The following is a 114168-nucleotide window of genomic DNA, read 5'->3' as shown; positions in this document are numbered from 1 at the left end:
AGCACCGCGAAGACCAGGAAGATGCCCGAACCCAGCGCGACGAAGAAGTTGTTGAGCATCTCCGCCTGCCACTTGGCCTGGCCCACCGTCATTTGGCCGACGCCGACCGGCAGGTTCTTCATGGTCGGCAGCTGGTTGATCTTCTGCATCACCTCGTTGTTGACGTACGGCTTGCCCGTGGCCGGGTTCATGGCCAGGTCGGCGCCCACCACCAGCCGGCGCTGAAGGTTCAGGCGCTCCACCTTGGTCGGACCCGCGCCAAAGCCGATATCGGCAACCACCGACAGCGGCACCGATCCGCCGGTCTGGGTCTGCACCGGCATGTTCTGGATGGTCGACAGCTTTGCGCGCGCATCCTGATTGAGCGCCACCCGGATCGGGATCTGACGGTCGGACAGCGAGAATTTCGCGCTGTTCTGGTCGATGTCACCTAGTGTGGCGATGCGGATCGCGCTCGACAGCGCCGCCGTCGTCACGCCCAGGTTCGCCGCCAGGTCGAGCCGCGGCTTGATCACGATCTCCGGGCGCTGAAGGTCGCCGGCGACGCGTGGCGCCACCACTTCCTTCATGCCGCCCATTTCCTTGACCAGCTTGTTGGCGGTTTCGTTGAGCAGGACCGGGTCCTCGCCGCCCAACGTCACGGTCAGGTCGCGGCCCGAGGATCCCCAGCCGAACTGCGAGCGGAAGTTCACCCGCGCGTCGGGAATGGCGACCAGCTTAGGCGCCAGCCGCTTCTCGAACTCGGTGGAGGTTTCGGTGCGGTCTTCCTTCAGGTTCGCGGTCACCCGGCCATTGCCCACAAAGCTGCGGGCATAGACATTGGTGACGCCCGGCTCGGCCTTGAGCAGGTCGGCGACCTGCGTCACCACCCGGTGCGTGTCGGCCAGCGGCGTGCCCGGCACCATCTCGATGGTCGCGGTCACGCTTTCCTGGTCCTGCGCGGGCTGGAACGTCATCGGCAGCATCGCGAAGCAGGCGATGGTCGCGCCAAACGCCACGATGAACGCCACCACCACCGACCAGCGGTGCAGCAGCGTCCAGCGCAGCAGCTTGATGTACCCGTTCATCAGCATGCCTTCGCCGTGGGTCGCCTGGCCATGCGCCTTGAGGAAATAGGCCGCGATCATCGGTGTCAGCAATCGCGCGACCGCCAAACTCATCAGCACCGACGCGACCACGGTCAGGCCGAAATTCTTGAAGAACTGGCCCGAAATGCCCGGCATCAGCCCAACCGGCAGGAACACCGCGACAATCGACATGGTGGTGGCGAGCACCGCCACCCCGATCTCGTCGGCGGCGTCGATCGATGCCTGATACGCCGATTTGCCCATGCGCATGTGGCGCACGATGTTCTCGATCTCCACGATCGCATCGTCCACCAGCACGCCCGCCACCAGGCTCAATGCCAGCAGCGTCATCTGGTTCAGCGTGAAGCCCAGCATGTCCATGAACCAGAAGCTGGGGATCGCCGACAGCGGGATCGCCAGCGCGGAGATCACCGTCGCCCGCCAGTCGCGCAGGAACAGGAACACCACGATCACCGCCAGCACGGCGCCTTCCACCATCGCCTTCATCGCGGTGTTGAACTGCTCCTCGGCATATTTCGAGTTGTTGTTGAGCAGCTCGAACTTCACCTTGGGATTGCGCTTCTGGAGCTCCTCAAGCTTCTTCTCGGCCGCATGGAAGACCTCGACGTCAGAGGCACCCTTGGCGCGCTTGATGTCGAACGAGATCACCGGCTGGCTGTTATATTCGGCCGCGCTGCGCTGCTCGGCAAAGGCGTCCTTCACCGTGGCGATGTCGGCCAGCCGCACGGTACGCCCCGCGCCCGTCGAGATCTGCGTCTGGCTGAGCGCATAGGCGCTGGTGGCGTTGCCGACCACGCGCACCGATTGCTCGAAGCCCGAAATCTCAGCCCGTCCACCCGCCGCGTTCAAATTCACCTGGCGCAGCTGCTGGTTGACCTGGCTCGCGGTCAGCCCGACGCCCTGCAGCTTGGCCGGGTCCAGGATCACGCGGATCTCGCGGTTGACGCCGCCATTGCGATCCACCGAGCTCAGCCCGGTGACCGACAGCAGTTCCTTCGCCACCTGGTTGTCGATGTACCAGCTCAGCTCTTCCACCGTCATATCGGTGGCAAGCGCGGTGAAGCTCGCGATGTCGTTGTCGCTTGCCGTGTCGACGCGGCCGACCTGGGGCTCCAGGATGCCGTCGGGCAAGTCGCCGCGGATCTGCTGGATGGCGGAGCGGACATCCTCCACCGCGCGGTCGATCGGCGTACCGATCGCCAGCTGCACCACCGTCTGGGTGCTGCCTTCCTGCACGGTGGAATTGATCTCGTCGATGCCCTGAAGGCTGCGAACCGCCGACTCGACCTTTTGCGTGATCTGGTTCTCCAGCTCGCTCGGCGCAGCGCCGGGCTGGCCGATCGAAATCCACACGATCGGGAAGTCGATGTCGGGATCGTTGTTCACGTCCATGCGCATGAAGCTGACCAGCCCCGCGATGGTCAGGGCGATGAACAGCACAATGGGCGGCACCGGGTTGCGGATCGCCCAGGCCGAGATGTTCCGGAAGCTCATGGCAGCGTCGCCCTTATTTCAGCTTCTGAAGGTTCGGGATAACCTTCTGGCCGGGGTTGAGGAAGGCGCCAGCGGTCAGCACCACGCGTTCATTGCCCGAAAGGCCGCCGGTGATCGCCACGCCCTGCTCGGACACGTCGCCGGTGGTCACCGGCACGCGCACCGCTACGTTGTCGGTGTTCAGCGTATAGACGTAATTGCCTTGGCCATCGCTCTGCACCGCCGATTGCGGCAGCACGACCGCGGTCACGCCACCCGCGACGATGCGCGCGCTGGCAAAGCCGCCCGGGCGCAGCGCCGGATCATATTTCAGCGCGATGCGCGCAATACCTTGGCGGGTCTGCGGGTCGATCACCGGGGAAACCTGCCACACTTCGCCGTTGAAGGTCTTGGTGGTGCCGGTCGGCGTCACCTGGGCGCGCACGCCCGGGCGCAGCTTCTGAAGATCGGTCTCGGCCAGCTGCGTGCGCAGCTCCATCTGCCCGCCCTGCGCCATGCGGAACAGCGTGCCCGAACCCGAGCTGACGATCTGGCCCGGCTCCACCTGGCGCGTCAGCACCAGACCGGCGGCCGGCGCGCGGATGTCGAGCCGGCGGTTGCGCGCCTGGGTTTCGGAAAGCTGTGCCTGCGCCACGCGCAGCCGTGCCTGGGCCTGGTCGCGCGCGGCGGTGCGGCGGTCGATGTCCGCGCGCGAGATGAAGCCGTTTGCCACCAGCTGCTGGGCACGGGTAAGCTCGGCCTGGGCAAGCCGCAGGTCCGCCTGCGCCACTCGGATCGAGGCGGCCAGCGAATCGGCGGTCTGCGTCTGGACCGAGCGGTCGACGGTCGCGAGCACCTGGCCCGCGCCGACCCAGCTGCCCGGTTCCACCAGCACGCGCGTGACCAGCCCGCCTTCGCCTGCGACGCCCACTGGCATTTCGCGGCGTGCGGCCAGGCTGCCGGTGCCGGTCACCACCGTTTCCAGCGTGGTCTTGCCGGGTACGGCCACGGTGACGGTCGGGTTCTGCGATCCGCCTTTGGGTGCGGCAGCTGCCTTGGGATCCCCCTTCTTGGTGGCGTCGCCACCCTTGCCCAAGGCAAAGGCGGCGATCACGCCAATCACCAGGATCGCGATGCCCAGGATCCAGACCCACCGGCGGCTACGCCGCGGTGTTTCCTCGCCGATATACTCCAGCTGATCCTGCTGCCGTCCGAACATCCTACCCTCATAGTTCATATGCGCATCCACACGGCCACGGCCGTCCCCCGCCTTATGCAGAACTGTATTATCTGAATAAGGCACTGCCTACAAGTGCCTGTCGCGCCCCGGCTGTGGCTTGCCCTTCCCCTAGGTTTTCCGCAAGTGCCTGCGTGGTTTCGTGCAATAAACGCATCGCTGCGGTCCCTCCGACAAAGTTGCTGTTGCGCGCTATGTGCTCGGATCGCGGTGCAAATACTCGATCGGGCGCCGTTCATCCTTCATTCGGTTCGCGTGCGGCACGAATGGGAAGACCGGTTCCGAACAGGGAGACTACAGGAATGATTCGCCACATGATGCTCGCAACCGCGCTTGCCGCGGCAGCCACAGTGCCGGCCTTTGCGCAGGAGACGCGGCCCATGATCCTGGCCGAGGGCACGCTGCTCGACATCTCGGCCGAAGGCAGCACGACGCGTGTACCCGATCTCGCGGTGATCCAGGCGGGCGTGGTCACGCAGGCCGCGACCGCGGTGCAGGCGATGCAGGCCAACAGCGCCCGCATGGCCAGCGTGATCGCGGCGGTGCGCCAGTCGGGCATCGCAGAGCGCGATCTGCAGACCGCGGTCGTGTCGCTAAGCCCGGTCTATCGCAACGAAGACAACAAGCCGCCCGTGATCACCGGCTACCAGGCCTCGAATCAACTCACCGTGCGCTTTCGCGACGTGGCAAAGAGCGGCGCCATTCTGGACACGCTGGTGCGTCAGGGCGCGAACAACATTTCGGGTCCCAACCTGACGGTCGAGCAGCCCGAACCCGCGCTGGACGAGGCGCGTGCCGAGGCGGTGCGCAAGGCGCGCGCCCGTGCCGAGCTTTATGCCCGCGCCGCTGGCCTGAAGGTGGATCGGATCGTGTCGATCGTCGAAGCCAATGCCGATTACATGCCGGTGCTGATGGAGCCGCAAATGGTGCGCATGGCCTCTGCCGAGGCTGATACCCAGGTGGTGCCGGGTGAGCAGAAGCTTCGGGTTATGGTTTCGGTTCGCTTCCTGCTGAAATAAGGCGCGGGCCGCGCGCACACGAAAAAGGGGCCGCCCGACCGGGCAGCCCCTTTTTTGTCAGTAAGCTGGTGCTTAGCGGACGGCGCCGCGACGAACCAAGTTGACGATCGCAAGCAGGATGATCGCACCCACCAGCGAGGTCAGGAAGCTCGTAATGGTGATGCCGTCATTGATGCCGGTGCCGAACAGCAGGCTGGCAATGAACGCGCCAACGATGCCGACGATCACGTTGAGGAAAATGCCCTGCGAAGCGTCCGTGCGCATCACGATGCTTGCGAGCCATCCGACAACACCGCCGATGACGAGCCAAATAATGAGATTCATGACTAGTCCCTCCTTTTAACACGCCCGGCGGGCCGGGCAGACGTAGGGAAAAAGCCACAGAACTTATGTTGGTTCCGTCACGATATTTCGTCGAGGGCGCGGAACCTTCCTCTTGTCAAGCCGTGTCCAAAGAAAAAGCGGCCCGCCCCGGAGACGAGGCGAGCCGCTTAAGCCCGATGGGAGGGGGCTAGGCGTAGGAGGATGCCGCGCGCGCGGCCCTCAAAACTTCTGCTGGCGCTCGTAAAGCGAGCGATAATGCTGGATGCGAGTCACCCGAAGACCTGGCATACCCGAACGATCGATCGCGCGCTGCCACCCTGCGAATTCCTCGACGGTCAGGCTATAGCGCTCGCAGACTTCGTCCACGCTAAGCAGACCGCCATTCACGGCGGCGACGACTTCGGCCTTGCGCCGCACGACCCAGCGGGTTGTGGAGGGCGGCGGCAGCGTATCGATGGTCAGCGGCTCGCCGAGCGGCCCGATGACCTTTGCTGGACGGATCTTCTGGTTCTCAATCATTTCTATGCCTCTTCGGGGCTTCTGCCCCAGCTACGCAACTCGCGATCCCTTGTTATCCTGCGGTGCTTGAACATCGGCTAAAACGCCTAGGTTAACGCCGTCTTCATCTCGCTTGCCATCCGCTAGGGTCCACGCAGCCGCCTGGTGAAAGCACCCATGTCCCGGCGCCATTGCCGTGTCGGCAGGCGCTGCCATGCCGATCCGTGCCTGTACCCGTGCCGTGGGGCTCGCCGCCTGACGCGCCGCCACCCCCACCAGCAGCACGGCCAGTTCAGTCGGCATGGCTGTGACCGCCACGTCTCGATCCAGTCTGGCAAAGCTAAGGTCCAAGGGGATGGTTTCCGGTGCGACTTCGTTGGACGACCGGCTCTAGCGAAAGGGCATGAAGGGGCCGTAAAGGGCCTGCACACCAGCGCTTAACCCAGGTTTCCAATCTCTTTAGGATGCGCGCGGCTGGATCATTCCGGCACAAAAGCCTATGTGCGCACCCGATGATCCCCGCCGATTTCCAGCTTTCCCAGCCGCTTGCAGGGCGGCGTATCGTCGTCGCCATGTCGGGCGGCGTCGATTCCTCGGTCGTGGCGGCGCTCGCCGCGGCAAGCGGAGCCGAGACCATCGGCGTGACGCTCCAGCTCTACGATCATGGTGAGGCGGTGGGCCGCGCCGGCTCGTGCTGTGCCGGGCGCGACATCCGCGACGCGCGCGCGGTGTGCGACAAACTCGGCATCGCGCATTACGTCTTCGACCACGCCTCCAGCTTCAAGGAGACGGTGATCGACGACTTTGCCGACGAATATCTCGCCGGCCGCACGCCGATCCCGTGCGTGAAGTGCAACATGGGGCCCAAATTCACCGATTTGTTCGCGCTCGCTCGCGATCTCGGCGCCGACTGCCTCGCCACCGGCCATTATGTCCGCCGGGTCGAGGGTGCGCACGGCCCCGAACTGCACCGCGCGATCGATCCCGCACGCGACCAGAGCTACTTCCTGTTCGCTACCACCGCCGCGCAGCTCGATTTCCTGCGCTTTCCCTTGGGCGGCATGCCCAAGGCGCAGGTGCGCGAACTCGCGGCAGAGCTCGGCCTCGGCGTCGCGGCCAAGCCCGACAGCCAGGACATCTGCTTCGTCCCCGACCGCGACTATGCCAGCCTCGTCAAGAAGCTCCGCCCGGAAGCCGAGACCAGCGGCGACATCGTCGATGAAGCGGGCAGGGTGCTCGGCCAGCACAAGGGGCTGATCCACTTCACCGTCGGCCAGCGCCGCGGGCTGGAGATCGGCGGCGCGGCCGAACCCTATTACGTCCTGCGCCTCGACGCGGCGTCACGCCAAGTGATCGTCGGCCCCAAGCGCGCCCTCGCAGTCCGCGCCGCGCGCATCGACAACATAAATTGGCTCGGCGGCGACTATGGGGGCGACATGACGGTGAAGGTCCGCAGCCTCGCCAAGCCGGTCCCCGCCCGCCTGGACGGCGACCGCGTGCTGTTCGAAGCACCCGAATATGGCGTAGCCCCGGGTCAGGCCGCGGTTCTCTACGCCGGAGACCGAGTGCTCGGCGGCGGCTGGATTCAGGAAACAGAACGCGCCGAGCTGGAGCCTGCCTGATACGGGATAAGCTGTCGATTACAGCAGGAACTTGCCCTCGATAACGGTCACGCAGCGCCCCTTCAAAACAACGCGCGCACCCTCTACGGCACACTCCAGATGCCCCCCACGGGCACTCGCCTGGAACGCCGAGAACCGATCACGGCCCAACCGCTTCGCCCAGTAGGGCGCCAGCACCGCATGCGCCGATCCGGTCACCGGATCTTCGTCCAGCCCGACCGCCGGCGCGAACACCCGACTCACGACATCCACCCCGCCATCGCCCGGTGCGGTCACGATGTTGAGCGTGTTCCCCAACGCAGCCAGCGCAGCAAAGTCCGGCGTCAGCCCGCGGACAATGTCAGCGCTCTCCACCACCGTCAGGTCATATCCGCGAGGATGATGGAACGTCTCGCCCTGCACCCTCAGCGCCGCCAGCAGCCCCGGAACCTCGGCGGGCTCGGGCGCATAAGCCGGCAGCGCCATGGCATAGCCGTCGCCATCGCGCGCCACTTCCAGCACCCCGGACTGCCGGGTCCGGAACGTCACCCGCTCCCGCGCGCCATCGGCCAGAAGATAATGCCCGCTCGCCAGTGTCGCATGCCCGCACAGCGCCACTTCCACCGCCGGCGTGAACCAGCGCAGCTCGAAATCCGCCTCGCCACTGGCATCTGCCACGAAGAACGCCGTCTCCGACAGGTTGTTCTCCGCCGCGATCGCCTGCAGCACCGCGTCATCCAGCCAGCGCTCCAGCGGCACCACCGCCGCAGGGTTCCCGGCGAACGGCCGGTCGGCAAAGGCATCGATCTGGGCGAAGGGCAGGGCAGGCATCAGCGTTTCCGGAACCAGTGGGGAGTCACGTCCTCTTCGACCAGCGGGTTGTCGGTATCGACGTGCCCTTCGGGGTCGAGGTGGATCAGCACTTCGGTGCGTGGGAAGGCGGCGTGCAGCGCGTCCTCCACTTCCTCGACCACGTCATGCGCCTCGGCCACGCTCATGTCGCGCGCCACCACCATGTGGAACTGGGCAAAGGCATGGCCGCCCGATCGCCGCGTGCGGAAGTCATGGATGCCGCGCACCTCCGGGTTGCCGATCGCCACTTCGATGAAGCGCGACCGCTCATCCTCGGGCCATTCCTTGTCCATCAGCTGGTCGATCGCCTCGGCCGATGCCTTGAACGCGCCCCAGCCGAGCCACAGCGCGATGGCGATGCCGAACACCGCGTCCGCGCCCACCATCGTCAGATAGCGCTCCAGCACCAGGGCAAGGATCACCGACAGGTTCAGCAGGATGTCGCCCTGATAATGCAGGCTGTCCGCCTGGATCGCGACCGATCCGGTCTCGGCGATGATCCGCTTCTGGTACGACACCAGCGCAAAGGTCGCCAGGATCGCCACGCCCGACACGGCGATGCCCAGCCCCGGCTCGGACACCGGCGTGTCGCGCTGGAGCGAATGCACCGCACGCCAGCCGATCGCCAGCGCCGAGGCCGTGATCAACGCCACCTGGAACAGCGCGGCCAAAGCCTCGGCCTTGCCGTGCCCGAAGCGATGGTCATGGTCCGCCGGCGTCGCCGCCAGCCGCACGCCATACAACGTCACCAGCGACGCCAATACGTCCAGGCTCGAATCCGCCAGGCTGCCCAGCAGCGCGACCGAATTGGTCTGCCACGCCGCGATCGCTTTGAGCGCCAGCAACAGGATGGCCGTCGTCGCGCTCGCCATCGCGGCGCGCGCGGTCGTTTCGCTCAGCAGCCGCCGCTTCGACTTCGGTGCGTCGATCTGAACCGGAGCGTTCATGGGAACAACAGCCCCTCGCGCCAGCCCCCATCGGCAGGCACGAACAGCCGCCGCTCATGCAGCCGGTGCGCGCGATCCTGCCAGAACTCGATCTGCTCCGGGGTCACCCGCCAGCCGCCCCAATGCGGTGGCCGCGGCACGTCGCCGGCCTCGAATCGCGCCTGCACCTGCGCAAAGCGCGCCTCGAACGTCTCGCGCGCGTCCAGCGGCCGGGACTGGTCCGAGGCCCAGGCGCCCAGCTGCGAGTCGCGCCCGCGGCTGGCAAAATAAGCGTCGGATTCTGCGTCGCTCACCGGCGCCACAGGTCCTTCGATCCGCACCTGCCGCCGCAGCGACTTCCAATGGAACAGCAACGCCGCGCGCGGGCTCGCCGCCAGGTCCGCCGCCTTGCGACTCTCGCCATTGGTGTAGAACACGAAGCCCTCGGGTCCATGCCCCTTCAACAGCACCATCCGCACCGAAGGCTGCCCGCGCCCGTCCACCGTCGCCAGCGCCATGGCGTTGGGATCGTTGGGCTCGCTCGCCTGCGCCTCGGCAAACCACGCGTCGAACAGGGCAAAGGGATCGGTCATGCGGGAGCCCATACACAATCCTCCGGCGAACGGGGAGGGGGGCACCCTAAGATCCTCCGCCGGGGGGGGATCTCACCTTGGGAACGACTCCCTCCCTCGCGGATTGAATCGGTTTCGCAACGACGGGAGAGCGATCATGGCCGCGCGCGCCTATTGGCAGGGACAGATCCGGTTGGCGCTCGTCTCCATTCCGGTGGAAATCTATTCCGCCACCAAATCCGGCGCGCAGATCAGCTTCCACCAGATCCACGAACCCACCGGCAAGCGGATCAAATATGAAAAGGTCGCCCCCGGCGTCGGCCCCGTCGACGTGGACGAGATCGTGAAGGGTTTCGAGGTCGAGAAGGGCGAATATGTCCTGCTCGAACAGGACGAGATCGACGCGGTGAAGCTCGAATCCAAGAAGACGCTCGAGCTCACCCAGTTCGTCGACGCGCACGAGATCGACGTGCTCTATTACGAGAAGCCCTATTTCGTCGTGCCCGCGGACGACCTCGCCGAGGAAGCGTTCATCGTCCTTCGCGAGGCGCTGCGCCGCTCGAAGAAGGTGGGGCTGGGCCAGCTCGCCATGCGCGGCCGCGAATATGTCGTCAGCTTAAAACCGTGCGGGCGCGGCATGGTGCTGGAAACGCTGCGCTACGCCGATGAGGTCAACAAGGCGCAGGGCTATTTCCGCGACATTCCCGATGCCGAACCCGATGCCGAGTTGCTCGATCTCGCGACCACGCTGATCGACAAGAAAGCCTCGAAATTCGATCCCCAGGAATTCCACGACCGCTATGTCGACGCGCTGCGCGATCTGATCGAGCGCAAGAAAAAGGCCAAGGGCAAGAAGATCATCGAGGAGGAAGGTGAGGCGCCCAGCCGCGGCTCCAACGTCGTCGACCTGATGGCCGCGCTCAAGAAGTCGCTGGAGAAGCCCGGCGCCGCCAAGGATCCCGAAGTCAAGAAGACTCCGGCCAGGAAGAGCGCGCCTAAGGCAGCCAGCGATAAGCCCGCCGCGCCGCGCGCCGGCAGCCGCAGCAGCGCCGCCAAGAAGGCGCCGGCACGCAAGCGCGCCTGATGGCCACGCTCGACCCCCTCGCCAAATACAACGCCAAGCGCGACTTCACGCAGACCGCGGAGCCGTCCGGCACCGTCGCGCCCACCGGCGGCAACCGCTTCATCGTCCAGAAGCACGACGCCACGCGCCTCCACTGGGACTTCCGCCTGGAGGTCGATGGCGTGCTCAAAAGCTGGGCGGTCACCCGCGGCCCCAGCCTCGATCCCGACGAAAAGCGCCTCGCCGTCCGCACTGAGGACCATCCGCTCTCCTATGCCGATTTCGAGGGGACGATCCCCAAGGGTCAATATGGCGGCGGCACGGTGATGCTGTGGGACGACGGCTTCTGGGAGCCGATCGAAGGCAAGTCCGCCAAGGATCTTGAGAAAGGCCATCTCCACTTCCGCCTCGATGGCGAGCGGATGAAGGGCGAATGGCTGCTCATCCGCCTCAAGCCCCGCGCCAAGGAAAAGAACGAGAACTGGCTCCTGCGAAAGATCAACGATGAATATGCCGGCGCCACCGACTATCTGGTCGAAACGGGGCTGACGAGCGTCCACACCGGCCGCACCATGCAGGAAATCGCCGAGGGGAAGAAGGGAAAGAAGATCCTTCCCCGGAGGGGGAGGGGGACCAGCGAAGCTGGTGGAGGGGTAGTTTCCACAAGCGATAAAGCGCGCGGCACTCACCCCTCCACCACCGCTGCGCGGCGGTCCCCCTCCGCGTCCCGGGGAGGTTCTAAGCACGCAAAGCTCCCCGAATTCACCGCCCCCCAACTCGCCACCCTGGTCGACACCGTCCCCACCGGCACCGCCTGGCTCCACGAAGTAAAATATGACGGCTACCGCGCCCTGATCGCCATCGGCACCAACGCCGCCAAGATCTACACCCGCTCAGGGCTCGACTGGACCGACAAGTTCCCCGGCATCGCCCAGGCCGCCGCCACGCTCCCGCCCGGCACGCTGCTCGACGGCGAAATCGTGGCGTTCAAGAACGGCAAGCCCGATTTCTCGACACTCCAGGAGGCGATCTCGGCCGGCGGCAACGACCTGACCCTGTTTGCCTTCGACCTGCTCGCCGCCGCTGGCGAGGACGTTACCAAGCTTCCCCAGCTCGAGCGCAAGGAGCGTCTGCGTACCGTGGTCGAGGGGGCCGACCCGCGCATCCAGTTCTCCGAACATATCGTCGGCAATGGCGAAAAGCTGTTCGAGACGATGTGCGCGCAGGGCTATGAGGGCATCGTCTCCAAGCGCGCCGACGCGCCCTATCGCGGCACTCGCACCAAGTCCTGGCTCAAGGTGAAGTGCATCCACCGCCAGGAATTTGTCATCATCGGCTGGACGCCCTCCGCTGCAAAGGGCCGCGGCTTCCGTTCGCTGCTGCTCGGCCTCAACACACCCGACGGGCTGCGCTACGCCGGGAAGGTCGGCACCGGCTTCAGTACGCAGACGCTCCACGACCTGCGCGAGCGCTTCGACAAGATCGAAGCCGACAAGCCCGCGGCCGCGGTTCCCAAGGCTGAAGCCCGCGGCGCGCATTGGCTCAAGCCCAAGCTGGTCGCCGAGATCGCCTTTGCCGAATTCACGGCCGAGAACGTCGTGCGCCACGGCAGCTTTCTCGGCCTGCGCGAGGACAAGCAGGCGAAGGACGTTGTTCCCGAGCAGCCCGCCCCGCTGCCCGATGTGCCGGCGCTGCCCGAAACTCATATCAAGATCAGCAGCCGCGACCGGGTGATCTACCCCGAATCCGGCCTCACCAAGGGCCAGCTCGCCGACTATTACCAGGCGATCGCCCCCGTCGCGCTGCGCTGGCTGGCCAACCGCCCGATCAGCCTGGTCCGCTGTCCGCAGGGCCGCGCCAAGCAATGCTTCTTCCAGAAGCACGACGCCGGCAGCTTTGGTGACGACGTCCACCATGTCGATGTGCGCGAAAAGGACGGCTCGACTCAGCCCTATCTGTATGTCGACAATGTCGACGGCATCATGGCCTGCGTCCAGATGGGCACCATCGAATTCCATGGCTGGGGGGGCCCGGTCGCCGATATCGAAAAGCCCGACCGCCTCGTTTTCGATCTCGATCCCGACGAGGGGCTCGACTTCGAAATGGTCAAGAAAGCCGCCGAAGAGCTGAAGGGCCATCTCGCCGATATCGGCCTCACCAGCTGGCCGCTGCTCTCGGGCGGCAAGGGCGTCCATGTCGTCGTGCCGCTGGTACCTCAGGCCGACTGGCCGGCGGTGCGCTCCTTTGCCGAACGCTTCGCCCGCGCGCTCGCCCAAGCCGAGCCCGACCGCTACACCGCCAATCTCAAAAAGGTCACGCGCAAGGGCAAGATCTTCATCGACTATCTGCGCAACCAGCGTGGTGCGACCGCAGTCCTCCCCTACGTCGCCCGTGCGCGCGAGAACGCGCCGGTCGCCGCGCCGGTCACCTGGACCGAGTTGCGCGGCCTCGACACCCCCAAGCGATACACCATCCGGGACGCCGCCGAACTGTTGGAACGCGCTGCCTCCCGCGCACTCACCGGCTGGGGGGAGGCTGACCAGACGCTGCCCGATCTCTGACGGGCTTCACCCCGGTGGCGCCGCCACAATCTTCTTGAAGTGCAAGACTTTTCGGCGTTAGCCATCCTCAAAGCATCCGTGCCTCGGCCATGTGCTGGGTGCCGCAATTGGAAGTTCGTTCGCTCGATGCCGCAATCCGCTGATTTCGAAGCCATTTTCGCCCGTTCGGCCAACCCTTACGTGCTGATGAACCGCCAGCTGACTCTGGTGGCGATGAACGATGCCTATTGCGTCGCTACGGGCCGGACCCGCGAGGAACTGCTCGGCCGCAACATGTTCGACGCGTTCCCGGCGGACCCGAATTCGGACAGCTACCGTTCGCTCTTCGGCTCGCTTACGCGCGTGGCACAGACCGGCGCGCCCGATCACCTGCCGCTGATCCGATACGACATCCCGCTTGGCGACGGTCTGGGCTTCGAGGAGCGCTATTGGAGCGCCACGCACACTCCGATTCCCAACCGCGCCGGCGACACTGCCTTTGTCCTCCAGCACACGGTGGACGTGACCGAGTTGCAGCGCCTGCGCGCGCTCGCCCGCGACGCCGGCAGCGCCAACCTGGTCGAAGCCGGCGTGCTCCAGCGCGCGGAGGCGGTGCAGCAGGACAATCTCCAGCTCGAACAAGAGCGCAGCTTCCTGCGCAGCCTGTTCGTCCAGACCCCGGGCTTCATCGCGGTGCTGAGCGGCCCCGGCCACGTCTTTACCCTCGCTAACGACGCCTATCACCGCGTCGTGGGCCGTGAGAATGTCGTCGGCCAGAGCGTGCGTGAAGCGCTGCCCGAAGTGGTGGAGCAGGGCTTTATCGAGCTCCTCGACCGTGTCTACGCCACCGGAGCGCCCTTTGTCGGCCGCGGCGTCCGGCTGCTGACCGCCGACGCGGGCGAGCGCTTCATCGACTTCATCTACCAGCCCATCCTCGACGCTACCGGCGCCACCACCGGCATCTTCGTTCAGGGCAGCGACGTCACCGAACAGCACCACGCGAGCGAACAGCTGCGCCGCCTCAACGAAACGCTTGAGGCCCGCATCGTCACTGCGATCGAGGAACGCCGCCAGGCTGAAGTCGCGCTGCAACAGGCGCAGAAGATGGACGCGATCGGCAAGCTCACCGGCGGCGTCGCGCATGATTTCAACAACCTGCTCCAGGTCGTCTCGGGCAACCTCCAGCTGCTCGCCAAGGATGTGGCCGGCAACGAGCGTGCCGAGCGCCGCGTCAACAACGCGCTTGCCGGCGTCAGCCGCGGCGCCAAGCTCGCAGCCCAGCTCCTCGCCTTTGGCCGCCGCCAGCCGCTGGAGCCCAAGGTCGTCAACATCGGCCGCTTCGTCTATGGCATGGAGGACATGCTCCGCCGCGCGATCGGCGACGCGGTGGAGATCGAGACGGTCGTCTCGGGCGGCCTGTGGAACACCTTTGTCGATCCCGGCCAGGTCGAGAACGCGCTGCTCAACCTCGCGATCAACGCACGCGATGCGATGGACGGCCATGGCAAGCTGACGATTGAGCTCGGCAACGCCCATCTCGACGACAATTACGCCCGCTCCCATGCCGAGGTGACGCCGGGCCAGTACATCATGCTAGCGGTCACCGACACCGGCGCCGGCATGACCACCGACATTCTCGAGCAGGTGTTCGAGCCCTTCTTCTCGACCAAGCCGGAGGGCAAGGGCACCGGCCTCGGCCTCTCGATGGTCTATGGCTTCGTCAAGCAGTCGGGCGGCCATGTAAAGATCTATTCGGAGCCCGGTCAGGGCACCACCGTCAAGCTCTACCTCCCCCGCGCGCTGCAGGCCGAAGAGGCCGGCGAGCCCATCGACACCGGCCCGGTGCTCGGCGGCAGCGAAACCGTGCTGATCGCCGAAGATGACGACGAGGTCCGCGCCACCGCGGTCGAGTTGCTCACCGAACTCGGCTACCGCGTGCTCAAAGCGCGCGACGCCGCCTCCGCGCTCGCCATCGTCGAAAGCGGCGTGCCGATCGACCTGCTGTTCACCGACGTGGTGATGCCCGGCACGCTCAAGAGCCCCGAGCTCGCCCGCATCACGCGCGAACGCCACCCCGACATCGCCGTGCTGTTCACCTCGGGCTATACCGAGAACGCGATCGTCCATGGCGGCCGCCTGGACGAAGGCGTCGACCTGCTGTCCAAGCCCTATACGCGCGAGATGCTGGCGCGGAAGGTGCGCTATGTGCTCGCCAACCAGCGTCAGCGCACCGCCAGCCTGCCCGAACAGAAGCAGGCGCTCGCCGCCATGCCGGCGCCCGCGCCCTCCGCGCGGCTAAGTATCCTGCTGGTCGAAGACGACGCGCTGATCCGCGCCAACACCGCCGAACTGCTCCAGCATCTGGGCCACACGGTGGTCGAGGCCGTCAGCGCCGAAGACGCCACCACCGCGCTCCAGACGGTGCCGATCGACGTCCTGTTCACCGATGTGGAGCTGCCCGGCGCCTCGGGACCCAGCCTGGCCGCCCGCGCCCGCGAACTCCGCCCCCAGGTCGGCGTGGTGTTCGCCACCGGCAATGATCATGTCGCCGGTCTGGAGGAGGGCGCCGCCGCGGTGCTGCTCCAAAAGCCCTATGACGGCACGGCCATCGCCGAGGCCCTGGCCAAGGCCACCGGCAAAGTCCCCGCCTGACCCCATTGGTACCTCCCTCGCTCAAGAGCGGGGGAGGTACCAATGGGGAGGTGGCAGCCACGGCCTTCCTCTCCCTTCGTCATCCCGGCCTTGAGCCGGGATCCCGCTTCTTCTTCTTCTTCGCCCGCCAAAGAAGCGGGACCCCGGCTCAAGGCCGGGGTGACGAGTGAAGAGGACAAGGCCGGATATTCAGACGGAACGTCCAACCAACCCCGCAGTCTCCGGCACGCCCGTCACCGGCGTCCCGTCCCGAAACCACTGCACCACGTTATCCACCAGCAGCTGCCCCATGGCATCCCGCGTCCGCACCGATCCCGACCCGACATGCGGCAACAGCACCACGTGCGGCAGGTCCAGCAACGCCTGCGGCACCCGCGGCTCGTCGGCATACACGTCCAGCCCGGCACTCAGGATCGTGCCCGCCTGCAATGACTCGATCAGCGCCGCCTCGTCCACCACGCTGCCGCGCGCCACGTTGATCAGCACGCCGTCCGCTCCCAGCGCCGCCAGCACTTCGTGGTCGATCAGGTGCCGCGTTCCCGCGCCGCCCGGCACGATCACCACCAATATGTCTGACGCCTCGGCCAGTCCGATCAGCGTCGGATAATAGTCGAACGGCACGTCCTGCCGGTGCCGTCCATGATAGGCGATGGGCACGTCGAACCCTTGCAGCCGCCGCGCCACTGCCTTGCCGATATTGCCCAGCCCGACAATGCCGATCCGCCGCCCGCGCAGCGTCGGCGACAAGGGGAAGGCGCCCTTCAGCCACTGTCCGTCGCGCAGGAATCGTTCCGCCTGGGGCAATTGCCGCAGCGTCGCCAGCAGCAGCCCCACCGTGAAGTCGGCCACTTCCGCGTCCAGCACGCCCGGCGTGTTGGTCACCATCACTCCACGTGCCGCCGCCGCGGCCACATCGACATTGTCATAGCCCACGCCGAAACTCGCGACGATCTCCAGCGCGGGAAAGTGCGCCAGGAACGCATCGTCGATCCGCCCGTGATAAGTGCTGGTGGCGACCCCGCGGATGCGCGGCCCCACTTCCGCGATAAAGGCTTGCGGGTCGGGCTGCTCCCACAGCCGGTGCAGCGTGAAGGCGGATTCCAGCTGCTCCACGACGATGGGCAGCAACGGCGCGGTCATCAGGACATCAATGGTGTGCATGCCCAACATCTTAGCCAAAGAAGCCGCACGCGGAAACCGCTCCCGGATTCGCCGCACGATTGCGCGTTCCGCAACGCCTGACGGCCCCATGGGGGAACCCTAGCCCCATCGCCGCCGTTCCTCAGCCCTCGGACACATCGTCCACCCGTGCCGCGGCCCGCCCCCTTGCCGCGTCCCGACCAAGGAGTTTCGCATGAAGAAGTTTTTGGCTGCATTCGTGATGGCATCGATGGCAGTCCCGGCAATCGCCGCGACGCCGGCCGACGCCCAGTCCCGCCAGTACCGGGACAACGACCGCCGCGACAATGACCGCCGTGATCGCCGAAGCGATTATCGCTGGCGCGACAATGACCGCAATTGGGATCCGTCGCGCAACTATCGCGAGGGCCGCCGCGACCGTGAACGCCGCCTCGGCCGCAACGACCGCATCTACAAGGGCCGCGACGGCCGCGCCTATTGCCGCCGCAACGACGGCACCACCGGCCTGGTGGTCGGCGGCATCGGCGGCGGGGTGCTCGGCAACCTGATCGGCGGCGGCACGCTCGGCACGCTGCTCGGTGCCGGCGGCGGAGCCCTGCTCGGCCGCGAAGTCGACCGCGGCAACGTGCGCTGCCGCTAAGCGGAAGTACCCCTTCTCCCTTCCCCCTCTCCCGCCTGCGGGAGAGGGCCGGGGTGAGGGTGACTATTTCCTAGGCTGCCGGCCGCTAGCGCGCGCGCTAAGGAAAGACGAGGTTCGCGCAGAGGCGCAGAGAACGCAGAGAAGTTGTCGCCGCGTCAGCGGCAGGAATCATAATCAGCGCAGCGAGCGGTGAACGCGAGATAGTCTCCCGACCGGGCCGCTACGTCACATCTCTGCGTCCTCTGCGCCTCTGCGCGAACATCTGCCTTCTTCCTTCTGCCACCCCACCGCGTCACCCCCTCCGCAATCTTCCCTTGTTGCCACGCAACATCCTTTCCCCCATCACGTTGACACGCATTCAACCCAATCTGGGGAAGCGCTTTTGGCCACCCGTGCCGCGCCCTTGTTCGATGCCGCCACTGTCGCCGATCGCTGGATCGCCGACCATTGCGCCCATGCGCTCCACGGCGACGTGCTGTGCGCGCAGGCGGATGATCCCGCCTGGCGCGCCTTGTTTGAGGAACTCGCCGCGGTCGCGGGCGACGATTGGGACCAGCTACGCGACCGCGCGCGCCGCCATGCCGAGGATATCGGCACCGGCTTCCGCATCGTCGGCGAAGGCGAAGAACGTCCCTGGCCGCTTTCCCCCGTGCCGCTCCTGCTGGAAAAGCCTGAATGGGAAGGGATCGCCGCCGGCGTAACCCAGCGCGCCGAGCTGCTCGAAGCCGTGCTCGCCGACCTGTACGGCCCCGGCAATTTGGTCAGCGGCGGCCACGTCCCGGCGATGCTCGTCACCGGCAGCCCCTATTTCCTGCGCCCGCTCGACCGGCTCGAGCCGCCGGGCGGACGCCACCTGCACTTCGTCGCCTTTGATCTCTGCCGCGGACCTACGGGCGAGTGGCGCGTGCTCGCCGACCATGTCCGCGCCCCTGCCGGCGCCGGGTTCGCCTTGGAAAACCGCCTGGCGATGGCGCGCACCGCCGGCGGGCTCCAGTCGCGGCTCAATATCGAGCGCCACGCGCCCTTCTTTGCCGGATTCCGCGGCGGGCTCGCTGCCTTGTGCCGCCGCGTCGATCCGCGCATCGCGCTGCTCACGCCCGGCCGGCTCAACCCCAGCTATGCCGAACAGGCGCATCTCGCCCGCTATCTCGGTTTCCTCCTTGCCGAAGGGGCCGATCTGCTGGTGCGCGAAGACCAGCTCTATGTCCGCACCATCGCCGGGCTGAAGCGGATCGACGCCGTGTGGCACCGCCTTGATCCGCGCCTGCTCGATCCCCTGGCGCTCGACTCGCATTCCACCATCGGCGTTGCCGGCCTTGTCGACGCGATGGCGGCGGGCAATCTGCTGGTCGCCAATGCGCCGGGCGCCGCGCTGGTGGAGGCCCCGGCCTTTGCCGCGTTCCTGCCAGCGCTCGCCCAGCATCTGCTCGGCGCTCCGCTCAGCCTTCCCAACATCGCGACCTGGTGGTGCGGCGGAGAGGCGGAGCGTGCCCATGTCGCGGCCAATCTCGACCAGCTGCTCGTCGCGCCTGCCTTCGGCCCGCCACCGCTCGGGCTCCCCTCCGGCAAGCCGGCGCTCGGTGCGACGTTGAATGCGGATCAGCGCGCCGCCCTGCTCGACGATTTCACGCGCCGCCCCCAGGATTATGTCGGGCAAGAGGTGGTGCACCTGTCGACCATGCCGGTCCCCGGCGAAGGCGGCCTGGTGCCGCGTCCCTTCACGCTGCGCGTCTTCGCCGCGCGCGATGCGCAGGGCGGCTGGACCGTGCTGCCCGGCGGCTTCGCCCGGATCGGCATGCACGAGGATGTTCGTGCCGCGGTGATGGGGGAGGGGAGCTGGTCCGCCGATGTCTGCGTGTACGGCTCCGATCCCGTCGCGCCGGTATCGTTGCTTCCTTCCGTCGACACGGTCCAGCTTCGCCGCAACCCGGGCACATTGCCCTCGCGCGTTGCCGACAATCTGTTCTGGCTCGGCCGTTATCTGGAACGGGGCGAAGCGCTGCTTGGCGTGCTGCGCGTGCTGCTTGGCCATTCCATCAGCGCCGACACCGGCGCCGCCCTGTCCCCGGACACCGTCGCCCGCCTGGTGCGGCTCGTGGTCGCTGCCGGTGCCGCGCCGGAGCCCAAGAGTCTGCGCCGCGCCGATCTCACCCAGCTCGCCCGCACGGCGATGGAGGGCGGGGAGGGCTGGTACAGCGTGCGGTCGATCAATGCTCAGGCGCGCTCGATTGGTCAGGTATCGCGCGACCGGCTCTCGGCCGACATGATCCGCCTGCTCGACGCGCCCTTCCCCGATCGGGGCGTGCTGCTCGATCGCGCGGGCTCGTTGCAACGCCGCTATTCCGCGCTGGTAGGGCTGGCGGGCGAGCATATGGCGCGCACCGATGCCTGGCGCTTCCACGATCTCGGGCGCCGGGTGGAGCGTGCCGAAGCCATGCTGCGCTCCCTGCGCGCGTTCGGCGGGGCCGATGCGACGCTTGACGATCTTTCTACGCTGCTGGACCTCGCCGACAGCCAGATTAGCTACCGCCAGCGCTATATTTCGGGCATTTCGCGTATGCCCGTGGTCGATTTGGTCGCGCTGGACCCCGGCAATCCGCGCGGCGTGGCGTTCCAGGCTGGGGCGATTTCTGCGCATCTGAACGCGCTTCCGGTCCTTTCGGACAATGGCTTAGCCGAACCGCAGCAGGAGCAGGCGCGGGGTCTGGCGGCTGCGTTGGTGACGGCGAAGGTCCAGACTCTGGACGCAGCGCTGGTCGACGGTCTTCTACACCGTCTATTCGAACTTTCGCGTGCAATATCAACGCGTTATTTTTTACAGGGCGCCGAACCGCTGCGTTCTGCGTCCATGATTTTGGCGTAGACCAGATGTTATACAAAATCCGCCACGTCACGCGTTTCGAATATGCCCAGCCCGTTGCCTTCGCCCGCAACAACCTGCGCCTCAAGCCCATCCTGTGGTCCGGCCAGCAGGTGGAGGACTATCAACTCCTCATCGATCCCCAGGGCCGCACCCACTCCGCCCGCGCCGAAGCCGGACTCGCCAATGTCGTCCGCCTGATCCTCGACGCCCCCGCGACTTCGCTCACCATCGAAAGCCGCGCCCGCGTCCGTGTCGAGCGCCCGATTCCCTTCGCGCAGCCCAGTGATCCCACGGTCGCGGAAATCGCCGCCTGGGCTCGCGCCAGCCGCGACGCCTCGCCCGCCGGCCCGGCGGCTTATCTGTTTCCCTCGCCGCTGATCGCCCTCGATTCCGATATCGCGCAGTGGTGCGCCTTGGACCTTTCGCCCAGACGCGGCATCCTGGAAGCGGCAATGGCGCTGGCGCTCCGCATCCAGCGCGAGTTCGCCTTCGACCCCCATGCCACCCTGGTCGACACCTCGCCCCGCGAAGCCTTCGCCAAGCGTGGCGGCGTCTGCCAGGATTTCGCTCAGATCATGATCGCAGGCCTGCGCGCCGCAGGCCTTCCGGCCGCCTATTGCTCGGGCTATCTCCGCACCCTCCCAGCCCCTGGGCAGCCGCGGCTGGTGGGCGCCGACGCCACCCATGCCTGGGTGCTGGTCTGGGCGGGACCGCAGCTCGGCTGGATCGGCGTCGATCCCACCAACGGCATCTGGATGGCCGAGGACCATGTCGTGGTCGCCATCGGCCGTGACTATGCGGACATCGCACCCATCGACGGCATCGTGCTGGGATCTGGCGCGCAGAAGATGGACGTGTCGGTGGACGTCGAACCGCTCGAGGAATGTGTCGCCGCCTGACGAAGGCTTGCGTAACGCCTCGCGCGCGACAATCTTCCATTCGAGTGATCCGCCTCTATGAGCGGGTATGCATTCGTTTGTTCAATGGGGAACTTAGTGGCCGATCCTTACGCAACTCTGGGCGTGGCGCGCGGCGCAAGCGAAGCCGACATCAAGAAGGCTTATCGCAAGCTCGCCAAGGAGCTTCACCCCGACCGCAACAAGGACAATCCGAAAGCGGCAGAACGCTTCAGCAGCGTGACGCAGGCTTATGACCTGCTGAATGACAAGGACAAGCGCGCCCGCTTCGACCGCGGTGAGATCGACGGGGACGGTAATCCGACTGCGCCGTTCGGCTATGGCGGCGGCGGTCCACAGGGTGGGTTCCAGCCGGACTTCAACGGCGAAGGGGGCGACTTCGGCGACATCTTCGACGGGCTGTTCGGCGGCGGCGCCCGTCGCGGCGGTGGTGGCTTCAGCGGCGGCTTTGGCGGTTTCGGGCGGCGCGGGGCGGTCAAGGGGGCGAATGTCACTTATCGCCTCGCCGTATCCTTCGAGGACGCAGCCAAACTCAGCCCGCAACGTATCACCCTGCGAGACGGTAAAACCATCGACCTGAAGCTGCCCGCAGGCGTCGAGACCGGCACACAGATGCGTCTTGCCGGGAAGGGCGATGAAGGGCCTGGTGGCGCGGGCGACGCGATCGTCAGCATCGAAGTGCAGCCGCACCGCTTCTACACGCGGGTCGAAGACGATATCCGCCTCGATCTGCCAATCAGCCTGTCGGAAGCCGTGCTTGGTGCAGAGGTCCGCGTGCCTACTCCGGATGGTGCGGTGATGCTGAAAGTGCCCAAGGGTTCGACCTCGGGAAAGACGCTTCGGCTCAAGAACCGCGGCTTCCACAAGAAGGGCGGCGGCCGCGGCGACTTGCTCGTCACGCTGATGGTCGACCTGCCGGTGGATGACGATGCGCTGATCGAGTTTGCTCAAGGCTGGCAGAACAAGGGGAACCCGCGGGGCCGCATGGGCGTCTGAGCCCATGTGAGCGAACAGGGAATATCGCCGGAGTCTCCGGAAGGCCGTCGGCGTGGCCTGGGCAGCACGCTGCATGGACGAATGAGCGAGATGGGCTTTTCGGAGCGCTTCTTCGTGATCTCGAAGCGTGTGCTGGTTGGAACCTATAATGAAGGTTTCACTTATGCGGGGAACCTGGCCTATCTGTCGCTGGTCACGCTATTTCCTTTCTTCATCGTGGCTGCGGCGATTGCCCAGCTGGTAGGGCGCAACAGTGAGGGGCTCCGCACGCTGGAGGTCTTCCTGCAGACCGTTCCGCCTGACGTGGCGGATGTGCTGCGCAAGCCGATCGCTGACGTGCTTCAGGCGCGGACCGGCAACTTGCTCTGGTTCGGTGGTCTGGTCGGCCTGTGGACCACGGCTGGGTTCATTGAAACGCTGCGCGGGATCCTCCGATCGGCCTACGGTACGCAGTCCAGCACACCCTTTTGGCGTTACAGGCTAGGTGCCATCGGCCTCATCGTCGGTGCAGTGCTGCTCGCGCTGGTCGCGTTGAGCCTCCAGGTGGTGCTCGGCGCGGTGGAGCAGTTCCTCTACAAGATGCTGCCACTGGCGACAGAGGCGCAGCAGATCGTCTCGCTTTCCCGCTTCGCGCCGGCGTTAGCCCTGTTCGGTGCGCTGTATCTGCTCTTTTATTCGCTCACGCCGCAGCGCTACCGCAAGCATGCTTGTCCGAAATGGCCCGGCCCGGCGTTCGTAACCTTCTGGTGGCTCGCCACGACCTGGGCACTGCCGCTCAGCCTGTCGATGCTGGGCGGCTATGACCTTACCTATGGCAGCCTGGCGGGCGTGATGATCGCGCTCATCTTCTTCTATATCATCGGCCTGGGTGTGGTGATCGGCGCGGAACTCAACGCGGCTCTGGCGGAAGTGCCCCCGGACAAGCTAGGGGAGGCTCCTGAGAAGGAGAACGTAGCGTCGTGACGGGATTGATGCAGGGAAAGCGCGGGCTGATCATGGGCCTCGCCAATGATCGTTCCTTGGCCTGGGGCATTGCGCAGAAGTTGCGCGAGCAGGGCGCGGAACTCGCGTTCAGCTATCAGGGCGAGGCGCTGGAGAAGCGCGTGCGTCCGCTCGCTGAGCAACTGGGCAGCGACTTCCTGATCGATTGCGACGTGGCCGACATGGCGGCGCTCGACAGCGCCTTTGAAAGGCTCGCCGCGCGTTGGCCCACCATCGATTTCGTGGTGCACGCCATCGGTTTCTCGGACAAGAACGAGTTGCGCGGCGGCTATGTCGATACCAGCCTCGACAACTTCCTGATGACGATGAACATCAGCGTCTACTCGTTCGTGGCGGTCGCGCAGCGCGCATCGAAGATGATGCCGAACGGCGGCAGCCTGCTTACGCTCAGCTACTATGGCGCTGAAAAGGTCATTCCGCACTATAACGTGATGGGCGTCGCCAAGGCTGCGCTGGAAACCAGCGTGCAGTATCTCGCCGTCGATCTCGGCCGCGACAAGATCCGCGTCAACGCAATCTCGGCCGGGCCGATCAAGACGCTGGCGGCTTCGGGTATCGGCGACTTCCGCCTGATCCTGAAGTGGAACGAACTCAATTCGCCCCTGAAGCGCAACGTCACCATCGAGGATGTCGGCGGCGCGGGCCTGTACCTGCTCAGCGATCTGTCGAGCGGCGTGACGGGTGAAACCCACCATGTCGACGCGGGATATCATGTCGTGGGCATGAAGGCCGAAGACGCGCCTGACATCGCGCTCGCGTGAGCATCGCCATTCGACCGGCGACGGGCGGCGACGTCGCTGCCGTCGACGCCCTGCTGCGCAAGATATCGTCCCGGAGCGAAGAGGCTGCGTTCGTCCAGCGCCTGTGCCTGGATGGCGACATGGTGCTGATGCTGGTTGCGGATGACGAGGAAAGCGGCGCGCTGGCCGGTGCGGTGGTGTTCAGCCGGATGGCGGCCGAGATTGGCGGCAAATCCATTGCCTCGATCGCACTGGCACCGCTGGCGGTGACGCCCGAGTATCGGGAGGCCGGAGTGGGCGAGGCACTGGTCCAGGCCGGGCTCGAGCATCTGCGCGCCGCTGGCGCTATGCTGTGCTTCGTATTGGGCGAGCCGGACTTCTACGGGCCGTTCGGGTTTTCGGCCGACTGGGCGCGCGGATTTGCCACGCCTTATGCCGGTGACTATTTGCTGGCGCTGCCGCTGCAAGACGGCGCCATGCCGTGCGGCGAGCGCGGCCCAGCGACGCATGCGACTGCGTTCGCGCAACTGAGCGGGGACTGGTGAGCTTCAACAGCTTCGGGCGGGTGTTCCGCTTCACGACATGGGGCGAGAGCCACGGGCCGGCTCTGGGTGCGGTGATCGATGGGTGCCCACCGGGGCTGCACTTGCGCGAAGGCGACATCCAGCCATTCCTCGACAAGCGCCGTCCGGGCCAGTCACGCTTCACCACGCAGCGTCAGGAGCCTGATCGGGTTCGCATTTTATCGGGCGTGTTCGAGGGGCGGACAACCGGCACGCCGATTAGCCTGATGATTGAGAATGTCGACCAGCGCTCCAAGGATTATTCGGAAGTCGCGCAAGCCTATCGGCCAGGCCACGCGGACTATGCATATGATGCGAAATATGGGTTTCGAGACTATCGCGGTGGCGGTCGCTCTTCGGCGCGCGAAACCGCGGCGCGGGTAGCGGCTGGCGCTGTAGCCCGACTGGTGATCCCAGAGGTTCGCATTCGCGCCTGGGTAGAGGCGATCGGTGGCGATGCGATCAATCCCGCGTCTTTTGACGCGGAGGAAATCGACCGGAACCCCTTCTTCTGTCCCGATGCCGACGCAGCCGCGCGCTGGGAAGGGCTGGTCGATGGGGCGCGCAAGGCAGGATCGTCGCTCGGCGCAGTGATCGCGTGCGAGGCAATGGACGTGCCCGCAGGCTGGGGCGCTCCGCTCTACGCCAAACTCGACAGCGAACTCGCCGCCGCGTGCATGTCGATCAACGCAGTCAAGGGCGTGGAGATCGGCGATGGCTTTGCCGCAGCCGCGCTGACCGGAGAGCAGAATGCGGACGCAATGCGTCCTGGTGCTGACGGCCCGGAGTTCCTCGCCAATCACGCCGGAGGCATTGCCGGCGGCATTTCCACCGGCCAGCCAGTGCGGCTCCGCGTCGCCTTCAAGCCGACGAGCTCCATCCTTACCCCTGTTTCTACGATCAGCCCGACAGGGGAAGCGGCACAAATCGCAACCAAGGGGCGCCATGATCCCTGTGTGGGGATACGCGGGGCTCCTGTAGTGGAAGCAATGATGGCGCTGGTGCTGGCAGACCAGAAATTGCTCCACCGTGCGCAGGTCGGCTGAGTTGATATAGGTTGCTGTCGCGACGGTAGTAAGATGCCTGAATGGGACAAGCAGAAGCGAGGCGTGCAACTTCAGAGACCTAGGCTCGTTCTATTCCTGCGAGCTTTCGCAAGCGCAGGAGTACGACATATGCGTAACGTTTCTTTTATCCTCGCCGGCGCTTTGTTGCTCCCGGCAGCCGCAGTTGCCCAGTCGACCGCAGCCAGCGGGTCGACCGGATCCGCAGGCAGCGGCGGTCAGCCGACCACGACCAGCGCGCAGACCCAGTCGTCCCAGGGTCAAACCACCACGGCCTCGCCTCAGGGCCAACCCACTACCGGCACCAGCGCTAATCGCCGCCAGGGCGACCGCGTCGGCACCGCTGCCGACCGCAACGGCGGACGTACGGGTACTAGGACGACGGGTACCACCGGCGCAGGCACGACCGGTACGGGCACGACGACTACCGCGCCGGACACGATGGGTTCGGGCAGCGATACGCTGGGAACGCCTGGATCTACGATGGGCACCGGGACGACCGGGCCAGGCACGACGGGAACCACCGGCACCACCACGGGCACGGTTCCGCCGCGCTCTTAAGTCTCTTGGAAACCCGGCGGCAGCTGCCGCCGGGTTTTCTCAGTCTGCGAACGGGTCGCGGACCAAGATCGTGTCTTCGCGCTCAGGGCTTGTCGAGACCAGCGCCACCGGGCACTGGATCAGCTCTTCGACGCGACGAATATATTTGATCGCCGCAGCCGGCAGTTCGGCCCAGCTACGTGCGCCCGCCGTCGATTCCGACCAACCGGGCATCGTTTCATATACCGGCTCCACCAAAGTCTGATCCGCCGCATTGGCAGGATAATAATCCAGCGTTTCGCCACGCAGACGATAGCCGGTGCAGACCTGGATTTCCTCGAATCCGTCGAGCACGTCCAGCTTGGTCAAGGCGATGCCGGTAATGCCCGATACCGCGACCGACTGCCGCAGCAGCACCGCGTCTAGCCAGCCGCACCGCCGCTTGCGGCCGGTGACCGTGCCGAATTCGCGCCCGCGCGTGCCCAGCCGCTCCCCAACCTCATTCTCCTGCTCGGCAGGGAAGGGCCCGGAGCCGACGCGGGTGGTGTAGGCTTTGGCGATCCCGAGCACGAATCCGACGGCGCTCGGACCTAGACCCGATCCGCCGGCCGCGGCGCCGGCGATTGTGTTGGACGACGTGACAAACGGATAGGTGCCGTGGTCGATGTCGAGCAGCACGCCCTGCGCCCCTTCGAACAGGATACGGCGGCCGCGCGATCGGGCCTCGTTCAGCATCCGCCACACCGGCTTGGCGAACGGAAGCACGAAGCCGGCAATCTCGCGCAGCTCGGCGACCAGCCGCTCACGGTCGATCGGCGGCTCGCCAAAACCGGCGCGCAACGCATCATGGTGTGCCGCCAGCCGATCGAGCTGCGGGCCAAGCTCGTCGAGATGGGCGAGATCGCACACCCGGATAGCACGACGGCCGACCTTGTCCTCGTAGGCTGGGCCGATCCCGCGACGGGTGGTGCCGATCTTGCCGGCGCCGCTGGCGTCTTCGCGCAGCGCATCCAGGTCGCGATGGAAGGGGAGGATCAGCGGGCAGGTGTCCGCCACCATCAGCGTGTCGGGCGTGACGTTCACGCCCTGGCCGCGGATGCGCTCGACCTCGTCGCGCAGTGCCCAGGGATCGAGCACCACGCCGTTGCCGATGACGCTGGGCGTTCCGCGCACGATGCCGGAGGGGAGCAGCGAAAGCTTGTAGACATTCTCGCCCACGACGAGCGTGTGGCCGGCATTATGCCCGCCCTGAAAGCGGACGACCACGTCGGCGCGCTCCGCCAGCCAGTCGACGATCTTCCCCTTGCCTTCGTCGCCCCATTGGGCGCCGATCACTGCAACGTTTGCCAAAGTCGCTTCCTTTCGCGGGCGCCCTAGTCGCATGACGCGGCCGCGTCCACGCTCTTGTGTGGTTTGCCGGGTCGCGCACGACGCAACTCGACACCTCCGGCGCCTTAGCTATGGTGACGCACAAGGAGAGAGCGCATGAAACTGGCCAGCTTGAAGCATGGGCGTGATGGAAAGCTCGTCGTAGTATCGGACGATCTGGCGTGGTGCGCGGACGCCAGCCACATCGCGCCGACGCTGCAGGCGGCGCTGGATGATTGGGAGCGGCTGGAAGGCGATTTGCGCAACCTCGCCACCGATCTCGCGCACGAAGCCATTCCTCGGGAGCGCTTCCACGAGCGAATGGCCGCTGCGCCTTTGCCGCGCGCGTATCAGTGGGCCGATGGTTCGGCTTATGTGAACCACGTTGCTCTGGTACGGCAGGCGCGCGGCGCCGAAATGCCCGAGAGCTTCTGGCACGATCCGCTGATGTACCAGGGGGGATCGGACGGATTCCTGGGCGCGCGCGATCCGATTCCACTGGCGGATGAGGCGTGGGGCTGCGACCTCGAAGCCGAAGTGGTGGTCGTCACCGGGGACGTGGCACAGGGCGCCAGCCGTGACGAGGCACTGGCAGCGGTGCGGCTGGTCGGCCTCACCAATGATGTGAGCCTGCGCAACCTCATCCCTGGCGAATTGGCCAAGGGATTCGGCTTCTTCCAGTCCAAGCCTGCAAGCAGCTTCTCGCCTGTGTTCGTCACGCCGGACGCGCTGGGCAGTGACTGGCAGGATGGCAAGCTTCACCGCAAGCTGATGGTTGACCTGAACGGCCAGCCTTTCGGTCGTGCAGAGGCGGGCGAGGATATGACCTTCGACTTCGGCACGTTGATCGCGCATGCCGCAAAAACGCGGCGGCTAGGCGCGGGCACGATCATCGGCTCTGGTACCGTGTCCAACCGCGACACGAGCGGCGGCCCCGGGAAGCCGATCGCCGAGGGTGGGGTCGGGTATTCGTGCCTCGCGGAGGTTCGCACGGTGGAAACTATCCTGCGCGGCAAGCCGGAGACGCCCTTCCTCAAGGCCGGCGATACGGTGCGCATCTGGATGGAAGACGAGCGCCACCATCCGATCTTCGGTGTGATCGAGCAGGCGGTGGAGGCGGGCTGAGGGTCAGTCGCTCAGCCCTGCGGGGTCATGAAATCGAACATACCCTGTCTGGTGCTTAGCTCCCAGCAGCCAAGTAGCTTATGACCTTCGCCATGGGTGCTGTTGACGAGCAGCAATGCATCCATGCGCCAGTGCAACGGCGATACCATTTCGCTCCGCTTCTGCCAGTCGCCATAGGCGAGTGTCAGGTGCGGATGGAAATCATAGTCCGGCAGGGGAATGCTTAAGCCGACCAAGCGTCGCACAAGCTCCCGTTGAAGCGCCCGCAGCGCCCGCGTATTCGAGCCGGCGAGCGCGTTTTTCTTCAATCGACTGAGCACGAGTGAGACGGGTTCTGCTTGCAGCGAAGCTGCCGCGGAGCGGATCAGTTCCAGCTGCTCGGGCGACAGGGCTCTGATGTCGCCTAACGGCAGGAGCGTGATGTGAAACTGCTCCAGCGGGTACTTGCTGACAAAACCAAGCAGGCGACGCTGGCGATCAATCTCCAGCGCCAATGCGTGTGGCGGCCTGATCATGAAGTACAGCAGTTGTTCGCGGTGGACCGGGCGCAGCGCGGTCGTTTCAGAGGCGAAGCCAAGCATGGTCAACACTCCTAGTGGAAATCGCGTGACTTCACGGGAATGACCGTGTCGTCATATGGGCCGGCCAGCGCGCCATAGCGCGAGGGCGGCGGGTTCCAGTGCTTTCGCGTGCGCGGGTCGGCGCCGCCATTGCGGGCCCCGTCCGAAGGGGCAGTGAGCCGCGGCAGATCGGCATTGCCGACCTGTCGGAGCAGGTGCGTGAGATCGATCACTTCCTCAGCAATGACGTGCACCACCAGCCCCTCGCGCTGCACCCGGCCGCGCACTGCGATCATCGTCGCCGACATGATGATGCGGCGAAAAATCTTGAAGTTGCGCTCCCACACGATCGCATTGGCGATGCCGGTTTCGTCCTCCAGCGTGACGAATACGCTCTTGGCGCTCCCGGGTTTCTGGCGGACCAGGATGATGCCGGCGATGGTAATACGGGCGCCATCCTTGAGCAGAAAATCCTTTGGCGCCCGTTCCTCCACCAGCTTGCCGCACGGCGTGATGCGGTCGCGCGCCAGACCTTCGCGCAAAAAAGCGATCGGGTGCGCACGCAACGTCAATTGCGTGGCGCGGTAATCCTCGACCACTTCGCGGCCCTCGGTCATCGGCACCAGCGTCACCGGTGCTTCCTCCGCCTCGGGCTGGATTTGTCCCTCGCGTTCGTCGGCTGCGGCGAACAGCGGCAGCGGCACATCGCCGAGTGCCTTGATCGCCCATAGCGCCTCGCGCCGGTTGTGCCCGAAGCATTGAAAAGCATCGGCACGGGCCAGCTTTTCCAATGCCGCAACCGTAACCCGCGCGCGCCGCCAAACATCGTGCACCGATGCGAACGGACCTGCCGCCCGAGCTTTGACAATTCTTTCGGACTGAGCCTCGTCCAAGCCATGGACGATCCGCATTCCCAGCCGGATCGGCCTCAGGTTCGTCCAATCGTCTTCAGTGCCGGCAAAGCGCAACGGCCTAACCCGCGGCGAAGTGGGCGCTTCCATCACGCTTGTGTCCCACTCGCTGGCGTTGACGCAGACCGGGTGAACGTCGACCCCATGCTCGCGCGCGTCGCGGACGATCTGGGCGGGGGCGTAGAACCCCATGGGCTGGGCATTGAGCAGCGCGGCGCAGAAGATGTCGGGATGGTGGCACTTCACCCAGGAAGATGCGTACGCGATCTTGGCGAAGCTTGCCGCGTGGCTCTCGGGAAAGCCATAGCTGCCAAACCCCTCGATCTGCTTGAACGTCCGCTCGGCGAAGTCGCGTGCATATCCCCGCGCCACCATGCCGCCGACCATCTTGTCCCTGAAGTGGCTGACCCCGCCGGTCATCTTGAACGTCGCCATCGAGCGGCGCAGTCCATCCGCCTCGGCTGGGGTAAAGCCAGCGCCGACGATCGCCACCTTCATCGCCTGCTCCTGGAAAAGCGGCACGCCGAAGGTCTTCTTGAGCACCGCCTTCAATTCGGGATTGGGGTATTCCGGTTTTTCCTTGTCTTCGCGGCGGCGAAGATAGGGGTGCACCATGTCTCCTTGAATGGGCCCTGGACGTACGATCGCGACTTGGATGACGAGGTCGTAGAACTCCCTCGGTTTCAGCCGCGGCAGCATCGACATCTGCGCCCGGCTCTCGATCTGGAAGGTGCCGAGCGTGTCGGCTTTCTGGATCATCTTGAACGTAGTGTCGTCGTCGTCCTGCATCTGATGCGAAGCGAGCGTCAGGCGGATGCCCTTTCGCTGTTCGAGCAGTTCAAAGGCCCTGCGCATGCAACCGAGCATGCCTAGCCCCAGCACATCGACCTTCATCAGGCCGAGCATCTGGATGTCGTCCTTTTCCCACTCGATGACGCGGCGCTCGGCCATTGTCGCTGGTTCGATAGGCACGATCTCGTCGATGCGGTGCTGTGCCAGCACAAAGCCGCCGGGGTGCTGGGACAAGTGGCGCGGCGTGCCGATCAGCTGTTGCGCAAGGTCGAGCGTCAGGGCTAGCCGAGGGTCCGTGGTGTCAAGATTCAGTGCGTCGAGATGTTCTTGGGGAACGCCAGCCTCGGACCAACCCCATACCTGGCTAACGAGGCTGCTCGTCAGGTCCTGGGGTAGCCCCAGCACCTTACCGACCTCGCGTACTGCGCCGCGCGTGCGGAAGCGGCTGACCACAGCGGTCAAGGCAGCATGGTCGTGGCCGTATGTTTGATAGATCCACTGGATCACCTCCTCGCGGCGTTCATGCTCGAAATCGATGTCGATGTCGGGCGGCTCCTGGCGCTCGCCCGAGATGAAACGCTCGAACAGCAATTCATGCTTGATCGGGTCGATCGAAGTGACGCTGAGCACATAGCAGATCAGCGAGTTGGCGGCCGATCCGCGCCCCTGACAAAGTATCTTCTGGCTGCGTGAATATTCGACGATCGAGTGGACTGTCAGGAAGTAAGGGGCATAGTCGAGCCGCTTCACAAGCCGCAGCTCCTTTCGGAGCAGCTTGGCATAGGAACGAGGCTTGTGACCGTTGAATTGCTTCCGCAACGCCGCCCAGGCGAGCTTCTCCAGTGCACGCTGAGGCGTTTGGCCGCTCATCACGATCTCATCGGGATAGCGATAACGGATTTCCCGCAACGAGAAGGTGCACCGCTCCACGATCGCTTCACTCGCAGCGAGTGCTTCGGGATGGTGGCGAAACCGCCACGCCATTGCTTCAGGTGTCTTCAGGTGGCGATCGGCAGTGCGTTCGCGACGAAAGCCCAGTTCGTCGATCGTGCATTTCTCACGAATCGCGGTCACTACGTCCTGAAGCATGCGCTTATCGGGATGATGATAAAGCACGTCGCCCGTGGCGAGGGAAGTAAGGCCGTAGTGGCGCGCGGATTGGTTCAGCTGGTGTAATCGCATCGCGTCATCCGGGCGCCGTTGCCGCGTTAGGCAGACATGTCCCTGGTCACCAAATACTTCCGCCATCCAGCGTAACGACAGCGGATCTCCGATCTCAGTAAAGCCGGGCACCAAGGCGCCAACCAGGCCCTTCGCATGCTCGGCCACATCCTCCCAGTGGAGAAAGCATTTTCCTTTCTCGCCATGTTGCGCATCGGCGCGGGATTTGCCTAGGGTAAGCATGCGAGTGAGGCGGCTCCAAGCGCTCCTGTCTTCGGGCCAGACGAGCAATGATGTGCCGTCAACCAGATCGAGGCGGCAGCCCAGAACCGGGCGCACCCAAATGCCCTTTTCTTCTTTGATTTCTTCCGCTGCATGCAGCGCGCGCACTACGCCCGACACCGAATTGCGGTCGGTCACGCCCAGCGCCGGCATCTTCATCAACGCCGCCGCGGCGAACAGTTCCTTTGGCGCCGACGCCCCGCGCAGGAACGAATAATGCGTGGTCACCTGGAGTTCGGAATAGGTCATCCGAACACCCCGTGCAGGTACCAGCTGAGGTCGCCGGTGACCGGACGCTCGCCGTCGCCCGAGCGGAACAGCCAATAGCGATGGCCGGCATCGTCCTCGACATGGAAATAGTCGCGAACGGCGTGGCGCTCGGCATCGCGCTTCCACCATTCGCCGAAGATGCGCTCGGGCCCGTCGGCGCGGACGACCTTGTGCGGCTGGCCGCGCCAGGTGAAGCGCCGGGGCGGCTGGTCGGGCAGCTCGGCCATGACATGGTCGAGCCGTTCGGGCCGGCGCAGCAGCCGCGCGGGCTTGGGCCAGCCGGGATACCAGGGATGTAGCGTTGCGTTGCGGTCGAGCCGGCGGATGTCCTCGGCCTTGAGCGCAGCCGCAGTCCGCTCGGGCGGGTCGAGTACCGGCGCGCGGGTGGCGCTGCGTTCGGGCACATCGCTTTCCACCGGGCGGGTGCGCCACATCCGGCGCTCGCCGATCCGGGTTGCGAGCGTGTCGACTAGCGAGACGATGTCGGGCGCTGCCGCTGCATCCAGCCTTTCGGTCACCGGCTCGGGCCCCAGCCGCTCGCCGCGGCGCAGGTGCAGCGTCATCGCGTCGATGCCGTAACCAGGCTCGACTTCCTCGATGCGGCGCAGCAGCAGGCGAAGCAGGTGCGCAGGATCGCGGTTGGGGCGGGCGAGACCGATCGCGATCCGTTGCGGTACGCCGTCGATACGGTCGGCGACCAGCTCGACCCGACGTGCGCCTTGCCCGGCCTGGGCCAGTTCGGCGGCTAGCCTGGGGACGAGCTCGCCCAGCCAATGCGCGATCGCCTCCGGGCTGGCGATCGGCTCGGCAAAGCGCTGGGTGACGGCGATAGGCTCAGGCGGTATGACTGGGTGGAGCGGCTCGGCGATGTGACCAAGCGCTTGGTCCAGGCGCAGGACAATGCTTGCCCCGAAGCGGCGTACCAGTGGTGCCCTCGGCATAACGAGCAGCTGCCCGATCTGGTTGACGCCCAAGCGGTGCAGCAACTCGATCTGGGATGCGTCCAGGCGCAGCGCTTCGGTCGGAAGCTGGGCGAGCAGGGCGGGGTGCTCGCCGGGAGGGCAGACCAGGACGCTGTCCCTTCCGAAGCGAAAATTGCAGTCTTCAGGAACATGCGTGGCTGCCCAGGCTGCGCCGGCGGTATCCGCCACCGCCACCTGTGCCGTCACCCCGAGCCGCGCGAGCATGCGGACCAGCCGGCGTGCCATGCGTGCTTCACCGCCATGGAGGTGGGCGACGCCGGTCAGGTCGAGGAACAGCGTGTCCTCGCCTTCGACCGCCACGCTCGGCGTCCAGCGGCGGGCCAGTGTAATCGCCAGCCGCTCGAGATCGGCACGATCGCCTTGGGGATCGGCAGGGCGGATGTCGAGTCCCGCCACCTGCGCGCGTGCCTGGGCGAGCGCCATGCCGGGGGTGATGCCGAGCGCTTGGGCAGCGGGGCAGGCGGCGGCGACCAATTGCCGGTTGGCGGTGCGCAGCGCCGTGACGAGGGGGGCGCTTAAATCTTCTCCGGAACGGGGAGGGGGACCATGCGAAGCATGGTGGAGGGGGATCGCCGCAAGCGAAACCCTTGGGGCTGAGGGCCCTACATCATCAGCTGGGCTGGGGGTCCCCCTCCCCGTCCCGGGGATTTTGGGGTGTCCCCACGCGTCGCTCTTGATCCGCTTGAAGGCATGCTCGGCTGCGACGTCGCAGCGGCCGAGGTCGCGGATCGGTGGGCGCTGGTGCTCGGGCATCGCGTCGATGTGGCGCTGACGCTCCTCGCGTGCCCAGCGCGCGCCCGGCCGCCAGCCGCCGCCGCGCGGCACCGAGCAGCCCTTGGAATGTTCCTCAGCCATGGCAGCCCCGATCGCGTCGAGACCGGCAGGCGCGCGCGCCTCAGGCTGCGCGCGTCGCTCTGCCCGCCGCTGCCGGTCGATTGCCCAGCTTGGCAGGAAGATCGCAGCGACCCGTTGCATCGCATGCCTCCACTTCTAGTTCGAATGAATCCCCGCCGCGCTGCCGCGCGACACCCAGCCGCCAGCGCGGGCGGCCAATTCCTTCCACCGGCAGCGGCGTCGACGGGGCCGAAGCCACGCGCCAGCGCGTCACCGCCGCCGAAGGCGCGCCGAGCGGATCGACGCCCTCACGCGAGTGGCGCTTCATGAGCAGCGCGATGGTGCGCCCGCCCTCTGCCGCCAGTTGCAACCGGCGGGTGGCGGGCATCGCCACGCGCTTCACTTCGCCGATCACTGCGCCGAGACCGCGGTGGCGCAGCCCTTCCTCCATAATCGCCAGCACCTCGGCATCGTCCATCGCCTCGGCATAGATCAGCCGCTTGTGGTCCAGCCCGGCCTGCGACAGCCCCGGCGCGAACAGGTCATGGCGGCGCACGACCCATAGCACCGGGCCCCAGGCGCGCGCGGCGATGCCGGCCATGAACAGAGTCGCCGCGCAATCATCGCCCATGTCGGACGTGGTACCGGCGACTTCGTGCAGCGCATCGAGCCGCAGCCCGCCATCCCCCAGCCGCGAATCGAGTGCGGCGATGCCGAAAGGCAGCACCGGACGGCGCTTGAACCCGCCGGTTTCCATGGCGCGGAGTTGCTCGCGAAGCTGGGTCAGGATAGCAGGATCTGGCACGGCGCGACTCGAACTTGGGACTCGGGGAACGGCAATGTTCCTATTCTGTTCCAACTGGCTGCGCTGTCAACCGGCCATTGCGTTTCGTCCACAAGCCATTGCCATGCCGCGCATATTCCTTAGGCTGGGCGCTTTCCCGCCCGCCTTTGGAGCTTTCCTGAATGATCCTCAGCCCGCGTCTTGCGTTGCTTGCTTCCCCGGCACTTCTCGCCCTGTCCTCCGGAGCCGCAATGTCCCAGACCGCCCCGCAAGCCGCCCCCGGCACGACTCCAGCCGTTGATCCCACGCCGCTGCTCGCGCCCTGGACCGGCGGTCATGAAGGGGTGCCGCCCTGGGACAAGGTGAAGCCCGCCATGTTCCCCGCCGCCTTCACCCAGGCGATGGCGACCGCGCGCGCCGAGTTCGTGAAGATCCGCGACAATCCCGCTGCCCCTACCTTCAAGAACACCATTGAGGCCGGCGAGCTTTCGGGCGAGCAGATGAGCCGGCTGTTCGCGGTGTGGGGCGTGTACCAGAGCAACCTGGCAACGCCCGAGGTGCAGGCGATCGCGGCGGAATGGAGCCCGAAGATCTCGGCGTTCTTCACCGAGTTGAGCCTAGACCCCAAGATGTTCGCGCGGGTGAAGACGTTGTACGACAAGCGCCAGAGCCTGGGCCTCAACGCCCAGCAGATGCGCCTGCTGGAGCGCGAGTACCGCAATTCGGTGACGTCGGGCGCGCTGCTCAACGAGACGCAGAAGGCCGAAGTGAAGCGGATCAACCAGGAGCTGTCGCGCGCCTATACCGAGTTCAGCCGCAAGGTGCTCGCGGATGAGGAAAAGGCGATTCTGATCGACAACGAGGCCGAGCTGGCGGGTGTGTCGGACAGCTTCAAGGCGAGCCTGGCCGAAGAGGCCAAGGCGATGGGCCAGCCCGGCAAGTGGGCAGTGAAGAACACGCGGTCCTCGGTCCAGCCGCTGCTGATGTACGCGACCAATCGCCCGCTGCGGCAGCGCGTCTACAACGCCTTCATCAATCGCGGGGACAATGGCGACGCCAACGATACCAACGCGACGATCGCCCAGATCCTGAAGCTGCGCCAGGAGCGCGCCAGAGTGCTGGGCTTCAAGAACCATGCCTGGCTGCGCATGGACGACACCATGGCCGAGACGCCGGAAAATGCGACCAAGCTGATGATGTCGGTCTGGCCCGCCGCGGTCGGTCGGGTGAAGCAGGAAGTCGCCGACATGCAGGCGCTGGCCAACAGCGAAGGCGCCAAGATCACCATCGAGCCCTGCGACTATCGCTTCTACGCCGAGAAGGTGCGCAAGGCGAAGTACGACCTCGATGAAAACGAAGTGAAGCCGTATCTGGAGCTGAGCAACATCCTGAACGGCGCCTTCTGGGCGGCGGGGCAGCTCTATGACCTGGACTTCAAGGAAAACACCGGACAGATCCCGGTTTTCCAGAGCGATGTGCGCACCTTCCAGGTTCTGGACCGCAAGAGCGGCAAGGAAGTCGGCATCTTCTATTTCGACGGCTATGCCCGCGCCGGCAAGCGTTCCGGCGCATGGGCGACGAGCTATCGCGGGCGTTCGGGCCTGCGCGGCAACAAGATCGTACTGGCGTCGAACAACAACAACTTCACCAAGGGTGGAGCGGGGCAGCCGACGCTGATCAGCATCGACGATGCGTCCACCCTGTTCCACGAATTCGGCCATGCGCTGCACAGTCTGTTGAGCAACGTCTATTATCCCGGGCTGGGCGGCACGCCGCGCGACTTCGTGGAGTACCCGAGCCAGGTGAACGAGAACTGGCTGATGACGCCGGAGGTGCTCAACCGCTTCGCCAAGCACTACCAGACCGGCGCGCCGATGCCGGCGGCGTTGGTGGCGAAGATCGAGAAGGCGTCGACCTTCAACCAGGGCTTCGACACCGTCGAGTATCTCTCCTCCGCGATCGTCGACATGAAGCTGCACGACCGGGACACGCCGGTCACCGACCCGGACGCGTTCGAGCGCGAGACGCTGGCGAGCCTGGGCATGCCACGCGAGATCGTGATGCGGCACCGCTTGCCGCAGTTCAATCACCTGTTCTCCAGCGACGCGTATTCGGCCGGGTATTATTCCTACCTGTGGTCGGAGACGATGGACGCCGACACCTGGGCCGCGTTCCAGGAGGCGGGCAATGTCTGGGACAAGAAGACGGCGGACCGCTTCCGCACCACCTTGCTGTCCACGGGGAACGAGACGGACCGCAAGGACGCGTACAAGGCGTTCCGCGGGCGCGATCCCGATGTGAAGGCGCTGTTCAAGCGGCGTGGTTTCCCGACGAACTAAATGGCGAAGCCGCCTCCACTCGAGCGATATTGGCGAGGGGAGGCGGTATCGTATGAAACTATCTACGTCAGGGCTGCTGCCCCAACTCGACATCGCGTTTGAAATTTAATAACACGCAGCGGAAACATGATGCCGTGCGTTCCCCAAGGGCGATACGGACCCATATTGGAGAGCCCATGGACGCCCTGCGCGCCAATCTGCCGCCGCTTTCGCTGCACGTGCCGGAGCCCAAATTCCGGCCGGGCGATGAAGCCGATTTCAGCGATGTCGATGTGCCACCCGCCGGTTCGGCACGCCGTCCCGACACCGCCGACAAGGCCGACAGCTTCCATGAGCTGGCCTATACGCTGGTCCGGGTGCTGGACGAGAATGGCCAGGCAGTCGGGCCTTGGGATCCCAAGCTCGATCCGGAGACGTTGCGGAAGATGCTGCGCTCCATGGCGCTCACCCGCGCATTCGACGAGCGGATGTTCCGTGCCCAGCGCCAGGGCAAGACCAGCTTCTACATGAAGTCGACCGGCGAAGAGGCGGTGTCGGTTGCCGCGGCGATGGCGATGGCGTTCGACGACATGTGCTTCCCCAGCTATCGCCAGCAGGGCATCCTGATCACCCGCGGCTATCCGCTGGTGGACATGATGAACCAGATCTATTCCAACAGCGCCGATCCGCTGCAGGGCCGTCAGCTGCCGATCATGTATTCGGCGAAGGATCACGGGTTCTTCTCGATCTCGGGCAATTTGACCACCCAGTACCCGCAGGCCGTGGGCTGGGCGATGGCGAGTGCGGCCAAGGGCGACACGCGCATCGCCGCGACCTGGTGCGGCGACGGATCGACCGCCGAGGGCGACTTCCACTCGGCGATGATCTTCGCGACCGTGTACAAGGCGCCAGTGATCCTCAACGTCGTCAACAACCAGTGGGCGATTTCGAGCTTTTCGGGCTTTGCGGGTGCCGAGGCGACCACGTTCGCGGCGCGGGCGATCGGCTATGGCATCGCCGGGCTGCGGGTGGACGGCAACGACGCGCTGGCGGTCTATGCGGCAACGCAGTGGGCGGCCGAGCGCGCGCGGACCAACCAGGGGCCGACGCTGATCGAGCATTTCACCTATCGCACCGAAGGCCATTCGACTTCGGACGACCCCACTGCCTATCGCTCGGCGGGTGAGCCGACGGCGTGGCCGCTGGGCGATCCGATCCGGCGGCTGAGGGATCACCTGATCGCGCTGGGCGAATGGGACGAAGAGCGTCAGGCCGCGATGGACCGCGAATGCGCCGAGGACGTGAAGCGCGCGCAGAAGGACGCCGAGAAGAACGGCATTCTGGGCCATGGCATGCACCAGCCCTTCGAAACCATGTTCGAGGGCGTGTTCGAGGAAATCCCCTGGCACCTGAAGGAACAGCAGCAGCAGATGATCGCCGAGCGCAAGGCGGCGGGCATATGAGCGACGCCGCAGAGGCGGGCGCTACCCCGCGGATGAACATGATCCAGGCGATCAACAGCGCCATGGACGTGATGATGGAACGCGACCCCAACATGGTCGTGATGGGCGAGGATGTCGGCTATTTCGGCGGCGTGTTCCGCGCGACTGCCGGGCTCCAGGCCAAATATGGCAAGACCCGCGCGTTCGACACGCCGATCACTGAGATCGGCATCATCGGCGTGGCGATCGGCATGGGCGCCTATGGCCTGCGGCCGGTGCCCGAGATTCAGTTCGCGGACTATATCTATCCCGCGCTTGACCAGTTGGTGAGCGAGGCGGCGCGGCTGCGCTATCGCTCGAACGGTGATTTCACGGCGCCGATCACGGTGCGATCGCCCTATGGCGGCGGCATCTTTGGCGGGCAGACGCATAGCCAGTCGCCCGAGGGCATCTTCACCCACGTCTCGGGCATCAAGACGGTGATCCCGTCGACGCCCTATGACGCCAAGGGGCTGCTGATCGCCGCGATCGAGGACAATGATCCGGTGCTCTTCCTGGAGCCCAAGCGCATCTATAACGGTCCGTTCGACGGGCATTATGACCGCCCGGCCAGGAACTGGACCGCGCATCCGGCAAGCGAAGTGCCCGCGGGGCATTACCGCGTCGAACTGGGCAAGGCGGCGACGGTTCGCGCGGGCGAGGCGGTGACCATCCTGTGCTACGGCACGATGGTGCATGTCGTCGCCAGCACGGTGGAGGAACTGGGCATCGACGCCGAGATCATCGACCTGCGCACGCTGGTGCCGCTCGACATCGATGCGATCGAGGCGTCGGTGAAGAAGACCGGGCGCTGCATGATCGTGCATGAGGCGACGCGGACTTCGGGCTTTGGCGCGGAGTTGACGGCCTTGGTGCAGGAGCGCTGCTTCTATCACCTGGAAGCGCCGATCGAACGCGTCACCGGCTTCGACACGCCTTACCCCCACAGCCTTGAATGGGCGTATTTCCCCGGCCCCGTCCGTATCGGCGAGGCGCTCAAGAAGATCCTGAAGGACTGATCGGCCATGGCACGCTTTACGTTTCGTCTGCCGGACATCGGCGAAGGCATTGCCGAGGCCGAGATCGTCGCCTGGCACGTGCGTGTCGGCGACCGGGTCGAGGAAGACCAGCAGGTCGCGGACATGATGACCGACAAGGCGACCGTGGAAATGGAGTCGCCGGTGTCGGGCGTGGTCGTGGAACTCGCCGGCGAAGTGGGCGACCAGGTGCCGATCGGATCGGCGCTGATGATCGTGGAGACCGATGGCGACGCGGCGGAGGCTGCGCCAGTTTCGGAAGAGGTCGAGGCTCAGATCGAGGCCGAGAACCCCGGTGTTGAGGAAGTGGTGGAACCTGCTCCCCTCCCTGTAAGGGAGGGGCCGGGGGTGGGTGGCGAGCGCAGCGAGCCTCCTACGCCCGCCGCAGAGCCGACGCCTTCGGCGCCGGCACCCACCCCCAACCCCTCCCTTGCAGGGAGGGGAGACTATAAGGTGCTCGCTTCGCCTGCGGTGCGTGAACGTGCCCGGGATCTGGGCATCGACCTGGCCGAGGTGAAGTCGGACGGCGAGCGGGTGCGGCATGCCGATCTGGACGCCTTCCTTCGCTATGGCAGCGGTCAGGGCTATCATGCCCCGCACGCATCGCGCGCTCGCGAGGATCTGCCGGTCAAGGTGATCGGCATGCGCCGGCGCATTGCTGAGAACATGGCGGCGTCCAAGCGCACGATTCCGCACTTCACCTATGTCGACGAGATCGACGTCACCGCACTGGAGGCGATGCGCGGCGACTTGAACGCCAATCGCGGCAGCCGGCCCAAGCTGACCATGCTGCCCTTCATGATCGTCGCGATCTGCCGGGCTATCCCCGACTTCCCGATGCTCAACGCGCGCTATGACGATGAGGCCGGCGTGGTGACGCGCCATGGCCGCATCCATCTCGGCATGGCCGCGCAGACCGATGCCGGGCTGATGGTGCCGGTGATCCGCGACGCGCAGGACAAGAATGTCTGGCAGCTGGCGAGCGAGATCACCCGGCTTGCCGAAGCGGCGCGGACGGGCAAGGCCAAGTCGGAGGAGCTGAGCGGCTCGACGCTGACCGTCACCTCGCTCGGGCCGCTGGGTGGCATCGCCACCACGCCGGTGATCAACCGTCCGGAAGTGGCGATCATCGGGCCGAACAAGATCGTCGAGCGCCCGGTCTTCCACGGCGACGACATTGTGCGGGCCAAGCTGATGAACCTGTCGATCAGCTGCGATCATCGCGTAGTCGACGGGCATGACGCGGCGAGCTTTGTCCAGGCAGTCAAGAAGCTGCTCGAGACGCCCGTCCTGCTGTTCGCCGACTGATGCACTGGCGCGCGATGGCGGCGGGCGACCTGGACGGAGTCGCCGCCGTCGCCGCCATCGCCTTTCCCGATCATCCCGAAAGCCACGCCTGCTTTGCCGAGCGGCTGGCGCTGTACCCGCAGCTCTGCTTCGTGCTGGACGATGCGGGCACCGTTGCGGGGTATCTGATCGCCTATCCATGGCCGCAGGGCGCGATCCCGCCGCTCGACACGCTGCTGGGCGCGTTGCCGGACGATCACTCTGCGCTGTACCTGCATGATCTGGCTTTGCTGCCACGCGCGCGTGGCGGCGGGCATGCGGCGGCGGGCATCGCGCTGTTGCTCGAACAGGCGCGCGGACTTGGCGCCAGCAGCATCGCATTGGTGTCGGTTAATGCTTCGGCCGCATTCTGGGAAGCGCAGGGCTTCGCTACGACCGATGCGCCTGCGGGAAAGCTCGCCAGCTATGGCGCCGACGCGCGGTACATGCGCCGGGAAATCTAAGGCGGCAGCGGGCGCAAGCGATGCTTGCTTGCCCCCGCGCGCCGGCTGGGCGATGGCGCACGCGTGAAATCATCCACTTCTTCTCGGGATACCGGCGGGCTTCTGCTCGCGGTCGGCGCCTTTGCCATCTGGGGCGTACTGCCGCTCTATTTCCACGCGCTGTCGGAAGTGCCAGCACTGCAGGTGCTCAGTCATCGCATTGTCTGGTCGATGCTGCTGCTGGGGGTCGTTGTGCTTGCGGTCGGGCGCGGCAGGTCGATCCTTGCTGCGGCGCGGGGCCGCACGCTGCTGTTGCTGATCGCCAGCGCCGCGCTGATCGCAGTCAACTGGCTAGTCTATATCTGGGCAGTGCAGCATCACCATGTGCTGGAGGGGAGTCTCGGCTATTTCATCAATCCGCTGGTCAATGTCGCGCTGGGCGTCCTGGTGCTCGGCGAGCGGCTGCGGCGCTGGCAGGGGGTGGCGATCGGCGTCGCCGCGGCCGGTGTCGTGGTGCTGGCGCTCAGCGGCGGCGGGTCGCTGTGGATATCGCTGGTGCTGGCGGCGAGCTTCGGGCTGTACGGGCTGGTGCGCAAAATGGTGGCGATCGACGCGCTGGGCGGGTTGACGATAGAAACCGTGCTGCTGGCGCCGATCGCCCTGGGTGTGCTGATCTATGCGAGCGCCAATGGACAGGCGAGCTTTGGCGTGTCGTGGCGGCTGGACGGGATGCTTGTTGCGGCCGGCCTGATCACGTCGGTGCCGCTGCTGATGTTCGCGGCCGCCGCGCGGCGCATGCCGCTCGCTACGCTGGGGCTGCTGCAATATATCGCGCCGACCCTGCAATTTGCCGAGGCCGTGCTGGTGTTCGGGGAGCCGGTTACGAGGGTGCACGCGGTGACGTTCGTGCTGATCTGGAGCGGGTGCGCGCTGTACGCGTGGGACAGTGTCCGCGCGGCTAGGGGGCGGGCGGCGCCAGTGGTGGCGGACTGAGGTTATGGAAGCCTCAGTTCCCCGGCGGAGGCCGGGGCCCAGCTTCAGGCTGTATGAGGCTATGTTCCCGCGCCTTCGAGTGACCTTGGCAACTGGGCCCCGGCCTTCGCCGGGGAACTGGTTGAGGGTCTGTCAGGGGATCTCGAACAGCCCGGCGGCGCCCATGCCGCCGGCGGTGCACATCGACACGACCACATAGCGCACCCCGCGCTTGCGCCCTTCGATCAGCGCGTGGCCGACCATCCGGCTGCCGGTCATGCCAAAGGGATGGCCGATGGCGATCGCGCCGCCATTGACGTTGAACCGGTCGGGATCGATGCCCAGCGCGTCGCGGCAGTAGAGGCACTGGCTGGCAAAGGCTTCGTTGATTTCCCACAGGCCGATATCGGCGACCGTCAGCCCGGCGCGCTTGAGCAGCTTGGGGACCGCGAATACCGGGCCGATGCCCATTTCGTCGGGATCGCAGCCCGCGACCTGAAAGCCGCGATAGATGCCCAGGATTTCCTTGCCCTCGGCCTCTGCCGTGGCGCGGTCCATCAGGATCTGCGCGGCGGCGGCGTCGGAAAGCTGGCTGGCATTGCCTGCCGTGACGTGCTGCCCCTCGCGCACCACCTGGCCGTCCTTCCACACCGGCTTGAGCGTGGCGAGCACGTCTGCGGTGGTGCCGGGGCGGATGCCCTCGTCCTGGGTGACGGTGACCGTCTCGCTGCCGGTGCGGTTGCCGGCCTTGTCGAACAGCGCGCGCTCCACCGTGATCGGTACGATCTCCTCGGCAAAGGCGCCGTTCGCCAGCCCCGCGGCGGCGCGTTGCTGGCTGCGCGCGGCAAAGGCGTCCTGCGCCTCGCGGCTAACGCCGTAGCGATCCGCGACGATCTCGGCGGTTTCGATCATCGGCAGATAGGCCGTGGGCACGTGGTCGGTCACCGAATGGTTCATCACGCGCGGCGCGTTCTTCATGGTGAGGCTGATCGACTCCATACCCCCGGCGAGCGCGACATCGATCTCGTCCGTCATGATCGAGCGGGCGGCGAGTGCGATGGCGGTCAGCCCCGAGCCGCATTTACGGTCCAGGGTGAAGGCGGGCACGCTGTTGGGGATGCCCGCGGCGAACAGCGAAAGCCGGGCGAGGTTGCCGCCCTGGCTGCCCCATTGATTGCCCGCGCCGTAGAAGACATCGTCGATGCGGCCGGGATCAATGCCGGCGCGCTCGATCGCCGCGTTCATCACGTGCGCGGCGAGAACCGGGGCTTCGGTATCGTTGAACGCGCCACGGCCGGCCTTGCCGATGCCGGTGCGCGCAGTGGAGATGATGGCAGCCTCTCGCATAGGTTGGTCTCGTTTTCGAAACTTCGGTATGGAAACGCTGTAGCCCGAATCGGTCAGTCGGTGAAGACCGGATCGCGCTTCTGGAGATTGGCCATCACCGCCTCCATTTGGTTGGGCGAGCGGAGCAAGGCGGCCTGTTCGCGGCTTTCGGCGGCGAGCAACGTGGCGGCGTTGCCTTCGTGGTTGGCGAGGCGCTTGGCGGCGCGGATCGCGTGCGGGTTGCGGCCTGCGATGGCGCGGGCGAGGGCGATCGCCTCGGCATGGGGATCCCGTGCGATGCGGGTGACGAAGCCGAGTTGCACGGCCTCCTGCGCGTCGAAGCTGCGGGCGGTGTAGGTCAGTTCGCGCAAGTGATCGTCGCGCACCAGGCTGCGCCACAGCGCGAAGCCGGCCATGTCGGGCACGATGCCCCATTTGAGCTCCATCACCGAGAGCTGCGTGTCGGGCGCGGCGATGCGGATGTCCGCGCCGCTGGCGATCTGGAGCCCGCCGCCCAGCGCCACGCCGTGCAGCGCCGCGATCACCGGGACCGGGAGCGTGCGCCAGCCCCAGGCGACCTGCTGAAACAGATTGGCCGGGCCGTAGGTGCGGTCCTCCAGCGAGAAGCCGGGCGTGCCGGCTGCCATGCTCGCCATGTCGAGCCCGGCGCAAAAGCCGCGGCCTTCGCCTGACAGCACGATGGCGCGCAGGCCCGGCAGGGTGGCGAGCCGCTCGATCGTTGCCGCGAGTTCGGCGAACATCGCCGGATCGAGCGCGTTCAGCTTTTCGGGGCGGGAAAGGCGCACATCCGCGATGCCGCTTTCGGTGGTGGTCGTCACGCGTTGCTCGGTCATGCGCTGCTCCTTTGCAGTGCTTTCGTACTGCGCGGATGCCGTGCTACCAAGCCGCGATGAGCGAGGATGAAGCGCGTGCTGCGCGCCGGTTCGACCCCAAGCGATTGTTCGAAAGCCGCTTTGCCGGGCATGGCGCGACGCTGGGCATCGCCTATCACCATCACGGCGAGGATTGGGCCGAGCTGGCGCTGCCCTATGCCGACAAGCTGATCGGCGATTTGGATTCGGGCGTGATGGCCTCGGGGCCGATCCTGGCGCTGATGGACATGGCGACCAGCGTGGCGGTGTGGCTGAAGCTGGACCTGTTCAAGCCGCATGCGACGCTGGACCTACGCATCGACTATCTTCGGCCGGCGCGCCCCGGACGGACGGTGATCGGGCGCGGGGAATGCTACCGCATAACGCGCTCGGTCGCATTCGTGCGGGGACAGGCGCATGACGGCGACCCCGACGATCCGGTGGCGAATGTCGCGGCGACCTTCATGGCGGTGGAGGGCTATCGGTGAGCATTCCGCCTTATGCCGAACTGCTGGGGATTTGTGTCGAGCCTGGCGAGGATGCGCCCACTTTGGTGATGCCCTTTGCCATGGACGTGGTGGGGCGTCCGGGCTTTCTGCACGGCGGCGCCATTGGCGGGCTGCTCGAGATGGCGGCGGTCGCGGCGCTTGAGCAGGCGCTGGCGGCGGACGGCGGGGGCCGGTTCAAGCCGATCGGGCTGACGGTCGATTACATGCGGGGTGGCCGCGACAAGCCGACGCGTGCCCGGGGCACGGTCACGCGGCTCGGAACGCGCGTCGCGAATGTGGAGGCGGTGGCGTGGCAGGACGATGCCGACAAGCCGATCGCCAAGGCGCGGACGAATTACCTGATCGTGCGGTGAGGGTGCGCGCCTCCCTACCGCAGCCGCTCAGCGCGGTACCAGCCGCGCCAGCCGGCCGTTGGCGCCGTCCTCCAGGACCCATATCGCGCCATCGGGTGCCTGCTCGACTTCGCGGATGCGTGCGCCGAGCGCGATGCGCTGCGCCTCGCGGCCGGTGGTGCCGTCCAGGTCGACGCGGATGAGGCCCTGACCGACCAGCCCGGCGAAGATCGCGTCCCCCTTCCACGCCGCGAACAGGTCGCCGGAATAGATGATCATGCCGCCCGGCGCGATCACGGGGCTCCATGATACGACCGGAGCTTCATAGCCGTCGCCGGGGCTGTGGTCGGGGATGTTAGAGCCGTCATAGTTGTTGCCGTTGGAGACGTTGGGCCAGCCATAGTTGCGCCCGGCGGTGATCAGGTTGAGCTCGTCGCCGCCTTGCGGGCCCATTTCGCTCTCCCACAAGCGCCCGGCCGCGTCGAAGGCGAGGCCGTAGGGATTGCGGTGGCCGGTCGTCCAGATCTCGGCCAGCGCGCCCGCTGTACCCGCGAAGGGGTTCGCCAATGCCGGGGTGCCGTCGTCGTTCAGGCGGACAATCTTGCCGATGGTATTGGCGTTGTTCTGGACCCGGGCGATGGCGCGGCGGTCGCCGGCGGTTACGTACAGCTTGCCATCGGGGCCAAAGGCCATGCGACCGCCATATTGGCCGGGGTCGGATACCTTTGGCGTCTGGCGCCAGAGTACGCTCACATTGGCGAGCCGGGCGCCGCCGGCATCCTCGGTCAGCGTGCCGCGCGCGATCGCCAGTCCGCTGCCGCCCGTGCCGGGTTCGGCATAGCTCAGATATACGAAGCGGTTAGTTAGAAAATCGGGGTGCAGCGCCACGTCGAGTAGCCCACCCTGTTCTTGGTTGCGGACGGCCGGGACGCCGCCGAGCGGCCCGGACTTGGCGCCTGCGGTGGTGACGATGCGCAGATTGCCCAGCTTTTCAGTCACCAGCAGGCGACCGTCGGGGAGGAACACCATGGCCCAGGGGCTGTCGAAGGTCGCGACCGCCGTCGACTGCACCGCCGTGATCGGCGGCGCGGGAGTCGGTGTAGGAGTGGGTGTTGGCGTCGGAGTGGGCAAGGGGCTGGGCGTCGGCGTGGGCGCAACCACCGAGCCATTGCCGTCGCCGCCACCGCAGGCAGCGAGGGCCAGTAGCGCGGCGGCGCTGAGCCAGCGTGCGGCGGTCATTTCGCCCGTTCCAGCTTGAGCAGGCGGCCCTGCGAATCGCCGCCGTCCTCCAGGAGCCAGATTGCGCCGTCGGGTCCTTCCTCGACTTCGCGGATGCGGGCGTTCATCGGCCACTGATCGCCCTTGGCAGCATTGGTGCCGTTGACGTCGACTCGGACCAGCGACTTGCTCGACAGGCCGCCGATGAACAGGTCGCCCTTCCATTGCGGGAACATCTTGCCCGAATAGACCATCAGCCCGCCAGGGCTGATCACCGGGTTCCATGAGACCTTGGGCGGCTCATAGCCATCGCCAGCTTTGTGGTCGGGAATGTCGCGGCCATCATAATGGCTGCCGTTCGAGGCATTCGGCCAGCCATAGTTGCGGCTGGGCAGGACGAGATTGACTTCGTCGCCGCCTTTGGGGCCCATTTCCTGTTCCCAGACATTGCCCTGCGCATCGACCGCGATGCCGAGCAGGTTGCGATGCCCATAGGACCAGACGGCGGGGTGAAAGCCCTTGGCCGCCAGCGGGTTGCCCGCGGCAGGCGTGCCGTCATCGTTGAGGCGCAGCACCTTGCCCAGCGTGACCTTCGGGTCTTGCGCAGGTGTGAATTTCTGGCGGTCGCCATTGGTGAAGAACAGCTTGCCGTCCTTTGCAAAGGCGATGCGGCCCGAGAAGTGGCCGTTGCCATCGACATAGCTGTTGGCGCGGAACAGCGTCTGGACGCCGTCCAACCGAGGCGAGGCGCCGTCGACCAGCTTGCCACGGGCGAGCACGACGCCCTTTAGCCCCTGCGCATTGGCTTCCGAATAGCTGAAATACACCCAGCGATTCTGCGCGAACTGGGGGTGGAGCACGACGTCCATCAGCCCGCCCTGACCCTCGGCCATCACCGAAGGCGTGCCGGCGACCGGCGTCTTTTGCTGGCCATCGGCGGAGACGAGCAGCAGCGTGCCCGCCTTTTCCGTCACCAGCATCCGTCCTTCGGGCAGGAAGGTCATCGCCCAGGGCGAATCGAAGTCCGCAACTGGGGTTACCGTGAAAGGCTGCCCGGCACTGGCCTGTGCCGGCGTCCCGCTGTCCGTGGCATTCGCACCGGTCTCGGCGCTGCACGCGGCGAGGAGGACGGGAACAAGAAGAAGGCGGGCCTTGGCGCTCATGAACATCATCCTCAGGGGCAAGTTGCGTACGCAACGCATGAGAGCCGTTACGGCTCCGTCATTGCTTTCGTGTGTGGCACAAGAAGCTGCTCTTGCCGACACTGTACGGAACGCGTATATCGCCCATGCTTTCTCGACATCTCAACCATGCCGAGGTCGGGGCCCGCAGGGCTCCGGCGCCGAAGCCGCTTACCTAATTGCCGGAGACCTGAGCTTGGCGGACATCGCCGCATTGACTGCCCTGATCGAACCCGAAGCCAAAGCGCTCGGGCTCGCGCTCGTGCGCGTCAAGATGTTCGGCGGCAAGTCGGACCCGACCTTGCAGGTAATGGCCGAGCGCCCGGACACGCGCCAGCTGAGCATCGACGATTGCGCCGACCTGTCGCGCCGCATCTCGGACAAGCTGGACGAATTGGAAGCGGCGGGCCGCGATCCCCTCGACTATGCTTATCGCCTTGAAGTCAGCTCGCCGGGCATCGACCGCCCGCTGACGCGCTTGCAGGATTTCGAGGACTGGAAGGGGCAGGAGGCGCGGATCAATTTGGTCGAGCCGACCGAAGATAACCGCAAGCAGCTGACCGGCGACCTGCTGGGCGTTGAGGGTGACCAGGTTTCGATCGACGTGCGCAAGCACAAGGTCGTGACTGTGCCCTTCGCGCAGATCGCCGACGCCAAGCTGACCATCACCGACAAGCTTATTGCCGCAACCGCTCCGCTCTCTGCCGAGGGCGCCGACGACATCATCGAAGTAGAAGGGTAAGCCATGGCCACTGCCATCACTGCCAACCGTGCCGAACTCATCGCGATCGCCGATTCGGTTGCGAAGGAAAAGCTGATCGACCGCGCCATCGTCATCGAGGCGATGGAAGACGCGATCCAGCGCGCCGCCAAGAACCGCTATGGCATCGAAAACGACATTCGCGCCAAGCTGGACCCCAGCACCGGCGACCTGCGCCTGTGGCGCGTCGTGGAAGTGGTCGAGCAGGTGGACGATTACTTCAAGCAGGTCGATGTCGCCCAGGCGCAGAAGCTCCAGAAGGGCGCGGCGCTTGGCGATTATATCGTCGATCCGCTGCCTCCGATCGAATTCGGCCGCATCCAGGCCCAAGCGTCCAAGCAGATCATCTTCCAGAAGGTCCGCGACGCCGAGCGCGAGCGCCAGCACGAAGAGTTCAAGGATCGCGTCGGTGAGATTATCACCGGCGTCGTCAAGCGCGTCGAGTTCGGCCACGTCGTGGTCGACCTGGGCCGCGCCGAGGGCGTTATCCGCCGCGACCAGCAGATACCGCGCGAAGTGGTGCGCGTCGGCGACCGCGTCCGCTCGGTCGTGCTCAGCGTTCGCCGCGAGAATCGCGGCCCGCAGATCTTCCTCAGCCGTGCACATCCCGACTTCATGAAGAAGCTGTTTGCGCAGGAAGTGCCCGAAATCTATGACGGCATCATCGAGATCAAGGCCGCTGCCCGCGATCCGGGTTCGCGCGCCAAGATCGGCGTGATCAGCCACGACAGCTCGATCGATCCGGTCGGTGCCTGCGTCGGCATGAAGGGCAGCCGCGTGCAGGCCGTCGTGCAGGAAATGCAGGGCGAGAAGATCGACATCATCCCCTGGTCGCCCGACACCGCGACGTTTGTCGTGAACGCGCTTCAGCCGGCCAATGTCGCCCGCGTGGTGATCGACGAGGAAGAGGATCGCATCGAAGTGGTCGTCCCCGACGATCAGCTCAGCCTCGCCATTGGGCGCCGCGGCCAGAATGTTCGTCTTGCCAGCCAGTTGACGGCCAAGGCGATCGACATCCTGACCGAAACCGACGCCAGCGAGAAGCGCCAGCAGGAGTTCGTCCAGAACTCCGAGAGCTTCCAGAACGAGCTGGACGTCGACGAGACGCTGGCGCAGCTGCTGGTGGCCGAGGGCTTTTCGACGCTCGAGGAAGTCGCCTATGTCGAGCTCGAAGAGATTGCGAGCATCGAAGGGTTTGACGAGGAACTCGGCCAGGAGCTGCAGAGCCGTGCGCAGGAAGCGCTCGACCGCCGCGAGGAAGCCAATCGCGAACTGCGCCGCAGCCTGGGCGTGGAGGACGACCTGTCCACCATGCCGTACATGACCGAAGCGATGCTGGTCACGCTGGGCAAGGCGGGGATCAAGACGCTCGACGACCTGGCCGATCTCGCCACCGACGAACTGGTTGCCAAGAAGCGCGCCGAGCCGCGCCGCCGCGGCAACGACAATCCCCGTGCCGAGCGGGCCGAAGACAAGGGCGGGATCCTCGCCGAGTACGGCCTGTCGGACGAACAGGGCAACGAGATCATCATGGCCGCCCGTGCGCACTGGTTCGCGGACGAAGCGCCCGAAGCTACGGAGGACGCTGTTGCGGAATCCGAACAATGATCGGGCTCGCTGCCTAACATCGCTGTCATCGCCTGCCCCCTCCACTGAAAAGGAGGGGCGCAAGTGAGCGATCCTGTCCGCACCTGCATCCTTGCCCGCGAGGAAGCGCCGCGCGAAGGGCTGATCCGGCTTGCGCTCTCGCCGGATGGCGACGTGCTGCCCGACGTGCGTGCCAAGGCCCCAGGCCGTGGCGCGTGGATCGGCGTGGCGCGTGCCGAACTGGAAAGCGCACAGGCCAAGGGCAAGCTCAAGGGCGCGCTGTCCCGCGCGTTCAAGACCGGCGACATCCGTATTCCCGACGATCTGGGCGCGCGCATCACCGCGCAGCTCGAGCGCCAGCTGCTTGACCGGCTGGGGCTGGAGTTCAAGGCCGGCCACGTTGTGATCGGCGGCGAGCGCATTCAGAATGCCGCGCGATCGGGCCAGCTGCACCTGCTGCTGCACGCCAGCGATGCGGGTGCCGATGGCGCCGGCAAGCTGGCCCAGGCATGGCGCGTGGGATCCGACGCCGAAGGTTCGGGGAAGAGGGGCTTAACATTGCCGCTCTCGCGCACCATATTGTCCTTAGCGTTGGGCCGCGAAAATGTGGTACACGCTGGCGTGACAGACGCCAAAGCTGCTGGGCGGGTGAGCGATGTGCTCGGCCGCTGGCTGCATTTTATCGGACCCGAACTCGGCTCCAGCGCTTGCGAATCCGCTTCGCAGGGCGCATCGGCGCTCCCGCAGGGTTCGCCGCCGCACGACGAACGACTGACTGAAGGACTACGAAGGCCCGCATGAGCGACACCGACAACGAAAAGCCGAAACTTGGCATGCGCCAGCCGCTGGGCCTGAAGCGCACGGTCGAGACGGGCAAGGTGAAGCAGAGCTTCAGCCATGGCCGCTCGAACACCGTGGTCGTGGAAGTTAAGCGGCGCCGCGTGCTGGGTCCGCAGGGCGGGCCTGCCCCCGAAGAACAGACGCCGGCGCCCGCGCCCGAAGCGCCTGCACCCCAGGCTGCGCCGCGCCCGGCCGCGCCTGCACCGCGTCCGCCGGTTTCGAACGAAACCGCCCAGGAGCGTCAGGCACGCCTGCTCCGCGAAGCCGATTCGCAGCGCATGCAGTCGCTGGAAGATGCGCGCCGTCGCGAAGAGCGTGCTCGCACCGAGGCCGCCGAGGAAGAGCGACGCCGCGGTGAAGAGCGTGCCCGTGCCGAGGCCGAGGCTGCGGAGGCCGCCAAGGCCGCTGCCGTCGCGCCTGCGCCCGCGCCCAAGGTGGAGGAGCCCGCTCCCGCGCCTGCGCCGGTAGCTGCGCCCGCGCCTGCTCCGGTTGAGGCGCCTGCTCCCGCACCGGTCGAGACGCCGGCACCTGCGCCAGCGCCCGTCGCTGCTGCGCCTGCGCCCAAGCCGACGCCTGCACCGGCTCCCGCGCCCGCAGCGCCGCCGCGTCCGCTGACGCTGCAGCTCGATCCGTCGCTGCCGGCACCGCGCCGCTTCACGCCCGTGCAGCGTCCTGAAATCCCCAAGCCGCAGCCCAAGCCTGCGCCCGAGCCCGCACCTGCACAGCAGGCGCAGCCCGCGCCGCAGCGTCCTGCCGGTGCCGCACCGGCGGCTGCCGGCGCCGCGCGCCCTGCAGTGGGTGGTGGTCTGGCCGCGCGCCGTGGTCCGGAACCCGCGCGTCCGCAGCAGCGTGACCGGAAGGGTGACGATCGCCGCCAGTCGGGCAAGCTTACCGTCACGCGCGCCCTGGGCGGCGACGATGGTGCCCGTGCGCGCAGCCTCGCGGCGCTGAAGCGCGCCCGCGACAAGGAAAATCGCCGTCACTTCGGTGGCCCGCGCGAGCCGCAGGTCAAGCAGGTCCGCGACGTGGTGGTGCCTGACGCCATCACCGTGCAGGAACTCGCCAACCGTATGGCCGAGAAGGGCGCCGACTTGGTGAAGGCGCTGTTCAAGATGGGCATGCCGGTCACCGTCAATCAGACGATCGACCAGGACACGGCCGAGCTGCTGGTGACCGAGTTCGGCCACAACATCCAGCGCGTGAGCGAGAGCGACATCGACATCCAGGCCGATACGGTCGAGGAAGCCGAGGACAAGCTCCAGCCGCGTCCGCCGGTTGTGACGATCATGGGTCACGTCGATCACGGCAAGACGTCGCTGCTCGACGCGCTGCGCGGCACGGACGTGGTGCGCGGCGAAGCCGGCGGCATCACCCAGCATATCGGCGCCTATCAGGTCACGCTGAAGGACAAGTCGAAGATCACCTTCCTCGACACGCCGGGCCACGAGGCCTTCACCGAGATGCGCGCGCGCGGTGCCAATGTCACCGACATCGTCGTGCTGGTGGTGGCGGCCAATGACGGCCTGATGCCGCAGACGATCGAGGCCATCAACCACACCAAGGCGGCCGGCGTGCCGATGATCGTGGCGATCAACAAGGTCGACCTCGACAGCGCCAATCCGCAGCGCGTGCGCGAGCGTCTGCTCGAGCATGAAGTGGTGGTCGAGGAGATGGGCGGCGACGTCCAGAACGTCGAAGTGTCCGCGCTCAAGAAGATGGGTCTCGACGAGCTGATCGAGAAGATCCAGCTCCAGGCCGAGCTGCTCGAATTGCGAGCCAATCCCGACCGCGAGGCCGAGGGCACGGTGATCGAGGCCAAGCTCGACAAGGGGCGCGGCCCGGTCGCGACGATCCTGGTCAACCGCGGTACGCTGCGCGTCGGCGACGTGTTCGTCGTGGGCGCCGAGAGCGGCAAGGTGCGCGCGCTGGTCGACGACAAGGGTCGTCAGATCAAGGAAGCCGGTCCGGCAATGCCGGTCGAGGTGCTGGGCCTGTCCGGCGTGCCGATGGCGGGCGATCCGCTGCAGGTCGTCGAGAACGAAGCTCGTGCGCGCGAAGTGGCCGAATATCGCAAGGGTGTCGCGCTTCAGAAGCGCACCACCAATGCCCCCGCCAGCTTGGAGAGCATGTTCTCCGCGCTGAAGGAAAAGCAGGCGATGGAATATCCGCTGGTCGTGAAGGCGGATACTCAGGGCACGGTCGAGGCAATCGTCGCGGCGATCAACAAGATCTCCACCGATCTGATCCGTGCGCGCGTGCTGCATTCGGGCGTCGGCGGCATCACCGAGAGCGACGTGACCCTGGCCGGTGCCAGCGGCGCGCCGATCATCGGCTTCAACGTTCGTCCGAACGCCAAGGCACGCGAGATCGCCGAGCGTCAGAAGGTCGCGTTTAAATATTATGACGTGATCTATGACCTCACCGACGAGATCCGCGCCGGCATGGCCGGGCAGCTCGGGCCGGAAGCGTTCGAAACCGTGGTCGGCCGCGCCGAGATCAAGGAAGTGTTCTCGGCTGGCAAGCACGGCAAGGCCGCTGGTCTGCTCGTCACCGAGGGTATCATCCGCAAGGCGCTCAAGGCCCGTATCACCCGCAACGATGTAATCATCTACCAGGGTGAGATCGCCTCGCTGCGCCGCTTCAAGGACGATGTCCCCGAAGTTCGCGCGGGCCTGGAATGCGGTGTGACGTTCAGCCAGAACTTCACCGACATCAAGGCGGGCGACTATCTCGAAACCTTCGAAGTCGAGATGCGCGAGCGCACGCTCTAATCAGGCTCTCCCTCTCCTGCGTGTGCGGGAGAGGGAGCCGAGGTTGACATGAAACACGCCGAAACCCCCGAAAACCGTTCCGTCCGCCTGCTCAAGGTGGGCGAACAGGTGCGTCACGTGCTGTCGGAAATCCTTCAGCGCGGCGATGTACATGACGATGTGCTGGCCAAGCATCTGGTGTCGATCACTGAAGTGCGCATGTCGCCCGACCTGCGCCACGCCACCGTGTTCGTGAAGCCGCTGCTCGGCAAGGACGAGGAAGCGGTGCTCAAGGCCTTGCGCACCAACACTGCCTATCTTCAGCGCGAAGTCGCGCAACGCGTGAAGATGAAATACGCGGCCAAGCTCAAATTCCTGGCCGATGAAAGCTTCGACGAAGGCAGCCATATCGACCAGCTGCTGCGCGATCCGAAGGTTGCGCGCGATCTGGGCAACGACGCTCAGGATTGAGGGCGGCACTCGCTGCGCCGGGGGTACCGCATGGCCAAGCTGTATTTCTACTACGCCTCGATGAACGCGGGCAAATCGACCACGCTCCTGCAGGCCGATTTCAACTATCGCGAGCGCGGCATGCGTACGCTGTTGTTCACCGCCGGGGTGCATGACCGCGGCGGCAAGGGCGTGATCGATTCGCGGCTCGGCATTCGTGCGGCGGCCGTACCGTTCGATGGCGAAACTGATCTGCAAAGCATCGCGCAGGATGCCCATTTTGAGGCGCCGCTCGCCTGTGTTCTGGTCGACGAGGCGCAGTTCCTGAGTGCGCAGCAGGTGCACCAGCTCGCCGCGCTGTGCGACGAGGATGACATTCCCGTGCTCGCTTATGGCCTGCGGACGGATTTCCAGGGCGCGCTGTTTCCTGGTTCGGCCGAATTGCTGGCGTTGGCGGACGCCCTCATAGAAATCAAATCGGTGTGCGATTGCGGGCGCAAGGCGACGATGAACCTGCGCGTCGACGATTATGGCCGCGCCATTCGTCAGGGCGAACAGAAGCAGATCGGCGGCAACGAACGCTATGTGGCGCTGTGCCGCCAGCATTTCATGCAGCGCATGGGCCGCACGTCGCGGTAGCCTTGCCGGACGCGCTTCGGTACGCGCGGGCGGATGCATGGATGGATCATTCTCGACAAGCCGCTCGGGCTGGGCTCGACCCAAGGCGTGAGCGCGGTCAAGCGCGCGCTGCGCGACGGCGCCTATGGCAAGTTCAAGGTTGGGCACGGGGGCACGCTCGATCCGCTGGCGACCGGGGTGTTGCCCATAGCGGTTGGGGAGGCGACCAAGCTCGCCGGGCGCATGCTCGATAGCGACAAAATATATGACTTCACCATCTCGTTCGGCACGCAGACCGACACGCTCGACGCCGAGGGCGTGAAGATCGCTGGGTCGGACATCCGCCCGACGCTGGCGCAGGTAGAGGCGGTGCTACCGCGCTTCACCGGCGCGATCGAGCAGGTGCCGCCGGCGTATTCGGCGCTGAAGGTCGATGGTGAGCGCGCCTATGACTTGGCGCGGGCGGGGGAGGAGGTGGTCCTCAAAAGCCGGAGCGTGACGGTTTATACCCTTCAATCCTCCCCCGGAGGGGGAGGGGGACCAGCGAAGCTGGTGGAGGGGTATTCACCGCGAGCGAATTTCGAAGACGAGACTACCCCTCCACCACCAGCTTACGCTGGCGGTCCCCCTCCCCCTCCGGGGGAGGTTCTGGAAAGCGTCACCCTCACCGCGCATGTCTCCAAGGGCACGTACATCCGCAGCCTCGCGCGCGACATCGCGCTGGCGCTAGGCACCGTCGGCCATGTCACCATGCTACGCCGTACCAAGGCCGGCGCGTTCACGCTGGAGTCCGCGATTTCGCTGGACAATCTGGCCGATGCCGGTAAGGGCCGGCAGCTTGAACGCATATTCCTGCCGCTGAGGGCGGGGCTGGACGACATCCCGGCTCTATCCCTCACCCCCGACCAGGCAGGGCTGCTCCGACAGGGGCGGGTTCTGGCCGGGATACACGCTGACGAAGGCCAGTATTTCGCGCTTGCGGGGGAAACTCCCGTGGCGCTGGTAGAGGTCCACTCCGGTGAAGTCCGGGTCGTCCGCGGGTTCAACCTGTAAACGATGTCGAAGGAAAGACACATGACGATCACGGCAGAGCGCAAGGAAGCGCTTATCACCGAGCACGCCCGTGAGAGCGGCGACACCGGCAGCCCCGAAGTTCAGATCGCGATCCTCACCGAGCGCATCGTCAACCTGACCGAGCACTTCAAGACCCACGCGAAGGACAACCATTCGCGCCGCGGTCTGCTGCTGATGGTCAACAAGCGCCGCAGCCTGCTCGACTACCTTCGCAAGAAGGATCAGGCTCGCTACACCGACCTGATCGGCAAGCTCGGCCTTCGCAAGTAACCGGAAAGGCGGCCTTCGGGCCGCCTTTTTGTCATTTCGGCACCCTATGCCGGATTGCTCCCCGAGCGGGAGCACACAGGAGCGCGGCAATTCGGCCGATCTCCACGAGCCACTATCGGCTCGATCAATAGGCCCCCGCGCGCATCGGGCCGCGGGAGTGAAGGAAACTCATGTTCGACAAGAAAACCGTATCGATCGAGTGGGGCGGCAAGACGCTGACCCTCGAAACGGGCAAGGTTGCCCGTCAGGCCGACGGCGCCGTTATCGCGACGCTGGGCGAGACCGTGGTGCTGTGCGCAGTGACCGCCGCCAAGTCGGTGAAGGAAGGCCAGGACTTCTTCCCGCTGACCGTCCACTATCAGGAAAAGTTCTCTGCTGCCGGCCGCATCCCGGGCGGCTTCTTCAAGCGTGAGCGCGGCGCGACCGAGAAGGAGACCCTGGTCTCGCGTCTCATCGACCGCCCGATCCGCCCGCTGTTCCCGGAAGGGTTTTACAACGAGATCAACGCGATCTGCCAGGTTCTCAGCTATGACGGCGAGAACGAGCCCGACATCCTCTCGATGGTCGCAGCCTCGGCAGCGCTCACCATCTCGGGCGTGCCCTTCATGGGCCCGATCGGCGCGGCACGCGTCGGCTATGTGAACGGCGAATACATCCTCAACCCCACCGACGCGCAGGTTGCCGAGGGCGAACTCGATCTCGTCGTCGCCGCCACCTATGACGCGGTGATGATGGTCGAATCCGAAGCCAAGGAGCTTTCGGAAGAGATCATGCTGGGCGCCGTGCTGTTCGCGCACGATGCCTGCCGCGAGATCGTCAAGGCGATCGTCAAGCTCGCCGAGCAGGCTGCCAAGGAGCCTTGGGAGCTGAGCCAGGTCGACGACAAGTCGGCAACGCTCAAGAAGCTGGACTCGGTGATCGGCAAGGACATTGCCGCGGCCTACAAGCTGACCGACAAGCAGCAGCGCCAGACCGCGCTGAACGATGCCCGCACCAAGGCGCGCGAAGCGTTCGCGGACCTCAAGGAAAGCGATCCGGCCCAGTATCTGGGCACGCTCAAGCTGGTGAAGAAGCTCGAAGCGAACATCGTTCGTCAGGCGATCCTGAAGGACGGCAAGCGCATCGATGGCCGCACCACCACGCAGATCCGCCCGATCGAAGCCGAAACGCACTTCCTGCCGCGCGCACACGGCTCGGCGCTGTTCACCCGCGGCGAGACCCAGACCATCGCCACGGCGACGCTGGGCACCCGCGACGCGGAGCAGATGATCGACGGCCTCAATGGCCTGTCGTACCAGCACTTCATGCTGCACTATAACTTCCCGCCCTATTCGGTCGGTGAAGTTGGCCGCTTCGGCGCTCCCGGGCGTCGCGAAGTCGGTCACGGCAAGCTGGCATGGCGCGCGCTGCACCCGGTGCTGCCGACCAAGGAAGAGTTCCCCTACACGATCCGTTTGACCAGCGACATCACCGAGTCCAACGGCTCGTCGTCGATGGCGTCGGTGTGCGGCGGCAGCCTTGCGATGATGGACGCCGGCGTGCCGATCAAGCGTCCGGTCTCGGGCATCGCGATGGGCCTGATCCTGGAAGGCAAGGATTTCGCGATCCTGTCCGACATCCTGGGTGACGAGGATCACCTGGGCGACATGGACTTCAAGGTGGCCGGAACGTCCGAAGGCATCACCACGATGCAGATGGACATCAAGATCGCCGGCATCACCAAGGAGATCTTCGAGGCCGCGCTCAACCAGGCCAAGGAAGGCCGCGCGCACATCCTCGGCGAAATGGCCAAGGCGCTGGGCGAGACCCGCTCGGAACTGTCGGCACACGCACCGCGCATCGAGACCTTCTCGATCGACAAGTCGAAGATCCGCGAAGTGATCGGTACCGGCGGCAAGGTGATCCGCGAGATCGTCGCCACCACCGGCGCCAAGGTCGACATCGACGACGAAGGCGTGATCAAGGTCAGCTCGTCGGATCCGGCGCAGATCGAAGCCGCGATCAAGTGGATCAAGGGCCTGGTCGAAGAGGCCGAGGTCGGCAAGATCTACAACGGCAAGGTCGTCAACATCGTCGATTTCGGCGCGTTCGTGAACTTCATGGGTGGCAAGGACGGTCTCGTCCACGTCTCCGAAATGAAGAACGAGCGGGTCGAGAAGCCGACCGACGTCGTGTCGGAAGGCCAGGAAGTGAAGGTCAAGGTCCTCGAGATCGACCAGCGCGGCAAGGTTCGCCTGTCGATGCGCGTCGTTGACCAGGAAACCGGCGAAGAGCTGGAGGACACCCGTCCCGCACGCGAGCCGCGTGAAGGCGGCGACCGTGGTCCGCGCGGCGATCGTGGCGAGCGCTCGGGCGGCGGCGGAGACCGTCGTCGGGACGGCGGCCGTGGCGGCGACCGTGGTCCGCGTCGCGAAGGCGGCGGCGACCGTGGTCCGCGCGGTGAAGGCCGTGGTGATCGTGGCCCTCGTCGCGAGCGCTCGGAAGGCGGCAAGGAAGAAGGCGGCGAGAATATCGGCCTGCCCTCGTTCCTGACTGGCAACGACGACTAAGCTTCCGCTTAAACGGAAACAGGAAAGGGGCTCGGGAAACCGGGCCCCTTTTTTCTTTTCTAGATCCTCCCCCGGAGGGGGAGGATCTATGAACGACCTTGATAAAGCCGCCACCACGCACAGTTCCCCGGCGAAGGCCGGGCCCCAGTTCCAACGCCGTTCGCGAGGGTGGTCTGCACTTGCTGGGTTCGTCGAAGCTGGGCCCCGGCCTTCGCCGGGGAACACGGAATCCGAACCCGAATCGGAGCGCGGCGCAAACACTCCTCCGGAACGTCCCGCGTCCATGCGCGCTTTCTCCCCGCAAGGCGGCGCATTGCCGTATCGAACAGGGGCCAAGGATGGACGCCAAGGGAAGGGACGCGACAAGTCCCTGGAAGATGCCGCTTGCCGGTTGGAAGCAGGTCGCAGTCAGGACGTGGAACGAATCCTCGGATGACAATGTCGGGCTGATCGCCGCCGGTGTTGCGTTCTACGGCTTTCTCGCGCTCGCGCCCACGCTTGCCGCGATCGTGCTGTGCTATGGCATCTTTGCCGACACGCAGACGGTGATGGAGCACATGCAGGCGCTGACCTCGATGGTGCCGCCCGATGTCGCGGGTACCATCGGTGAGCAGCTGATGCAGTTGGTCCAGACGTCGGATGGCAAGAAGGGCATGGGCGCGCTGATCGCGCTTGCGGTCGCCATCTTCGGCGCGCGCAACGGTGCGGGCGCCGTGATCACCGCGCTCAACATCGCCTATGAAGAGCAGGAGAAGCGCAGCTTCATCATGGTGAACCTCACCGCGCTGGCGCTGACGGCGGCGGCGGTGCTGGCGGCGATCCTGGCGGGCCTGGCGCTTGCCGCGTTGGCGGCGCTGGGGCGCCTCATGCACTATGACGCTACGGTGCTGCCGATCGCCGGCACGGTCGTCACCTATGTCCTGCTCACGCTGGCCGGAGCGGCGGGGGCGGCGGCGCTGTACCGCTTCGGCCCTTCGCGCAGCAAGGCGAAGTGGGCGTGGCTTTCCGCCGGTTCGATCTTCTCCGCGGTGCTGTGGCTGGCGCTGACGCTCGGCTTTAGTGCCTATGTCCGTTACGTTGCCAAGTTCGATGCGACCTATGGCTCGCTCGGCGCGGTCGTCGCGCTGCTCACCTTCCTGTATCTGGCATCCTATGTCCTGCTCTTCGGCGCCGAGCTCAATTCGGAACTGGAGCACCAGACGGCCGAAGACACCACCACCGGTGCCGAACAGCCGATGGGGGAACGCCGCGCCTGGGTCGCGGACCATGTCGCGGCCGATGGTGACAAGGGTGGGGAAGCGGACGACGCGCCGGCCAAGCCCAAGGCCGCGGAACCGACCGGCGCTGCGCCGCACGTCGCGGCCAGGCCGATTGCGCGCCGGCCAAGCACTCCCGCTGCACCCGCAGCGGAGCCCGGCACCGGCTTCGTCGCCGGGCGCGTGGCGGCCCGGGGCGCACGGGTTAGCGGCCTGCCAAAGATCGGCTGGGTCACCACAGGGCTCGTCACGGTCGGCCTGTCGATGGTGCGTCGGCGCGGCAAGGCCGGGGCAGGGGTGGCGCTGATCGCCGCCGCGACCGGCCTCTCCTGGATGCGCGCGCGCGACTAACTTGGATCGATATGCGTTCGGGGAACATGGCTGAACCAACCACGCCCGCCCGCCCGCTCCGTTTGGGCTTTCCCGTAAAGGTGATGGGAAAGCCCGAGCTCAAGAGCAACGACACGCGCCGCTGGCAGAAGAACCCGCACCTTAAATGCTCGCTGGAGCATGTCGACCAGATCCTCGACTATCTCCACGCGCACCAGCTGGACATGTACCGGCTGTCGTCGGACCTGGCGCCTTACGCGACCCATCCGGACCTGCCGCAGTTCCACAAGCAGGTCGCCGAGAGCGACGCGGAGCTGCGCGCCTTTGGCGCCAAGGCGCGCGAATACGACATCCGCCTGTCCTTCCACCCCTCGCAATATGTGCTGCTGAACGCGCCGGACCCCAAGCTCACCGCCAAGAGCATCTGGGACCTGTCCAGCCAGGCCGAGATGCTCGACCGCATGGAGTGCGGGCCCGAAGCGGTGATGGTGACCCATGTCGGCGGCGTGTACGGCGACCATGAAGCGAGCCGTGCGCGCTGGGTCGAGGGGTGGGAGCAATGCCCCGAGCATGTCCGCCGCCGGCTGGTGCTGGAGAATGACGATATCCGCTTCTCCGCCGCCGACGCGCTATGGATTCACGAGCGGACCGGCGTGCCTCTGATCTTCGATTATCAGCATTTCTGGTGCCTCAACCCAGAACGGCTCGATATGCGCGACACGCTGGAGCGGTTCCTGAAGACCTGGCCCGCGGGCGTGCGGCCGAAGATCCACTTCTCTTCGCCGCGCACCGAATTGCGCGAGATCAAGCAGAAGCTGACCGACAAGCAACGCGCCGCCGCTGGCACCAAGGCGCGCATCCGCACGGTGCTGCGCCCGCCGATCTGGACCGGCCATTCCGACTTCACCAACCCGTTCGAGTTCGCCACCTTCATGCGCATGGCAGAAGGCCTGGAGTTCGACGTGATGATGGAGGGCAAGTCCAAGGACATCAGCCTGTTGAAGCTACGCCCCGATCTGCTCCGCTTCGCCCCCGACGTGGCGGCGCGCTTCGGCATCCATGCCGAAGACGCGGATGTGCTCGCCCGCGACGAGGCGGCGCTGGAGGCTGGGGTGGATGCGGAGGCTGCGCCCGACGTCGATGAAGGCGCCCAGCCGCTGCCCGCCTAGGTCGGGCAGGAACCCACGCGCTTGCCGGTCGCCTTGAGCGTCAGCGCCAGATAACCCGGCTGCCCCGGTGCGCCGGTCTTCTGGTCCAGCGTCACGTCAAAGCCGTTCGCGCCCATGGTGCCCGAGGCATGCAGCACCGTGTCGGGCGCGCCTTCCTTCTTACACGCGATCACGGCGTCCAGCTTGCCGCCCTTGGACTGGTAGCGCGGATAGGTGCAGGTGCCCGCCACCTTTTCCAGCTGCGACAGGTCGACCGGCTTCAGCTCGTCCTTCGTGCGGCAGGCGGTGGACTTGCGTTCCAGCGCGTTGATCGCCTTCTCCTGCGCGCCGCGCGTGGCGGCGGGGATTGCCGACAGGTCGCTCGACACCACCTGCAGCCCCAGCGTCCACTTGCCCGGGCTCATCGCCGCCTTGGGCTGGGCCGCCTTGATCAGCTTCGACACTTCCTCGGTCGACGCATCTGTCGCGTCGATCTCGCCGGTTTGAGCCGCCTTCTTCTCGGCCGCGGACTCGCAACCGGCAAGGAGCAGGGCCGCCGTTGCGACCAGGAAGCAGCCACGCATCAAGTGAACCCTCAAAGCTTTTCGAGTGGCTGCTCACACCCCATATTGTTCGCGATGGCAATCCAGATTCGCACCAACCTAGCCGAGCCGGAAACCGGCGACAGCTTTGTCCCGCATCGCCCCAACCGCCCGCAAAAGAGCGAAGGCGGCAAGCGCTTCGAGCTGGTCAGCGACTATCAGCCCTCGGGCGACCAGCGCTTCGCGATCCCCGAACTCGTCGAGCAGGCGCGGGCCGGCGAGCGTGACCAGGTGCTGCTGGGCGTCACCGGATCGGGCAAGACCTATACCATGGCCAAGGTGATCGAGGAGTTGCAGCGCCCCGCGCTAATCCTCGCGCCGAACAAGATCCTGGCCGCCCAACTCTATGGCGAGTTCAAGTCGTTCTTTCCGAACAATGCCGTCGAATATTTCGTCAGCTATTACGACTATTACCAGCCCGAGGCCTATGTCGCCCGGTCCGATACGTACATCGAGAAGGAAAGCTCGGTGAACGAGGCGATCGACCGGATGCGCCACTCCGCCACCCGCTCGCTGCTCGAACGCGACGACGTGATCATCGTCGCGTCGGTTTCGTGCCTCTACGGCATCGGGTCGGTTGAGACTTACAGCGCGATGATCTTTGACTTGAAGAAGGGCAAGGTCGAGGACCAGCGCGAGATCATCCGCAAGCTTGTCGCGCTCCAGTACAAGCGCAACGACGCGGCGTTTTCGCGCGGCAATTTCCGGGTGCGCGGCGACAGCCTGGAGATCTTCCCCTCGCACTATGAGGACACCGCCTGGCGCATCTCCTTCTTCGGCGACGAGGTGGAGGAGATCACCGAATTCGATCCGCTGACCGGCAGCAAGGTCGCGAACCTCGACAGCGTCCGCGTCTATGCCAATTCACACCACGTCACGCCGGGGCCGACGCTCAAACAGGCGATGGAGGCCATCAAGCACGAGCTGTCCGAGCGGCTCAAGGAACTGGAGGCGGAGGGCAAGCTGCTCGAGCACCAGCGGCTGGAGCAGCGCACCAATTTTGACCTCGAGATGATCGCAGCCACCGGCAGCTGCGCGGGCATCGAGAATTACAGCCGCTTCCTCACCGGCCGCCTCCCCGGCGAGCCGCCCCCCACGCTGTTCGAGTATCTACCCGAAAACGCGCTGCTGTTTGTCGATGAAAGCCACCAGACGATCGGCCAGATCAACGGCATGTCGCGCGGCGACCATCGGCGGAAAATCACGCTGGCTGAATATGGCTTTCGCCTTCCCTCAGCGATCGACAACCGCCCGCTGCGCTTTAACGAGTGGGACGCGATGCGCCCGCAGACCACCTATGTCTCGGCCACGCCGGGCACATGGGAAATGGAGCAGACCGGCGGCGTGTTCGTCGAGCAGGTCATTCGCCCCACTGGCCTCATCGACCCCCCGGTGGAAATCAAGCCGGTCGAGGAACAGGTCCAGGACCTGATCGTCGAGTGCAAGAAGACCACGGCGCTCGGCTATCGCACGCTGGTCACCACGCTCACCAAGCGCATGGCCGAAGACCTGACGGAGTATATGCACGAAGCGGGCGTCAAGGTCCGCTACATGCACTCCGACACCGAGACGCTGGAACGCATCGAACTGATCCGCGACCTGCGCATGGGCGTGTACGACGTGCTGATCGGCATCAACCTGCTGCGCGAGGGACTCGATATCCCCGAGTGCGGACTGGTGGCGATCCTCGATGCCGACAAGGAGGGGTTCCTGCGCTCCGAAACCTCGCTGATCCAGACCATCGGCCGTGCCGCGCGCAACGTCGAGGGGCGGGTGATCCTCTATGCCGACCGCATCACCGGCAGCATGGAGCGCGCGCTGGCCGAGACCGGCCGCCGCCGCGAGAAGCAGGAGGCGTATAACCGCGAACACGGCATCACGCCGACGACGATCAAGCGCAACATCGGCGACATCATCGCCCATGTCGCTTCCAAGGACGGTGTGCTGGTCGAGATCGACGAGGACCGTCCGCACATGGTCGGACACAATCTGCGTGCCTATATCGAGGAACTCGAAAAGAAGATGCGCAATGCCGCGGCAAACCTGGAGTTCGAGGAAGCTGGCCGCCTGCGCGACGAGATCCGCTCGCTGGAAGCCGAGGAGCTTGGCTTGCCGGCGGACGAGCACAAGGCCCCGGTCATGGGACGCAGCAACGAAGGCAAGCCCGGCACGCGCAAGACCCGCTACGGCAAGCAACAGAAGATCCGCGCTAGCGGCGCGCGGCGGCGGTAATCTGCGCCGCGCGAGCCGAGTAGGAAGGCACCCTCCTTCAGTTCCCCGGCGAAGTCCGGGACCAGCTACAACGTCGTCTATAGGACGGACCACCATTACCAATTTGGTGGCAACTGGGCCCCGGCCTCCGCCGGGGAACTGTCCAGATCACGCGCGGAACCGAAAAGAAAAAGGCCGGCCCGCAAACGCGAACCGGCCCCCTCTTACCTCAGACCCAACCCTATTACGGCTGGGGCGTAGTCACCGGCTGCGGCGCAGGCGCGGCGGTGCCAGCGCTCGCCTCACGGCCATTACCTGCGGGCGCGGCGATGATCTCGGACGTGGTGCTGCCCTTGTCCACCACCGGGGTGGTCGGGCTGCCCGCGGTGCTGCGCGCGCCCATGTCCGCGGCCGAGCGGCCGGCGGCGTCCAGCGCCGCGCTCTCACCAGCGCTGCGTGCTGCCGAACCGCCGAACAGCGCGTCGAGCGCCTGGTCGGAAGCCTTGGTATCCTGCGGGCGAGGTGCGCCAGGCTGCGGGGGCACCAGCGCGAAATCGGGCGGAATCACCAGCGGCGCCTGACGCGCGACGGCGAACTCGTCGGGACGGTTGCGGTTCATGCCGCTCTTGCCGCAGGCCGACAGCGAGGCGGCAAGCGCAAGGCCGCTCGCGAGGATGATCAGCTTACGCATTGACTTCATTCTCCACAGGAGCCGGCTTTGCCGCCGGCGTATCGCGCACGAACAGGGCGCGGATCAACAGGATCAGCACGCCGATGGTAATCGCCGCATCGGCGACATTGAAGACCAAAAAGGGACGCCAGTCGCCAAAGTGCAGATCGGCGAAATCGACCACATAGCCCAGCCGCGTGCGGTCGAGAATGTTGCCGATCGCGCCGCCCAGTACCAGCGCCAGCGCGATGATGTCGGGACGCTTCTTTTCACGCAGCAACCACACCAGCACGCCCACCGCGATCGCGCCCGTCAGCAGCACCAGCATCCAGCGCGTGAAAGCACCGGTCGCGGGCAGCAGGCCCAGCGACACGCCGACATTCTTGACGAAGCGGAGGTCGAAGATCGGCAGCACGGTCAGCGACGCGTCCTGCACGTTCAGGCCCAGCGGGCCGGTGACATAGTATTTGGTGAACTGGTCGGCCAGAAACACCAGGGCCGCCACGAGCAGCCCGATCCTGCGGTTCATGTTCATGCGTCCACCACCTGCGCGCAGCGGTCGCACAACGCGCCGTCCTCCGCAACTTCGGGAAGATGGCGCCAGCACCGGCCACATTTAAGGCGATCGGTGGGCGTAACCGTGACCGCTTCGCCGGGGGTGACCTTGGACACGATGAACAGCTCGGCGAGATGATCGCCCGGCAGCGGCATTTCAGGCGTGGTGACTTCAGCCTCCAGGCTGGAGCGCACCTTCTTCTCGCGGCGATACGGCTCGATCGCCTCGGTGACGCGCTCGCGCAGCGCGCGGACCTGCGACCAGTCGGCCGAAAGCGCTCCGTCGACTGCCGGCACTTCGGGCCATTCGAGCAGGTGGACTGATCCGTCTTCGCTGGGGAAGCGGGCCTGCCACACTTCCTCGGCGGTGAAGGCCAGGATCGGCGCGGCATAGCGGACCAGGGCGTGGAACAGGATGTCGAGCACGGTGCGATAGGCGCGGCGCTTCGGGTCCGTGGGGGCGTCGCAGTAGAGCGAGTCCTTGCGGATATCGAAGAAGAAGGCCGACAGGTCCTCGTTGGCGAAGTCGGTGAGTGCGCGGGTGTAGCGGTTGAACTCGAACGCATTGGCGGCGGCGCGAAGCTCGATGTCGAGTTCGCCGAGGCGGACCAGGATGTAGCGTTCCAGCTCGGGCATTTCCGAAATGGCCAGCATCTCGTCGACGCGGAAATCGTCCAGTGCGCCGAGCAGGTAGCGGAAGGTGTTGCGCAGCTTGCGGTAGGTGTCGCCGGTGCCGGCGAGCACTTCCTTGCCGATGCGGACGTCCTCGAAATAGTCGGTCTGGGCGACCCACAGGCGGAGGATGTCGGCGCCAGATTCTCCAATGATCTTAAGGGGATCGACGACATTGCCGAGCGACTTGGACATCTTCTTGCCCTTGCCGTCCAGCGCGAACCCGTGGGTCAGCACTGCGTCATAGGGCGCGCGGCCGCGGGTGCCCGTGGCCTCCAGCAGCGAGGACTGGAACCAGCCACGGTGCTGGTCCGACCCCTCGACATACAGGTCGGCGCGGGTGCCCGCGCCATAGCGTGCCTCGACCACGAAGGCGTGAGTGGAGCCGCTGTCGAACCACACGTCGAGAATGTCCGTGACGACGTCATAGTCGGCCGCATCATATTCGGAGCCGAGCAGCGCCTGGTGATCAGCCTGGAACCACGCGTCGGCACCGCCGGCGCGGAACGCCTCGAGAATACGGGCATTGACCGCCGCGTCACGGAGGTAATCGCCGGTCTGACGATGCACGTAGAGCGCGATGGGCACGCCCCAGGCGCGCTGGCGCGAGATCACCCAGTCCGGGCGCCCCTCGACCATCGAGCGGATGCGGTTCTTGGCGCGTTCGGGCACCCAGCGGGTCTGCTCGATCGAATTGAGCGCCAGATCGCGCAGGGTGGCGCCGTTGCTCTCCGGCACGCCCTCTTCCTTCGAGTGCGACGCGCGGTCCATCGGGATGAACCATTGCGGCGTGGCGCGGAAGATCACCTTGGCCTTGGAGCGCCAGCTGTGCGGATAGCTGTGCTTGAAGTCGTCCGATGCGGCGAGCAGCGCACCGGCTTCGCGAAGATCGGTGCAGATCGGGCCGTCGGCGGCGGTGAACTTCTTGTTGATCACCGAACCCTGGCCACCCAGCCACGCCCAGTCGGCGCGGTAGAAGCCCGCGGCGTCGACCGCGAACACGGGTTCCAGGCCGTTGGCCTTGCACAGCAGGAAGTCGTCCTCGCCATGATCGGGCGCCATGTGGACGAGGCCGGTGCCGGCGTCGGTGGTGACGAAGTCGCCGGCGAGCAGCGGGCGCGGCTTGGCGAAGAAGCCGCCGAGTGCATGCATCGGATGGCGAGCGGTGGCGCCTTCCAGCTGCGAACCATGCACGAAGCTGTCGATACTCCACACACCGGCGAGTTCAGTAGCTTCCCCCGGCCGCAGCAAGGTATCTGCTCGCTTCTGGAAACTGCTGACCAAATCCGTCGCGACTAGATAACGCCCGAGCAGCTTGCCTTCGTGGTCGCTGCAGGAGGTAATCGCGTAGTCAATCTCTGGCCCATAAGCCAAGGCTTGGTTCACCGGGATTGTCCACGGCGTCGTGGTCCAGATCACCGCGTGCGCGCCGACCAGTTCCGGCGCGTTGGGTGCCTCGACGATTTCGAACGCCACGTCGATCTGAGTGGAGGTGATGTCCTCATATTCGACTTCGGCTTCGGCAAGTGCGGTCTTTTCGACCGGGGACCACATCACCGGCTTGGCGCCGCGATAGACCTGGCCGGTCTCGGCGAACTTGAGCAGTTCGCCGACGATCGTGGCCTCGGCCTCATACTTCATGGTGAGATAGGGGTCTTCCCAATCGCCCATGATGCCCAGCCGCTCGAACTGGCCGCGCTGCACCTGTACCCACTTCTCGGCATAGGCGCGGCATTCGGCGCGGAACGCGACGGGGTCGACTTCGTCCTTGTTGAGCTTCTTGGCGCGATAGGCTTCCTCGACCTTCCACTCGATCGGCAGGCCGTGGCAGTCCCAGCCGGGGACGTAGGGCGCGTCCTTGCCCTGAAGGCTCTGCGAGCGGACGATGATGTCCTTGAGGATCTTGTTCATCGCGTGGCCCATGTGAATGTCGCCATTCGCGTATGGGGGGCCATCGTGCAGGATGAAGCGTTCGCGCCCTTCGCGTTCCTTGCGGAGGCGGTCGTACAGGCCGATCTTGGCCCAACGCTCCAGGATCGCGGGTTCCTTGGCGGCAAGGCCCGCCTTCATCGGAAAATCGGTCTTCGGAAGGAAGACGGTGTCGCGCCAGTCGCGCGGAGTGTCGTTGGTGTCGCTCATGAGTGCGCGCGGATTAAAGGAAGCGCGGGAAGCTTGCAAAGGCGGAGTTGGGGGATTGTTGTTGTTCTTGGTTCCCCGGCGAAGGCCGGGGCCCAGTTGCCATGGAGTCTCGATGGCGCGGCACGCTTGCCCCACGCGCATTGCAGCTGGGCCCCGGCCTCCGCCGGGGAACTGGTTCAGCTTTGTAGAAGCTTCCGCGCCTGGGCGGCGTCCTGGTCCATCTGGATCTTGAGCGCGTCGAGGCTGTCGAACTTCGCCTCAGGACGCAGATAGTCGATCAGCGCGACTTCGATGCGCTGGCCGTACAGGTCGCCGGAAAAGTCGAAGAAGAAGCTTTCGAGCAGTTCGAGTGGGGGCTCGATGGTCGGGCGGATGCCGAGATTGGCGACCCCCTCTAGCGCGCGGCCATCGGCCAGCCGCGCGCGCACGGCATAGATGCCGTAGGCCGGGCGTAGATAGTTGGCGAGGACCATGTTGGCGGTGGGATAGCCCAGCGTCCGGCCGAGGCGTGCGCCGCCCTCTACGACACCTTCAATGGCGAAGGGGCGGGTGAGCAGGCGTGCGGCGTCGCGCGGGCGGCCGGCGCGCAGATGGTCGCGGATGCTGCTGGAGGACACGGTTTCGCCGTCGAGGGTCACCGGCGGCACCATGTCGGCGGAGAAGCCGAGCTGACCGCCGAGTTGGGCAAGCGCGGCGACATCGCCCTCGCGGCCCTTGCCGAAGGTGAAGTCGGCGCCGGTCACCACGCCGCCTGCGCCGATGCGCTCCACCAGCCGCTCCTGCGCAAAGCCCTGCGCGCTCAGGCCCGCAAGGTCCGCGTCGAAGGGGAAGACCAGCATCGCGTCGGCGCCGGCCTGCGCGAAGAGGCGCTGGCGCTGGTCGAGCGTGGTGAGGCGGAAATGGGTGCTGTCGGGCCTGAAGAAGCGTTTGGGGTGGGGATCGAAGGTGGCGACGATGGCCGGGCGCCCTTCGGCGTGGGCACGCTCGATGGCGCGGCCCACCACCGCCTGATGACCCAGGTGAAACCCGTCGAAATTGCCCAGCGCGACAATCGCGCCCCTCAGCCGCGACGGAACCGCCGCGCCGCCGTCCAGCCGCTCCATGGGATGCCTATAGGGCGCGCCGGCGGTGGGGGCTAGGGGGCTCCGGAGCCCCTAGGGCGGTGTCTTGGAGTTAGAGAAGGAGCGGGATCCCGGCTCGAGGCCGGGATGACGGGGAGTGTGGGTCAGGCGCGTTCCAGCGTGACGAAGCTGTAGGGCGGGCGGTCGCCTTGGGCGGGATGGTCTTCGCGGGCGGTTTCGCGCCAGCCGGCGCCGAAGGCGGGGACGGTGGCGTCGCCCTGGGCGTCGAGGTGGACTTCGGTCAGTTCGATTCGATCGGCGCGGTCGAGGAAGAGGGCGAAGATTTCGGCGCCGCCGATGATGGCGACGTCGTCGCCCGCCATGGCGAGCGCCTGTTCGGGGGTGTGGGCGACTTCGGCGCCGTTTGCCGACCAGCCGGTGTCGCGGGTGAGCACGATGTGGCGGCGGCCGGGCAGGGGGCTGGGGAAGCTCTGGAAGGTCTTGCGACCCATCACCATCGGCTTGCCCATGGTCTGAGCCTTGAAGCGCTTGAGGTCGGCGGGGAGGTGCCAGGGGAGCGTGCCGTCACGGCCGATGATGCCGTTGGTGGCGCGGGCGAGGTGGAAGGTGAGGACCATCAAATCCTCCGCGGAACGGGGAGGGGGACCGCGCGCATCAGCGCGTGGTGGAGGGGGCTATCCGCGTGGGGCTCGCTTGCGGCGGGCCCCCTCCACCATGCTGCGCATGGTCCCCCTCCCCGTGCCGGGGAGGATTGTGCTGTCCTCATATCGCTACCGGGGCCTTGATGTGGGGTTGCGCCTGGTAGTCGTGGATGACGAAGTCTTCGTACTCGTAGGCGTCGATCGAGGGCGCTTTGCGCAGGATTTCCAGGCGCGGGAGTGGGCCGGGGGTGCGGCTCAGCTGCTCGCGGGCCTGGTCGAGATGGTTGGAATAGAGGTGGCAGTCGCCGCCGGTCCAGATGAACTCGCCGACTTGCAGTCCGGTCTGCTCGGCCAGCAGGTGGGTGAGCAGCGCGTAGCTGGCGATGTTGAAGGGAACGCCCAGGAAGATGTCGGCCGAGCGCTGATAGAGCTGGAGGCTGAGCTTGCCGTTCGCGACATGGCACTGGAACAGGCAGTGGCACGGCGCCAGCGCCATGGCGTGGAGGTCGCCCGGGTTCCAGGCCGACACCACCATCCGGCGCGACGCGGGGTTGGTCTTGAGCGTTTCGATCAAGTCGGCGATCTGGTCGAGATGGCGGCCGTCGGCGGTTTCCCAGTCGCGCCATTGCTTGCCGTAAACGGGGCCGAGATCGCCATTCTCGTCGGCCCATTCGTCCCAGATGCTGACCTTGCGGTCCTGGAGCCACTGCACGTTGGTATCGCCGCGCAGGAACCACAGCAGCTCGATCAGGATCGAGCGCAGGTGCAGCTTCTTGGTGGTGAGGAGGGGGAAGCCTTCGCTCAGGTCGAAGCGCATCTGGTGGCCGAACACCGAGCGCGTGCCGGTGCCGGTGCGATCCATGGTCTCCGCGCCATGGTGGAGCGCGCGCTCCATGAGATCGAGATATTGCCGCATGGCGCATGCGTAGCGGGCAGGGGCGGGGCGGGGCAAGCGCTCGATCGGTTGCGAAGGCTGGTCCATATCGGAGCGAATGGTGGTCCGATGCGGACCGGGTCGTGCTTCTTGGCGGGAGGAGGGGCTGTCAGCTTCGCCTGATGGTCCCGAATTCGCAGCGCATCACCGACGCCGCCGCCGCGCAGGGGCTGTTTGCTGCTTTGGCGGGCGAAGCGAACGAAGTGCTGGCCTTTGCCTATCTGAACGGGGACCGGCGGGTGCTGGGGATGCGGCATGCGCGCTCGGCATGCGCGGACCGGATGGCCGTGCCGATCCGGGTGGTGGCGGCGGACGCGCTTGCTTTCGGCGCGGCGGCGGTGGTGATGGCGCACAATCATCCCAGCGGCGATCCGACGCCCAGCGCAGCCGACCGCGAAGCGACGCGGTTGCTGGCGCGGGCGCTGGATACGCTGGAGGTGCGGCTGCTCGATCACCTGGTGCTGGCGGCGCGGGGCGTCACCAGCTTTCGCGCGCTCGGGCTACTCTGAACCCTGCTGCATCGCTGCGGGCGTGGCGCGCGCGCCGGTGCGGCACGCCTTGATCATGTTGGGTTCCGGACGCTCCCCCGCGGCGCGGAACACGGCCATGTAGCCGCCGGCCGAGGGCATGGCGCGCATCGACATCTGGGCATAGCCGACCGCGGCGAATTCGCATCGCAGCAGGTCGGGGGGCGTGCCGTGCTGCACGGTCGGGCGGTTGGCGTCGACCACGATCACCTGGCCATCGGGCGCGAGCGAGGGGCGCAGGCGCCAGAGGAACTCGTAAGGGCTTTCGATCTCATGGTACATGTGCACCATCAGCACGCGGTGGAAGCTGGCCTCGGGCAGGCGCGGGTCGGCGGGGAGGCCCAGGCGCACGCTGACATTGGCGAGGCGTTCGCGCACCACGCGCTCGCCCAGCCGCTCGATCACTTCGGGGACGATGTCCTCGGCGACGACGCGGCCTTCCTTGCCGACGCGCTGGCCTAGGCGAATCGTGTAATAGCCCTCGCCCGCGCCGAGATCGGCGACGGTCATGCCGGGCTTGATGCCGGCCAGGTTCATCACCCGGTCGGCCTCTTTCAGGCGGTCGCGCGCTTCCTCGGTCGACCAGCGGGCCGAGACGATGCTGGCGACGGGGCGGTCGGCGGCGGGGAAGCCGCTATGCGGGTCGGCCCGCTTCTCGCCTGGCTCGCGCGCGCGCCCGTCGCACCCGGCGAGCAGCACCGCCGCAAGCAGGGCGAGGCCTAGCCTCAATCCACGTCCTCCACCTGCACGGTTTCGCCGGTCACGCGCTGCGACAGGGCGGCGGCCATGAACGGATCGAGCGCGCCGTCGAGCACGTCGGACGGGGCGGTGGAGGTGACGCCGGTGCGCAGGTCCTTCACCAGCTGATAGGGCTGGAGCACGTAGGAGCGGATCTGGTGGCCCCAGCCGATGTCGGTCTTGGTCGCGTTCTGCGCGTCGGCCACCGCCTCGCGCTCGGCCAATTCGCGCTCATAGAGACGGGCGCGCAGCTGGTTATAGGCTTCGGCCTTGTTCTTGTGCTGCGAACGCTGGTTCTGGCACTGCACGACGATGCCGGTGGGCAAGTGGGTGATGCGCACCGCCGAATCGGTGGTGTTGATGTGCTGCCCGCCCGCGCCCGAAGCGCGGTAGGTATCGATGCGCAGCTCGCTTTCGTTGATCTCGATGTCGATATTGTCGTCGATGACCGGATACACCCACACGCTGGAGAAGCTGGTGTGGCGGCGCGCGGCGCTGTCATAGGGCGAAATGCGGACCAGGCGGTGGACGCCGCTTTCGGTCTTGGCATAGCCATAGGCGTTCTCGCCTTTGACCAGCAAAGTCGCGGACTTGATGCCGGCCTGTTCGCCGGCATGGTAGTCGACCAGTTCGACCTTCAGCCCGCGGCGCTCGGCCCAGCGGGTGTACATGCGCAGGAGCATGCCGGCCCAGTCCTGGCTTTCGGTGCCGCCGGCGCCTGAATTGATCTCGACATAGGTGTCGTTGGCGTCGGCCTCGCCCGAGAGCAGGGCCACGACCTTGTCCTTCTCGGCACGCTCGGCAAGCGCGGCGAGCGCGGCGGTGCCGTCATTCGCCATCTCGTCATCGCCCTCGGCCTCGGCCATCTCGATCAGCTCGACGGTGTCGTTGAGCTCGCTCTCGATCGCCTTGGTCGCCCCGATGGATTCGTCCAGGCGGCGGCGTTCGCGCATGACGTCCTGCGCCGCCTTTGCGTCGTTCCACAGCGTCGGGTCCTCGACGCGCGCGTTGAGTTCGTCCAGGCGGCGCAGCGCGCGGTCCCAATCGAGGGAACGGCGAAGCAGCGCGAGCGCCGCCTGGATCTGATTGACGTGAGCCTGCGCTTCGGCGCGCATGTTCTTTAAACCTTTCAAAGCCTGACATCATCGCCGCGGAGAGCGGGACGACGCCGGTAGATATAAGACAGCCGCTAGTAGATTCCGCCCTCGCGTTGCAAGAAATCGCTGTCGCTCTGGCGCTCGGCCTTGGGCGCAGCCTTGCGGACGGCGGGCTTGGCCTCGGCCTGTTCCTCTTCCTCCAGTGTCCGGCGGCCGCGGCGCGGTTCCGCCTCGGGCTTGAAGGCTTCCCAGATGATCGGCGACAGCGGGTCGTTCGACGGCCAGCCGCCCGACACCTTGCGTCCGCTTGCCCGGTCGATGCGGACCATGCGGATGCCCTTGGGCGCAGTGAAGGGCAGCTTGGGCATGCCTTCGAACGCGGGAATCGCGAACTGCTTGAAGATCGGCGCGGCGATCGATCCACCCTGGGCGTAGCCGCCCAGGTTGGTGGGCGTATCATAGCCCAGATACAGCCCGGCGATCATCTGCGCGGCGCCGCCGACGAACCAGACATCGGTGGGGCCGTTGGTGGTGCCGGTCTTGCCCATCAGCGGACGGTCGAGATCGCGCAGCACGGTAGCGGTGCCGCGCTGGATGACGCCTTCGGTGATGTGGACGATCTGATACGCCGCGAGCGGGTCGACGAGCTGGCGTGCGCGCCGCACCGGACGCGGCATGGCCCCGCCGTTCCAGTCGCGCGCGTTGCACCCCTCGCACGGGCGCCAATTCTCCGGCCAGATAACCTGCCCGTGGCGGTTCTGCGCGAAGTCGATCACGGTGGGGTCCAGTGCGCGCCCCTGGTTCACCAGGATCGAGTAAGCGTTGACCATGCGCATCACGGTCGTCTCGCCAGCGCCCAGCGAATAGCTGAGATAGGGCGGGAACTTGTTCTTGCTCACGCCGACGCGCTGGATCAGGTCAACGACCGGCTCCATGCCGATCCGGTTGGCGACCTGCACCGTCATCAGGTTGCGCGACTGCTCCACGCCCCAGCGGAGTGTCTTCGGACCGGCACTGCGCATGTTGCCGAAGTTGCGGAAGCATTTGTTGCCAAGGCCCGCGCCCTGCCAGACGCAGAAGGGGCCGTCGACCACGATGGTCGCCGGAGTGAGCCCGCGCTCCATCGCGGCGGCATAGACCAAGGGCTTGATGGTCGAGCCGGGCTGGCGGAGCGCCTGGGTGGCGCGGTTGAACGATTGGATGCGCGAGTCGAAGCCACCCTGCATGGCGAGCACGCGGCCCGTCCGGGGATCTTCGACCACCATGCCGCCGGAAACCTTGGGCACCGAGCGTAGCGACCAGTTGGCGCCATCGGGCGCGACCGCGATGATGTCGCCGCGTTTGATCGCGGAGAAGGCTTCGCCGCCCTTGCCACGCACCGGCATGGTCGCGCCATAGCGCGGAAGGCGGCCGGTCTGGCCATTGTCGAAGCCGATTTCCCAGCCGTCGCTGCCGCGCTCAATCGCAATGGCGGCGCGCCAGTTTTCGTAGTCCAGGCCTATATTGGTGTTGAGCAGGGTCTGGAGCCAGCTGTTGCCGATCTCCTTGTTATCCAGCGGGCCGCTCCAGCCGCGGCCGCGGTCGTAGCGAAGCAGGCCGTCGCGCAGTGCCTTTTGCGCAAAGCCCTGGAGACGCGGGTCGAGCGAGGTGCGCACCCACAGGCCGCCTTGATAGACGCTGTGGGGCCCTGCGTCGGACTTCTCACCGAACTTGCTCAGCAGCTGGCGGCGGACTTCCTCGATGAAATAGCCGCCGACTCGTTCGAACTGGGGCTTCTGGCGCGGCACGGTGCCGAGCGGGGCGGCAATGGCGGCGGCGTGTTGCGAGGCGTCGATATAGCCATTGGCCAGCATCTGCCCGAGTACCCAGTTGCGCCGCTCGATCGCGCGGTCCTCATAGCGTTCTGGCGCATAATTGGCCGGGCCCTTGGGCAGGATTGCGAGATAGGCCATTTGCGGCAGGCTCAGTTCGTCGAGTTCCTTGCCGAAATAGGCTTCGCTGGCCGCGGCCACACCGCCGGCGTTTCGGCCGAGCTCGATGGAATTCAGGTAGAGTTCGAGGATCTGCTCCTTGGAGAGCGTGTCCTCCATCTTCCAGGCGAGGATGCCTTCCTTGGCCTTGCGGACATAGCTCGCTTCGTCACCGACCAGCAGGTTCTTTGCGACCTGTTGCGTGATGGTGGAGGTGCCGCGCGGGGTCGTGCCGGTGGCGATGCCCTGATAGGCGGCGCGCACCAGGCCGGGGAAGTCGACGCCGTGATGCTCGAAAAACGTCTTGTCCTCGGCGGACAGGAACGCGCCGACCAGCAGCTTGGGATATTCCGGGAAGCTCAGCTGGACGCGGCGTTCGCGGGCATAGCTGTGGATCGGGGTGCCGTCGGCGGAGCGGACATTGGTGGGCAGCGGCGGTTCATAGGTGCGCAGCGCGTCCACCGAGGGCAGGTTGCGTGCGAACAGCAGCCAGAGCAGGAACACGCCGATACCGGCGAGCAGCGCGAGCACCGCCAGCACGCGGAACGACCAGCGCTGCCGCAGCCGTCCGAAAAAGCCGCTAGCGCCGCTCAGGCCGCGCCTGATCCGCACCGTTTCGCCTGAAGTGTCGCCATCCGCCATCTGCCGCGCGGTGTAGCAAGTTTCAGCGGCGATGAAAGCCGATCAGAACGCAACCGAAACCAATCCGCCGATTCCGTCCTATAAGAGCGGAAGGAAACGGAGTGGCCGGGTTGCTGTCAGCGGGATGCCATGCGCGTGGCGAAATGGATTTCCACGGCCTTGCGCACACTTTCGGCAACCTTGATGCGCCCTTCGTGCGAGGCAAGGAACTCCGCGTCGGCGAGGTTCGAGATATAGCCGGTTTCGAACAATACCGAGGGAAGATCGGGCGCCTTGAGCACCATCAGCGAGGCCATGCGGTGGTAGTTCGCCTTGATCGGAATGAGCGGCTGGGCCTCGCGGCCGAGCAGCCGGGCGAAATTGGCCGACATGTTCATCGTCTCACGCTGCGTGAGGTCGATCAGGATCGACGAGATGTCGGGACTGGCGCCGCCCAGATCGACGCCGGCGATGATGTCGGCCTTGTTCTCGCGCGCCGCCAGCCGCGCCGCTTCCTTGTCGGAGGCGACTTCGGACAGGGTGTAGATAGTGGCGCCGGTCGCTTCCGGGTTCGCGGCGCTGTCGCAATGGACCGAGATGAAGAGGTCGGCCTTCAATCGGCGGGCGAGGCCGAATCGCTCCTGAAGCACCAGGAAGCGGTCATCCTCGCGGGTGAGCGCGACGCGGACGCGACCCGAGGCGAGCAGTTCCTCCTTGATCGCCTGGGCGATGCGCAGCGTCACATCCTTTTCGCGCAAGCCGCCATCGGGCGACAGCGCGCCGGGATCGTGCCCGCCATGGCCGGCGTCGATCACCACCAGCGGGCGATCGGCATCGCCATAGACCTTGGGCAGCTTGAGGCTGCTGCGGCGCTTGGGCACCGGCATGGATACCGAGTATTGGTGGCGGGCTCCGGGTTGCAGGAAGGTGAAGGGCGGCAGGAAGCTCAGCCGACGCTCGGCAGCGGCGCGGGCGAAGCGTTCGTCGTCCACCGTCTTGATCTGGAGCGTGAGGGTGCGGCTATCGCGGCCGAAATTGCCTTCGGTCACGATTGCCGGGCGGGCGAGATCGAAGACGATGCGGACGCCGCCTTCACCCTGTGCGCCCTGGCGGATCTTTGCGACCGCGCCGTCGGAATAGGCCGTGCTGCCCGGTTCGGCGCCATCGACGTCGAGTGCGATGCGCTGTGGCCCGGCCAGCACGAAGCTGCTCGCCTTGGCGACCGGCGCGTCGAAGGTCACGACGATGCGGTCGCCGCGAACGCGCACTTCCTCCACGACGCCCGCCCAGCTCGGAGCACCGGTCAGCCAACCGGAGAGCAGGGCGAACAGGAACAACACCCGCGCGATATGCCGCGCCGGGACCTTGGGGGTCCAGCACAATTCCATGATCTGGTACTCGATACGCGTCTACCCTGACGCGGACGTGCTTAGGCGTGGCGGCTCAAGTCCCGGTTAAACCGCAGGGTTAATCATGCGGAAACCAGTCGCTGCCATGTTCCGGAATTTCCCGTAGTCGTCGCGAAACAATCATTGCGTTGCGCGTAGTTGCCGCAGGGTGCGGGGGGTGCTAGGCAGTTCATTATCCCGGTTCTTGTACCGGGAAGTATCCGCGGCCACATCCGCCGTGACAGTTCAGGTTGACGCTCGCATGAGGCAATTTCCCCACCGTCCGCTTCGCCAGGCTTTCGCCGGCAGCGCGGCCGTGGTGGAGCCAGTGGACCGCCGGTCCCCGCGTGCCCGTGCAGCAACAGCATCTTTTCAATCCAGCGAGACTGCGCCCGGAATGGCCGGCGCGGCCCGCACTCAATATCGCGCGCACGCGCCCCGGTCCTCCAGGGACATGAGCCGGCGCGCCCGGAGAATATTCAATGACCATGCGTATGCTGATCGACGCACGCCACCGGGAGGAAACCCGGGTCGCCGTCGTCAAGGGGAACCGGATCGAGGAGTTTGACTTCGAGTCCGCCGAGCGCAAGCAGCTCAAGGGCAATATCTACCTAGCCAAGGTTACCCGCGTCGAACCGTCGCTTCAGGCGGCGTTCGTGGATTATGGCGGCAACCGCCACGGCTTCCTCGCTTTCAGCGAAATCCACCCCGATTATTACCAGATCCCCAAGGAAGACCGCGAAGCATTGCTGCGCGAAGAGGCCGAGCATGCCGCCGAGGAAGCGGCACTGCGCGCCCAGGAAGACGGGGACGAGGACGACGATCACCTGGAGGGTGACGTAGAGGGCGAAGACGACGTCGAACTGGTCGAGCGCGAGCATGACGACGAGGAAGACGACGACGCCGAGCATGACGAAGGTGCCGAAGAGGGCGCTTCGGAAGAGGGTGGCGAGACGCGTGGCCGTGGCCGCCGCCGCGGCAAGCGCAGCGGCAATGGCGATGAAGCCGATGCGCTGCGTCAGCGCCGCATGAACCTGCGCCGCCGCTACAAGATCCAGGACGTGATCCGCCGCCGCCAGGTGCTGCTGGTCCAGGTCGTGAAGGAAGAGCGCGGCAACAAGGGTGCGGCGCTGACCACCTATCTGTCGCTCGCCGGCCGTTATTGCGTGCTGATGCCCAACACCGCGCATGGCGGCGGCATTTCGCGCAAGATCTCGAGCGCTGCCGACCGCAAGCGCCTCAAGGGCATCATGGCGGACCTGAAGCTGCCGCCCTCGATGGGCTGCATCGTCCGCACGGCGGGCCTTCAGCGCACCAAGACCGAGATCAAGCGCGACTTCGACTATCTCGCCCGGCTGTGGGACGGGATTCGCGAGGAGACGCTCAAATCGTCCGCGCCCGCCTTGGTCTATGGCGACAGCGACCTGCTGAAGCGCGCGATCCGCGACATCTACAACAAGGACATCGACGAGGTGATCGTCGAGGGCGAGGACGGGTACCGCCAGGCCAAGGAGTTCATGCGCCTGCTGATGCCGAGCCATGCGCGCAAGGTGAAGCAGTATGCGCACGCCGTGCCGCTGTTCCAGCGTGCGGGCGTCGAGGACCAGCTGTCGGCGATGTACAATCCCGTCGTCCAGCTCAAGTCGGGCGGCTATCTGGTCATCAACCCGACCGAGGCTTTGGTGTCGATCGACATCAACTCGGGGCGCTCCACCCGCGAGCACAATATCGAGCAGACCGCGACCGCGACCAACCTGGAAGCAGCGCAGGAAATCGCGCGCCAGCTGCGGCTGCGCGACATGGCCGGGCTGGTCGTGATCGACTTCATCGACATGGATCATTCGTCCAACGTCCGTAAGGTCGAGAAGGCGATGAAGGAGGCGCTGAAGAACGATCGCGCCCGCATCCAGGTGGGCCGCATCTCCGCGTTCGGCCTGATGGAAATGAGCCGCCAGCGCCTGCGCACCGGCGTGCTGGAAGCATCGACCCGCACCTGCCCGCATTGCGAGGGTTCGGGCCTGGTCCGCACTGCGTCGTCGGCCGGTCTGTCGGCGCTGCGCATGATCGAGGACGAGGCCGCACGCGGCCGCGGTTCGCACATCACGCTGCGCGCGAGCCAGGAAGCGGCGTTCTACCTGCTCAACCGCAAGCGCGCTGAGCTGGCGGAGATCGAGGACCGCTATGGCGTCCTGATCGAAGTGGTCGCCGATGGCGAGATCGAGGGCGCGCGCATGTCGGTGGAGGCCGCAGGCCCGCCGCCCGCCTATGCGCCCAAGATCGAGGCGCTGGTCGAAGAGCCTGAGGACGAAGAGGACTACGTCGAGGAGATCGACGAAGAGGAAGAGGCCGAAGAAGAGGCAGAAGCCGAGGCGCCGCGCGCGCGTGAAGAACGTCCGCGCGCCGAGGGCGACGACGAAGGCCGCGGCAAGCGCCGCCGCCGCCGCCGTGGCCGTGGCCGCCGCGGCCGGGAGCAGGACGGTGCCGAGGAAGGTGCTGAAGACGCCGCCGAGACCGAGGCTAGCGAGCAGCCGGAAGGCGACGTGGAGGCCAGCGAGACTGCCGAGGCGGAAACCGTCGCCGCGCAGCCTGAGGGTGAGGAAGGCGAAGGTGGACGCAAGCGCCGCCGTCGTGGCCGTCGTGGCGGTCGCCGTGGTGGTGCCGGTGCCGAGGAGGCCGTGAACGAGGCCGGTACGGTCGAGGAAGCGGCTGAACCCGCCGAGCCGGTCAGCGAGGCTGTCGAGCCGGTCGTCGAGGCGCCCGAGGTAGAGGCGGAAGCCGAGCCCGCGCCCAAGCCCAAGCGCACCCGCCGCAAGAAGGCCGATCCGGCAGCAGAGGCCGCGCCGGTCGAGGCGGCGCCCGCCGAGGCAGTGACGCAAGCGCCGGAGGCGGAGGCCGAAGCGCCCAAGCCCAAGCGCACGCGCCGCAAGAAGGCGGATGCCGCCGAAGCAGCGCCGGCTGAAGCCGCACCGGAAGCACCGGTCGCTGAAGCCGAAGCAGCGCCCAAGCCCAAGCGCACGCGCCGCAAGAAGGCCGATGCCGCCGACGCGCCGGCCGAGGCTGCGCCCGCAGCCGAAGCAGCCGCAGAAGCACCTGTCGCTGAGACCACGCCGCAGGCCGATGCGCCGGCAGCCGAGGACGGCGATGCCGGCACCGAGGATGGTGGCGACGGTCAGACGCCGCGCCGCGGCTGGTGGCAGCGCACCTTCGGCGCCTGACGGGGAAAGGGAGTGGCGCACCGCCGCCGCTCCCTGCCCTTCACGCCGGGTTCAGCCGCCGAACCTAACAGCGGTTTCGCTAGGTAGAGAGTGGAAGAATGATGGTGAGGATGAAGCGCTTTGCGGCCTTGCTGGCCCTGCTCTGCCTCACCTGTTTCGCCGCGCGGCCGGCGCTGGCCCAGTCGATGCTGCGCGACGCCGAGACCGAGGCGTGGCTGAACGACATTTCCCGCCCGCTGTTCCAGGCCGCGGGGCTATCGCCTGCCAATGCCAAGGTGGTGTTGATCCAGGACCCGTCGATCAACGCCTTCGTGGCGGGCGGGCAGATCGTCTATATCCATACCGGCCTGCTCGACGCGGCGGACAGCGCCAATGAAGTCCAGGGCGTCATCGCCCATGAAATCGGCCATATCGTCGGCGGACACGCGGTGTTCCAGCGCGATGGCGGCTATACCAACATATCGATCCTGAGCCTGTTGCTGGGCGTGGCGGCGATGGCGGCGGGATCGCCCGAGGCCGGCACCGGGCTGATGATGATGGGCCAGCGCGCCGCCATCGGTAAGTATCTGGCCTATAGCCGCGTGCAGGAATCCTCCGCCGATGCGGCCGGCGCACGCTATCTCGGCACCGCGGCGATCAGCGGCAAGGGCATGCTCAGCTTCTTCAACAAGCTGACCAAGCAGATGCACAGCTATGGCTATTACGCCAGCAGCCCTGAGGTCGATCCGTTCGCGCAGACTCACCCCATGTCGCAGCAGCGCGTCGAGACGCTGACCGCCGATCTTCAGGCGCAACCCGCCTTCAACAAGCCAATCAACCAAGATTTCGAGACGCGCTTCAAGCGAATCCAGGCCAAGCTGCGCGGCTATGTGAACGAGCCCAAGACAACGCTGCGCCTCTATCCGTCGAGCGATGAGTCGATGCCGGCGCATTATGCCCGTGCCTATGCCTATCACAAATCCGGCTATCCCGATCAGGCCGCGGCGGAGACGCAGGCGCTGGTCAAGGCTGCGCCGGACGATCCCTATTTCCTGGAACTGGAAGGTCAGATCCTGCTTGAATCGGGCAAGCCTGCCGAGGCGCTGGGGCCGCTGCGCGAGGCGACACGCCGATCGAACAATCAGCCGCTGATCGCCGCGACCTTTGGCCACGCGCTGATCGCGACCGAGGACAAGGCGAACCTGAGCGAGGCGGAAAGCGTGCTGCGTCAGGCGGTGGCGCGCGACCGCGAGAACCCGTTCGCCTGGGTCAATCTGGGCACGGTGTACGACCGCAAGGGCGACCAGGCGCGCACCGCCTTGGCCACGGCCGAGCGCTCCAGCCTGATCGGCGACACGCGCACTGCCCTGATCAGCGCGCGGGCGGCGATGAACGGGCTGCCGCAAGGTTCGTCCGACTGGGTGCGCGCGCAGGATATCATGATGGTGTCGCAAAACGCCATGGACGACGACAAGCGCAACAAGCGCAGGGGCGACTGAAATGACCGACAAGCTGTTGCGCTCGCTGGTTCTGGCGGGCGCACTGATCCTGTCCGCCGCCCTGGGCGCGGCGATCTATGCCTGGATTGCGCGGGCCGCCGCGCCGCAACTCGCGGGCGACACGATCCGCCAATATCTGCTCGACCATCCCGAAGTGCTGCCCGAGGCGATGGAGCGGCTCCAGGCGCGCGAAACGGCCAAGGCGCAGGAGGCCCAAGTGGCGGCGCAGGGCGCGGTCGCCGGACAGGTCGAGGCGCTGGCCAAGCCCTATGCCGGGGCATGGGCGGGGAACCCGAACGGCGATGTCACGGTGGTGGCATTCCTGGATTATGCCTGCGGCTATTGCCGGGCGAGTCTGCCCGGGATCAACGAGTTGTTGGCCAAGGACCCAAAGGTTCGCGTGGTGTACCGCGAATATCCGGTGCTCGGCCCTGAAAGCGTCACCGCCGCGCAATGGGCGTTGGCGGCTGCCGAGCAGGGCAAGTTCCGCGCGTTCCACGAGGCGCTATATGCGGCAGGGGCAAGCCCGCAGGGGATCGGCGAGGCGGCTGCCAAGGCCGGGCTGGACAAGGCCGCGGCGGCGCGCGCTGTGGCGTCGAAGCCGGTGGAAGCGGAAATCCTGCGCAACAGGCAGCTGGGCGAGAAACTGGCGATGACGGGCACGCCGAGCTGGGTGATTGGCGGAAAGCTGATCTATGGCGCGCAGACCTATGAGGGCCTGGCGCAGGCAGTGGCTGCGGCGCGGGCTGGGCGGTAGCTGCCAAGCTGTGCGCCCGAAGCGCGCTGCTCCGGGTGTGGCCCGTCGCCGCAGAAGATCGGTGGAAAAGTGAGTTGCATGCCGTATGCTGCGGGCATGCAGCGAGTAAGCGCCGCCCGATGCGCAACGCCATTCTGACGCTTACCGAGCGAGAGAAGGAGACGTTGCGGCTCCTCCTCAAAGGGCATGATGCGAAGTCGATCGCGCGCGACTTGGGGCTGTCAGTCCACACCATCAACGAGCGGCTGCGCGACGCACGCAGGAAGCTTGGTGTTTCGAGCAGCCGGGAAGCGGCAAGGCTGCTGGCGGAGGCGGAAGCGGGTGCCCCCAATTCTTTAGGGGACAATGCTTTGGGGGTGCTTGGGGAAGCGACGGATGTGCCTTCTTCCGGTCAGGCCAGCCGCCCGCACCGTGTGGGTCATCGGCTCGCCTGGTTTGGTGGAGGAATGCTCATCATGTCGTTTTTGATCGCAGCCGTCGCACTCTCTTCGGTGTTTCGGGGGAGCACTGCGCCAGGTGCACAGGCCAGTGCTCCGGCCGCTCCCGTCGCAAGCGCTTCCGCATCGGCGGGCCTGGAGCGGGCGCGCACATGGCTGGCGCTTGTTGATCGCCAGGCATGGGACGAAAGCTGGAATACGGCCGCAACGCTGTTCAAGGCAAAGCTGAGCGCGGCGCAGTGGTCGTCGATGGTTCAGGCTGTGCGGCAACCCCTTGGCGCCGTGTCGTCCAGGACGTTCAAGAGCGTGACAAAGGCGAACTCGATCCCCGGAGCGCCGGCGGGCGAATATGAGACGCTCGAATTCCAGACGGATTTTGCGAACCGGAGCGGTGCGACCGAGACCGTGGTTCTTTTTCGCGAGGTCGATGGCTGGAAAGTTACGGGCTATTTCATTCGGTAAGCCTGGCTGAAGGCGGGACGGATGGTGCCCTTCGTTCAAGCGAACGGAGAGAAGCAGCGGGACCCCGGCTCACGGCCGGGGTGACGAAGAAGGAAAGTCTCAGCAGCCATCCGTCCCGATGCGCTTGTACGAGCAGGAGGGCCACCTTACGTAACGGCTCCGTTCCGGTTCCGGGGGCTTTCCATGCAATCCATCCTTTCGCTGTCGCAGGTCAGCAAGACCTATGGCTCTGGGCACAAGGCGCTCGACCATGTCGACCTCGACATTCGCCGGGGCGAGATCTTCGCGCTGCTGGGACCCAATGGCGCGGGCAAGACGACGCTGATCTCGATCATCTGCGGGATCGTGACGCCGAGCACGGGGACGATCCTGGTCGACGGGCACGACGCGATCCGTTCGCCCCGCGAGGCGCGCAGCCGTATCGGGCTGGTGCCACAGGAGCTGTCGGTCGACATGTTCGAGACGGTGATGGCGACGGTGCGTTTCAGCCGAGGGCTGTTCGGGCGCGCGCCGAACCAGGCGGTGCTCGACCAGGTGCTCAAGGACCTGTCGCTGTGGGACAAGCGCAACGCCAAGATCATGGAGCTTTCGGGCGGCATGAAGCGGCGCGTGCTGATCGCCAAGGCATTGGCGCATGAGCCCGACATCCTGTTCCTCGACGAGCCGACCGCGGGCGTCGACGTGTCGCTGCGGCGGGACATGTGGCAGATGATCGGCAAGCTCCGCGAACGCGGCGTCACCATCATCCTGACCACGCACTATATCGAGGAGGCCGAGGAAATGGCCGACCGGGTGGGCGTGATCAACAAGGGGCAGCTGCTGCTGGTCGAGGAAAAGGCCGCGCTGATGAAGAAGCTTGGCAAGCGCGAAATGGATCTGTCTCTGGTGGAGCCGCTCGACGCGGTGCCGGCGGGGCTGGAAGAGTGGCATCTGAGTCTGGCGGATGAGGGGCACCGGCTGCGCTACACCTTCGACGCGCAGGCCGAGCGGACGGGGATCCCGTCGCTGCTGCGGAAGCTTTCCGACATGGGCATCGCCTTCAAGGATCTCGACACCTCCAAGTCGAGCCTGGAGGACATTTTCGTCGATCTTGTCGAACAGCGTAACGCCTCTGCACAGGGAGCCGCGGCATGACCGGTCTCAATCTTCACGGCATCTGGGCGATCTACCGGTTCGAGATGGCGCGCACGATGCGCACGCTGTGGCAGTCGATCGCCACGCCGGTGATCACCACCTCGCTCTATTTCATCGTGTTCGGCGGCGCGATCGGCAGCCGGATCGATACGATCGGCGACGTGAACTATGGCAGCTTCCTGGTGCCCGGATTGATCATGCTGTCGCTGCTGACCCAGAGCATCGCAAACGCTTCGATAGGGATCTACTTCCCGAAGTTTACCGGCACCGTGTTCGAGCTGCTGTCGGCGCCGATCTCGGCCGTGGAGATGGTGATCGGCTTTGTCGGCGCGGCGGCAACCAAGTCGGTGGTGATCGGGCTGATCATCCTGGCAACCTCGGCGTTGTTCGTGCCGCTGCGGGTCGATCATCCGCTCGCGATGATCGCATTCCTGCTGCTTACCTCGATTACCTTTTCGATGTTTGGCTTCATCATCGGCATCTGGGCCAAGGGGTTCGAGCAGCTGAACATCGTGCCGGCGCTGCTGGTGACGCCGCTGACGTTCCTGGGTGGCGCCTTCTACTCGATCGACATGCTACCCCAGCCCTGGCGGACGGTGAGCCTGTTCAACCCGGTGGTGTATCTGGTGAGTGGGTTCCGGTGGAGCTTCTTCGGGCAGGGGGATGTCAGTATCGCACTCAGCCTGGGCGTGACGGCCGCGTTCCTGGTGCTGTGCCTGGGACTGATCGTGACGATCTTCCGCACCGGGTATCGGCTGAAGAACTAGCCGCATCCGCGGCGGCGGTTCTGCGTTGTACCGGGCATGACGACGACGCTTGCCGAACTGCAGCAGCGCATGGAGGCGGCCGCGCAGGCGCTGGACTTCGAAGAGGCCCGGCGGCTGCGTGACCAGATCAACCTGCTGCGCGGCGGCGCTTCGTCCGATCAGGCGGCGGTGGCGGACACTGCCGGGCTCACCCGGCAGCAGCCCGGCGCGATGGGGCTGGGGACCAGCCAGCAGCGCATCACGCCGCCTGCAGGATGGAAGCCGCCGCGCAAGCCCGACCCCATGACGAAGGGCCGTAACCGCCCTGCGTCAGGGCCCCATCGAGGCTAACTTTTGGCGCTGACCAAATTGGTGCGCAAATGCCCCAGGTGAGAGCACAGAACCTGGGACGCGCGGGCAATTGCGGCTTGCAACAGGTCTGCTTCGTCCTGGCTGAGGAGAAGGCTGTCCCGCTCAGCTTGGTCTACGCTCAAGGAAAGATTGCGCAGGAGGACTGTCCAGCGGCCATGCCGGTCAAGCAATATGTCGCCTACGCCGTGGCATAGCATGGTCCGGATACGCGTGTGCGCATCGAACTCCGTGAGTGCGGCAATGGCTTTCTTGCCCTCCGCGGCGAATGGTCCAATCGGGCCGATCGCTGCATCCAGCGCCGCGTATCTCTGGCCCACAAGGTGCGGCATCTTCACGACCTCGCCTCGCCTTCCCACTGATCTTAGCGCCAGCAGGGTTTCCGTTACGGCCGCTTCGGTGCGCGAGAAAATGTCCAGGTTTTTCCCGCGCCAAGCATGAAATTGCGCAGTGGCAGCATCAAAGGCTTCGCTTGGGAGCGCCGCCGCGACAAGGGAAGTAAAGGCGTTCATGTCCCAAACGTCGCAGCGACGCGTTTACTTTCGGTGTACGCGAGCAGCCTCTACTTCATCACGGGCAGCGTTATCCTGGAGCCGCCGCATACCCGCTGCGTCGCCTTTTGGAAGTCGGCGGGCTTGGCCTTGTAGATGTTGGGTACGAAGGTCTGCGGGTTGCGGTCGATTACCGGGAACCAGCTCGACTGGACCTGCACCATGATGCGGTGGCCGCGCTTGAAGACGTGGTCGTGGGCACGCAGCGGCACGTCCCAGGCGACCACCTTGTTGGGGGTGAGCGGCGTCGCCTTCTCGAAGCTCTGGAGATAGCGGCCGCGGCGCACCTCCATGGCGATCGGGAATTGGTAGCCGTTCATCGTGCGCGGATAGTCGCCCAGCGCGCCGGGCTTCACCGGCTCGTAATCTTCGGGGAGGACGTCGATCAGCTTGACGACGAAATCGCTGTCAGTGCCCGAGGTCGACGCCATTAGCGTGGCGGACACGTCGCCGGTAACGGTCAAGTCGGCCTCCAACGGTTCGGTCACGTAGCTGAGCACGTCGGGACGGTGGTCGACGAAGCGCTGGTCGGCGGCTTCCCACCAGCGCCATTCCTGCGAAGGATAGGTGCGCGAGATCGGACGCTCGCGGAAGGGCACCGGGTTGGCGGGGTCGGAGACATAGTCGCGGCACTGGGCGGTGGCAGCGGGCGCGGTGAACGACAGGCTGCCGTCGCTCTGGAGGTAGAGGTTGGTCGCAGTGGCGCCGGGTGCGGGCCATTTGGCGTAGGACTTCCAAGTCCAGGAACCGCTCTGGAAGCTGCGGGCCTCACCGACCGGCTTGGCGCCCTTGCCATGCAGCCAGTGGGCGAAGAACGGCGCTTCGATGTCGCGCATGAAGTCGGTGCCGCTTTCATGGCCGAACTTGACGTAGCCGACATCGCTGGCCGCGCCGTGCCAACTGCCATGCGCCCAGGGGCCCGCGACGATCATGTTGAGGTCGTCGGGGTCCTGCGCCTCCATCTTCTCGTAGATCTTCCAGGTGCCCAAGGGATCTTCCTGGTCCCAATAGCCCGCGACGTGGAGCGTCGGGACGGTGGTGCGGCCGAGCTTGTCCGTCCAGCGCTGCTCCTTCCAGAACGCGTCGTAATCGGGGTGCTCGATCATCTGGGTGAGGCGGGGGACGCTGCCCTTGAAGTAGAGCTTGTCGAGATTTTCGACCGGGCCGAGCTTCAGGAACCAGTCGTACGTATCGACCGGCGTCTTGCCGCCATAGTCGAAGTCCTGGCCCTGGTCGTTGTTCTGCAAGGAGAACAGCCAATCGGTGGCATAGCTTAGCCGCATTGCGCCGTAGCGATGGAGGTCGTCATGGATCCACCAGTCGTTCCACGCCGCCTGCGGGCTGACCGCCTTGAGCGCGGGGTGCGGCTTGGCGAGGGCAATCGCGGCGGCATAGCCGGGATAGGACACGCCCCACATGCCGAGCTTGCCGTTGTTGCCGGCGACGTTCTTCACCAGCCAGTCGACGCTGTCATAGCTGTCGGTCGCTTCGTCGACGCCCTTCGCGCCCTTTGCGTTGAGCGCCATCGACATGGTGAAGTCGCCGTCCGACTTGAACTGGCCGCGCATGTTCTGGAAGACGAGGATGTAGCCATCCTCCATCAGATACTTCCAGGACGAGGGGATGCCGCCCGGCGCCCGATCGGGAACGCCATAGGGCGTGCGCTGGAGCAGGATCGGGAGCTTCCCGGCCTTGTTGGTCGGGCGGAGGATCACCGTCTGGAGCCGCGCGCCGTCGCGCATCGGCACCATGACTTCCTGATAGGTGAAGGGGGCCGGGGCTTGCTGGCTCTGCTTGGCGGCGGCGGGGACGGCGCCCAGCGGCGTCAGCAGGGCGAGAAGAGCAAGCGTGCGAACCATATTACCTCCGCTACGCTGCGGGCGCGTGTGTCGCCCGCGGCGGGGTGGACCGTGAAACAAGTTCGGGGGGACGGGAAGGGGGAAATCGTTCGCGTGGAGACTCCCCGTCATCCCGGCCTTGAGCCGGGATCCCGCTACCTTTCAGTGGCAGAAGAAGCGGGACCCCGGCTCAAGGCCGGGGTGACGAAGTAGGGGTGGGGCTCGCAACCTAGGTTCGGGTGACGAAGTGGAGGAGAGGTGCCCTCACCCCCACAGCGCTGACGAAGCAGAGGATGTGGTCAGAGGCGGTGTTCGCCCTTGACCCAGCGGACGGTGCCCGAGCTGGCGCGCATCACCACGCTCTCGGTGGTCATCTTGCCGCGCATGCGCTTGACGCCGGCCAGCAGTGAGCCGTCGGTGACGCCGGTTGCGGCGAAGATGCAGTCGCCCTTGGCCAGGTCGTCGAGCGAATAGATCTTGTCGAGATCCTCAATGCCCCATTTGCGCGCGCGGGCACGCTCGTCGTCGTTGCGGAACAGCAGCCGGCCCTGGAACTGGCCGCCGACGCAGCGCAGCGCCGCGCAGGCGAGTACGCCCTCTGGCGCGCCGCCCGAGCCCATATAGATGTCGATGGTGGTGTCGGGATCGGTGGTGGCGATCACGCCTGCGACATCGCCATCGCCGATCAGCATCACGCCGCAGCCGATCGCGCGCAGTTCGGCGATCAGTGCTTCATGGCGGGGACGGTCGAGCACGCAAGCGATGATGTCCTTGGGCTCGACACCCTTGGCGGCGGCGAGCGCGCGGATATTCTCGGTGGGCGACTTGGCGAGGTCGATCACGCCATGCGGATAGCCCGGGCCAACCGCGATCTTGTCCATGTACACGTCGGGCGCATTGAGCAGCCCGCCTTCCTCCGCGACCGCAAGCACGGCCAACGCGTTAGGACCAGCCTTGGCGCAGATGGTGGTGCCTTCCAGCGGATCGAGTGCGATGTCGATCTTGGGACCCGAGCCTTGTGCCGCGCCGACCTTTTCGCCGATGAAGAGCATCGGCGCCTCATCGCGCTCGCCTTCGCCAATCACGACGGTGCCGTCGAGATAGAGCTGGTTGAGCGCCTCCCGCATTGCCTCGACCGCAGCGGCATCGGCCGCCTTCTCGTCGCCGCGCCCGGTCAGCGTGGATGCGGCAATGGCGGCGGCTTCGGTGACGCGCACCATTTCGAGCACGAGCACGCGGTCGAGGACGTGGCTGGCGGTCTGCATAGGTTTGGAATTCCCTGATGAACTTGGGTCCGGGGATAGGGAGGGGCGCCGCGCGTGTCGAGGCTGCTAACGTTGTCACGCGGTGCTTCGCAATTCGGCCATGATGTTGCGGGAGGCTGTGGCACGCAACCGGAGGCCCGCGATGCTGATGCTGCTGTTGATGGTCCAGGAGGTGCCGGCGCTCGACGCGGCCATGAGCAGTTATCGGGAACTGACTCGCGTGGAGCCCGCGTGCAAGCGCAGTACGCAAGGGGATGAGGTGGTGATCTGTGCGCGGCGCCAGGCGGACCGCTATCGGGTGCCGTTGGCGACCAGCTATGGTGGCGATGAACTGCCGGACAAGCGGGTGGCCAAGCTGCTCGATACGGCGCCGCCGCCTTGTGGGCAGGGGGCGTTTACGGTGAAATGTGGGGCGGTTGGGGTGAGTACGACGATGGGCGGCGGGCGGCCGCCGCGGGTCTCGTTGCGGCCTTTGGCGCCCTAGCGGCTTCGGGTTCGCTTACCCGGTTCCCCGGCGGAGGCCGGGGCCCAGTTGCAAGCGGTTTGTCGCAGCGGAGCTCCGCTTCCCCGAGCAGCCCGAAGCTGGGCCCCGGCCTTCGCCGGGGAACTGGTTGGTTGCTGGTGACCGAGGTATGTAGAGGCCGGTGCCCTTAGTCGCCAAGGATGTGCATCCACATCGGTTCGCCGACCAGGCTTTGCGAGCCGCGCAGTTTTTCGAGCGCGTGGGCGACGCTGCGTTCCGGGACTTCATGGGTGACGATCGCGACAAGCACGCTGCCATCGGGGTTGGCGGCGCGCTGGATCAGGCTTTCGATCGAGACGCCAGCGTCGCGCATCGCCGCGGCGATTTCGGCGAGGACGCCGACCTTGTCGGTGACGGTCAGGCGGACATAGGCGCGGGCGCGGCGTTCGCCGGCGTCGGCGGCCCCCTGCGCGAGGAGCGCGTCGGCGGGCATGGCATAGGGCGGGCCGAATTCGCCGCGAGCGATGTCGATCAGGTCGGCGACCACGGCGCTGGCCGTCGGGCCGTCGCCCGCGCCTGCGCCTTGGAACAGCAGGCGGCCGACGAAATTACCCTCTGCCACGACGGCGTTGGTCGAACCCGTGACATGCGCGAGCGGGTGGCTCAGCGGGATGAGGTGGGGGTGCACGCGCTGGAACAGGCCGTGCGGGCCGGCGTCGGCGAGGCCGAGCAGGCGGACGCGGTAGCCGAGTGCTGCCGCCTCGGCGATGTCGGCGGCGAGGACGTGGCGCACGCCGCTGACCGCGACTTCGCCGAACGCGGGCTCGGTGCCAAAGGCGAGGCTGGCGAGGATCGACAGCTTGTGCGCGGCGTCGACCCCGTCGATGTCGAAGCTGGGATCGGCCTCGGCATAGCCCAGGCGCTGTGCTTCGGCGAGGATGTCGGCGAAGTCGCGGCCTTCGGCCTCCATCTTGGACAGGATGAAATTGCAGGTGCCGTTGAGGATGCCATAAACGCGCGTGACGACATTGGCGGCGGCGCCTTCGCGCAGGCCCTTGATGACCGGGACGCCGCCAGCGACCGCGGCTTCGAACTTCAATGCGGCGTTGGCGGCTTCGGCGGCGCGGGCGAGTTCCAGCCCGTGATGCGCGATCATCGCCTTGTTGGCGGTGACGACGTGACGGCCGGCGGCAAGTGCTGCGCGGACCAACGCGACGGCGGGGCCGTCCGACCCGCCGACCAGCTCCACCACGACATCGGCGCGCGGATGGCGGGCGAGCTCGGCAGTGTCGTCGACCCAGTCGAAGCGGCTGATGTCGATGCCGCGGTCCTTGGTGCGATCGCGCGCGGAGACGGCGACCACTTCGATCGGGCGACCGGCGCGGCGGGCGATAAGCTCGCCATTGGTGTCGAGCAACCGAATGACGCCCGCGCCCACGGTGCCAAGGCCAGCCAGTGCGATGCGAAGCGGTTCGGTCATTTGCAGGTCCCCCCTAGAAAGTGCGGCGGCAAAGCCGAAGCTCTGCCGCCGCCTGCTCCTAGCCGTTCCCCGCGAACCGGGGGAAGATAGGATTACTTCTTGATAAGGCCGATCTCGACCAGCCGTTCCTGAAGATAGTCGTGCGAGCTGATCGGCTCGGGATAGCGGTTGGGCCGGTCCTCGCTCACGCAGCCCGGCAGCGTCTCGATGATGAAGTCGGGCGCGGGATGGAGGAAGAAGGGCATCGAATAGCGCGAGTTGCCGCGGCGCTCGGCCGGCGGGTTCACCACGCGGTGAGTGGTCGAGGGGAGGACGTGGTTGGTCAGCCGCTGGAGCATGTCACCGACATTGACCACCATCGCGCCCTCGGGCGGCTTGACCGGCAGCCACTGGCCGTCGCGGTCGAGCAGCTCGAGGCCTGCTTCCTCGGCGCCGAGCAGGAGGGTGATGAGATTGATGTCCTCGTGCGCACCCGCGCGGACCTCCGGTGCGTCGGCGGCGACGGGGGGGTAGTGGAGCAGGCGCAGGACCGAATTGCCGTCCTTCACCGCAGGATCGAACCAGTTGGGGTCCAGGTTGAGATAGCGCGCGATGGCCGAGAGCAGCTTGTCGCCCGCGGTGTCGAACGCCTGGAACAGCTCGATAAAGGTCTCGCGGAAGCCCTCCGGCTGGTTCGGCCAGATGTTGGGGGGCATATAGTCGCCGAACCGGTGGCCCTGGGCTAGCTCGCGGCCGATGTGCCAGAATTCCTTCAGGTCGACATGCGTTGCGCCCTTGGCGATCTCCGTCTTGAACGGGGTGTAGCCGCGCGCGCCGCCCTGGCCGGCGATCAGATAGCTGCGCTTCTCTTCCTCGGGCAGGTCAAAAAAGGCCTTGGTCATCGCCCAGGCGCGTTCGATCAGATCCTGGGGCACGCCGTGATCGCGCACGACCGCGAAACCGAAACGCTGAAAGGACTGGCCGAACGCCTGGGCGAAGCCTTGCGGGTCGGACTGCTGGTCCGCCAGCGACAGCGCCGGGATTTCGGCAAGAATGTTGGACATGTGAGTCTCCGAGGGGATATTGCCGCCAGTTAGCCGCTCCGGCCAGTTGCGAACAAGCGGCTCGGCTCGATTGCCGTGATCGACATGCGCGATTGGGGTGACGGACGGAGCGCGATGGGCCATGGGCACGCGCATGAGCCAGCCCGACCTGACCACCGATAGCGCCAACCAGGCGCCGCTGCGATTCGGCGAGTTCGTGGCGCTGATCGCCTCGATGATGGCCCTGACGGCGCTTGGCATCGACGCGATGCTGCCCGCGCTGCCGGCGATCGGCGACGCGCTGGGCGTCGCCGAGCCGAACCACCGTCAGTATATCATCACGGCATATCTGATCGGCTTTGCGGTGGCGCAGCTGGGCTACGGCCCCTTGTCGGACCGGTTCGGGCGGCGGCCGGTGCTGGGCATCGCGCTGTTTTCCTATGTGCTGACGAGCGCAGTGGCGGCTGTGTCGGGCAGCTTTGTGCTGTTGCTGATCGCGCGCGTGGCGATGGGCACCGCGGCGGCGGGCGCGCGGGTGGTGACGGTGGCGCTGGTGCGCGACTGTTTCGCGGGCCGCGCGATGGCGCGGGTGATGAGCCTCGCCTTCATGGTGTTCATGGCCGCGCCCATCTTCGCGCCAGCATTTGGACAGGGCGTGCTCTCGGCAGGCGGATCGTGGCGGATGATCTTCTGGGGCGTGGCGGCCGTTTCGCTGGTGGTGGTCGCTTGGTTCTGGCTGCGCATGCCGGAGACGCTGGCAGCGGACGCGCGGCAATCGCTGCATCCGCGGCGGATCGTGGCGGACTATGCACTGATGCTGCGCGACCGGAGCGCGGTCGGCTACACCCTTGCCACCGCACTGCTCTCGGGCGGGCTGTTCGGGTTCATCGGATCGGTGCAGCAAGTGATGGAGGACGTGTTCCACCGCCCGACTTTGCTCGTCTATGTGTTCGCGGCGGTGGCGAGCACCATGGCGCTGGGATCGTTCCTCAATTCACGGCTGGTGATGAAGCTGGGCACGCGGCGCATCTCGCATTCGGCGCTGAGCGGGCTGACGGTGCTGGCGGCGGTGCACCTGGGCGTGGCGCTGGCCGAGGTGGAGACGCTTTGGACCTTCGCCATCCTCCAGGCGATGATGATGGGCTGTTTCGGCCTGGCGACGTCCAACTTCTCGGCCATGGCGATGGAGAAGATGGGCAAGATCGCCGGCACCGCGTCCAGCCTGCAGGGTTTCGTCACAACGCTGGGCGGAGCGTTGATCGGCGCGTATATCGGCCAGCAGTTCAACGGTACCACCGTGCCGCTATATGGCGGGTTCCTGGTGATGGGCGTGCTGGCGTTCGGCGCCGTGCTGTTCGCCGAGCGGGGGCGGCTGTTCCGCCCGAGCTGAGCGCTTCGTCGCGGGCGCGTGGAACGAGTGAGGCCCGATCACCGTTCGCGCTGATGAACCGGGGCACGCACGCCCCAGGTACAATGACGAGGACAGGCGATGGGCGGCAACCAGGTTCCCCCGCATTCCACCGACACTTGGGATGCCGAAGGCTATGACGAGGCGCAGCGCGCCGAGATCATCGAGGCGACCAATGACGCTCCCAGCAACGGCAACATCCTGACCGACATCCCCGTGGATCTGGGTGACGATGGCGATGACGACGACACCGACGAGCTGACCATGGTCGATGACGAGCTGGGCGAGGAAGACGACGACGTCGCGCTGGCGCTGGACGACATGCGCGAGGATGAGCTTCAGGCCGATCTCGACGACGAGAACGTCGATGAAGACGAACTCGACGACGAACTGGAAGATGGCGACGACACCGCACTGCGCCCCTGACGGTCGGGCTGCCGGGGAACGGGCGCGCCTTGCTGACGTTCCCCGGTAAGCACAACATGGGTTAGAAGTTACATGCGCCTGTTCCTGCCGCTTGCCGCCTGTACCCTGGCTGCCTGCTCCAACCAGCCAGCAGACAATGGGTCGGCGAACGTGGAGGTCGCGGCCGCGGACGCGACAGTCAACAGCGCAGGCGAAGGGCGGTCATTGGAGGCGGCCGACCGCGGAACGCCGGCTGCGCCGGCCGATACGGCCACGCCGATCTCACAAACGGTGACCCCGCCGGCGCCCGGCGAACCAGGCGGGCTGCCCGATGACCGTACGCCAGTCAGTGAGGCGCCGTTTACCGAAGACAGCGCGCAAGGCGCGGCCAATGTGGTCCAGACCTATTACGCGCTGCTCGAAGCAGGCAAATATCGCGAAGCCTGGGCCTTGTGGCGCAATCGCGGGCAAGCTTCCGGCATGAGCGCGCAGGCTTTTGCGGCGAGCTTTGCCAGATATTCCGAATATCATGCCAATGTCGGCGCACCGGGCCGGATCGATGCGGGTGCGGGGCAGCGCTATGTTACGGTGCCCGTGCAGGTTTATGGCCGGCTGAAGCAAGGCAATCGGCCGTTCAACTTGCTCGGCAGCGCGACGCTGCGCCGGGCAGGCGATGTGGATGGGGCGACCGCCGAGCAGCGGCGCTGGCGGATCGAAAGCATCGAGGTTAAGCCGCGCGGCGAGGCCAAGCCCGCGCCTTCCGACCCGGGGGCGAAGCCGGCATCGCCCGCCGAGGAGATTGCCGACAACCGGTCCACCGCACGCTATCGCTGCATGGACGGATCGCGGCTGGTCGGCGCGTTCGACCTCGACCATGATCGCGTCACGGTGTCGCGCGGCGGCAAGGTTTTGGCAACTCTGCGCCGACAGCGGGTCGCCTCGGGCGTCGGCTATGCGGCCAAGGGCTATGAGCTGCGGGCCAAGGGCAGCGACATGACCTTTACCGCGCCGGGCCAGCCGCCGATCGCGTGCCGCGTCATCGATTAAGCCGCGCTTCCTTTCGCGGGCGCCATATGGCTAGACTGGCGCCATGACGCGCTTCACCACTCGCATCACCGCCGGGCCCGACGACATCGACGAGCTTGGCCATGTCAACAATGCGGTCTGGGTGAAGTGGATACAGGAGATTTCGGTCTCCCACTGGCGCGCGGTGGCGGACGAGGCGCATGTCGACGCCTATATCTGGGTCATCACTCGGCATGAGATCGACTATCGCGGCAATGTTCGCGAAGGCGAGGCAGTGACTGCTGAAACCTGGCTGGCGGACGGCCCGCGTGGGGCGCGGTTCGACCGGCACATGCGGTTCATCGGCGATGACGGGAAGGTGAAGGTGGAGGCGGTTACCACCTGGGCGATGCTGGATCGCGAGAGCGGGCGACTGGTGCGGGTGACGCCGGAGGTGATTGCGCCGTTTCTGCGGTGAGGGGGTGTCGCCGCTAGCGCCACGCGGCAATCGTTCGATCGAGCAGTTCCCCGGCGAAGGCCGGGGCCCAGCTTCGGCGCACCATGTGGCGGAAGCCTGCACTTTCCACCGTATTGCAGCTGGGCCCCGGCCTCCGCCGGGGAACTAGTGTTTTGCTCTTCCATCCGGCCGTGGTGCTTGTGGAGAAGCCCTCTGCGTCACGCTTTGCGTGCCACCTCCCCCGCTTACGCGGTGGAGATATTGTTAGCCGCTGTTGCGTAGCGCAGTGGCGATGGCGTTGATCGACAGGAGGATGCCTTCGCCGATGCGGGGGTCGTCTTCGCCCGCGCGATGGCGCTTGAGGAGCTCGATCTGGAGAAGGTTGAGCGGCTCGATATAGGGGAGGCGCAGGCGAATGGAAGTTTCGAGGCCCGGATGCTTTTCCAGCAGGCGGGTCTGGCGGGTGATGGTCAGCAGCCCGTCATGCGTCGACTGCCAGCCTGAATGGATGCGGCCGAATACCTGATCGCGCAGCGCGGGGTCCTCGACCATCGCGGCATAATGCTCGGCGATCGCCATGTCGGATTTGGCGAGTACCTGTTCCATGTTGGCGAGCGTCGCGGCGAAGAACGGCCAGGCGGTCGCCATCTCGCGCAGCAGGCCCTTGTCCTCAAACGCTTCGATTGCGGCGCCGACGCCGTACCAGCCCGGCAGCATCACGCGGGCCTGCGCCCAGCTGAACACCCAGGGGATGGCGCGCAGATCCTCGATCGCGTCCGATTGCTTGCGGCTGGCCGGGCGCGAGCCGATCTTGAGCCCAGCGATTTCGGCGATGGGCGTGGCCTGGCGGAAGAAGGTCTTGAAGCCTTCGGTTTCATAGACCAGCCCGCGATACGCCTTGAACGCAGTGTCGGACAGCTGGTTCATCGCCGCGGCGAAGCGGGCGGCGTCGGCAGGCGCCAGCTGCTCGGGCTCGAGGCTGGCGATGAGCGTGGCCGAAGCCATCGCCTCCAAATTGGTCATGGCACTAGCGCGGCTGCCATATTTGGCGGCGATCACTTCGCCCTGTTCGGTGATGCGGATGCGGCCCTGCACGGTGCCGGGCGGCTGGGCGAGGATCGCCGAGAAGCTGGAGCCGCCGCCGCGCCCGACTGCGCCGCCGCGCCCGTGGAAGAGCTGCATGGCAAGGTCCGCACGCTCGAACACCGGCTTGAGGGCGGTGGAACCGCGCGACAGCTGCCAGGTAGAGGTGAGATAGCCGCCATCCTTGTTGGAATCGGAATAGCCGATCATCACTTCCTGGTGCCCGCGTGCAGCAGCGATCGCCGCGACTTCAGGGAGCGCAAGCCAGGCTTCCATGATCGCCGGCGCGCCCTCCAGGTCGGCAATGGTTTCGAACAGCGGGATCGCCATGACATGCGCCTGGGGCTCGTCGCCGGGGATGTAGAGCCCGGCCTCTTTGAGCAGCACATGCACTTCGAGCAGGTCGGACACGGATTGCGCCATGGATACGATGTAGTGCGTGATGCACTGGCGCCCGTACTTGCCGTGCGCCTCCGCCGCGGCGCGGACGATGGCGAGTTCGGACGCGGTCTCTTCCGAATAGGCGGCATAAGGACTGGTCAGCAGCCTGGGGCTGGCAAGCTCGCGGCGGAGTAGCGCGACGCGGGCATCCTCGTCGAGCAGGGCATAATCGTCCTCGACCCCGGCGGCGTGCAGCAGCTCGGCGACGACCCGCTCATGCACCGCGCTGTTCTGGCGCATGTCGAGCGTGGCGAGATGGAAGCCGAAGGTGTCGACCGCACGGATCAGCCGACCGAGCGCACCGCCGCTGGCGAGCGGGTCGTTCGGATCGGCGGAGAGGCCGCGGGCGATGATGGCCAGTTCCTCGCGTAGTTCGGCGGGATCGGCATAGGCTTGGCCGGGGATCGGCGCGGGGCGGGCAGGAGGCTTGTCGGCGAGCTTTTCATGCGTCGCGGAGAGCCGGGCGTAGATGCCCGACAGCGCGCGGCGATAGGGCTCGTCCCGACGGCTCCCGCCGGTGTCGTGGCTCGCCTCGGCCAGCTTGAGCAGGTCTGCGCTGACCTGAACATGCTCGGTGGAGATGGACAGTTCGGCGCCCAGCGCGTGCACCGCGTCGAAATAATAGCCGAGCACCGCCTGGGAGGAGCGCGCCAGCACGAGGCGGAGCGAGTCCGCGGTGACGAACGGATTGCCGTCGCGGTCGCCGCCAATCCAGTTGCCGGCGCGCAGGAAGGAGGGGACGCGCTCGCCCAGCGCTCGGTCCCAGCGGGCATAGAGCGCGGGCAGGACGGGCAGGAACACGTCGCTCAGGTACGACAGCGCAGTTTCGATCTCGTCGGCGACGCCCAGCTTCTCGCGGCGCAGCACCCGCGTCTGCCACAGCAGCGCGATCTGGCGCAGGATCGCCTCATCCACCTTGTCGCCGTCGGGGGTTTCCTCCAGCCCGTGATCCTTGAGCCGCATCAGTTCGGCGATGCGGTTCTTGTGGTCGATCATCGACTTGCGGCGCACTTCGGTCGGGTGCGCGGTGAGCACCGGGACGATCAGCGCATGGCCGAGCAGCGCCTTGACCGCGTCGCGGCCAATGCCGCTGCCCGCCAGCCGTTCCAGCGCCGAGGTGACATCGGCCTGCGGCTCGGTCTCGGAGCCGTGGCGGTCCTCGACCAGGTTGGCGAGCATGGAGAACAGCATGAAGCCGCGCACGAAGTCGAGCGTCTCGTCCAGCGACAGGCGGTCCAGACCGGGATCGATCGCCCCGGCGCCGGCGACGCCGCGATGGCGGTCGACCGAAGTGGCGCGGATATATTCGATTCGCTTGAACAGTTCCTCGCCGCCATAAGCGCGGATCACGTCGCCGAGCAGGCGTCCAAGGAAGCGGATGTCCGGGTTGTTCGCGATCGCCAGGCTAGCCATGGCGGCATTTGCTGCACTGCGCATGGAAGCCGGTCAACCGAAACACTTGTTGTCGTCGCGCAACGAAGGCTTGTGTGCTACGGCAAGCAGAGCAACAATCTTGCGCATCGGCGGGCGCTTCTTACCTAGTGAGCGATGAACCCTGCCCAGCTTGCCGCGCGATCGCTGAAGACCGCCCTGATCGGGCAAGTGCGTTCGGTGTTTCACGATTCTTCGCGCGGTGAGCGCCCGGTGGTGCGGCAGGCGAACGGGCTGTTCGGGCCGCAATCGGTGACCTGGCGCGTGCATGGCGACCTGACCAGCATGATGGTGGGTGGCGTCGCCTCGCTGCTGCTCCAGATGCTCCACCCCGCGGTGCTGGCCGGGGTGTGGGACCATTCGCGTTTTCGCGAGGACATGCATGGGCGGCTGCGGCGGACGGCGCGCTTCATCGCCGTGACCAGCTATGGCTCGCGCGCGGAAGCGGAGGCGATCATCGCCAAGGTGCGGCAGGTGCATGGCTTCGTCCATGGGACGCTGCCGGATGGCACGCCCTATCGCGCCGACGATCCCCGGCTGCTCGCCTGGGTGCATGTGACCGAGAGTATCAGCTTTCTCGACGCGTGGCGGCGCTATGCGGAGCCGGGCATGTCGCTGGCCGATCAGGACCGCTATTTCGCCGAGGTGGCGGTGGTGGGCGAGAAGCTGGGCGCCGATCCGGTGCCGCATAGCCGGGCCGAGGCCGAGGCGCTGATCGCGGCGATGCGCCCTGAACTGCTGGTCGACGCCCGCACCCGCGACGTGGCGCATGTGCTGCTCAACCAGCCTGCGCCCAGCGTTGCCGCCAAGCCGTTTCAGACACTGACCTTTCAGGCCGCGATCGACTTGCTGCCCCCTTGGGCGCGGCGAATGCATGGGCTCTCCGGCCCAGGATTGGCGGCGCCGGCGGTGCGGGCGGTGACCCGGGGCGCGGCCGAGACGATGCGGTGGGCGTTTCGCTGAGGCACTGACGTCAGGCGGGCTTGCCAGCGCTTGTGGGGTGCCGCATCGGTGCGGGCACCGTTTTCTTGTTCAGGGGCATGATCTTGCGCGTACACCTTCTCGCCGCCAGTGCCATTGCGGCGATCCTATCGGCTTGCACGACCACCGGTGGCGACAGCGCTCCGGCGGTCGAAACTCCCGCTGCGCCGGTCGCTAGCCAAGCGGACGCGTCGGCGGCGCTCCACGCGCTGTTCAAGCAGAGCGACGAGGACAGTCTTCGCCGCAATCCGCTGAACGCGCTGTTCCGCGGCGACATGCGCTATGCCGACCAGCTCGGCGACATGATCAGCGACGCCTATTACGACGCCGAGCGTGCCGCGGGCGAGAAGGACCTGGCGGCGCTGGGGCGGATCGACCGTGCGGTGCTGTCGGCCACCGACCAGCTCGCCTATGACATCTTCAAGTGGCAGACGCAGCTCGGACTGCGCGCGCTCAGCCCGGAGCTCCTCTCGCTCAGCGTGGTGCGGCCGATCGATCACTTTAGCGGCATCCACACCTTCTATCCCGACCTCGCCTCGGGCCAGAGCGCCGCGCCGTTCAAGACGGTAAAGGATTACCGCGACAGCATCAGCCGGCACCATCGCTATGCCCAGATCATCGACGCGTCGATCGCGCGGTTCCGCGAGGGGCTGGCGGCGGGCGTGGTGCAGCCCAAGCTGGTGGTGCGCAATGTCATCGACCAGCTCGACCTCCAGCTGAAGCAAGGGGTGGAGGGATCGACCTTCTACGCGCCGCTCAAGGCGTTCCCCGCCGAAGTGCCGGCGGCGGACCAGGCACAGCTGCGCGCCGAGACCGCGGCGGTGATCCGCGACGAGATCCGCCCGGCCTATCAGCGGCTGCGCGACTTCCTGGCCAAGGAATATTTGCCCGCGGCGCGGGAGAATGTCGGGTTGGTCAATATGAAGGGCGGGTCCAAGCTTTATGCCTTTCTGATCGAGCAGAACACGACGCTGCCGCTCTCTGCCGATAACGTCCACAATCTAGGCCTGAGCGAAGTGGCGCGCATCCAGCGCGAGATGGAGGCCGTGAAGACCCAGGTGGGCTTCAAGGGCGACCTGCCAGCGTTCTTCGAGTTCCTGCGCACCGACGCCAGGTTTCGCCCGGCAAGCAAGGATGCACTGCGCGACGAATATTATGCGATCGGCAAGCGGGTGAACGCGCGGGTTGGGCAGATCTTCTCGACCCTGCCCAAGACGGGCCTCGAGATTCGCCCAGTGCCCGATTACCGCGAGAAGACTGACGCGGGCGGGTCCTATATGTCGGGTGCGCCCGACGGATCGCGGCCGGGCGTCTTCTACTACAACACCTATGACCTGCCCTCGCGTTCGACCTGGGGGCAGGAGACCTTGTACCTGCACGAGGGTGCGCCGGGGCACCATTTCCAGATCAGCCTGGCGCAGGAGAATGCCGAACTGCCCAACTTCATGCGGTTTGGCGGCAACACGGCCTATGTCGAGGGCTGGGCGCTTTATGCCGAAACGCTGTGGGACGAGCTGGGGATGGAGACCGATCCGTATCAGCGGTTTGGCGGGCTGAACGACGAGATGCTGCGCGCCATGCGGCTGGTGGTGGATTCAGGTATCCACGCCAAGGGTTGGACCCGCGACCAGGCGATCAAGTACATGCTCGACAACAGTTCGATGAGCCGCACCGACGCGACCAGCGAAGTCGAGCGCTACATCGCGATGCCGGGCCAGGCGCTGGCGTACAAGGTCGGCCAGCTCAAGATCCTGGAACTGCGCGCCCGGGCCGAGCAGGCGCTTGGCAGCAGGTTCGACTTGAAGGGATTTCACGAGCAGGTGCTGATGACCGGCGCGCTGCCGATGCAGATCCTGGAGCAGAAGATCGACCGCTGGATCGCCTCGCGCCGGGGATGACGCGGGCCATGATCCCGGCGGCTTCGAAGGTCGAAGCCGCCCGGATCGGTGCGTTGATCAGACGTCCAGATTGGCGACGCTGAGTGCGTTTTCCTGGATGAAGTCGCGGCGCGGCTCGACCACGTCGCCCATCAGCTGCGTGAAGATCGCGTCGGCGACATCGGCCTGGTCGGCCTGGACCACGAGCATCGAGCGGTTGGCCGGATCCAGCGTGGTTTCCCACAGCTGCTCGGCATTCATCTCGCCCAGACCCTTGTAGCGCTGGATCGACAGGCCCTTGCGGCCTGCGGCCAGGATGGCGTCGAGGAGCTGCGAGGGACGCGACACCAGGGTCTGGCCCTTGCCGACGGTGACGGGTTCTTCCTCACCCTCGATCGCCATTGCTGCCTCGACCTCGGTCGCGGGAACCGCCTTGGACGGCACCAGCTTGGAGGGGTGGAGGTAGCTAGGTGCCTGTTCGGAGGCGAGCGTGTGGAGTTTGCGCGCCTCGGCCGAGACGAGGAACACCGCCTCCACGATGTGGTGGTCGGTCACGCCGCGCCACAGCCGCTCGAAATGATAACCGCCATCCTCGGTGATCCGTGCCGACCAGCGCGCCTCGGGATCGGCGGCATCGAGCCGGTGGACGGTAGTCTTGAGGCTCTCCCCGCGCTGCTCGCGGCTTGCTTCGGGATCAAGCCCGCCGCCCAGCGCCAGCACTTCGATGATGTCCGCCGAATAGCGGCGCGGCACATAGCGCATCAGCGTGCGCATGCGCCGGGCATGCTCGACCAGCTCGCGCAGATCCTCGCCCGACCGCTGCGATCCGCCAGTGTCGAGCACATTGCCGCCGACGCCCGCGTCGACCAGATACTGGTCCAGCGCGGCATCGTCCTTGAGGTACACTTCGCTGCGGCCCTTGCTCGCCTTATACAGCGGCGGCTGGGCGATATAGAGGTGCCCGTTGGTGATGATCTCGGGCATCTGGCGGTAGAAGAAGGTCAGCAGCAGCGTGCGGATATGCGCGCCGTCGACGTCTGCGTCAGTCATGATGACGATCTTGTGGTAGCGCAGCTTCTCGATGTTGAAATCGTCGCGGATGCCGGTGCCGAGCGCCGTGATGATCGTGCCGATCTCACGGCTGGCGAGCATCCGGTCGAAGCGCGCACGCTCGACGTTGAGGATCTTGCCGCGCAAGGGGAGGATCGCCTGGAAATGGCGGTCGCGGCCCTGCTTGGCCGAGCCGCCGGCCGAGTCACCCTCGACGAAGAACAGTTCGGACTTGGCGGGATCGCGCTCCTGGCAGTCGGCGAGCTTGCCGGGAAGCGAGGCGATGTCCATGACGCCCTTGCGGCGGGTGAGCTCGCGCGCCTTCTTGGCAGCTTCGCGCGCAGCGGCGGCGTCGATCACCTTCTGGATGATCTGCTTGGCCGTGGCGGGGTTCTCCTCGAGCCACTCGGCGAGCTTGTCGGCCATCAGCGATTCGAGCGGCTGGCGGACTTCGCTGCTGACCAGCTTGTCCTTGGTCTGCGAGCTGAACTTGGGATCGGGCAGCTTGACTGAGACGATGGCGGTCAGGCCTTCGCGCATGTCGTCGCCCGTGAGGCTGACCTTTTCCTTCTTCAGCATGCCGGACTTGTCGGCATAGCTGTTGAGCGTGCGGGTCAGCGCGGCGCGGAAGGCGGCCAGGTGCGTGCCGCCGTCGCGCTGCGGGATGTTGTTGGTGAAGCAGAGGACGTTTTCGTAGTAGCTGTCGTTCCACTCCAGCGCGACATCGATGGTGACGTCGTCGCGAGTGCCGCTGATCGCGACGGGATCGGGCATCAGCGCGACTTTGTTGCGGTCGAGATACTTCACGAACGCGGCGATGCCGCCTTCGTAGAACAGCTCGATCTCCTTGACATCTTCGTGCCGGGCGTCGCGCAGGATCAGCCGCACGCCCGAATTGAGGAAGGCGAGCTCGCGATATCGGTGTTCGAGCTTGTCGAAATCATATTCGGTGATCTTGAAGGTTTCCGGCGAGGCGAGGAAGGTCACGCGGGTGCCCTTCTTGCCGTCTGCCGGGCCGATCACCTTGAGCGGCGCCACCGCGTCGCCATGCGCAAAGCGCATGTAATGTTCTTCGCCGTCGCGCCAGATGTTGAGATCCAGCCATTCGGACAGCGCGTTCACCACCGAGACGCCGACGCCGTGCAGGCCGCCCGACACCTTGTAGGCATTGTCGTCCGAGGTGTTCTCGAACTTACCGCCGGCGTGGAGCTGGGTCATGATGACCTCGGCCGCCGAAACACCTTCCTCGGAGTGGATGCCGGTCGGGATGCCGCGGCCATTGTCCTCGACGCTGACCGAGCCGTCGGCGTTGAGCTGGATGATGATCCTGTCGCAATGGCCGGCCAGCGCCTCGTCGATCGCGTTGTCCGACACCTCGAACACCATGTGGTGGAGGCCCGAGCCGTCATCGGTGTCGCCGATATACATGCCCGGACGCTTGCGGACCGCGTCGAGGCCCTTGAGGACCTTGATCGAATCTGCGCCGTAGCTGTTCTGATTGGGAGCGTTGGTGTCGTCGGTTGCCATGCCCAGCATATAGGGTCCGCGCCGGTGAAACGGAAGCGAAATGGCACCCGTGGCGGGGGCGTCGCGACGCGGCCAGCCAGCGTCTATGCCGATCGATCAGGGTAGTGGTTACCGCAGGCGGGGCGGTGGCTGTTTAGTCGATCCTGCCATGCGCAACGGCATAGCGCGTGGCATTGCCCGGCACCGCGTCGAACAGGCCGGCTTCGGTGCCCGTCATCCACACCTGGCCCTTACCCGCCAGGCGCTCGAACAGTGCGGCGCGGCGGCTGGGGTCGAGGTGTGCGGCGACTTCGTCCAGGAGCAGGATAGGCGCGCGGCCGACGCGGTCGGCGACCAGTTCGGCATGGGCGAGGACCAGGCCGAGCAGCAGCGCCTTTTGCTCGCCGGTGGAGCAGAGTTGGGCCGGTTGGTCCTTGCTGACATGGGTGACGAGCAAGTCGCTTCGGTGCGGGCCGGCGAGCGCGCGGCCGGCGGCGGCATCGCGGCGGCGATTGTCGCGCAGGTCGCGGGCGAGGGTGTAGGCGTCGCCGGTACAGCCCTCCAGCGCCAGACCAGCGCGCGCGAACACGCTTTCCGGTTCGGCGGCCAGGCGGTCGCGCAACAGGGTCACGGCGCTCTCGCGCTCGCGCTGGATGGCGGCGCCGTGTTCGGCCATGCGCGCCTCCAGTGCGGCGAGCCAGTTTGGATCGGGGGGCGTGTCGTCGGCGAGCAGGCGATTGCGCTGGCGCATTGCGGCTTCGTAACGCGTGGATTCGTGGGCGTGACCTGGGGCGAGCGCCAGCGTCAGGCGATCGAGGAAGCGGCGACGCTCGCCGGGGCCTTCCATGAACAGCCGGTCCATCGCCGGGGTAAGCCACAGCACGGTCAGCCATTCGGCGAGCACGGTGGCGGCTGCTGCGGCGCCGTTGACCCGCACCAGCCGGCGTTCGGGCGCGGCGCTCTGGGTGCCGGTGCCGATCTCCACATCACCGAGGCTGGCCGCCACGCCGAAGCCGCCGCTGCCGCCCTGGCGCGCCATCTCGCTCAACGGCGCGCGGCGTAGGCCGCGGCCCGGGGCGAGCAGCGATACCGCCTCCAGGATGTTGGTCTTGCCCGCGCCATTTTCGCCGGTGAGCACGACGAAGCCGGTGCCGGGAGCCAGCACGGCGTCGGCGTGGTTGCGGAAGTCGGTCAGGACGAGCCGAGTGACGGGCATGGCGCGGGTCCTAGCGCAGCCACTTGCCGGGCGACAGCACTTCGCCGATGAAGGCGCGCGAAACTGCAAGGAATTCCAATGATGCGTATCCGTTTCGCCGTGGCCGGGGCGCTGCTCCTCGCCGCCTGTTCCAAGTCGCCTGAAGATGCGACCGCTACCTATAAGCTGGGCGGTCAATCCGCCGGGATGACGCTGAAGGTCGCCGCCAATGGCGACGCGCGCATCGACATGATGGGCAACACGCTGATCCGCAAGGACGGCGTCGACTATCTGGTAGGCAAGGACAGCCAGGGAACGGTGGTCGCGAAGATCGACGATCTGGGCCAGGTGATCGGCACCGCCATGAAGGAATCGGGTGCCAAGCCGCCAGCGCCGCCGCAGCAGCCGGACTATGAACTGGCGAAGACGGGTACCGAGACGATCGCCAACCTGCCCGGCGAGTTGTGGAAGCTGCGCGCCAAGGGCGGCGCGCCTGCGCCGGGCGGCGAGCTCGACGCGGTGATCGCGACCGATCCGGCCTACAAGCAGATGGGCAAGGCGATGCTGCTCCAGACGCGGATGATGACCTTGGGAATGCGCGAGAGCGGCCAGCCGGAGAACAAGGTCGACAAGAAGGTCGAGGAACTGATGAGCAAGGGCCTGGTGCTGCGCATGGGCCAGGGCGTGACGCTGGAAAAGGTGGAGAAGGCCAAGTTCGATGCCGACACGTTCAAGCTGCCCGCCGCAGCGCTGGGCCGCGACGCGCTGACCGCGCGGTTCAAGGCTGAGCGCGACAAGATGGAAGCGGCGCAGAAGGCTGCGGCAGCGCAGGGTGGGCAGATGCCTGCGCCTCCGGCGGCGCTCAAGGCGACCCCGGCGAAGTAAGATTGGTGGCTCTCCACGGGTGTGACCGCCCGGGAGAGCTTCACCGTCCCACGGGAGGCGAAACGAAAGCGGTCGCTCGCTCGTTCGGTGGCGAAACAGGGAGAGCGACGATGCGTTTTGCGGCTTTTGGAATGGCGGGATTACTGCTGCTGGGCGCGTGCGGCAGCCAGGATCCGCGCGAGCAGCAGATCGACAATATCGAGGACGCCGCCGAAGCCGTGGCGGACAATATCGAGGATGAGGCGGAGCGGCAGGCCGACGCCATGGAAGCCGAAGCCGAGCAGCTGACCAACCAGGCCAAGGCGGTGACCGGATTCGAGGCAGAGCGGCTCAAGGCACGCGCCGAGGCGCTGAAGCAGCAGGCGCGCATCCTGGAGCGCCAGGCCGATGCGCGTGCCAAGGCAGTGGAGGACCGCGCCAAGGCCGAGGTGAGCACGATCCGGGCGCAGTAGAACCAGTTCGATCCTCCCCCGAGCTTAACGGGGAGAGGATCGAAGCGGGTGGTGGTTACACCCGCATCGGCATCAGGACATACAGCGCCGGCGACTGATCGTTCTCACGGATCAGCGTCGGGGCGGCGGCGTCCGCCAAATGCACTTCGACCAAGTCGCTTTCGATCTGGCCGAGAATGTCCATCAGGTAGCGGCTGTTGAAGCCGATCTCGAACGGCAGCGACACATATTCGCCGGGGACTTCCTCAGCAGCGGCACCGTTCTCCGGGCTGGTGACCGACAGCGTGATCTTGTCGCGGTCCAGCGCCATCTTGACCGCACGGGTCTTCTCCGTGGCGATCGTGGAAACGCGGTCGACGCCCTGCATGAAGCTCTTGGGGTCGATCTTGAGGATCTTGTCGTTCGCCGTCGGAATGACGCGGCTGTAATCAGGAAAGGTGCCGTCGATCAGTTTGGAGGTCAGGATCGCCTGGCCCAGGTCGAAGCGGATCTTGGAACCCGACAGCGACACGCCGACCGAACCGTCGACTTCGTCGAGCAGTTTCCGGAGTTCGGCCACGCACTTACGCGGCACGATCACGTCGGGCATCGTCTCTGCGCCATCAGGGCGCGCGACGGTCACGCGGGCAAGGCGGTGGCCGTCGGTGGCCGCGGCCTTGAGCACCGGCTGCGGGTCGTCGGTGACGTGCAGGAAGATGCCGTTCAGGTAATAGCGGGTTTCTTCGGTGGAGATGGCGAAGCGGGTCTTGTCGATGATCTGCTTGAGCGTCTCGGCCGGCAGTTCGAAGGTGGTCGGCAGTTCGCCTTCCGCGATCATCGGGAAATCGTCGCGTGGCAGGGTCGCCAGGGTGAACTTGGCGCGGCCGGCGTTGATGGTGATGCGGCCTTCGGCTGCCGACAGCTCGACCTGCGAGCCCTCAGGCAGCTTGCGGGCAATATCGAACAACGTGTGCGCCGACACGGTGATCGCGCCGGGCTGGTCCACCGTGGCGGGGATCGTCTCGTCGATCTGGAGATCGAGATCGGTCGCCATCAGACGCAGCGCGCCGTTCGGCTGCGCCTCGATCAGCACGTTGGAGAGAATAGGAATCGTGTTGCGCCGCTCTACCACGGACTGGACGTGGCTCAGGCCCCTCAACAGAGTTGCGCGTTCGATCGTCGCTTTCATGTCAAACCCCCGGAACCGCCGGCACGAATCCGGCAGCGGTAATGCAGTCGACCCTAATCTCTAACGGCAAAAAGGGCCGGGGCAAGCGCCCCGACCCTTTCCTGCACAGCAAAATGCTGCGTCCGCGTTACTGAACCGCGTCCTTAGAAGCGGAAGCCGAGGCCAGCCACGATCTGGTGACGGTCGGTATCGACTTCGAAGCGGTCAGTGACCGTGCCGTTCGCGCGCTCGAAATCGGCGTCGGTGTAGTTCGAGTAGCGATATTCGAGCTTGGCATAGGTGTTGCGGCCGATCGACTTCTCGACACCCGCGCCCAGACGCCAGCCGTCGAGCTGGAAGTTCTCGTCTGTCTCGTTGTTGCCGTTCACGGCGAGGACGTTGAGACGGGCATTGGTGTAGCCGCCCTTGGCGTAGATCAGCGTGCCGGGGCTTGCTTCGAAGCCAAGGCGGGCACCGACATAGATGTCACGGCCAGTGGCGACTTCGCCATAGCCGAAGAAGTTCGGGTCCGAACGGTTCGCGCGGGTCTTGCCCGTGGAGTCGCTCAGTTCGGCTTCGATGCCGAGTACGGCGCCGCCCAGCGGAATGTCATAGCCGGCCTCGATGCCGTACTGGAAACCCTCAACGCTCTGGTCGTCGCCGTCGCGGTCGGAGTCCTCGGTGCTGCCCGGACGGACGATGTCATAACCACCGATCACGCCGACGCGGAAACCGCTCGGGGCTGCGTCCTGTGCGAATGCCGGCGCGGCGAAAGCCGAGGAAGCGGCCAGGGCGGCGAGGAAGACGATCTTACGCATACAAACTCCTTAAAGAACCGACCGCCCAACCGGGCGAGTGGGTGGCATAACTGGGGTGCCGCGGCGCCAGTTGCATGAACGTCAGATAAACGCGCAATCGCGTGACATTCCTGCAACACCTGTTCGGGTGGCTGCGATCCCACCCGCGCTGTGGCGAGGACCTGCTGACAGTTACCTGAACGAAACGAACTGGAATGGAGACGTTGCGTTTCGCTTGGCGAAGCTTGAAAGGATCTGCATGCACGCCAATCGCAAGGGCCGCGACTTCATTGCCCGGCACGGGGAGACCGTGTTCAATATCGCCCGCCGGATGCAGGGGGCGCACCCGCATACGCCGCTCACCCGCGCGGGATTTGCCCAAGCCGATGCAATGGGCGCGGCGCTGCGCGAGATACTCGGGCCAAAGCCCAAGCTGACCCTGTGGTCCTCGACCATGGGCCGTGCCTTGCAGACGCTGGCGATCATCGCCGAGCATCTGGAACTCGACTGGCATCAGGCGCGCACCGACGAGCGGCTGGTCGAGATCGGCATGGGCGAATGGAGCGGGCGCTATTACGACGCGCTGCGCGACGAGGTGGGCGAGTTCCTGGACCTGGAGCATGGGCTGTACAACCGCCCGCCGCCGGGGGGCGAATGGTATGACGCAATTGCCGTGCGGGTGTCGTCCTGGGTTGCGGATACGGACGAAGATGCGGGCGACCGGCTGGTAATCATGCACGGCATGTCGAGCCGCATCCTGCGAGGGGTGATGGCCGGACTGGACGTGATGCCGCAGTTCGACGCCCCGGTGGCGCCGGACCTGCCGCAAGGGTCGATCGTGATGATCGAGGGCGGCCGCGAAACCGTGGTGCACACCGGCACCGGGCGCGGCGCCGCGCCGGCATGATCGCGCTGGCGCTCGCCTTGCTGCTGGCGCCGCGCGATGCGCTGGGCGTGTACGAGGGGTGGGGCGCGTTTCGCGACGCCTCGCCGCTGCGCTGCTATGCGATTGCGAAGCCGGTGCGGCGGGGGAGCGGCGCCTTTGCGAGCATCGCAAGCTGGCCGCGAGCGGGTGCGCGCAACCAGCTCCACATTCGGCTGAGCCGCCCGCGCAGGGCTGATGCGCGGGTGACGCTGTCGATCGGGGAGCGGCGCTTCGAATTGCAGGCGGGGCCAAACGATGCCTGGGCGCCCGATACCCGCACCGACGCGGCGGTGGTGGCAGCGATGCGCGAGGGGCGGAGCATGTCGGTGGAGACGGTTTCCGCCAACGGGGCGCCATTTGTGGACAGCTACCCCTTGAAGGGGGCTGCGACGGCGATCGATGCGGCCGCCCTGGGGTGCGTGCGGTTTCAAGCATGAATTTGCGGCGCCAAAACTGATCAGTTCCCCGGCCTTCGTCAGGGAACAAGAGAGTCGGTACGCCCGAACGCCCTTCGTCACCCCGGCCTTGAGCCGGGGTCCCGCTGCCTTGTGCCGACAGAAGAAGAAGCGGGATCCCGGCTCAAGGCCGGGATGACGGGAGTTGGCTGAGGATCAGCGGCTGGGGCGTTGCGCCTGTGCGATCGCCGCAGTCTGGATGCGCTGCTTGAGCGCGGAATCGGTCTGCATCGCCTGGGCGATGGCATTGAAGCGGTCGGGCGCAATGCCCGAGGCAGCAACGGCCTCAGCCGCCTTCTTGTTGCGGTCGTCCTCGCTCACGGTCGCGTCCTTTTGCGCGCGGGTGATGGTGAGGGCGGCGCCGGCGAACTGGCGCACTTCGGTTTCGCTGACGGTGGCAGATGCCGCGCCGGTGGCGGGTGCGGCCTGCTGCGGGGCGACCTGAGTCGCGGCAAGCGCCGCGCCGAGGATCATTGAGAACAGCATGTGAATACTCCGACTGTGGTTGCCCCACATCGTCCTGATCGGCCTCGACACCCGCAGCCGGCAAGCGCAACGCGGCGCTCTGTGCCATTCGCATGACGGGCGGCGCGCTTGCACAGGGTGTGGAAATTGCGCGCGAAATCGCTTATATGGTTGCCCATGCAGACAGTGTCGGCCGCTCCCATGCCCATTCCCGGGCACATCGATCCCGTGCCCATACCGCGCGCCAAGTCGCCGCGGTCCGATGGCAAGACCGACCTGATCGGCCTGTCCAAGGAGGGCATCCGCGCCGCGTTGCTGGAAGGCGGCATGGAGCTAAAGCAGGCCAAGCTGCGCGCCAAGCAGCTGTGGCACTGGATCTACAATCGCGGTGCGACCGACTTTTCGCACATGACCGATATTGCCAAGGCGCAGCATCCATGGCTGGCCGAGCGGTTCGTGATCGGGCGCCCGGACGTGGTCGAGGCGCAGGTGTCGAACGACGGCACGCGCAAATGGCTGCTGCGCTCGCCCGACGGGCAGGATTACGAGATGGTGTTCATCCCCGATGCGGATCGGGGAACGCTGTGCGTCTCGAGCCAGGTGGGCTGCACGCTAAATTGCCGCTTCTGCCACACCGGCACGATGCGGCTGGTGCGCAACCTGACCGCGGGCGAGATCGTCGGCCAGGTGATGCTGGCGCGCGACTCGCTGGGCGAATGGCCGAGCCAGCCCGAGGGGCGGATGCTCACCAACATCGTGATGATGGGCATGGGCGAGCCGCTGTACAATTTCGACGAAGTGAAGTCCGGGCTGCAGATCGTCATGGACGGCGACGGGCTGGCGCTGAGCAAGCGGCGCATCACCCTGTCGACCAGTGGCGTGGTGCCGATGATGGCACGCGCGGGTGAAGAGATCGGCGTGAACCTGGCGGTATCGCTCCACGCGGTGACCAAGGACGTGCGCGACGAGATCGTGCCGCTGAACAAGAAATACGGCATCGAGGAACTGCTACAGGCGTGCGCCGATTATCCGGGTGCCAACAACGCCCGGCGCATCACGTTCGAATATGTGATGCTCAAGGACAAGAACGACAGCGACGCCGACGCGCATGAACTGGTCCGCCTGCTCAAGAAGTACAAGCTGCCGGCCAAGGTGAACCTGATCCCGTTCAACCCCTGGCCCGGCGCGGCGTACGAATGCTCGACGCCCGAGCGAATCCGGTCTTTCTCCAACATAGTGTTTGAAGGCGGCATCTCGGCGCCGGTACGCACCCCGCGTGGCCGCGACATCGACGCGGCATGCGGTCAGCTGAAGACTGCGGCGGAAAAGAAGAGCCGCGCGCAGATGGATCGCGAGGCCGAGGAAAAGATGGCGGCGCTAGGCTGAGCCCTTGCTGGCGATTAGCGGCGCACTTCCAACCGGCTTGGAGGGCAAGTGAGCCCCGATCTTGTTCCCCTTGCGCTCGCATTCGGCGCCGGTATTCTCGGCGGCGCGATGAACGCGCTCGCCGGGGGTGGGACCTTTGCGACGTTGCCGTCGCTGATCGCGCTGGGGCTCCCGGCCAATGTCGCCAATGCGACGTCCAACGTCTCGCTGCTGCCCGGGGCAGGGGCGAGTGCCTGGGCGTTTCGCGACGAACTCACGCCGCTGGGTGGTGTGTCCATCAAGCTGCTGGCGGCGATCACCTTTGTCAGCGGGCTGGTGGGCAGCTTGCTGCTGGTGGTGACGCCTAGCCGAGCGTTCGACGTCATCATTCCCTGGTTGCTGCTGATCGCATTTCTGGCAATTGCCTTTGGCGGTCCGGCGTCCGCATGGCTGCGGGCGCGGGTGACGATCGGGCCGCGGGCGCTGGTCGTCGCGCAGACGATGCTCGGGGTCTATGGCGGCTATTTCGGCGGGGGCGTCGGGATCATGACCACGGCGACCTATGGGCTGCTGGCGGCGATGAGCCCCCGGGCGATGTTCGCGCCGCGCACGCTGATGCTGGCAACGGCAAACTTCGCGGCGGCGTTCGTGTTCATCACCTTCGGGCTGGTGCGCTGGAGCGCGGCCGCGCCGATGCTGGTAGGATCGGTGCTGGGCGGCTGGCTGGGCGCGCGCGTGGGCAAGCGGCTGCCACCGGCTCTGGTGCGGTGGTGGACGCTTGGGGTGACGGGCGTGACGACGGTGGTGTTCTTCGTGCGGGCTTATGGATGAGCCTGGATCCTCCCGGACAGGATCTAATTATTAAGCAGGCCTCTGCATCCGGAACAGCGCGTCCTCGGTAACCTCGAAATAGTCGGCGGGACCGCCACCGCGCAGGATCGGGCGGGCGCGGGCGGTCTGGTAGACGCCGTCCTCCAGCATCGCGCGATCGATATGGGCGGCGACCACTTCGCCGAGCACCAGCCATTGCTCGATCGCCGTACCTTCCTTGGTTTCCAGCTGGACGATCTGAGTGACTTTGCATTCGAACTGCACCGGGCTGCCGGCGACGCGGGCCGGGCGGACCCGTGCGGAGGGCAGGGTGCCAAGTCCGGCGAGGGCGAACTCGTCGATATCGTGCGCCACGCTCGCCGAACTTGCGTTCATCGCCTCAGCCTGATCGCGCGTGGCGAGATTCCACACGAACTCGCCGGTTGTGCGGGCATTCTCGACGCTGTCCTTCCAACCTTGCGAGGAAAAGCCGATCAGCGGGGGTACATACGCAAAGGCGTTGAAGAAGCTGTACGGCGCCAGGTTGCGCACGCCGGCGGGTGAAACCGTGCTGATCCAGCCGATCGGGCGCGGAGCCACGATCGCGTTCAGCGGATTGTGCTTCAGGCCATGCCCCTTGGCGGGTTCGTAGAAATGGTAATCGGTCATCGATGCGCAATGCGTGGCGGTTCCACGCGTTGCAAGCAGGGGTGCGGCCCTGCGCCTGGGCTGCTATCCCCGTCGGCATGGATGTTGTCTCCACCGCCGACGCGCCGGTTCGCGTCTATCGGCATCGCCTGTTCACGCGGCTGTGGCACTGGGTGAACGCGGTTGCCGTGATCGTGCTGATCGGCAGCGGGCTGATGATCTTCAACGCGCATCCGCGGCTTTATTGGGGCCATTACGGCGCGAACTTCGATCCCGCCTGGCTGGAGCT

98 protein-coding genes (2 of these 98 running past the window's edge) are annotated in these 114168 nt (G+C 66.2%); 57 read left to right on the top strand and 41 right to left on the bottom strand.

Going from position 1 to position 114168, the window contains the following annotated elements:
- On the bottom strand, positions 1 to 2582 hold the 5' portion of the coding sequence (locus tag LQ953_RS04465; protein WP_231029468.1) for an efflux RND transporter permease subunit. It extends 562 nt beyond the left edge of the window; 2582 of the gene's 3144 nt are visible here — the first part of the coding sequence; it begins with the start codon at positions 2580 to 2582; its stop codon lies beyond the left edge, outside the window.
- Between the two features lie 13 nt (positions 2583 to 2595).
- Entirely contained in the window at positions 2596 to 3798 is a 1203-nt protein-coding gene (locus LQ953_RS04460) for an efflux RND transporter periplasmic adaptor subunit (RefSeq protein ID WP_231029467.1), read from the bottom strand.
- A gap of 314 nt (positions 3799 to 4112) precedes the next feature.
- On the opposite strand from LQ953_RS04460, the gene LQ953_RS04455 reads away from it, so the two are divergent.
- A complete protein-coding gene (locus tag LQ953_RS04455) occupies positions 4113 to 4817 on the top strand; it encodes an SIMPL domain-containing protein (RefSeq protein WP_231029466.1) in 705 nt (234 codons plus the stop codon).
- A 72-nt stretch (positions 4818 to 4889) separates the two neighbouring features.
- On the opposite strand, the gene LQ953_RS04450 is transcribed toward LQ953_RS04455, so the two are convergent.
- The 3 genes from LQ953_RS04450 to LQ953_RS04440 form a co-directional block, all read right to left on the bottom strand.
- The gene (locus LQ953_RS04450; RefSeq protein ID WP_231029465.1) at positions 4890 to 5141 is read right to left on the bottom strand and encodes a GlsB/YeaQ/YmgE family stress response membrane protein; all 252 of its coding nucleotides are present in this window, start codon (positions 5139 to 5141) and stop codon (positions 4890 to 4892) included.
- A gap of 219 nt (positions 5142 to 5360) precedes the next feature.
- Positions 5361 to 5660 carry a CtrA inhibitor SciP gene (gene sciP / locus LQ953_RS04445; protein ID WP_231029464.1) on the bottom strand — a complete coding sequence of 100 codons (300 nt, stop codon included), beginning with the start codon at positions 5658 to 5660 and terminating at the stop codon, positions 5361 to 5363.
- 30 nt (positions 5661 to 5690) lie between these two features.
- Positions 5691 to 5957: a hypothetical protein gene (locus LQ953_RS04440; protein ID WP_231029463.1), complete on the bottom strand. Its 267-nt coding sequence runs from the start codon at positions 5955 to 5957 to the stop codon at positions 5691 to 5693.
- 194 nt (positions 5958 to 6151) lie between these two features.
- On the opposite strand from LQ953_RS04440, the gene mnmA reads away from it, so the two are divergent.
- The gene (mnmA, locus tag LQ953_RS04435) at positions 6152 to 7261 is read left to right on the top strand and encodes a tRNA 2-thiouridine(34) synthase MnmA (protein ID WP_231029462.1); all 1110 of its coding nucleotides are present in this window, start codon (positions 6152 to 6154) and stop codon (positions 7259 to 7261) included.
- A gap of 18 nt (positions 7262 to 7279) precedes the next feature.
- On the opposite strand, the gene LQ953_RS04430 is transcribed toward mnmA, so the two are convergent.
- The 3 genes from LQ953_RS04430 to pdxH are packed head-to-tail and all read right to left on the bottom strand — an operon-like array spanning position 7280 to position 9611.
- Entirely contained in the window at positions 7280 to 8071 is a 792-nt protein-coding gene (locus LQ953_RS04430; RefSeq protein ID WP_231029461.1) for a PhzF family phenazine biosynthesis protein, read from the bottom strand.
- A complete protein-coding gene (locus LQ953_RS04425; RefSeq protein WP_443026541.1) occupies positions 8071 to 9039 on the bottom strand; it encodes a cation diffusion facilitator family transporter in 969 nt (322 codons plus the stop codon). The genes LQ953_RS04430 and LQ953_RS04425 overlap by 1 nt, the downstream gene beginning before the upstream one ends.
- Positions 9036 to 9611, bottom strand: coding sequence for a pyridoxamine 5'-phosphate oxidase (gene pdxH / locus LQ953_RS04420; protein ID WP_231029460.1), 576 nt, complete (start codon positions 9609 to 9611; stop codon positions 9036 to 9038). Before pdxH ends, LQ953_RS04425 begins: the two co-directional genes overlap by 4 nt.
- A 136-nt stretch (positions 9612 to 9747) precedes the next feature.
- On the opposite strand from pdxH, the gene ku reads away from it, so the two are divergent.
- From ku to LQ953_RS04405, 3 genes are all read left to right on the top strand, one after another.
- Positions 9748 to 10674 (top strand): non-homologous end joining protein Ku, encoded by a 927-nt coding sequence (gene ku, locus LQ953_RS04415; RefSeq protein WP_231029459.1) that lies wholly within the window; start codon positions 9748 to 9750, stop codon positions 10672 to 10674.
- On the top strand, positions 10674 to 13214 hold the full coding sequence (ligD, locus tag LQ953_RS04410) for a DNA ligase D (RefSeq protein WP_231029458.1): 2541 nt from the start codon (positions 10674 to 10676) through the stop codon (positions 13212 to 13214). Before ku ends, ligD begins: the two co-directional genes overlap by 1 nt.
- 126 nt (positions 13215 to 13340) lie before the next feature.
- Positions 13341 to 15845, top strand: coding sequence for a response regulator (locus LQ953_RS04405; protein ID WP_231029457.1), 2505 nt, complete (start codon positions 13341 to 13343; stop codon positions 15843 to 15845).
- A gap of 189 nt (positions 15846 to 16034) precedes the next feature.
- Here LQ953_RS04405 and LQ953_RS04400 read toward each other — a convergent pair whose 3' ends face one another.
- Complete coding sequence (locus LQ953_RS04400; RefSeq protein ID WP_231029456.1) at positions 16035 to 17006, bottom strand: 2-hydroxyacid dehydrogenase; 972 nt, start codon at positions 17004 to 17006, stop codon at positions 16035 to 16037.
- A gap of 193 nt (positions 17007 to 17199) precedes the next feature.
- On the opposite strand from LQ953_RS04400, the gene LQ953_RS04395 reads away from it, so the two are divergent.
- From LQ953_RS04395 to LQ953_RS04355, 9 genes are all read left to right on the top strand, one after another.
- Entirely contained in the window at positions 17200 to 17625 is a 426-nt protein-coding gene (locus LQ953_RS04395) for a glycine zipper 2TM domain-containing protein (RefSeq protein WP_231029455.1), read from the top strand.
- A 382-nt stretch (positions 17626 to 18007) separates the two neighbouring features.
- Positions 18008 to 20488 carry a circularly permuted type 2 ATP-grasp protein gene (locus LQ953_RS04390; protein ID WP_231029454.1) on the top strand — a complete coding sequence of 827 codons (2481 nt, stop codon included), beginning with the start codon at positions 18008 to 18010 and terminating at the stop codon, positions 20486 to 20488.
- Positions 20489 to 20493: 5 nt separating this feature from the next.
- The gene (locus tag LQ953_RS04385) at positions 20494 to 21387 is read left to right on the top strand and encodes a transglutaminase family protein (protein WP_231029453.1); all 894 of its coding nucleotides are present in this window, start codon (positions 20494 to 20496) and stop codon (positions 21385 to 21387) included.
- 96 nt (positions 21388 to 21483) lie between these two features.
- Positions 21484 to 22401 (top strand): DnaJ C-terminal domain-containing protein, encoded by a 918-nt coding sequence (locus tag LQ953_RS04380; RefSeq protein ID WP_231029452.1) that lies wholly within the window; start codon positions 21484 to 21486, stop codon positions 22399 to 22401.
- A gap of 81 nt (positions 22402 to 22482) precedes the next feature.
- Entirely contained in the window at positions 22483 to 23364 is an 882-nt protein-coding gene (locus tag LQ953_RS04375; protein ID WP_231029451.1) for a YihY/virulence factor BrkB family protein, read from the top strand.
- A complete protein-coding gene (fabI, locus tag LQ953_RS04370; RefSeq protein ID WP_231029450.1) occupies positions 23361 to 24164 on the top strand; it encodes an enoyl-ACP reductase FabI in 804 nt (267 codons plus the stop codon). Before LQ953_RS04375 ends, fabI begins: the two co-directional genes overlap by 4 nt.
- Positions 24161 to 24688 carry a GNAT family N-acetyltransferase gene (locus LQ953_RS04365; RefSeq protein ID WP_231029449.1) on the top strand — a complete coding sequence of 176 codons (528 nt, stop codon included), beginning with the start codon at positions 24161 to 24163 and terminating at the stop codon, positions 24686 to 24688. Before fabI ends, LQ953_RS04365 begins: the two co-directional genes overlap by 4 nt.
- Positions 24685 to 25752: a chorismate synthase gene (aroC, locus tag LQ953_RS04360; RefSeq protein WP_231029448.1), complete on the top strand. Its 1068-nt coding sequence runs from the start codon at positions 24685 to 24687 to the stop codon at positions 25750 to 25752. The genes LQ953_RS04365 and aroC overlap by 4 nt, the downstream gene beginning before the upstream one ends.
- Positions 25753 to 25881: 129 nt before the next feature.
- Positions 25882 to 26331 carry a hypothetical protein gene (locus LQ953_RS04355; protein WP_231029447.1) on the top strand — a complete coding sequence of 150 codons (450 nt, stop codon included), beginning with the start codon at positions 25882 to 25884 and terminating at the stop codon, positions 26329 to 26331.
- A 39-nt stretch (positions 26332 to 26370) separates the two neighbouring features.
- Here the strand turns inward: LQ953_RS04355 and LQ953_RS04350 are convergent, their stop codons facing one another.
- On the bottom strand, positions 26371 to 27660 hold the full coding sequence (locus LQ953_RS04350; RefSeq protein ID WP_231029446.1) for an adenylosuccinate synthase: 1290 nt from the start codon (positions 27658 to 27660) through the stop codon (positions 26371 to 26373).
- Between the two features lie 135 nt (positions 27661 to 27795).
- On the opposite strand from LQ953_RS04350, the gene LQ953_RS04345 reads away from it, so the two are divergent.
- Entirely contained in the window at positions 27796 to 28803 is a 1008-nt protein-coding gene (locus tag LQ953_RS04345) for a fumarylacetoacetate hydrolase family protein (RefSeq protein ID WP_231029445.1), read from the top strand.
- Between the two features lie 11 nt (positions 28804 to 28814).
- Here the strand turns inward: LQ953_RS04345 and LQ953_RS04340 are convergent, their stop codons facing one another.
- From LQ953_RS04340 to LQ953_RS04325, 4 genes are read right to left on the bottom strand one after another with little or no spacing between them, the layout of a single operon-like run.
- The gene (locus LQ953_RS04340) at positions 28815 to 29384 is read right to left on the bottom strand and encodes a 2'-5' RNA ligase family protein (protein WP_231029444.1); all 570 of its coding nucleotides are present in this window, start codon (positions 29382 to 29384) and stop codon (positions 28815 to 28817) included.
- 11 nt (positions 29385 to 29395) lie between these two features.
- Complete coding sequence (locus tag LQ953_RS04335; protein WP_231029443.1) at positions 29396 to 32758, bottom strand: error-prone DNA polymerase; 3363 nt, start codon at positions 32756 to 32758, stop codon at positions 29396 to 29398.
- A complete protein-coding gene (locus LQ953_RS04330; RefSeq protein WP_231029442.1) occupies positions 32755 to 34737 on the bottom strand; it encodes a Y-family DNA polymerase in 1983 nt (660 codons plus the stop codon). The genes LQ953_RS04335 and LQ953_RS04330 overlap by 4 nt, the downstream gene beginning before the upstream one ends.
- Complete coding sequence (locus tag LQ953_RS04325; RefSeq protein ID WP_231029554.1) at positions 34658 to 35353, bottom strand: ImuA family protein; 696 nt, start codon at positions 35351 to 35353, stop codon at positions 34658 to 34660. The genes LQ953_RS04330 and LQ953_RS04325 overlap by 80 nt, the downstream gene beginning before the upstream one ends.
- Positions 35354 to 35631: 278 nt before the next feature.
- Here LQ953_RS04325 and LQ953_RS04320 point away from each other — a divergent pair, with 278 nt between their 5' ends.
- The 6 genes from LQ953_RS04320 to rarD all read left to right on the top strand — a co-directional run bounded on the left by LQ953_RS04320 (position 35632) and on the right by rarD (position 42978).
- Positions 35632 to 37719, top strand: a complete 2088-nt coding sequence (locus tag LQ953_RS04320; RefSeq protein ID WP_231029441.1) for a M3 family metallopeptidase — start codon at positions 35632 to 35634, stop codon at positions 37717 to 37719.
- A 176-nt stretch (positions 37720 to 37895) separates the two neighbouring features.
- On the top strand, positions 37896 to 39161 hold the full coding sequence (locus LQ953_RS04315; RefSeq protein WP_231029440.1) for a 3-methyl-2-oxobutanoate dehydrogenase (2-methylpropanoyl-transferring) subunit alpha: 1266 nt from the start codon (positions 37896 to 37898) through the stop codon (positions 39159 to 39161).
- 32 nt (positions 39162 to 39193) lie between these two features.
- Positions 39194 to 40198, top strand: coding sequence for an alpha-ketoacid dehydrogenase subunit beta (locus tag LQ953_RS04310; protein WP_231029553.1), 1005 nt, complete (start codon positions 39194 to 39196; stop codon positions 40196 to 40198).
- Between the two features lie 6 nt (positions 40199 to 40204).
- Complete coding sequence (locus LQ953_RS04305) at positions 40205 to 41524, top strand: dihydrolipoamide acetyltransferase family protein (protein WP_231029439.1); 1320 nt, start codon at positions 40205 to 40207, stop codon at positions 41522 to 41524.
- Positions 41524 to 42006 carry a GNAT family N-acetyltransferase gene (locus tag LQ953_RS04300; protein ID WP_231029438.1) on the top strand — a complete coding sequence of 161 codons (483 nt, stop codon included), beginning with the start codon at positions 41524 to 41526 and terminating at the stop codon, positions 42004 to 42006. The genes LQ953_RS04305 and LQ953_RS04300 overlap by 1 nt, the downstream gene beginning before the upstream one ends.
- A 63-nt stretch (positions 42007 to 42069) precedes the next feature.
- On the top strand, positions 42070 to 42978 hold the full coding sequence (gene rarD, locus LQ953_RS04295) for an EamA family transporter RarD (RefSeq protein ID WP_231029437.1): 909 nt from the start codon (positions 42070 to 42072) through the stop codon (positions 42976 to 42978).
- Between the two features lie 132 nt (positions 42979 to 43110).
- Here the strand turns inward: rarD and LQ953_RS04290 are convergent, their stop codons facing one another.
- Both LQ953_RS04290 and LQ953_RS04285 read right to left on the bottom strand, forming a co-directional pair.
- Positions 43111 to 44304: a thiolase family protein gene (locus LQ953_RS04290; RefSeq protein WP_231029436.1), complete on the bottom strand. Its 1194-nt coding sequence runs from the start codon at positions 44302 to 44304 to the stop codon at positions 43111 to 43113.
- A 53-nt stretch (positions 44305 to 44357) separates the two neighbouring features.
- The gene (locus LQ953_RS04285) at positions 44358 to 45137 is read right to left on the bottom strand and encodes a crotonase/enoyl-CoA hydratase family protein (protein ID WP_231029435.1); all 780 of its coding nucleotides are present in this window, start codon (positions 45135 to 45137) and stop codon (positions 44358 to 44360) included.
- Between the two features lie 56 nt (positions 45138 to 45193).
- On the opposite strand from LQ953_RS04285, the gene LQ953_RS04280 reads away from it, so the two are divergent.
- Both LQ953_RS04280 and LQ953_RS04275 read left to right on the top strand, forming a co-directional pair.
- Entirely contained in the window at positions 45194 to 45643 is a 450-nt protein-coding gene (locus tag LQ953_RS04280; RefSeq protein ID WP_231029434.1) for a PaaI family thioesterase, read from the top strand.
- Entirely contained in the window at positions 45640 to 46017 is a 378-nt protein-coding gene (locus LQ953_RS04275) for a PaaI family thioesterase (RefSeq protein ID WP_231029433.1), read from the top strand. Before LQ953_RS04280 ends, LQ953_RS04275 begins: the two co-directional genes overlap by 4 nt.
- 27 nt (positions 46018 to 46044) lie before the next feature.
- On the opposite strand, the gene LQ953_RS04270 is transcribed toward LQ953_RS04275, so the two are convergent.
- Positions 46045 to 47235, bottom strand: a complete 1191-nt coding sequence (locus LQ953_RS04270; RefSeq protein ID WP_231029432.1) for a PQQ-dependent sugar dehydrogenase — start codon at positions 47233 to 47235, stop codon at positions 46045 to 46047.
- Positions 47232 to 48377 (bottom strand): PQQ-dependent sugar dehydrogenase, encoded by a 1146-nt coding sequence (locus tag LQ953_RS04265; protein WP_231029431.1) that lies wholly within the window; start codon positions 48375 to 48377, stop codon positions 47232 to 47234. The genes LQ953_RS04270 and LQ953_RS04265 overlap by 4 nt, the downstream gene beginning before the upstream one ends.
- A gap of 214 nt (positions 48378 to 48591) precedes the next feature.
- Here LQ953_RS04265 and rimP point away from each other — a divergent pair, with 214 nt between their 5' ends.
- From rimP to uvsE, 11 genes are all read left to right on the top strand, one after another.
- On the top strand, positions 48592 to 49137 hold the full coding sequence (gene rimP, locus LQ953_RS04260) for a ribosome maturation protein RimP (RefSeq protein WP_231029430.1): 546 nt from the start codon (positions 48592 to 48594) through the stop codon (positions 49135 to 49137).
- A gap of 3 nt (positions 49138 to 49140) precedes the next feature.
- The gene (gene nusA, locus LQ953_RS04255; RefSeq protein ID WP_231029429.1) at positions 49141 to 50763 is read left to right on the top strand and encodes a transcription termination factor NusA; all 1623 of its coding nucleotides are present in this window, start codon (positions 49141 to 49143) and stop codon (positions 50761 to 50763) included.
- Positions 50764 to 50826: 63 nt separating this feature from the next.
- A complete protein-coding gene (locus LQ953_RS04250) occupies positions 50827 to 51543 on the top strand; it encodes a DUF448 domain-containing protein (protein ID WP_231029428.1) in 717 nt (238 codons plus the stop codon).
- Positions 51540 to 54353: a translation initiation factor IF-2 gene (gene infB, locus LQ953_RS04245; protein WP_231029427.1), complete on the top strand. Its 2814-nt coding sequence runs from the start codon at positions 51540 to 51542 to the stop codon at positions 54351 to 54353. Before LQ953_RS04250 ends, infB begins: the two co-directional genes overlap by 4 nt.
- Before the next feature lie 48 nt (positions 54354 to 54401).
- Positions 54402 to 54803 (top strand): 30S ribosome-binding factor RbfA, encoded by a 402-nt coding sequence (rbfA, locus tag LQ953_RS04240; protein ID WP_231029426.1) that lies wholly within the window; start codon positions 54402 to 54404, stop codon positions 54801 to 54803.
- 30 nt (positions 54804 to 54833) lie between these two features.
- Positions 54834 to 55421, top strand: coding sequence for a thymidine kinase (locus LQ953_RS04235; RefSeq protein ID WP_231029425.1), 588 nt, complete (start codon positions 54834 to 54836; stop codon positions 55419 to 55421).
- A 33-nt stretch (positions 55422 to 55454) separates the two neighbouring features.
- Positions 55455 to 56453: a tRNA pseudouridine(55) synthase TruB gene (gene truB, locus LQ953_RS04230; protein ID WP_231029424.1), complete on the top strand. Its 999-nt coding sequence runs from the start codon at positions 55455 to 55457 to the stop codon at positions 56451 to 56453.
- A gap of 21 nt (positions 56454 to 56474) precedes the next feature.
- On the top strand, positions 56475 to 56744 hold the full coding sequence (gene rpsO / locus LQ953_RS04225) for a 30S ribosomal protein S15 (protein ID WP_231029423.1): 270 nt from the start codon (positions 56475 to 56477) through the stop codon (positions 56742 to 56744).
- A gap of 170 nt (positions 56745 to 56914) precedes the next feature.
- Positions 56915 to 59293: a polyribonucleotide nucleotidyltransferase gene (gene pnp / locus LQ953_RS04220; RefSeq protein WP_231029422.1), complete on the top strand. Its 2379-nt coding sequence runs from the start codon at positions 56915 to 56917 to the stop codon at positions 59291 to 59293.
- 338 nt (positions 59294 to 59631) lie between these two features.
- Positions 59632 to 60900: a YihY/virulence factor BrkB family protein gene (locus LQ953_RS04215; protein ID WP_231029421.1), complete on the top strand. Its 1269-nt coding sequence runs from the start codon at positions 59632 to 59634 to the stop codon at positions 60898 to 60900.
- Positions 60901 to 60926: 26 nt separating this feature from the next.
- Positions 60927 to 62048: a UV DNA damage repair endonuclease UvsE gene (gene uvsE, locus LQ953_RS04210; protein WP_231029420.1), complete on the top strand. Its 1122-nt coding sequence runs from the start codon at positions 60927 to 60929 to the stop codon at positions 62046 to 62048.
- Here uvsE and LQ953_RS04205 read toward each other — a convergent pair.
- Positions 62045 to 62611, bottom strand: coding sequence for a DUF3617 domain-containing protein (locus LQ953_RS04205; RefSeq protein WP_231029419.1), 567 nt, complete (start codon positions 62609 to 62611; stop codon positions 62045 to 62047). The genes uvsE and LQ953_RS04205 overlap by 4 nt on opposite strands.
- A gap of 54 nt (positions 62612 to 62665) precedes the next feature.
- Here LQ953_RS04205 and uvrB point away from each other — a divergent pair, with 54 nt between their 5' ends.
- Positions 62666 to 64861 carry an excinuclease ABC subunit UvrB gene (uvrB, locus tag LQ953_RS04200; protein WP_231029418.1) on the top strand — a complete coding sequence of 732 codons (2196 nt, stop codon included), beginning with the start codon at positions 62666 to 62668 and terminating at the stop codon, positions 64859 to 64861.
- 223 nt (positions 64862 to 65084) lie between these two features.
- Here uvrB and LQ953_RS04195 read toward each other — a convergent pair whose 3' ends face one another.
- The 6 genes from LQ953_RS04195 to LQ953_RS04170 all read right to left on the bottom strand — a co-directional run bounded on the left by LQ953_RS04195 (position 65085) and on the right by LQ953_RS04170 (position 71515).
- Complete coding sequence (locus LQ953_RS04195) at positions 65085 to 65531, bottom strand: DUF3035 domain-containing protein (protein ID WP_231029417.1); 447 nt, start codon at positions 65529 to 65531, stop codon at positions 65085 to 65087.
- Entirely contained in the window at positions 65524 to 66039 is a 516-nt protein-coding gene (gene lspA / locus LQ953_RS04190) for a signal peptidase II (protein ID WP_443026540.1), read from the bottom strand. The genes LQ953_RS04195 and lspA overlap by 8 nt, the downstream gene beginning before the upstream one ends.
- A 2-nt stretch (positions 66040 to 66041) precedes the next feature.
- Positions 66042 to 68876 carry an isoleucine--tRNA ligase gene (gene ileS, locus LQ953_RS04185; RefSeq protein ID WP_231029415.1) on the bottom strand — a complete coding sequence of 945 codons (2835 nt, stop codon included), beginning with the start codon at positions 68874 to 68876 and terminating at the stop codon, positions 66042 to 66044.
- 176 nt (positions 68877 to 69052) lie between these two features.
- Complete coding sequence (locus LQ953_RS04180; protein WP_231029414.1) at positions 69053 to 69979, bottom strand: bifunctional riboflavin kinase/FAD synthetase; 927 nt, start codon at positions 69977 to 69979, stop codon at positions 69053 to 69055.
- Positions 69980 to 70101: 122 nt separating this feature from the next.
- Positions 70102 to 70575 carry a dihydrofolate reductase gene (locus tag LQ953_RS04175; protein ID WP_231029413.1) on the bottom strand — a complete coding sequence of 158 codons (474 nt, stop codon included), beginning with the start codon at positions 70573 to 70575 and terminating at the stop codon, positions 70102 to 70104.
- A 145-nt stretch (positions 70576 to 70720) separates the two neighbouring features.
- A complete protein-coding gene (locus tag LQ953_RS04170) occupies positions 70721 to 71515 on the bottom strand; it encodes a thymidylate synthase (RefSeq protein ID WP_231029412.1) in 795 nt (264 codons plus the stop codon).
- A 140-nt stretch (positions 71516 to 71655) separates the two neighbouring features.
- On the opposite strand from LQ953_RS04170, the gene LQ953_RS04165 reads away from it, so the two are divergent.
- Entirely contained in the window at positions 71656 to 72042 is a 387-nt protein-coding gene (locus LQ953_RS04165) for a JAB domain-containing protein (RefSeq protein WP_231029411.1), read from the top strand.
- Here the strand turns inward: LQ953_RS04165 and LQ953_RS04160 are convergent.
- The 4 genes from LQ953_RS04160 to LQ953_RS04145 all read right to left on the bottom strand — a co-directional run bounded on the left by LQ953_RS04160 (position 72034) and on the right by LQ953_RS04145 (position 77874).
- A complete protein-coding gene (locus LQ953_RS04160; protein WP_231029410.1) occupies positions 72034 to 72789 on the bottom strand; it encodes a class I SAM-dependent methyltransferase in 756 nt (251 codons plus the stop codon). The genes LQ953_RS04165 and LQ953_RS04160 overlap by 9 nt on opposite strands.
- The gene (gene prfB, locus LQ953_RS04155) at positions 72786 to 73913 is read right to left on the bottom strand and encodes a peptide chain release factor 2 (protein ID WP_231029409.1); all 1128 of its coding nucleotides are present in this window, start codon (positions 73911 to 73913) and stop codon (positions 72786 to 72788) included. The genes LQ953_RS04160 and prfB overlap by 4 nt, the downstream gene beginning before the upstream one ends.
- A gap of 74 nt (positions 73914 to 73987) precedes the next feature.
- Positions 73988 to 76507 (bottom strand): penicillin-binding protein 1A, encoded by a 2520-nt coding sequence (locus LQ953_RS04150; RefSeq protein ID WP_231029408.1) that lies wholly within the window; start codon positions 76505 to 76507, stop codon positions 73988 to 73990.
- Positions 76508 to 76623: 116 nt separating this feature from the next.
- Complete coding sequence (locus tag LQ953_RS04145; RefSeq protein ID WP_231029407.1) at positions 76624 to 77874, bottom strand: N-acetylmuramoyl-L-alanine amidase; 1251 nt, start codon at positions 77872 to 77874, stop codon at positions 76624 to 76626.
- 482 nt (positions 77875 to 78356) lie between these two features.
- Between LQ953_RS04145 and LQ953_RS04140 the strand changes: the two genes are divergently transcribed.
- The 7 genes from LQ953_RS04140 to LQ953_RS04110 all read left to right on the top strand — a co-directional run bounded on the left by LQ953_RS04140 (position 78357) and on the right by LQ953_RS04110 (position 86454).
- Complete coding sequence (locus LQ953_RS04140) at positions 78357 to 81089, top strand: Rne/Rng family ribonuclease (RefSeq protein WP_231029406.1); 2733 nt, start codon at positions 78357 to 78359, stop codon at positions 81087 to 81089.
- Positions 81090 to 81199: 110 nt separating this feature from the next.
- Positions 81200 to 82567, top strand: a complete 1368-nt coding sequence (locus LQ953_RS04135) for a M48 family metalloprotease (protein ID WP_231029405.1) — start codon at positions 81200 to 81202, stop codon at positions 82565 to 82567.
- 1 nt (position 82568) lies between these two features.
- A complete protein-coding gene (locus LQ953_RS04130; RefSeq protein WP_231029404.1) occupies positions 82569 to 83324 on the top strand; it encodes a DsbA family protein in 756 nt (251 codons plus the stop codon).
- Positions 83325 to 83443: 119 nt separating this feature from the next.
- Positions 83444 to 84223, top strand: a complete 780-nt coding sequence (locus LQ953_RS04125) for a helix-turn-helix domain-containing protein (protein WP_231029403.1) — start codon at positions 83444 to 83446, stop codon at positions 84221 to 84223.
- A gap of 183 nt (positions 84224 to 84406) precedes the next feature.
- Positions 84407 to 85357 carry an ABC transporter ATP-binding protein gene (locus LQ953_RS04120; RefSeq protein WP_231029402.1) on the top strand — a complete coding sequence of 317 codons (951 nt, stop codon included), beginning with the start codon at positions 84407 to 84409 and terminating at the stop codon, positions 85355 to 85357.
- Positions 85354 to 86124, top strand: a complete 771-nt coding sequence (locus LQ953_RS04115) for an ABC transporter permease (protein ID WP_231029401.1) — start codon at positions 85354 to 85356, stop codon at positions 86122 to 86124. Before LQ953_RS04120 ends, LQ953_RS04115 begins: the two co-directional genes overlap by 4 nt.
- Before the next feature lie 36 nt (positions 86125 to 86160).
- Positions 86161 to 86454, top strand: a complete 294-nt coding sequence (locus LQ953_RS04110; RefSeq protein WP_231029400.1) for a UvrB/UvrC motif-containing protein — start codon at positions 86161 to 86163, stop codon at positions 86452 to 86454.
- On the opposite strand, the gene LQ953_RS04105 is transcribed toward LQ953_RS04110, so the two are convergent.
- From LQ953_RS04105 to glpX, 3 genes are all read right to left on the bottom strand, one after another.
- Positions 86451 to 86984 (bottom strand): hypothetical protein, encoded by a 534-nt coding sequence (locus LQ953_RS04105; protein WP_231029399.1) that lies wholly within the window; start codon positions 86982 to 86984, stop codon positions 86451 to 86453. The genes LQ953_RS04110 and LQ953_RS04105 overlap by 4 nt on opposite strands.
- Before the next feature lie 50 nt (positions 86985 to 87034).
- Complete coding sequence (locus LQ953_RS04100) at positions 87035 to 88882, bottom strand: CocE/NonD family hydrolase (RefSeq protein WP_231029398.1); 1848 nt, start codon at positions 88880 to 88882, stop codon at positions 87035 to 87037.
- Between the two features lie 278 nt (positions 88883 to 89160).
- Positions 89161 to 90126: a class II fructose-bisphosphatase gene (gene glpX / locus LQ953_RS04095; protein ID WP_231029397.1), complete on the bottom strand. Its 966-nt coding sequence runs from the start codon at positions 90124 to 90126 to the stop codon at positions 89161 to 89163.
- A 142-nt stretch (positions 90127 to 90268) separates the two neighbouring features.
- Here glpX and LQ953_RS04090 point away from each other — a divergent pair, with 142 nt between their 5' ends.
- Positions 90269 to 90610 carry a hypothetical protein gene (locus LQ953_RS04090; protein WP_231029396.1) on the top strand — a complete coding sequence of 114 codons (342 nt, stop codon included), beginning with the start codon at positions 90269 to 90271 and terminating at the stop codon, positions 90608 to 90610.
- A 166-nt stretch (positions 90611 to 90776) separates the two neighbouring features.
- Here LQ953_RS04090 and LQ953_RS04085 read toward each other — a convergent pair whose 3' ends face one another.
- Entirely contained in the window at positions 90777 to 92069 is a 1293-nt protein-coding gene (locus tag LQ953_RS04085; RefSeq protein ID WP_231029395.1) for a homoserine dehydrogenase, read from the bottom strand.
- 92 nt (positions 92070 to 92161) lie between these two features.
- Positions 92162 to 93112, bottom strand: a complete 951-nt coding sequence (locus tag LQ953_RS04080; RefSeq protein ID WP_231029552.1) for an isopenicillin N synthase family dioxygenase — start codon at positions 93110 to 93112, stop codon at positions 92162 to 92164.
- Between the two features lie 133 nt (positions 93113 to 93245).
- Between LQ953_RS04080 and LQ953_RS04075 the strand changes: the two genes are divergently transcribed.
- The 4 genes from LQ953_RS04075 to LQ953_RS04060 all read left to right on the top strand — a co-directional run bounded on the left by LQ953_RS04075 (position 93246) and on the right by LQ953_RS04060 (position 96387).
- Positions 93246 to 94481, top strand: a complete 1236-nt coding sequence (locus LQ953_RS04075; protein ID WP_231029394.1) for a multidrug effflux MFS transporter — start codon at positions 93246 to 93248, stop codon at positions 94479 to 94481.
- A gap of 99 nt (positions 94482 to 94580) precedes the next feature.
- Positions 94581 to 94925 carry a DNA primase gene (locus tag LQ953_RS04070; RefSeq protein ID WP_231029393.1) on the top strand — a complete coding sequence of 115 codons (345 nt, stop codon included), beginning with the start codon at positions 94581 to 94583 and terminating at the stop codon, positions 94923 to 94925.
- 72 nt (positions 94926 to 94997) lie between these two features.
- Positions 94998 to 95951 (top strand): MliC family protein, encoded by a 954-nt coding sequence (locus tag LQ953_RS04065; RefSeq protein WP_231029392.1) that lies wholly within the window; start codon positions 94998 to 95000, stop codon positions 95949 to 95951.
- A gap of 43 nt (positions 95952 to 95994) precedes the next feature.
- Positions 95995 to 96387 (top strand): acyl-CoA thioesterase, encoded by a 393-nt coding sequence (locus tag LQ953_RS04060; RefSeq protein WP_231029391.1) that lies wholly within the window; start codon positions 95995 to 95997, stop codon positions 96385 to 96387.
- 243 nt (positions 96388 to 96630) lie between these two features.
- On the opposite strand, the gene ppc is transcribed toward LQ953_RS04060, so the two are convergent.
- Positions 96631 to 99303, bottom strand: coding sequence for a phosphoenolpyruvate carboxylase (ppc, locus tag LQ953_RS04055; RefSeq protein WP_231029551.1), 2673 nt, complete (start codon positions 99301 to 99303; stop codon positions 96631 to 96633).
- A gap of 135 nt (positions 99304 to 99438) precedes the next feature.
- On the opposite strand from ppc, the gene LQ953_RS04050 reads away from it, so the two are divergent.
- Entirely contained in the window at positions 99439 to 100284 is an 846-nt protein-coding gene (locus tag LQ953_RS04050; protein WP_231029390.1) for an oxygenase MpaB family protein, read from the top strand.
- 77 nt (positions 100285 to 100361) lie between these two features.
- Positions 100362 to 102200 carry a DUF885 domain-containing protein gene (locus LQ953_RS04045; protein WP_231029389.1) on the top strand — a complete coding sequence of 613 codons (1839 nt, stop codon included), beginning with the start codon at positions 100362 to 100364 and terminating at the stop codon, positions 102198 to 102200.
- 57 nt (positions 102201 to 102257) lie between these two features.
- On the opposite strand, the gene gyrB is transcribed toward LQ953_RS04045, so the two are convergent.
- Together gyrB and recF are read right to left on the bottom strand one after the other, a co-directional pair.
- Positions 102258 to 104765: a DNA topoisomerase (ATP-hydrolyzing) subunit B gene (gyrB, locus tag LQ953_RS04040; RefSeq protein ID WP_443026539.1), complete on the bottom strand. Its 2508-nt coding sequence runs from the start codon at positions 104763 to 104765 to the stop codon at positions 102258 to 102260.
- Between the two features lie 124 nt (positions 104766 to 104889).
- Positions 104890 to 105951 carry a DNA replication/repair protein RecF gene (gene recF, locus LQ953_RS04035; protein ID WP_231029387.1) on the bottom strand — a complete coding sequence of 354 codons (1062 nt, stop codon included), beginning with the start codon at positions 105949 to 105951 and terminating at the stop codon, positions 104890 to 104892.
- 81 nt (positions 105952 to 106032) lie between these two features.
- Here recF and LQ953_RS04030 point away from each other — a divergent pair, with 81 nt between their 5' ends.
- Both LQ953_RS04030 and LQ953_RS04025 read left to right on the top strand, forming a co-directional pair.
- A complete protein-coding gene (locus LQ953_RS04030) occupies positions 106033 to 106815 on the top strand; it encodes a hypothetical protein (protein ID WP_231029386.1) in 783 nt (260 codons plus the stop codon).
- A 110-nt stretch (positions 106816 to 106925) separates the two neighbouring features.
- Entirely contained in the window at positions 106926 to 107267 is a 342-nt protein-coding gene (locus LQ953_RS04025; RefSeq protein WP_231029385.1) for a hypothetical protein, read from the top strand.
- Between the two features lie 55 nt (positions 107268 to 107322).
- Here LQ953_RS04025 and dnaN read toward each other — a convergent pair whose 3' ends face one another.
- Complete coding sequence (dnaN, locus tag LQ953_RS04020) at positions 107323 to 108435, bottom strand: DNA polymerase III subunit beta (protein ID WP_231029384.1); 1113 nt, start codon at positions 108433 to 108435, stop codon at positions 107323 to 107325.
- Positions 108436 to 108578: 143 nt separating this feature from the next.
- Positions 108579 to 109232 carry an outer membrane protein gene (locus LQ953_RS04015; RefSeq protein ID WP_231029383.1) on the bottom strand — a complete coding sequence of 218 codons (654 nt, stop codon included), beginning with the start codon at positions 109230 to 109232 and terminating at the stop codon, positions 108579 to 108581.
- Between the two features lie 238 nt (positions 109233 to 109470).
- Here LQ953_RS04015 and LQ953_RS04010 point away from each other — a divergent pair, with 238 nt between their 5' ends.
- Together LQ953_RS04010 and LQ953_RS04005 are read left to right on the top strand one after the other, a co-directional pair.
- Positions 109471 to 110118 carry a histidine phosphatase family protein gene (locus LQ953_RS04010; protein ID WP_231029382.1) on the top strand — a complete coding sequence of 216 codons (648 nt, stop codon included), beginning with the start codon at positions 109471 to 109473 and terminating at the stop codon, positions 110116 to 110118.
- Complete coding sequence (locus LQ953_RS04005) at positions 110115 to 110573, top strand: invasion associated locus B family protein (protein WP_231029381.1); 459 nt, start codon at positions 110115 to 110117, stop codon at positions 110571 to 110573. Before LQ953_RS04010 ends, LQ953_RS04005 begins: the two co-directional genes overlap by 4 nt.
- A 174-nt stretch (positions 110574 to 110747) precedes the next feature.
- On the opposite strand, the gene LQ953_RS04000 is transcribed toward LQ953_RS04005, so the two are convergent.
- Entirely contained in the window at positions 110748 to 111077 is a 330-nt protein-coding gene (locus LQ953_RS04000; protein ID WP_231029380.1) for a DUF4168 domain-containing protein, read from the bottom strand.
- Between the two features lie 156 nt (positions 111078 to 111233).
- Here LQ953_RS04000 and rlmN point away from each other — a divergent pair, with 156 nt between their 5' ends.
- Positions 111234 to 112442: a 23S rRNA (adenine(2503)-C(2))-methyltransferase RlmN gene (rlmN, locus tag LQ953_RS03995; protein ID WP_231029379.1), complete on the top strand. Its 1209-nt coding sequence runs from the start codon at positions 111234 to 111236 to the stop codon at positions 112440 to 112442.
- Between the two features lie 48 nt (positions 112443 to 112490).
- Positions 112491 to 113252: a sulfite exporter TauE/SafE family protein gene (locus LQ953_RS03990; protein WP_231029378.1), complete on the top strand. Its 762-nt coding sequence runs from the start codon at positions 112491 to 112493 to the stop codon at positions 113250 to 113252.
- Between the two features lie 30 nt (positions 113253 to 113282).
- Here LQ953_RS03990 and LQ953_RS03985 read toward each other — a convergent pair whose 3' ends face one another.
- Positions 113283 to 113900, bottom strand: a complete 618-nt coding sequence (locus tag LQ953_RS03985) for a flavin reductase family protein (RefSeq protein WP_231029377.1) — start codon at positions 113898 to 113900, stop codon at positions 113283 to 113285.
- 77 nt (positions 113901 to 113977) lie between these two features.
- Here LQ953_RS03985 and LQ953_RS03980 point away from each other — a divergent pair, with 77 nt between their 5' ends.
- Positions 113978 to 114168, top strand: the start of a protein-coding gene (locus LQ953_RS03980) for a cytochrome b/b6 domain-containing protein (protein WP_231029376.1). The gene runs 526 nt beyond the window's last position; only the first 191 of its 717 coding nucleotides appear in the window; it begins with the start codon at positions 113978 to 113980; its stop codon lies beyond the right edge, outside the window.

Origin of the sequence: Sphingomonas sp. IC-56, from assembly GCF_021043375.1 — a bacterium.
GTDB lineage: Bacteria > Pseudomonadota > Alphaproteobacteria > Sphingomonadales > Sphingomonadaceae > Sphingomonas.
This window is presented reverse-complemented; position numbering and strand designations above follow the sequence as displayed.

What these genes read in the sequence shown, in the direction of transcription:
- LQ953_RS04460 (WP_231029467.1), bottom strand. Translation starts at nt 3,798, where the DNA reads ATGAACTATGAGGGTAGGATGTTCGGACGGCAGCAGGATCAGCTGGAG.
- LQ953_RS04455 (WP_231029466.1), top strand. Translation starts at nt 4,113, where the DNA reads ATGATGCTCGCAACCGCGCTTGCCGCGGCAGCCACAGTGCCGGCCTTT.
- LQ953_RS04450 (WP_231029465.1), bottom strand. Translation starts at nt 5,141, where the DNA reads ATGAATCTCATTATTTGGCTCGTCATCGGCGGTGTTGTCGGATGGCTC.
- sciP (WP_231029464.1), bottom strand. Translation starts at nt 5,660, where the DNA reads ATGATTGAGAACCAGAAGATCCGTCCAGCAAAGGTCATCGGGCCGCTC.
- mnmA (WP_231029462.1), top strand. Translation starts at nt 6,152, where the DNA reads ATGATCCCCGCCGATTTCCAGCTTTCCCAGCCGCTTGCAGGGCGGCGT.
- LQ953_RS04430 (WP_231029461.1), bottom strand. Translation starts at nt 8,071, where the DNA reads ATGCCTGCCCTGCCCTTCGCCCAGATCGATGCCTTTGCCGACCGGCCG.
- LQ953_RS04425 (WP_443026541.1), bottom strand. Translation starts at nt 9,039, where the DNA reads ATGAACGCTCCGGTTCAGATCGACGCACCGAAGTCGAAGCGGCGGCTG.
- pdxH (WP_231029460.1), bottom strand. Translation starts at nt 9,611, where the DNA reads ATGACCGATCCCTTTGCCCTGTTCGACGCGTGGTTTGCCGAGGCGCAG.
- ku (WP_231029459.1), top strand. Translation starts at nt 9,748, where the DNA reads ATGGCCGCGCGCGCCTATTGGCAGGGACAGATCCGGTTGGCGCTCGTC.
- ligD (WP_231029458.1), top strand. Translation starts at nt 10,674, where the DNA reads ATGGCCACGCTCGACCCCCTCGCCAAATACAACGCCAAGCGCGACTTC.
- LQ953_RS04405 (WP_231029457.1), top strand. Translation starts at nt 13,341, where the DNA reads ATGCCGCAATCCGCTGATTTCGAAGCCATTTTCGCCCGTTCGGCCAAC.
- LQ953_RS04400 (WP_231029456.1), bottom strand. Translation starts at nt 17,006, where the DNA reads ATGCACACCATTGATGTCCTGATGACCGCGCCGTTGCTGCCCATCGTC.
- LQ953_RS04395 (WP_231029455.1), top strand. Translation starts at nt 17,200, where the DNA reads ATGAAGAAGTTTTTGGCTGCATTCGTGATGGCATCGATGGCAGTCCCG.
- LQ953_RS04385 (WP_231029453.1), top strand. Translation starts at nt 20,494, where the DNA reads ATGTTATACAAAATCCGCCACGTCACGCGTTTCGAATATGCCCAGCCC.
- LQ953_RS04375 (WP_231029451.1), top strand. Translation starts at nt 22,483, where the DNA reads ATGAGCGAGATGGGCTTTTCGGAGCGCTTCTTCGTGATCTCGAAGCGT.
- LQ953_RS04355 (WP_231029447.1), top strand. Translation starts at nt 25,882, where the DNA reads ATGCGTAACGTTTCTTTTATCCTCGCCGGCGCTTTGTTGCTCCCGGCA.
- LQ953_RS04345 (WP_231029445.1), top strand. Translation starts at nt 27,796, where the DNA reads ATGAAACTGGCCAGCTTGAAGCATGGGCGTGATGGAAAGCTCGTCGTA.
- LQ953_RS04340 (WP_231029444.1), bottom strand. Translation starts at nt 29,384, where the DNA reads ATGCTTGGCTTCGCCTCTGAAACGACCGCGCTGCGCCCGGTCCACCGC.
- LQ953_RS04335 (WP_231029443.1), bottom strand. Translation starts at nt 32,758, where the DNA reads ATGACCTATTCCGAACTCCAGGTGACCACGCATTATTCGTTCCTGCGC.
- LQ953_RS04330 (WP_231029442.1), bottom strand. Translation starts at nt 34,737, where the DNA reads ATGCAACGGGTCGCTGCGATCTTCCTGCCAAGCTGGGCAATCGACCGG.
- LQ953_RS04325 (WP_231029554.1), bottom strand. Translation starts at nt 35,353, where the DNA reads ATGGAAACCGGCGGGTTCAAGCGCCGTCCGGTGCTGCCTTTCGGCATC.
- LQ953_RS04320 (WP_231029441.1), top strand. Translation starts at nt 35,632, where the DNA reads ATGTCCCAGACCGCCCCGCAAGCCGCCCCCGGCACGACTCCAGCCGTT.
- LQ953_RS04315 (WP_231029440.1), top strand. Translation starts at nt 37,896, where the DNA reads ATGGACGCCCTGCGCGCCAATCTGCCGCCGCTTTCGCTGCACGTGCCG.
- LQ953_RS04310 (WP_231029553.1), top strand. Translation starts at nt 39,194, where the DNA reads ATGAACATGATCCAGGCGATCAACAGCGCCATGGACGTGATGATGGAA.
- LQ953_RS04305 (WP_231029439.1), top strand. Translation starts at nt 40,205, where the DNA reads ATGGCACGCTTTACGTTTCGTCTGCCGGACATCGGCGAAGGCATTGCC.
- LQ953_RS04300 (WP_231029438.1), top strand. Translation starts at nt 41,524, where the DNA reads ATGCACTGGCGCGCGATGGCGGCGGGCGACCTGGACGGAGTCGCCGCC.
- LQ953_RS04290 (WP_231029436.1), bottom strand. Translation starts at nt 44,304, where the DNA reads ATGCGAGAGGCTGCCATCATCTCCACTGCGCGCACCGGCATCGGCAAG.
- LQ953_RS04285 (WP_231029435.1), bottom strand. Translation starts at nt 45,137, where the DNA reads ATGACCGAGCAACGCGTGACGACCACCACCGAAAGCGGCATCGCGGAT.
- LQ953_RS04280 (WP_231029434.1), top strand. Translation starts at nt 45,194, where the DNA reads ATGAGCGAGGATGAAGCGCGTGCTGCGCGCCGGTTCGACCCCAAGCGA.
- LQ953_RS04270 (WP_231029432.1), bottom strand. Translation starts at nt 47,235, where the DNA reads ATGACCGCCGCACGCTGGCTCAGCGCCGCCGCGCTACTGGCCCTCGCT.
- LQ953_RS04265 (WP_231029431.1), bottom strand. Translation starts at nt 48,377, where the DNA reads ATGAGCGCCAAGGCCCGCCTTCTTCTTGTTCCCGTCCTCCTCGCCGCG.
- nusA (WP_231029429.1), top strand. Translation starts at nt 49,141, where the DNA reads ATGGCCACTGCCATCACTGCCAACCGTGCCGAACTCATCGCGATCGCC.
- infB (WP_231029427.1), top strand. Translation starts at nt 51,540, where the DNA reads ATGAGCGACACCGACAACGAAAAGCCGAAACTTGGCATGCGCCAGCCG.
- rbfA (WP_231029426.1), top strand. Translation starts at nt 54,402, where the DNA reads ATGAAACACGCCGAAACCCCCGAAAACCGTTCCGTCCGCCTGCTCAAG.
- LQ953_RS04235 (WP_231029425.1), top strand. Translation starts at nt 54,834, where the DNA reads ATGGCCAAGCTGTATTTCTACTACGCCTCGATGAACGCGGGCAAATCG.
- truB (WP_231029424.1), top strand. Translation starts at nt 55,455, where the DNA reads ATGCATGGATGGATCATTCTCGACAAGCCGCTCGGGCTGGGCTCGACC.
- rpsO (WP_231029423.1), top strand. Translation starts at nt 56,475, where the DNA reads ATGACGATCACGGCAGAGCGCAAGGAAGCGCTTATCACCGAGCACGCC.
- pnp (WP_231029422.1), top strand. Translation starts at nt 56,915, where the DNA reads ATGTTCGACAAGAAAACCGTATCGATCGAGTGGGGCGGCAAGACGCTG.
- LQ953_RS04215 (WP_231029421.1), top strand. Translation starts at nt 59,632, where the DNA reads ATGGACGCCAAGGGAAGGGACGCGACAAGTCCCTGGAAGATGCCGCTT.
- uvsE (WP_231029420.1), top strand. Translation starts at nt 60,927, where the DNA reads ATGGCTGAACCAACCACGCCCGCCCGCCCGCTCCGTTTGGGCTTTCCC.
- LQ953_RS04205 (WP_231029419.1), bottom strand. Translation starts at nt 62,611, where the DNA reads ATGCGTGGCTGCTTCCTGGTCGCAACGGCGGCCCTGCTCCTTGCCGGT.
- uvrB (WP_231029418.1), top strand. Translation starts at nt 62,666, where the DNA reads ATGGCAATCCAGATTCGCACCAACCTAGCCGAGCCGGAAACCGGCGAC.
- LQ953_RS04195 (WP_231029417.1), bottom strand. Translation starts at nt 65,531, where the DNA reads ATGCGTAAGCTGATCATCCTCGCGAGCGGCCTTGCGCTTGCCGCCTCG.
- lspA (WP_443026540.1), bottom strand. Translation starts at nt 66,039, where the DNA reads ATGAACCGCAGGATCGGGCTGCTCGTGGCGGCCCTGGTGTTTCTGGCC.
- ileS (WP_231029415.1), bottom strand. Translation starts at nt 68,876, where the DNA reads ATGAGCGACACCAACGACACTCCGCGCGACTGGCGCGACACCGTCTTC.
- LQ953_RS04180 (WP_231029414.1), bottom strand. Translation starts at nt 69,979, where the DNA reads ATGGAGCGGCTGGACGGCGGCGCGGCGGTTCCGTCGCGGCTGAGGGGC.
- LQ953_RS04175 (WP_231029413.1), bottom strand. Translation starts at nt 70,575, where the DNA reads ATGGTCCTCACCTTCCACCTCGCCCGCGCCACCAACGGCATCATCGGC.
- LQ953_RS04170 (WP_231029412.1), bottom strand. Translation starts at nt 71,515, where the DNA reads ATGCGGCAATATCTCGATCTCATGGAGCGCGCGCTCCACCATGGCGCG.
- LQ953_RS04165 (WP_231029411.1), top strand. Translation starts at nt 71,656, where the DNA reads ATGGTCCCGAATTCGCAGCGCATCACCGACGCCGCCGCCGCGCAGGGG.
- prfB (WP_231029409.1), bottom strand. Translation starts at nt 73,913, where the DNA reads ATGCGCGCCGAAGCGCAGGCTCACGTCAATCAGATCCAGGCGGCGCTC.
- LQ953_RS04150 (WP_231029408.1), bottom strand. Translation starts at nt 76,507, where the DNA reads ATGGCGGATGGCGACACTTCAGGCGAAACGGTGCGGATCAGGCGCGGC.
- LQ953_RS04145 (WP_231029407.1), bottom strand. Translation starts at nt 77,874, where the DNA reads ATGGAATTGTGCTGGACCCCCAAGGTCCCGGCGCGGCATATCGCGCGG.
- LQ953_RS04140 (WP_231029406.1), top strand. Translation starts at nt 78,357, where the DNA reads ATGACCATGCGTATGCTGATCGACGCACGCCACCGGGAGGAAACCCGG.
- LQ953_RS04135 (WP_231029405.1), top strand. Translation starts at nt 81,200, where the DNA reads ATGAAGCGCTTTGCGGCCTTGCTGGCCCTGCTCTGCCTCACCTGTTTC.
- LQ953_RS04130 (WP_231029404.1), top strand. Translation starts at nt 82,569, where the DNA reads ATGACCGACAAGCTGTTGCGCTCGCTGGTTCTGGCGGGCGCACTGATC.
- LQ953_RS04125 (WP_231029403.1), top strand. Translation starts at nt 83,444, where the DNA reads ATGCGCAACGCCATTCTGACGCTTACCGAGCGAGAGAAGGAGACGTTG.
- LQ953_RS04120 (WP_231029402.1), top strand. Translation starts at nt 84,407, where the DNA reads ATGCAATCCATCCTTTCGCTGTCGCAGGTCAGCAAGACCTATGGCTCT.
- LQ953_RS04115 (WP_231029401.1), top strand. Translation starts at nt 85,354, where the DNA reads ATGACCGGTCTCAATCTTCACGGCATCTGGGCGATCTACCGGTTCGAG.
- LQ953_RS04110 (WP_231029400.1), top strand. Translation starts at nt 86,161, where the DNA reads ATGACGACGACGCTTGCCGAACTGCAGCAGCGCATGGAGGCGGCCGCG.
- LQ953_RS04105 (WP_231029399.1), bottom strand. Translation starts at nt 86,984, where the DNA reads ATGAACGCCTTTACTTCCCTTGTCGCGGCGGCGCTCCCAAGCGAAGCC.
- LQ953_RS04100 (WP_231029398.1), bottom strand. Translation starts at nt 88,882, where the DNA reads ATGGTTCGCACGCTTGCTCTTCTCGCCCTGCTGACGCCGCTGGGCGCC.
- glpX (WP_231029397.1), bottom strand. Translation starts at nt 90,126, where the DNA reads ATGCAGACCGCCAGCCACGTCCTCGACCGCGTGCTCGTGCTCGAAATG.
- LQ953_RS04090 (WP_231029396.1), top strand. Translation starts at nt 90,269, where the DNA reads ATGCTGATGCTGCTGTTGATGGTCCAGGAGGTGCCGGCGCTCGACGCG.
- LQ953_RS04085 (WP_231029395.1), bottom strand. Translation starts at nt 92,069, where the DNA reads ATGACCGAACCGCTTCGCATCGCACTGGCTGGCCTTGGCACCGTGGGC.
- LQ953_RS04080 (WP_231029552.1), bottom strand. Translation starts at nt 93,112, where the DNA reads ATGTCCAACATTCTTGCCGAAATCCCGGCGCTGTCGCTGGCGGACCAG.
- LQ953_RS04075 (WP_231029394.1), top strand. Translation starts at nt 93,246, where the DNA reads ATGAGCCAGCCCGACCTGACCACCGATAGCGCCAACCAGGCGCCGCTG.
- LQ953_RS04070 (WP_231029393.1), top strand. Translation starts at nt 94,581, where the DNA reads ATGGGCGGCAACCAGGTTCCCCCGCATTCCACCGACACTTGGGATGCC.
- LQ953_RS04065 (WP_231029392.1), top strand. Translation starts at nt 94,998, where the DNA reads ATGCGCCTGTTCCTGCCGCTTGCCGCCTGTACCCTGGCTGCCTGCTCC.
- LQ953_RS04060 (WP_231029391.1), top strand. Translation starts at nt 95,995, where the DNA reads ATGACGCGCTTCACCACTCGCATCACCGCCGGGCCCGACGACATCGAC.
- ppc (WP_231029551.1), bottom strand. Translation starts at nt 99,303, where the DNA reads ATGGCTAGCCTGGCGATCGCGAACAACCCGGACATCCGCTTCCTTGGA.
- LQ953_RS04050 (WP_231029390.1), top strand. Translation starts at nt 99,439, where the DNA reads ATGAACCCTGCCCAGCTTGCCGCGCGATCGCTGAAGACCGCCCTGATC.
- LQ953_RS04045 (WP_231029389.1), top strand. Translation starts at nt 100,362, where the DNA reads ATGATCTTGCGCGTACACCTTCTCGCCGCCAGTGCCATTGCGGCGATC.
- gyrB (WP_443026539.1), bottom strand. Translation starts at nt 104,765, where the DNA reads ATGCTGGGCATGGCAACCGACGACACCAACGCTCCCAATCAGAACAGC.
- recF (WP_231029387.1), bottom strand. Translation starts at nt 105,951, where the DNA reads ATGCCCGTCACTCGGCTCGTCCTGACCGACTTCCGCAACCACGCCGAC.
- LQ953_RS04030 (WP_231029386.1), top strand. Translation starts at nt 106,033, where the DNA reads ATGCGTATCCGTTTCGCCGTGGCCGGGGCGCTGCTCCTCGCCGCCTGT.
- LQ953_RS04025 (WP_231029385.1), top strand. Translation starts at nt 106,926, where the DNA reads ATGCGTTTTGCGGCTTTTGGAATGGCGGGATTACTGCTGCTGGGCGCG.
- dnaN (WP_231029384.1), bottom strand. Translation starts at nt 108,435, where the DNA reads ATGAAAGCGACGATCGAACGCGCAACTCTGTTGAGGGGCCTGAGCCAC.
- LQ953_RS04015 (WP_231029383.1), bottom strand. Translation starts at nt 109,232, where the DNA reads ATGCGTAAGATCGTCTTCCTCGCCGCCCTGGCCGCTTCCTCGGCTTTC.
- LQ953_RS04010 (WP_231029382.1), top strand. Translation starts at nt 109,471, where the DNA reads ATGCACGCCAATCGCAAGGGCCGCGACTTCATTGCCCGGCACGGGGAG.
- LQ953_RS04005 (WP_231029381.1), top strand. Translation starts at nt 110,115, where the DNA reads ATGATCGCGCTGGCGCTCGCCTTGCTGCTGGCGCCGCGCGATGCGCTG.
- LQ953_RS04000 (WP_231029380.1), bottom strand. Translation starts at nt 111,077, where the DNA reads ATGCTGTTCTCAATGATCCTCGGCGCGGCGCTTGCCGCGACTCAGGTC.
- rlmN (WP_231029379.1), top strand. Translation starts at nt 111,234, where the DNA reads ATGCAGACAGTGTCGGCCGCTCCCATGCCCATTCCCGGGCACATCGAT.
- LQ953_RS03985 (WP_231029377.1), bottom strand. Translation starts at nt 113,900, where the DNA reads ATGACCGATTACCATTTCTACGAACCCGCCAAGGGGCATGGCCTGAAG.